Annotated in this window: 115 protein-coding genes and 1 pseudogene (1 of these 116 only partly in view); 62 read left to right on the forward strand and 54 right to left on the reverse strand. The window is 63.7% G+C overall.

The genetic code is table 11. The features are described 5' to 3' along the window. Positions 1 to 164 precede the first annotated feature (164 nt). Both XH98_RS10695 and gmk read left to right on the forward strand, forming a co-directional pair. Positions 165 to 1052, forward strand: a complete 888-nt coding sequence (locus tag XH98_RS10695; RefSeq protein ID WP_271603028.1) for a YicC/YloC family endoribonuclease — start codon at positions 165 to 167, stop codon at positions 1050 to 1052. 3 nt (positions 1053 to 1055) lie between these two features. Then, on the forward strand, positions 1056 to 1709 hold the full coding sequence (gene gmk / locus XH98_RS10700) for a guanylate kinase (protein ID WP_271618569.1): 654 nt from the start codon (positions 1056 to 1058) through the stop codon (positions 1707 to 1709). Here gmk and XH98_RS10705 read toward each other — a convergent pair. From XH98_RS10705 to XH98_RS10715, 3 genes are all read right to left on the reverse strand, one after another. After that, positions 1642 to 2829, reverse strand: coding sequence for a hypothetical protein (locus tag XH98_RS10705; protein WP_333931764.1), 1188 nt, complete (start codon positions 2827 to 2829; stop codon positions 1642 to 1644). The genes gmk and XH98_RS10705 overlap by 68 nt on opposite strands. A 215-nt stretch (positions 2830 to 3044) precedes the next feature. Continuing rightward, a complete protein-coding gene (locus XH98_RS10710; protein WP_271618571.1) occupies positions 3045 to 3566 on the reverse strand; it encodes a hypothetical protein in 522 nt (173 codons plus the stop codon). Between the two features lie 39 nt (positions 3567 to 3605). Then, the gene (locus XH98_RS10715; protein WP_271618572.1) at positions 3606 to 4949 is read right to left on the reverse strand and encodes a caspase family protein; all 1344 of its coding nucleotides are present in this window, start codon (positions 4947 to 4949) and stop codon (positions 3606 to 3608) included. A 301-nt stretch (positions 4950 to 5250) separates the two neighbouring features. Here XH98_RS10715 and cax point away from each other — a divergent pair, with 301 nt between their 5' ends. Next, positions 5251 to 6351 carry a calcium/proton exchanger gene (gene cax, locus XH98_RS10720; protein ID WP_271618573.1) on the forward strand — a complete coding sequence of 367 codons (1101 nt, stop codon included), beginning with the start codon at positions 5251 to 5253 and terminating at the stop codon, positions 6349 to 6351. A 36-nt stretch (positions 6352 to 6387) separates the two neighbouring features. Here cax and XH98_RS10725 read toward each other — a convergent pair whose 3' ends face one another. The 10 genes from XH98_RS10725 to lptF all read right to left on the reverse strand — a co-directional run bounded on the left by XH98_RS10725 (position 6388) and on the right by lptF (position 16322). Next, a complete protein-coding gene (locus tag XH98_RS10725) occupies positions 6388 to 6609 on the reverse strand; it encodes a hypothetical protein (RefSeq protein WP_271618574.1) in 222 nt (73 codons plus the stop codon). 273 nt (positions 6610 to 6882) lie between these two features. Next, entirely contained in the window at positions 6883 to 7074 is a 192-nt protein-coding gene (locus XH98_RS10730; RefSeq protein WP_271603021.1) for a hypothetical protein, read from the reverse strand. A 259-nt stretch (positions 7075 to 7333) separates the two neighbouring features. Continuing rightward, positions 7334 to 7561: a hypothetical protein gene (locus XH98_RS10735; RefSeq protein WP_057757952.1), complete on the reverse strand. Its 228-nt coding sequence runs from the start codon at positions 7559 to 7561 to the stop codon at positions 7334 to 7336. 51 nt (positions 7562 to 7612) lie between these two features. Continuing rightward, complete coding sequence (locus tag XH98_RS10740) at positions 7613 to 8671, reverse strand: alcohol dehydrogenase (RefSeq protein WP_271618575.1); 1059 nt, start codon at positions 8669 to 8671, stop codon at positions 7613 to 7615. A gap of 25 nt (positions 8672 to 8696) precedes the next feature. Next, positions 8697 to 9551: a 16S rRNA (adenine(1518)-N(6)/adenine(1519)-N(6))-dimethyltransferase RsmA gene (rsmA, locus tag XH98_RS10745; protein ID WP_271603019.1), complete on the reverse strand. Its 855-nt coding sequence runs from the start codon at positions 9549 to 9551 to the stop codon at positions 8697 to 8699. Further along, positions 9551 to 10561 (reverse strand): 4-hydroxythreonine-4-phosphate dehydrogenase PdxA, encoded by a 1011-nt coding sequence (gene pdxA / locus XH98_RS10750; RefSeq protein ID WP_271618576.1) that lies wholly within the window; start codon positions 10559 to 10561, stop codon positions 9551 to 9553. Before pdxA ends, rsmA begins: the two co-directional genes overlap by 1 nt. Next, positions 10561 to 11505, reverse strand: a complete 945-nt coding sequence (locus XH98_RS10755; protein WP_271603017.1) for a SurA N-terminal domain-containing protein — start codon at positions 11503 to 11505, stop codon at positions 10561 to 10563. The genes pdxA and XH98_RS10755 overlap by 1 nt, the downstream gene beginning before the upstream one ends. Before the next feature lie 67 nt (positions 11506 to 11572). Beyond that, positions 11573 to 14008 carry an LPS-assembly protein LptD gene (locus XH98_RS10760; protein ID WP_442868565.1) on the reverse strand — a complete coding sequence of 812 codons (2436 nt, stop codon included), beginning with the start codon at positions 14006 to 14008 and terminating at the stop codon, positions 11573 to 11575. 50 nt (positions 14009 to 14058) lie between these two features. Continuing rightward, positions 14059 to 15156 (reverse strand): LPS export ABC transporter permease LptG, encoded by a 1098-nt coding sequence (lptG, locus tag XH98_RS10765; protein ID WP_271603015.1) that lies wholly within the window; start codon positions 15154 to 15156, stop codon positions 14059 to 14061. Next, positions 15153 to 16322 (reverse strand): LPS export ABC transporter permease LptF, encoded by a 1170-nt coding sequence (lptF, locus tag XH98_RS10770; protein ID WP_271603014.1) that lies wholly within the window; start codon positions 16320 to 16322, stop codon positions 15153 to 15155. Before lptF ends, lptG begins: the two co-directional genes overlap by 4 nt. 342 nt (positions 16323 to 16664) lie before the next feature. Here lptF and XH98_RS10775 point away from each other — a divergent pair, with 342 nt between their 5' ends. The 7 genes from XH98_RS10775 to XH98_RS10805 all read left to right on the forward strand — a co-directional run bounded on the left by XH98_RS10775 (position 16665) and on the right by XH98_RS10805 (position 25389). Then, the gene (locus tag XH98_RS10775; protein WP_271618577.1) at positions 16665 to 18164 is read left to right on the forward strand and encodes a leucyl aminopeptidase; all 1500 of its coding nucleotides are present in this window, start codon (positions 16665 to 16667) and stop codon (positions 18162 to 18164) included. Continuing rightward, positions 18161 to 18613, forward strand: coding sequence for a DNA polymerase III subunit chi (locus XH98_RS10780; protein WP_057757924.1), 453 nt, complete (start codon positions 18161 to 18163; stop codon positions 18611 to 18613). Before XH98_RS10775 ends, XH98_RS10780 begins: the two co-directional genes overlap by 4 nt. Positions 18614 to 18779: 166 nt before the next feature. Continuing rightward, positions 18780 to 19277, forward strand: a complete 498-nt coding sequence (locus XH98_RS10785) for a hypothetical protein (RefSeq protein WP_162268465.1) — start codon at positions 18780 to 18782, stop codon at positions 19275 to 19277. A gap of 196 nt (positions 19278 to 19473) precedes the next feature. Then, positions 19474 to 20601 (forward strand): efflux RND transporter periplasmic adaptor subunit, encoded by a 1128-nt coding sequence (locus XH98_RS10790; RefSeq protein ID WP_271618578.1) that lies wholly within the window; start codon positions 19474 to 19476, stop codon positions 20599 to 20601. 2 nt (positions 20602 to 20603) lie between these two features. Next, positions 20604 to 23672, forward strand: coding sequence for an efflux RND transporter permease subunit (locus XH98_RS10795; RefSeq protein ID WP_442868566.1), 3069 nt, complete (start codon positions 20604 to 20606; stop codon positions 23670 to 23672). Further along, entirely contained in the window at positions 23669 to 23980 is a 312-nt protein-coding gene (locus tag XH98_RS10800) for a DUF3240 family protein (RefSeq protein WP_271618579.1), read from the forward strand. Before XH98_RS10795 ends, XH98_RS10800 begins: the two co-directional genes overlap by 4 nt. Before the next feature lie 410 nt (positions 23981 to 24390). Then, a complete protein-coding gene (locus XH98_RS10805) occupies positions 24391 to 25389 on the forward strand; it encodes a YncE family protein (RefSeq protein WP_271618782.1) in 999 nt (332 codons plus the stop codon). Between the two features lie 74 nt (positions 25390 to 25463). Here XH98_RS10805 and XH98_RS10810 read toward each other — a convergent pair whose 3' ends face one another. Further along, positions 25464 to 25727: a hypothetical protein gene (locus tag XH98_RS10810; protein WP_271618795.1), complete on the reverse strand. Its 264-nt coding sequence runs from the start codon at positions 25725 to 25727 to the stop codon at positions 25464 to 25466. A 101-nt stretch (positions 25728 to 25828) separates the two neighbouring features. Here XH98_RS10810 and XH98_RS10815 point away from each other — a divergent pair, with 101 nt between their 5' ends. The 4 genes from XH98_RS10815 (at position 25829) to XH98_RS10830 (ending at position 30407) form a co-directional block, all read left to right on the forward strand. Further along, positions 25829 to 26131 (forward strand): DUF485 domain-containing protein, encoded by a 303-nt coding sequence (locus XH98_RS10815; protein WP_220003512.1) that lies wholly within the window; start codon positions 25829 to 25831, stop codon positions 26129 to 26131. A 38-nt stretch (positions 26132 to 26169) separates the two neighbouring features. Further along, entirely contained in the window at positions 26170 to 27819 is a 1650-nt protein-coding gene (locus tag XH98_RS10820; protein WP_442868571.1) for a cation acetate symporter, read from the forward strand. A 112-nt stretch (positions 27820 to 27931) separates the two neighbouring features. After that, positions 27932 to 29734: a putative nucleotidyltransferase substrate binding domain-containing protein gene (locus XH98_RS10825; RefSeq protein ID WP_271618580.1), complete on the forward strand. Its 1803-nt coding sequence runs from the start codon at positions 27932 to 27934 to the stop codon at positions 29732 to 29734. 1 nt (position 29735) lies between these two features. Then, positions 29736 to 30407, forward strand: a complete 672-nt coding sequence (locus XH98_RS10830) for a 3'-5' exonuclease (protein WP_271603008.1) — start codon at positions 29736 to 29738, stop codon at positions 30405 to 30407. A gap of 101 nt (positions 30408 to 30508) precedes the next feature. Here the strand turns inward: XH98_RS10830 and XH98_RS10835 are convergent, their stop codons facing one another. From XH98_RS10835 to XH98_RS10845, 3 genes are all read right to left on the reverse strand, one after another. After that, positions 30509 to 32374: an ABC-F family ATP-binding cassette domain-containing protein gene (locus XH98_RS10835; RefSeq protein WP_271618581.1), complete on the reverse strand. Its 1866-nt coding sequence runs from the start codon at positions 32372 to 32374 to the stop codon at positions 30509 to 30511. Between the two features lie 47 nt (positions 32375 to 32421). After that, positions 32422 to 32595, reverse strand: coding sequence for a hypothetical protein (locus XH98_RS10840; protein ID WP_271603006.1), 174 nt, complete (start codon positions 32593 to 32595; stop codon positions 32422 to 32424). Between the two features lie 223 nt (positions 32596 to 32818). Beyond that, positions 32819 to 33073, reverse strand: a complete 255-nt coding sequence (locus tag XH98_RS10845; protein WP_220003506.1) for a sulfur globule protein precursor — start codon at positions 33071 to 33073, stop codon at positions 32819 to 32821. Between the two features lie 321 nt (positions 33074 to 33394). On the opposite strand from XH98_RS10845, the gene ndk reads away from it, so the two are divergent. Further along, positions 33395 to 33817 (forward strand): nucleoside-diphosphate kinase, encoded by a 423-nt coding sequence (gene ndk, locus XH98_RS10850; RefSeq protein WP_271603005.1) that lies wholly within the window; start codon positions 33395 to 33397, stop codon positions 33815 to 33817. A 34-nt stretch (positions 33818 to 33851) separates the two neighbouring features. After that, entirely contained in the window at positions 33852 to 34709 is an 858-nt protein-coding gene (locus XH98_RS10855; RefSeq protein WP_271603004.1) for a TerC family protein, read from the forward strand. Between the two features lie 23 nt (positions 34710 to 34732). On the opposite strand, the gene ppx is transcribed toward XH98_RS10855, so the two are convergent. The 4 genes from ppx to XH98_RS10875 form a co-directional block, all read right to left on the reverse strand. After that, entirely contained in the window at positions 34733 to 36235 is a 1503-nt protein-coding gene (ppx, locus tag XH98_RS10860) for an exopolyphosphatase (RefSeq protein WP_271618582.1), read from the reverse strand. A gap of 15 nt (positions 36236 to 36250) precedes the next feature. Then, positions 36251 to 38440 carry an RNA degradosome polyphosphate kinase gene (locus XH98_RS10865; protein WP_057757885.1) on the reverse strand — a complete coding sequence of 730 codons (2190 nt, stop codon included), beginning with the start codon at positions 38438 to 38440 and terminating at the stop codon, positions 36251 to 36253. A 136-nt stretch (positions 38441 to 38576) separates the two neighbouring features. Then, positions 38577 to 39254: a DnaA ATPase domain-containing protein gene (locus XH98_RS10870; protein WP_057757882.1), complete on the reverse strand. Its 678-nt coding sequence runs from the start codon at positions 39252 to 39254 to the stop codon at positions 38577 to 38579. Between the two features lie 113 nt (positions 39255 to 39367). Further along, on the reverse strand, positions 39368 to 39910 hold the full coding sequence (locus tag XH98_RS10875) for a CDP-alcohol phosphatidyltransferase family protein (RefSeq protein WP_057757879.1): 543 nt from the start codon (positions 39908 to 39910) through the stop codon (positions 39368 to 39370). Positions 39911 to 40065: 155 nt separating this feature from the next. On the opposite strand from XH98_RS10875, the gene purM reads away from it, so the two are divergent. Both purM and purN read left to right on the forward strand, forming a co-directional pair. Further along, positions 40066 to 41139: a phosphoribosylformylglycinamidine cyclo-ligase gene (gene purM, locus XH98_RS10880; RefSeq protein WP_271618583.1), complete on the forward strand. Its 1074-nt coding sequence runs from the start codon at positions 40066 to 40068 to the stop codon at positions 41137 to 41139. Between the two features lie 14 nt (positions 41140 to 41153). Then, complete coding sequence (gene purN / locus XH98_RS10885; RefSeq protein WP_271603001.1) at positions 41154 to 41807, forward strand: phosphoribosylglycinamide formyltransferase; 654 nt, start codon at positions 41154 to 41156, stop codon at positions 41805 to 41807. An 89-nt stretch (positions 41808 to 41896) separates the two neighbouring features. Here the strand turns inward: purN and XH98_RS10890 are convergent, their stop codons facing one another. Further along, complete coding sequence (locus XH98_RS10890; protein WP_057757870.1) at positions 41897 to 42103, reverse strand: cold-shock protein; 207 nt, start codon at positions 42101 to 42103, stop codon at positions 41897 to 41899. A gap of 375 nt (positions 42104 to 42478) precedes the next feature. Between XH98_RS10890 and XH98_RS10895 the strand changes: the two genes are divergently transcribed. Further along, positions 42479 to 43657 (forward strand): autotransporter outer membrane beta-barrel domain-containing protein, encoded by a 1179-nt coding sequence (locus tag XH98_RS10895; RefSeq protein WP_271618584.1) that lies wholly within the window; start codon positions 42479 to 42481, stop codon positions 43655 to 43657. A 19-nt stretch (positions 43658 to 43676) separates the two neighbouring features. Here XH98_RS10895 and XH98_RS10900 read toward each other — a convergent pair whose 3' ends face one another. Further along, the gene (locus tag XH98_RS10900; protein ID WP_271602999.1) at positions 43677 to 44717 is read right to left on the reverse strand and encodes a LysR family transcriptional regulator; all 1041 of its coding nucleotides are present in this window, start codon (positions 44715 to 44717) and stop codon (positions 43677 to 43679) included. Between the two features lie 77 nt (positions 44718 to 44794). Between XH98_RS10900 and XH98_RS10905 the strand changes: the two genes are divergently transcribed. The 4 genes from XH98_RS10905 (at position 44795) to XH98_RS10920 (ending at position 46937) form a co-directional block, all read left to right on the forward strand. Continuing rightward, entirely contained in the window at positions 44795 to 45412 is a 618-nt protein-coding gene (locus XH98_RS10905; protein ID WP_271618585.1) for a hypothetical protein, read from the forward strand. Further along, complete coding sequence (locus tag XH98_RS10910; RefSeq protein ID WP_271618586.1) at positions 45399 to 46019, forward strand: GNAT family N-acetyltransferase; 621 nt, start codon at positions 45399 to 45401, stop codon at positions 46017 to 46019. Before XH98_RS10905 ends, XH98_RS10910 begins: the two co-directional genes overlap by 14 nt. 25 nt (positions 46020 to 46044) lie before the next feature. Then, positions 46045 to 46614: an isochorismatase family protein gene (locus XH98_RS10915; protein WP_271618587.1), complete on the forward strand. Its 570-nt coding sequence runs from the start codon at positions 46045 to 46047 to the stop codon at positions 46612 to 46614. 155 nt (positions 46615 to 46769) lie between these two features. Beyond that, positions 46770 to 46937, forward strand: coding sequence for a hypothetical protein (locus tag XH98_RS10920; RefSeq protein ID WP_271602996.1), 168 nt, complete (start codon positions 46770 to 46772; stop codon positions 46935 to 46937). Positions 46938 to 46968: 31 nt separating this feature from the next. On the opposite strand, the gene XH98_RS10925 is transcribed toward XH98_RS10920, so the two are convergent. Together XH98_RS10925 and XH98_RS10930 are read right to left on the reverse strand one after the other, a co-directional pair. Then, on the reverse strand, positions 46969 to 48564 hold the full coding sequence (locus XH98_RS10925; RefSeq protein ID WP_271618588.1) for an FAD-dependent monooxygenase: 1596 nt from the start codon (positions 48562 to 48564) through the stop codon (positions 46969 to 46971). 95 nt (positions 48565 to 48659) lie between these two features. Further along, a complete protein-coding gene (locus tag XH98_RS10930; protein ID WP_271618589.1) occupies positions 48660 to 49415 on the reverse strand; it encodes an IclR family transcriptional regulator in 756 nt (251 codons plus the stop codon). 154 nt (positions 49416 to 49569) lie between these two features. Between XH98_RS10930 and XH98_RS10935 the strand changes: the two genes are divergently transcribed. After that, positions 49570 to 50901, forward strand: a complete 1332-nt coding sequence (locus tag XH98_RS10935; protein ID WP_271618590.1) for an MFS transporter — start codon at positions 49570 to 49572, stop codon at positions 50899 to 50901. A gap of 201 nt (positions 50902 to 51102) precedes the next feature. After that, positions 51103 to 52485: an aspartate aminotransferase family protein gene (locus XH98_RS10940; protein ID WP_271602992.1), complete on the forward strand. Its 1383-nt coding sequence runs from the start codon at positions 51103 to 51105 to the stop codon at positions 52483 to 52485. Positions 52486 to 52687: 202 nt separating this feature from the next. Here the strand turns inward: XH98_RS10940 and rnd are convergent, their stop codons facing one another. The 6 genes from rnd to XH98_RS10970 form a co-directional block, all read right to left on the reverse strand. Further along, positions 52688 to 53836: a ribonuclease D gene (gene rnd, locus XH98_RS10945; RefSeq protein ID WP_271618591.1), complete on the reverse strand. Its 1149-nt coding sequence runs from the start codon at positions 53834 to 53836 to the stop codon at positions 52688 to 52690. Positions 53837 to 54250: 414 nt separating this feature from the next. Beyond that, positions 54251 to 55585, reverse strand: a complete 1335-nt coding sequence (locus XH98_RS10950) for an ABC transporter substrate-binding protein (protein WP_271618592.1) — start codon at positions 55583 to 55585, stop codon at positions 54251 to 54253. A 10-nt stretch (positions 55586 to 55595) separates the two neighbouring features. After that, positions 55596 to 56465 carry a carbohydrate ABC transporter permease gene (locus XH98_RS10955; protein WP_057757823.1) on the reverse strand — a complete coding sequence of 290 codons (870 nt, stop codon included), beginning with the start codon at positions 56463 to 56465 and terminating at the stop codon, positions 55596 to 55598. Next, positions 56462 to 57412, reverse strand: a complete 951-nt coding sequence (locus XH98_RS10960) for a carbohydrate ABC transporter permease (protein ID WP_271618593.1) — start codon at positions 57410 to 57412, stop codon at positions 56462 to 56464. Before XH98_RS10960 ends, XH98_RS10955 begins: the two co-directional genes overlap by 4 nt. A gap of 1 nt (position 57413) precedes the next feature. Continuing rightward, positions 57414 to 58265: a phosphodiesterase gene (locus XH98_RS10965; RefSeq protein WP_271618594.1), complete on the reverse strand. Its 852-nt coding sequence runs from the start codon at positions 58263 to 58265 to the stop codon at positions 57414 to 57416. 250 nt (positions 58266 to 58515) lie between these two features. Next, positions 58516 to 59988, reverse strand: coding sequence for a protein adenylyltransferase SelO (locus XH98_RS10970; RefSeq protein WP_271618595.1), 1473 nt, complete (start codon positions 59986 to 59988; stop codon positions 58516 to 58518). A 196-nt stretch (positions 59989 to 60184) separates the two neighbouring features. Here XH98_RS10970 and aspS point away from each other — a divergent pair, with 196 nt between their 5' ends. Further along, complete coding sequence (gene aspS / locus XH98_RS10975; protein ID WP_057757812.1) at positions 60185 to 61957, forward strand: aspartate--tRNA ligase; 1773 nt, start codon at positions 60185 to 60187, stop codon at positions 61955 to 61957. A gap of 159 nt (positions 61958 to 62116) precedes the next feature. Here the strand turns inward: aspS and XH98_RS10980 are convergent, their stop codons facing one another. Then, entirely contained in the window at positions 62117 to 64090 is a 1974-nt protein-coding gene (locus XH98_RS10980; RefSeq protein WP_271618596.1) for a hypothetical protein, read from the reverse strand. 247 nt (positions 64091 to 64337) lie between these two features. Here XH98_RS10980 and XH98_RS10985 point away from each other — a divergent pair, with 247 nt between their 5' ends. Continuing rightward, entirely contained in the window at positions 64338 to 66650 is a 2313-nt protein-coding gene (locus XH98_RS10985; protein ID WP_057759009.1) for an NADP-dependent malic enzyme, read from the forward strand. 287 nt (positions 66651 to 66937) lie between these two features. Then, positions 66938 to 67390, forward strand: a complete 453-nt coding sequence (locus tag XH98_RS10990) for a DoxX family protein (protein WP_271618597.1) — start codon at positions 66938 to 66940, stop codon at positions 67388 to 67390. A 4-nt stretch (positions 67391 to 67394) separates the two neighbouring features. Here XH98_RS10990 and XH98_RS10995 read toward each other — a convergent pair whose 3' ends face one another. From XH98_RS10995 to XH98_RS11005, 3 genes are all read right to left on the reverse strand, one after another. Then, positions 67395 to 67946 (reverse strand): dihydrofolate reductase, encoded by a 552-nt coding sequence (locus tag XH98_RS10995; RefSeq protein WP_271618598.1) that lies wholly within the window; start codon positions 67944 to 67946, stop codon positions 67395 to 67397. A 7-nt stretch (positions 67947 to 67953) separates the two neighbouring features. Next, the gene (locus XH98_RS11000) at positions 67954 to 69012 is read right to left on the reverse strand and encodes a polysaccharide deacetylase family protein (RefSeq protein WP_271618599.1); all 1059 of its coding nucleotides are present in this window, start codon (positions 69010 to 69012) and stop codon (positions 67954 to 67956) included. A gap of 163 nt (positions 69013 to 69175) precedes the next feature. After that, a complete protein-coding gene (locus XH98_RS11005; protein ID WP_271618600.1) occupies positions 69176 to 69745 on the reverse strand; it encodes a glutathione peroxidase in 570 nt (189 codons plus the stop codon). 681 nt (positions 69746 to 70426) lie between these two features. Here XH98_RS11005 and XH98_RS41040 point away from each other — a divergent pair. After that, on the forward strand, positions 70427 to 70993 hold the full coding sequence (locus XH98_RS41040; protein WP_442868572.1) for a pentapeptide repeat-containing protein: 567 nt from the start codon (positions 70427 to 70429) through the stop codon (positions 70991 to 70993). Here XH98_RS41040 and XH98_RS41045 read toward each other — a convergent pair. Next, positions 70891 to 71499, reverse strand: a pseudogene (locus XH98_RS41045) (L,D-transpeptidase family protein); the annotation flags it as partial. The gene XH98_RS41040 and the pseudogene XH98_RS41045 overlap by 103 nt on opposite strands. Positions 71500 to 71708: 209 nt before the next feature. On the opposite strand from XH98_RS41045, the gene XH98_RS11015 reads away from it, so the two are divergent. Next, on the forward strand, positions 71709 to 72257 hold the full coding sequence (locus XH98_RS11015) for a CreA family protein (protein ID WP_057757796.1): 549 nt from the start codon (positions 71709 to 71711) through the stop codon (positions 72255 to 72257). Between the two features lie 11 nt (positions 72258 to 72268). Here the strand turns inward: XH98_RS11015 and XH98_RS11020 are convergent, their stop codons facing one another. Next, on the reverse strand, positions 72269 to 72475 hold the full coding sequence (locus tag XH98_RS11020; RefSeq protein WP_271602980.1) for a hypothetical protein: 207 nt from the start codon (positions 72473 to 72475) through the stop codon (positions 72269 to 72271). A 221-nt stretch (positions 72476 to 72696) separates the two neighbouring features. Here XH98_RS11020 and XH98_RS11025 point away from each other — a divergent pair, with 221 nt between their 5' ends. Both XH98_RS11025 and XH98_RS11030 read left to right on the forward strand, forming a co-directional pair. After that, entirely contained in the window at positions 72697 to 73047 is a 351-nt protein-coding gene (locus XH98_RS11025; RefSeq protein WP_271618602.1) for a hypothetical protein, read from the forward strand. A gap of 37 nt (positions 73048 to 73084) precedes the next feature. After that, positions 73085 to 73450, forward strand: a complete 366-nt coding sequence (locus XH98_RS11030) for a hypothetical protein (protein ID WP_271602978.1) — start codon at positions 73085 to 73087, stop codon at positions 73448 to 73450. A gap of 10 nt (positions 73451 to 73460) precedes the next feature. Here XH98_RS11030 and XH98_RS11035 read toward each other — a convergent pair whose 3' ends face one another. After that, on the reverse strand, positions 73461 to 73712 hold the full coding sequence (locus XH98_RS11035) for a DUF6719 family protein (RefSeq protein ID WP_271602977.1): 252 nt from the start codon (positions 73710 to 73712) through the stop codon (positions 73461 to 73463). A 68-nt stretch (positions 73713 to 73780) separates the two neighbouring features. Continuing rightward, on the reverse strand, positions 73781 to 75244 hold the full coding sequence (gene pdxR / locus XH98_RS11040) for a MocR-like pyridoxine biosynthesis transcription factor PdxR (RefSeq protein ID WP_271618603.1): 1464 nt from the start codon (positions 75242 to 75244) through the stop codon (positions 73781 to 73783). A gap of 75 nt (positions 75245 to 75319) precedes the next feature. On the opposite strand from pdxR, the gene XH98_RS11045 reads away from it, so the two are divergent. The 7 genes from XH98_RS11045 (at position 75320) to XH98_RS11075 (ending at position 81894) form a co-directional block, all read left to right on the forward strand. Continuing rightward, positions 75320 to 76045, forward strand: a complete 726-nt coding sequence (locus XH98_RS11045; RefSeq protein WP_271618604.1) for a pyridoxamine 5'-phosphate oxidase family protein — start codon at positions 75320 to 75322, stop codon at positions 76043 to 76045. A gap of 52 nt (positions 76046 to 76097) precedes the next feature. After that, positions 76098 to 77375 (forward strand): ArgE/DapE family deacylase, encoded by a 1278-nt coding sequence (locus XH98_RS11050; RefSeq protein WP_271618605.1) that lies wholly within the window; start codon positions 76098 to 76100, stop codon positions 77373 to 77375. 236 nt (positions 77376 to 77611) lie between these two features. Beyond that, positions 77612 to 78421: an alpha/beta hydrolase gene (locus XH98_RS11055; RefSeq protein ID WP_271618606.1), complete on the forward strand. Its 810-nt coding sequence runs from the start codon at positions 77612 to 77614 to the stop codon at positions 78419 to 78421. A 35-nt stretch (positions 78422 to 78456) separates the two neighbouring features. Beyond that, a complete protein-coding gene (kynA, locus tag XH98_RS11060; RefSeq protein ID WP_271602972.1) occupies positions 78457 to 79296 on the forward strand; it encodes a tryptophan 2,3-dioxygenase in 840 nt (279 codons plus the stop codon). 8 nt (positions 79297 to 79304) lie between these two features. Then, a complete protein-coding gene (kynU, locus tag XH98_RS11065; protein WP_271618607.1) occupies positions 79305 to 80498 on the forward strand; it encodes a kynureninase in 1194 nt (397 codons plus the stop codon). 233 nt (positions 80499 to 80731) lie between these two features. Further along, positions 80732 to 81130, forward strand: coding sequence for a PaaI family thioesterase (locus XH98_RS11070; protein WP_271618608.1), 399 nt, complete (start codon positions 80732 to 80734; stop codon positions 81128 to 81130). 152 nt (positions 81131 to 81282) lie between these two features. Beyond that, positions 81283 to 81894, forward strand: coding sequence for a GNAT family N-acetyltransferase (locus XH98_RS11075; protein ID WP_271618609.1), 612 nt, complete (start codon positions 81283 to 81285; stop codon positions 81892 to 81894). Between the two features lie 72 nt (positions 81895 to 81966). Here XH98_RS11075 and XH98_RS11080 read toward each other — a convergent pair whose 3' ends face one another. Together XH98_RS11080 and XH98_RS11085 are read right to left on the reverse strand one after the other, a co-directional pair. Further along, complete coding sequence (locus tag XH98_RS11080; RefSeq protein ID WP_200468134.1) at positions 81967 to 82272, reverse strand: hypothetical protein; 306 nt, start codon at positions 82270 to 82272, stop codon at positions 81967 to 81969. Positions 82273 to 82366: 94 nt separating this feature from the next. Then, positions 82367 to 83047, reverse strand: a complete 681-nt coding sequence (locus XH98_RS11085) for a DUF2161 domain-containing phosphodiesterase (protein WP_271618610.1) — start codon at positions 83045 to 83047, stop codon at positions 82367 to 82369. A gap of 127 nt (positions 83048 to 83174) precedes the next feature. Between XH98_RS11085 and XH98_RS11090 the strand changes: the two genes are divergently transcribed. Continuing rightward, entirely contained in the window at positions 83175 to 83522 is a 348-nt protein-coding gene (locus XH98_RS11090; RefSeq protein ID WP_057757757.1) for a GrlR family regulatory protein, read from the forward strand. Here XH98_RS11090 and XH98_RS11095 read toward each other — a convergent pair whose 3' ends face one another. Then, positions 83523 to 84203 carry an SDR family oxidoreductase gene (locus XH98_RS11095; RefSeq protein WP_057757753.1) on the reverse strand — a complete coding sequence of 227 codons (681 nt, stop codon included), beginning with the start codon at positions 84201 to 84203 and terminating at the stop codon, positions 83523 to 83525. A 120-nt stretch (positions 84204 to 84323) separates the two neighbouring features. On the opposite strand from XH98_RS11095, the gene XH98_RS11100 reads away from it, so the two are divergent. Continuing rightward, positions 84324 to 85043 carry an SGNH/GDSL hydrolase family protein gene (locus tag XH98_RS11100; protein ID WP_271602964.1) on the forward strand — a complete coding sequence of 240 codons (720 nt, stop codon included), beginning with the start codon at positions 84324 to 84326 and terminating at the stop codon, positions 85041 to 85043. A gap of 13 nt (positions 85044 to 85056) precedes the next feature. Here XH98_RS11100 and XH98_RS11105 read toward each other — a convergent pair whose 3' ends face one another. Next, positions 85057 to 85800 (reverse strand): tyrosine-protein phosphatase, encoded by a 744-nt coding sequence (locus XH98_RS11105; protein ID WP_271618611.1) that lies wholly within the window; start codon positions 85798 to 85800, stop codon positions 85057 to 85059. Between the two features lie 48 nt (positions 85801 to 85848). Here XH98_RS11105 and XH98_RS11110 point away from each other — a divergent pair, with 48 nt between their 5' ends. Then, positions 85849 to 86175 carry an MliC family protein gene (locus XH98_RS11110; protein ID WP_271602962.1) on the forward strand — a complete coding sequence of 109 codons (327 nt, stop codon included), beginning with the start codon at positions 85849 to 85851 and terminating at the stop codon, positions 86173 to 86175. A 111-nt stretch (positions 86176 to 86286) separates the two neighbouring features. Here XH98_RS11110 and XH98_RS11115 read toward each other — a convergent pair whose 3' ends face one another. After that, positions 86287 to 86490, reverse strand: coding sequence for a DUF2735 domain-containing protein (locus tag XH98_RS11115; RefSeq protein ID WP_220003446.1), 204 nt, complete (start codon positions 86488 to 86490; stop codon positions 86287 to 86289). 536 nt (positions 86491 to 87026) lie between these two features. Between XH98_RS11115 and XH98_RS11120 the strand changes: the two genes are divergently transcribed. The 7 genes from XH98_RS11120 to XH98_RS11150 all read left to right on the forward strand — a co-directional run bounded on the left by XH98_RS11120 (position 87027) and on the right by XH98_RS11150 (position 92252). After that, the gene (locus tag XH98_RS11120) at positions 87027 to 88061 is read left to right on the forward strand and encodes a glutamine synthetase beta-grasp domain-containing protein (protein ID WP_057757742.1); all 1035 of its coding nucleotides are present in this window, start codon (positions 87027 to 87029) and stop codon (positions 88059 to 88061) included. Between the two features lie 203 nt (positions 88062 to 88264). Then, positions 88265 to 88966 (forward strand): GrlR family regulatory protein, encoded by a 702-nt coding sequence (locus XH98_RS11125; RefSeq protein ID WP_271602961.1) that lies wholly within the window; start codon positions 88265 to 88267, stop codon positions 88964 to 88966. Positions 88967 to 88987: 21 nt separating this feature from the next. Further along, positions 88988 to 89671: a substrate-binding domain-containing protein gene (locus tag XH98_RS11130; RefSeq protein WP_271618612.1), complete on the forward strand. Its 684-nt coding sequence runs from the start codon at positions 88988 to 88990 to the stop codon at positions 89669 to 89671. A 32-nt stretch (positions 89672 to 89703) separates the two neighbouring features. Next, a complete protein-coding gene (locus XH98_RS11135; protein WP_271602959.1) occupies positions 89704 to 90525 on the forward strand; it encodes a tetratricopeptide repeat protein in 822 nt (273 codons plus the stop codon). An 86-nt stretch (positions 90526 to 90611) separates the two neighbouring features. Then, the gene (locus tag XH98_RS11140) at positions 90612 to 91079 is read left to right on the forward strand and encodes a hypothetical protein (protein ID WP_271602958.1); all 468 of its coding nucleotides are present in this window, start codon (positions 90612 to 90614) and stop codon (positions 91077 to 91079) included. Positions 91080 to 91136: 57 nt separating this feature from the next. After that, entirely contained in the window at positions 91137 to 91286 is a 150-nt protein-coding gene (locus XH98_RS11145; protein WP_007609497.1) for a hypothetical protein, read from the forward strand. A gap of 261 nt (positions 91287 to 91547) precedes the next feature. After that, positions 91548 to 92252, forward strand: coding sequence for a GrlR family regulatory protein (locus tag XH98_RS11150; protein ID WP_271618613.1), 705 nt, complete (start codon positions 91548 to 91550; stop codon positions 92250 to 92252). A gap of 211 nt (positions 92253 to 92463) precedes the next feature. On the opposite strand, the gene XH98_RS11155 is transcribed toward XH98_RS11150, so the two are convergent. Then, positions 92464 to 92676, reverse strand: coding sequence for a hypothetical protein (locus XH98_RS11155; RefSeq protein WP_271618614.1), 213 nt, complete (start codon positions 92674 to 92676; stop codon positions 92464 to 92466). 3 nt (positions 92677 to 92679) lie between these two features. On the opposite strand from XH98_RS11155, the gene XH98_RS41050 reads away from it, so the two are divergent. Beyond that, positions 92680 to 92853, forward strand: coding sequence for a hypothetical protein (locus tag XH98_RS41050; protein ID WP_442868573.1), 174 nt, complete (start codon positions 92680 to 92682; stop codon positions 92851 to 92853). Here XH98_RS41050 and XH98_RS11160 read toward each other — a convergent pair. Beyond that, positions 92806 to 93708, reverse strand: coding sequence for a LysR family transcriptional regulator (locus XH98_RS11160; protein WP_271602956.1), 903 nt, complete (start codon positions 93706 to 93708; stop codon positions 92806 to 92808). The genes XH98_RS41050 and XH98_RS11160 overlap by 48 nt on opposite strands. Positions 93709 to 93836: 128 nt before the next feature. Between XH98_RS11160 and XH98_RS11165 the strand changes: the two genes are divergently transcribed. From XH98_RS11165 to XH98_RS11200, 8 genes are all read left to right on the forward strand, one after another. Continuing rightward, positions 93837 to 94886 carry a hypothetical protein gene (locus XH98_RS11165; protein WP_271618615.1) on the forward strand — a complete coding sequence of 350 codons (1050 nt, stop codon included), beginning with the start codon at positions 93837 to 93839 and terminating at the stop codon, positions 94884 to 94886. Between the two features lie 37 nt (positions 94887 to 94923). Continuing rightward, positions 94924 to 95955, forward strand: a complete 1032-nt coding sequence (locus tag XH98_RS11170) for an aromatic ring-hydroxylating dioxygenase subunit alpha (protein WP_271618616.1) — start codon at positions 94924 to 94926, stop codon at positions 95953 to 95955. 83 nt (positions 95956 to 96038) lie between these two features. Beyond that, positions 96039 to 97022, forward strand: a complete 984-nt coding sequence (locus XH98_RS11175; protein WP_271618617.1) for a LysR family transcriptional regulator — start codon at positions 96039 to 96041, stop codon at positions 97020 to 97022. A gap of 166 nt (positions 97023 to 97188) precedes the next feature. Then, entirely contained in the window at positions 97189 to 98085 is an 897-nt protein-coding gene (locus XH98_RS11180) for a fumarylacetoacetate hydrolase family protein (protein ID WP_271618618.1), read from the forward strand. Positions 98086 to 98095: 10 nt separating this feature from the next. Further along, on the forward strand, positions 98096 to 99271 hold the full coding sequence (locus XH98_RS11185) for a LeuA family protein (protein ID WP_271618619.1): 1176 nt from the start codon (positions 98096 to 98098) through the stop codon (positions 99269 to 99271). A 28-nt stretch (positions 99272 to 99299) separates the two neighbouring features. Then, positions 99300 to 100067 (forward strand): SDR family NAD(P)-dependent oxidoreductase, encoded by a 768-nt coding sequence (locus XH98_RS11190; RefSeq protein WP_271618620.1) that lies wholly within the window; start codon positions 99300 to 99302, stop codon positions 100065 to 100067. A gap of 69 nt (positions 100068 to 100136) precedes the next feature. After that, positions 100137 to 101459 (forward strand): MFS transporter, encoded by a 1323-nt coding sequence (locus XH98_RS11195; protein ID WP_271618621.1) that lies wholly within the window; start codon positions 100137 to 100139, stop codon positions 101457 to 101459. Between the two features lie 109 nt (positions 101460 to 101568). Beyond that, positions 101569 to 102129: a YbhB/YbcL family Raf kinase inhibitor-like protein gene (locus XH98_RS11200; RefSeq protein WP_271602948.1), complete on the forward strand. Its 561-nt coding sequence runs from the start codon at positions 101569 to 101571 to the stop codon at positions 102127 to 102129. Positions 102130 to 102199: 70 nt separating this feature from the next. Here the strand turns inward: XH98_RS11200 and XH98_RS11205 are convergent, their stop codons facing one another. Beyond that, positions 102200 to 102451 carry a hypothetical protein gene (locus tag XH98_RS11205; RefSeq protein ID WP_271602947.1) on the reverse strand — a complete coding sequence of 84 codons (252 nt, stop codon included), beginning with the start codon at positions 102449 to 102451 and terminating at the stop codon, positions 102200 to 102202. A 444-nt stretch (positions 102452 to 102895) separates the two neighbouring features. Here XH98_RS11205 and XH98_RS11210 point away from each other — a divergent pair, with 444 nt between their 5' ends. After that, on the forward strand, positions 102896 to 104518 hold the full coding sequence (locus tag XH98_RS11210) for an ABC-F family ATP-binding cassette domain-containing protein (RefSeq protein ID WP_220003546.1): 1623 nt from the start codon (positions 102896 to 102898) through the stop codon (positions 104516 to 104518). A 251-nt stretch (positions 104519 to 104769) separates the two neighbouring features. On the opposite strand, the gene XH98_RS11215 is transcribed toward XH98_RS11210, so the two are convergent. The 4 genes from XH98_RS11215 to XH98_RS11230 all read right to left on the reverse strand — a co-directional run bounded on the left by XH98_RS11215 (position 104770) and on the right by XH98_RS11230 (position 108334). Then, positions 104770 to 105861: a type II asparaginase gene (locus XH98_RS11215; protein WP_271602946.1), complete on the reverse strand. Its 1092-nt coding sequence runs from the start codon at positions 105859 to 105861 to the stop codon at positions 104770 to 104772. A 256-nt stretch (positions 105862 to 106117) separates the two neighbouring features. Continuing rightward, positions 106118 to 106366 carry a hypothetical protein gene (locus XH98_RS11220; RefSeq protein ID WP_148753029.1) on the reverse strand — a complete coding sequence of 83 codons (249 nt, stop codon included), beginning with the start codon at positions 106364 to 106366 and terminating at the stop codon, positions 106118 to 106120. A 94-nt stretch (positions 106367 to 106460) separates the two neighbouring features. Beyond that, positions 106461 to 107345, reverse strand: coding sequence for a dienelactone hydrolase family protein (locus XH98_RS11225; RefSeq protein ID WP_271618622.1), 885 nt, complete (start codon positions 107343 to 107345; stop codon positions 106461 to 106463). A gap of 26 nt (positions 107346 to 107371) precedes the next feature. Beyond that, complete coding sequence (locus XH98_RS11230) at positions 107372 to 108334, reverse strand: alpha/beta hydrolase (RefSeq protein ID WP_271602943.1); 963 nt, start codon at positions 108332 to 108334, stop codon at positions 107372 to 107374. Between the two features lie 90 nt (positions 108335 to 108424). Here XH98_RS11230 and XH98_RS11235 point away from each other — a divergent pair, with 90 nt between their 5' ends. Together XH98_RS11235 and XH98_RS11240 are read left to right on the forward strand one after the other, a co-directional pair. After that, positions 108425 to 108589 (forward strand): hypothetical protein, encoded by a 165-nt coding sequence (locus tag XH98_RS11235; protein ID WP_271618623.1) that lies wholly within the window; start codon positions 108425 to 108427, stop codon positions 108587 to 108589. Between the two features lie 134 nt (positions 108590 to 108723). Continuing rightward, positions 108724 to 108927, forward strand: coding sequence for a hypothetical protein (locus XH98_RS11240; RefSeq protein WP_057757707.1), 204 nt, complete (start codon positions 108724 to 108726; stop codon positions 108925 to 108927). A 47-nt stretch (positions 108928 to 108974) separates the two neighbouring features. Here XH98_RS11240 and XH98_RS11245 read toward each other — a convergent pair whose 3' ends face one another. From XH98_RS11245 to XH98_RS11255, 3 genes are all read right to left on the reverse strand, one after another. Next, complete coding sequence (locus XH98_RS11245; protein WP_271618624.1) at positions 108975 to 110075, reverse strand: HD-GYP domain-containing protein; 1101 nt, start codon at positions 110073 to 110075, stop codon at positions 108975 to 108977. 77 nt (positions 110076 to 110152) lie between these two features. Then, positions 110153 to 110473 carry a PilZ domain-containing protein gene (locus tag XH98_RS11250; RefSeq protein WP_271602940.1) on the reverse strand — a complete coding sequence of 107 codons (321 nt, stop codon included), beginning with the start codon at positions 110471 to 110473 and terminating at the stop codon, positions 110153 to 110155. A 3-nt stretch (positions 110474 to 110476) separates the two neighbouring features. Further along, entirely contained in the window at positions 110477 to 111580 is a 1104-nt protein-coding gene (locus XH98_RS11255) for a DUF2336 domain-containing protein (protein ID WP_271618625.1), read from the reverse strand. A 280-nt stretch (positions 111581 to 111860) separates the two neighbouring features. Between XH98_RS11255 and XH98_RS11260 the strand changes: the two genes are divergently transcribed. Then, positions 111861 to 111933: the 5' portion of a helix-turn-helix domain-containing protein gene (locus tag XH98_RS11260; protein ID WP_271618626.1), read on the forward strand. The gene runs 875 nt beyond the window's last position; only the first 73 of its 948 coding nucleotides appear in the window; its start codon is at positions 111861 to 111863; its stop codon lies off the right edge, out of view.

A 111933-nucleotide genomic window follows, 5' to 3' on the forward strand; every position in this document is an offset into this window, starting at 1 on the left:
GTGCAGCCGTCGCCGCCGGTGGTCCAGCGCTAGGCCCGCACCCATAGAGGTCCCTGTAGACTTGCCCTGCCGACTTTGCGGATTCCACTTTCCTGCAAAATAGTCTTAAGATTCGCGTGGCCTGATGGCCTCGCGAATCCCAGTTTTCCGGAGAATTTGACCTGATGGCGCTGTCGTCCATGACCGGCTTTGCGAGATGCCACGGCGCAAGCGGGCCGTATACGTTCGAATGGGAGTTGAAGTCGGTCAACGCCAAGGGCTTTGACCTCAGGGTGCGCCTGCCGCAGGGATTCGACGAGCTCGAGGCTTACGCCAAGAAGCGCGCCGGCGAGCTTTTGTCGCGCGGCACCGTCTACGCCAATCTCAACGTCAAGCGCGCCAATGCGGCCGCCACGGTCCGCGTCAATGAGGACGTGCTCAACGCTGTGCTGAAGGCCGCCGCAATGATCTCCGGCAAGGTCGACGCGGTCGCGCCGAGCATCGACGGGCTGCTCGCCATCAAGGGTGTCGTCGAGATCGCCGAGCCCGAGGGCGACGAGGAGGAGGACAAGGCCGCGCGCGCTGCCGCCGCTGACGCCTTCGACAAGGCACTCGACGAGCTCGTGGCGATGCGCAAGCGCGAGGGCATCTCGCTCGGCGAGATCCTGACCCAGCGGGTCGACGAGATCGAGCAGCTCGCGAAGAGGGCGGAAAGCTCGCCCGGCCGCAAGCCGGAGGCGATCAAGGCGAAGCTCGCCGAGCAGATTGCAGCTCTGCTTGATACCTCAGACCGTTTCGATTCCGATCGCCTGATGCAGGAGGCGATCCTGATCGCGACCAAGGCCGACATCCGCGAGGAGCTCGACCGCATCGCGTCCCACATCGCGCAGGCGCGCGAGCTGATCGGCAAGGGCGGCCCGATCGGCCGCAAGCTCGATTTTCTGGCGCAGGAGTTTCACCGCGAGGTCAACACCTGCTGCTCGAAGTCGAACGACATCGAGCTGACCAATACCGGGCTCGCCATGAAGAACGTGGTCGAGCAATTCCGCGAACAGGTCCAGAATCTGGAGTGATCGATGACGACGGGCGGAACTGACGGTGTCGAGCGGCGCGGATTGATGTTCGTGCTGTCCTCGCCATCGGGCGCGGGCAAGACGACGCTGTCGCGGATGCTGATCGACTGCATGCCGGGCCTGAAAATGTCGGTCTCGGCGACCACGCGGTCGATGCGCCCGGGTGAGGTCAACGGCAAGGATTATACGTTTGTCGACAAGGCGACCTTCGATGCGATGGTCAAGGCCGACGAACTGCTGGAGTGGGCGACGGTGTTCGACAACAGCTACGGCACGCCGCGCGGACCGGTCGAGGCGGCGCTGTCGGCGGGCCAGGATGTGCTGTTCGACATCGACTGGCAAGGCACTCAGCAATTGAAGCAGAAGGCGCGCGCCGACGTCGTCAGCGTCTTCATCCTGCCGCCCTCGGCGTCCGATCTCGAGAAGCGGCTGCATTCGCGCGCGCAGGATTCCGATGAGGTGATCCGCAAGCGCATGAGCCGCGCCAGCGACGAGATGAGTCACTGGGCCGAGTACGATTACATCGTCATCAACCATAATGTCGATGACGCCTTCGCCGAGGTGCAGTCGATCCTCAAGGCCGAGCGCCTCAAGCGCGAGCGGCAGACCGGGCTCGTGAGCTTCGTGCGAGGGCTGCAAGGTCAGCTTCAAGGCTAGGCTCAAAGCCCGGCTTGGTCAGCCGCGGTCCTTGGCTCGCCAGCCGTTCCAGCATCGCCGTGATGATATCGACGTCGACGGCATTGTCGTCGGGCGCATGGTTGGCGTGCACGTCTGCGTCGCGGAGGTGCTCCTGATCCGCGTTCACATCGTGATCGGCCGTTTTTTCGTCTTGGTCGTCGTCTTGGCCGTCGGCCGCCAGAGGCGCCGCCGCCTCGATCTCGAACTCGCCGTCGAAATAGTCGATCTCGGTCTCCTCTCGCTCTTCGGTCGCGACCTCAAGGAGACGGTTTTGCGCTGCGATCCGGCGAATCCCGTCGGTGAATGTGGCGATCTGCGGTGCCTCTGGACGCACGGGTGTCTCCGGACGCACGGCGTCGAAGTCGACCGGGAGCGGTCGCTCCAGGCGCGGTGCAGGGACTGGCGTCGCGTTGAGCCACGGCGCGCGGCTGTCGTCGTGATCCTGCCTGTGATCCCAGTTCACGCGGCGATCGGCCGTCTGGGTGCGCGCGCGACCGCCGGCGAAGCGGTAGATCACGCTGGCGATGAGGCCGGCGAGCGCGAGCGCTCCGATGATGACGAGCAGCAATGTCGGGAGCGAGCCGGTCGGCTTGTCAGCACTGTCGGCCGAGGCGAACGTCACAGGGGCAGGGGATGCCGGCGGCTGCGCGCTCGGCTGATCGACTGCCGTTGCAGGTGCCGCTGCCGACTGCGGCGCCGGCGCGGCTGGGGTGTCCGGCCAGCGCGTGGCGACGGCCGGCTGCTGCGTATCGCTGCCGGTAGCGGACGCCGGTGGAGTTGCCTGCGGCGCAGTCGCAGGCGCAGGCGCAGCTTGCGCGATGCTCTGCGGCGCGATGTATTCGGCGCGCGCATTCTGCACCGATTGCTGCGGCGGTGAATCCGGTTGCGGCGAGCCATTCTCGGTTTGGGCAGTGGTCGTGGCTTTGGCGCCCTCGGCGCGCAGATACCAGCATTGCCGCTTGGTCCCGCGTTCCACGCGATAGTGCCAATGCTGTCCCTGCGGCGCTGTGCCCTTCGGCGAGGCGAGACAGTCGCTCGCGGCAGCCGCCGTGCTTGCAGCGGCAGCGGCGCTCGGCGCGTTCTGTGAGACAGCGGCCAAGGGTGCGCCCGCAATAATGCTGCCGATTAGCGCGGATAAAAACTTTGCGGTGCGGTTGCCCATCCTGGTCTCCCGGTTACGCATGACGCAACTCGTTACGTTCCCTTTCTCAACAAAGAGTTAGGTGGCAATGAGCCGCAAATCCGGAAAGGATGTGGCTTGAATCGGGCCTGCGCGGCGTTCGTTCCACCGCGAATTCAGGCTTTTTGTCGGCGCTATTGCTTGCTTGCGGTCCAGGTTCCCGAACAGCCGTCGGAGCGGCGGAAGGTTCCGGAACCGCTGCGTCCGGACAGGCGGCCGGCGCCGGTATAAGTGATGCCGTTTCCGGCCTGGCCGAATGTGTGCACCGCGCCGTTCGCGCTGACCGTCCCGCTGACGCCTTCGCCGATGACGCGGCCCGAGGTCACGACGGTCGCGCCGCTCGACGAGCCGCCGCAGCCGACACTGACGACCGCCCAGGCCCCGTCGAAGCTGCCGCCGCCTCCACCTCCACCTCCACCTCCGCCGCCGCGCCGCGACGAGCGTTGTTCGTCAGCGGCCGGCTTGCTCCGGCGCGCCGACGGTGCGGGTTCGGCGGAGCGGCCTGCAGAACTATCCTGGCGCGAGCCGGACAGGGATTTTTCGTCATTGCCGATCGAGCCGCCGGCGCTGCCGGATTGCGCGAAAGCCGATGAGGCCTGCAGAAGGGCGAGGAGAAGCGCGGTGAGGATAACAGGGCGGCTTGCATTGTTCGACATGAGCCAGAAATCCATCATCATCAAATATCGGCGGCAAGATCAACGACCGGAGCCGTCGGCACAGACGGCGCCAACAATGCGGCAAGCTTTGCCAGCCTTGCCGCAATCGTCAAGCGCGGCGTCTTTCGCGCGCTGGATGCTGTCGCGCTGGACCAGCGACCAGGATTTGTCCGAGATCGCGAATGCGCCACAGCTCTTGCCGTAGAAGGAGAGCTCGATCGCGCATTTGGCGCCGGCGCAATTGCCGCGCGCATCCGCCACCGCCGCGCGGCGCGAGGCGTGATTCCACGAGATGCCCCATTTGTTGCTGTCGGGCCCGTAGACGATCGAGCCCCACGGCTTGAGATCCTCCATCTTGCGCATCCGCAGCAGCAGGCCCTCGGTGGCTTCGCCTGTTGGCGCCATGGCAATGCGCTGTTGAAGTTTCGTGATGGCGCGCGTCAGCCCCTCGGGCGTGTCAGGGTCGAAATTGAGCTCGTAGAGCCGTTCGTTCAACTCGCTGAGCAGCGCGGCATCGCGCAACGGAACACGGTCGGGATCGGCGCGGAGGCGCTCTGATGGCAATGGATCTGGCTGCATCGCCGCGACCGGTGGTGCAGTTTGCGTCGGTGGCACGAAATAGAACGTGCCGTCGATCGGCGAGGAAGACACCCAGGGTTGCTGCGCGCCTCCGGTGGCGCGCTTCACGGCGAGGCCCACCTGGTTGAAGGTCTGGAACACGTCGAGGCCTGCGGTGCGGACGGTCGCGGCGAGCGCCTTGGTGTAGGGGCTGTGACCATCGCTGCCGTCTTGAGCGACATTGCCGGGCTGGGTCGCATAGGAGATCAGCGTGCCCTCGGGCGCGCGCATCTGCGCAAGGCCCCCTTCGGAGGCACGCAGGCCGCGCGAGCCAAAGGGGTTGTTGCGGCAGGCGTCGAGGATGACGAGGTTGAGCCGCGTACCGGAGCCCTGCATCTGCCGCAGCACCAGGTTCACGTCGGTCATCTGGAAGTCGACGTCGGCCTCGCGGGTCGGATTGGCGCCGACGGGCACGAGATAGTTGGAGCCGGCGACCTGGACGCCGTGGCCGGCATAGTAGAACAGCGCAACGTCGGCGCCCTGCACTTGGCGACCAAAGCTCTGCACGGCGATGTCCATCGCGGCCTTGTCGAGATCGAGCTGGGCATGGCCGCCGACAAGCGCGAAGCCGAGCGAGCCGAGCGTGTCGGCCATCAGCGTCGCGTCCTTGGACGGATTATCGAGCGGCGTGATGTTCTTGTAGGCGGAGTTGCCGACCACAAGCGCGACGCGCTTCTCGGCGAGAACCGGCTGGCTCGCGACAGCGAGTGCGGCGGCGACCAGCGCAGCCAGCATCAGGACGCGATTGAAAATCCTCGCGTGCATGAAAGCCCCCAAATCAATGGCGTAATCTACCAGCTCGGCGCGCTCGCGAAAAGCGTGTGGACATTCCGTACCGCTGCGGGCCTTCCGTGCCTCGTGGCCGGAAAGGGGTAGGACGCATCCTGCCCGCGGCAGCTTTTGCCCGAGGCTTGCTTCGTGAGATCGCCCGATGGTGGTCAACGGGCGCAGGGAAGGCCGGGCGCCGACGGCCCCGCGCCGATCCGGGCGCCACTTGACATACATCAACAGCCGCGGTGGGCAGCGTTGCGAGGTTTGGGCGTCGCCGGGTGGCGGGGCTGGGGCCATGAACCTGCTGTTCAAGGAAGTCCGATCTAATCCTTTGCTCTGGATGCTCGTTTTCGTGCCCATTGTGCTGGTCGTCGAGCTCGCAGCTCCATCCTCTCACACGACGTTGTTCGTGCTGTCGATTCTCGCCATCGTGCCTCTTGCCGCGCTGCTGAGTCAGGCGACCGAAAGTGTTGCGGAAAGGACGGGTGATGCCATTGGCGGCTTGCTCAATGCAACATTGGGAAACCTCACCGAATTGATCATCGCCATCGCCGCGCTCCAAGCGGGAGAATACATGCTGGTGAAGGCGTCGATTGCCGGCGCGATCGTAACAAACTCGCTCTTCATGCTTGGCGCCTCGTTTCTGCTCGGCGGACTTCGGACTCATGTCCAGGAGTACAATCGCGCCGGCGGACGGCTGTATGCGTCACTTCTGTTGATGGCGACGATTGCGCTTCTCGCGCCAGCCGCGGTTGCCGACCTCGATCTGGCGCGAGGCGACGTGATGGCGCAGAAGCTCAGTGCGGGTCTCGCCGTGCTGCTGATATCTGCTTATGGACTGGGTCTGTTGTTCTCGCTTCGCACCCACAAGGAGCTATTTGCCAGCCAAGACCATGGCGAGGCCGGCGGCGGCTGGCCGATCGGACTGGCCGTCGGCACGCTCCTCGTGGTGACGGTGCTGGTTGCCCTGGTGAGCGAGATCTTCGTGAGTTCGGTACAGAAGGCGGGCGAGACGTTGGGATTGAGCCCGGCTTTTGTCGGCTTCATCATCGTCGCGCTGGTCGGCGCCGCCGCTGAAATGGCGGTGGCGTTTTCTGCGGCGCGCAAGAACCGGCTCGACATGAGCGTGAGCATCGCGCTCGGAAGCGCGTCCCAAATCGCCCTTTTTGTTGCGCCGGTGCTGGTGCTGCTCAGCTATGTCGTCGGCCCAAAGCCGATGGACTTGCAGTTCTGGCCGGGCGCCGTAACCATGGTCATGATCGCGACCGTGACCGCCTGTTTCATCACCAACGGCGGCCGGTCAGCATGGTTCATCGGAGCCTTGCTTTTGTTTATCTACGCGATCTTCGCCATGACCCTGTATATGGTGCCGCCCGGGGCCCACGGTCAGATCTGACGTCCGCGCTGTCAGTCGATCTCGGAGCGACAAGGCTCACCTCCACACGCGCCCCAGCGTCAGCGCCAGCAGCCCGAGCACGCCGCTGATCAGCCCGACCATCGCATAAGACTGCGCAAACACGCCGGTCTGCACAAAGACCTGTGCCGCGATGGCAAAGCAAATGGCGGCGAGAAGCAGGCAGGCGCAGCCGACGATCAGCGCAAGAACGCGTATCACGACTGCGACAGGCCTGGCACGAGATGCGGAATGGTTCATGCGGTAATCATGACCAGGCGCTGACGGAGTTCTCGACCGGCAGGCACGGCATGAAGTATCACTTGCTTGCGCAACAATCGACCAGTAGGCGCCAGATGCGCTGGATCTCGACGGACCTCTGCATCTCGAGCACGTGGTTCTCGCTGGCACGGGGGGAGGGAGCTACGCGGTTGAGTTCGCGCGGCGCGATCCAACGTTCGGAGATCGGATCGTACCATTTGCCGGGAGTCACCAAGTTCGTATCTCCTCTTCATGCCCCCTTCGTTTCTGCGCCTATCCCATGCGCCGGTTGCTGGTGTTCTGGGTGAGATTGCCGTGGGCGGCCTGCTCACGGATGTTCTGTTTCTCGTCGTCGCGATGGCCCTTGGTCGTGTCGACGGAAACGGTGGGCGCGCTTCCGGCGCCCAAATGGCTCCGGTTCTCGTCGGGAACAGGCCGCACGGACTTTGTCAGCGGCTTCGTCATGCGGTTCAGACTCCGTCGTTGCCTTGACGAGAGGTCAACGCGCTGGGCGCAGAGGGCGTTCCAAGCTTAATTGGATCGCGGGCGAGATGGACGCTTCGTGCCGGGCGGCCTCGGCATCAGTAAGCGCTTCGCCCGCTGTGTTGCCTGTCCGCCACGCTTCGAACTCTGTTCTTCACCGGAGAACACCGGATGGTTCGAGAACGGAACATACGCGCTGTTCAACAGTAAATAGAGCGTATGCGCAGATGGCCCGCTGCCCCTACCCGAGGCGGGCCTCGCGCGCCGCCGACTCCCGGTTCGCGTGCCGGTACGCATCGATCGCTCGGTTGGCGAGCATCAGCGGTCGGCGCTCGCCGGTTCTGAGCTGCGCTTCGATCGCGTCGAGAATGATGTCCGCAGACGCATCGGGCGGCCCGAGCTCGCCGGTCTTCTCGAGGAAGCTCCAGGCGATGAAGAATGCGCTCTCGACCGTACAGCGAATGGACATGCGCTGCCAACGCGGTGCGGCCGAAGCCGTTCCGCGCGCGGCGGCGAGACGTTAGTTCGTCAGCACGATGCGGCCGACCACCTTGCCGGCGCGCAATTCGTCGATCCACTTCTGGACGTCGCCCATCGGCTCTTCGCGCATCGGCGTCTGCTTGATCTTGCCGGCCCGCGCGAGCGCCATCAGCTCATGCGCCTCGGCAAGCGTGCCGACCATGAAACCCTCGACAGTGAGGCGTTTGTAGACCCATTGCACCATCGGCAGCGTGAACTGGCCGCCCATCAGGCCCGACACCACGACCTTGCCGCCGCGCGCTGCGACCGCGACCGCAAACGCCATCGACTTTTCGTTGCCGGCGAAATCGACCACCTCGTCGAAGCCGCCATCGGTCTCCTTCAGGATACGCTTGATGATTTCGGGCTCGGACGGATCATAGGCGACGGCTGCGCCATTCTTCAGCGCGGTCTCGCGCGCGGCCGGCGACAGATCGGCAACCGTGATCGGCTGCTTGAACATCGCTTGCGCGAACGACAGGCCCATCATGCCGACGCCGCCAAGACCGATCAGCAGCAGATTGCGCTGGCGCGGACGATCGACCAGGCGCTTGAGCGCGCCGTAGGCGGTAACGCCCGAGCACATCAAGGTCGCGGCCTGGTTGACGGGCAGGGGATCATAGTCGAGCAGATATTTGGCGTCGGGCACCAGCACGTGGCTGGCGAAGCCGCCGTCGATGGAGACGCCGAGGAAGCGCTGCTTGGCGCAGAGATTCTCGTCGCCGTTCTTGCAGTCGCGGCACTGGCCGCAGCCGATCCAGGGAAACACCGCTTTCTTCGAGCCGACGAGGCCTGCCGGTACGTCAGGGCCGACTTCGTCGACGACGCCGGCGATCTCATGGCCGAGCGTGAAGGGCAGCGTCATGCCGCGTGTGGTGTCGAGCTTCTTGCCGCCGCCGAGATCGGCATAGCCATCCTGGATGTGCAAGTCGGAATGGCAGAGGCCGCAGCGCTCGATGCGCACCAGCACCTCGGCAGCCCTGGGCTTGGGCGTATCGACGATGGTCTCGCACAGAGGCGCATCGAACTTGACCAGCGACTGCCGACGCATCAACGCCATTTTTCTTCCTCCGGAATTCTCATTGTCAGGTTTCGCTGCGTATATCCGCCAATTCACGCGCCATGGCAACAAAACCGGAGATGGGAATCGTCTCGGCGCGCCGCGTCGCATCGACGCCGGCGGCCGCAGCAAGCCGCGCCGGATCAGCTTGAAGCGATTTCAGGCTCTGCCGCAGCATTTTCCGGCGCTGGCCGAAGGCCGCGGCTGCGACCTGCTCGAGCAGTTTGCGATCGCACGGCAGAGGCTCGTGGCGCGGCACCAGGCGCACGACGGAGGAGGTGACTTTCGGCGGCGGCACAAAGGCGGACGGCGCAATGTCGAACAGGATCTTCGTCTCGCAGCGCCAGTTGGCGAGCACGCCGAGCCGGCCATAGGCCTCCTCATCCTCTCGCGCGACGATGCGCTCGCCGACCTCGCGCTGAAACATCAGCACCATCATGTCGTACCAGGGCGGCCAGGGCTCGGTGGTGAGCCAATTGATCAGAAGCGGGGTCGCGATGTTGTAGGGCAGGTTGGCGACGATCTTGGCGCGCTCGCCATTGAGTAGCGGGCGCGGGTCGAAAGTCATGGCATCGCCATGCACGATCTCGAGCCTGTCAGGGTAGCGGGCGGAGATATCCTGCAAGGCGGGAATGGCCCGCTCGTCATGCTCGATGGCGATGACGCGCCTGGCGCCGAGCGCGAGCAGCGCCCGGGTCAGTCCGCCGGGGCCGGGGCCGATCTCGACGATGACGCTCTGTTCGAGCGGCGCGGCCGCGCGGGCGATGCGCGCGGTAAGGTTGAGATCGAGCAGAAAGTTCTGACCGAGCGATTTGCGCGCCGACAGAGCGTGCCGGCGAATGACCTCGCGCAGCGGCGGGAGGTCGTCGATCGCGCTCATCAGCTGTTCGCAGCCGCCATGCGGCTGGCAAGCTTCAGCGCGGCGATCAGGCTCGCGGGGTTCGCCTTGCCGGTGCCGGCGATGTCGAACGCGGTGCCGTGATCCGGCGAGGTGCGGATGAAGGGCAGGCCGAGCGTGACGTTGACGGCGTCGTCGAACGCAACGGTCTTGATCGGGATCAGCGCCTGGTCGTGATACATGCAGACGGCGCAGTCATAGAGGCTGCGCGCGGCTTCATGGAACATGGTGTCGGCGGGCAGCGGTCCCCTGGCGTCGATACCGTCGTTGCGCAGAACCTTGAGCGCCGGCGCGATCACGGTCTGCTCCTCATGACCGAGCGAGCCGTCCTCGCCGGCATGCGGATTCAGTCCGGACACCGCGATGCGCGGTTGCGCAATGCCGAAACGGGATCTCAGCTCGGTCGCAACGATGCGTACGGTCGAGACGATGAGATCGCTCGTGAGCAGGGTGAGGGCATCGCGTAACGACACGTGGATCGTCACCGGCACCACGGCGAGCCGCGGCGACCACAGCATCATCACCGGCTGCGGCACGCGGCCGTCCGCTTCCGCGAGTTCAGCAAGGAATTCGGTGTGGCCGGGATGGCGGAAGCCGGCGCGGTAGAGCACGCTCTTGGCAATGGGATTGGTGACGAGGGCGCTGGCCTGGCCCGCCCGCACGTCGGCGACCGCCTCCCGGATCGAGGCAAGGGCGGCCGGTGCGCTCGATGCGTCGGGTTTGCCCGGCTCTGCGGTCGCGTGCTTGCCGGTCGCAACTACGGGCAGGGCGTCGGCAAAGGCAGTCTCGGTCTCGCCCGGGCTCACCGAGGCGATCTCGATATCGGCGCCGAGCGCTTTGGCGCGCCCGGCGATGAGGCCCTCGTCGCCGCGCAGGTAGAAGGCGGGCAGGTCGAGCTCGCGGCGCCTCAGCCAGGCGGCGATGGTGATGTCGGGACCGATGCCGGCGGGCTCTCCGAGCGTGACCGCGAGAGGCTTTGCGGGAGCGGCCATCAGCGGTTGCGATATTCGATCATCGCCGCCTTGCGGAGTTCGTCGAGATAGGCCTTCTGGGTCTTCTCGTATTTCTCCACGTACATCTTGTCGCGGATCTCGCGCTTCTTCGGCGTATCGATGGTGGTCGGCTTGCGGTCGCACAGCACCACCATCTCGATACCTGCCTTGGTCACCTCGGGCGCGGTCAAATGACCGATTGGAGTGTCGTCGAGCACCTTGCGCAGCGCCTCCGGCAGGTCGGCGGTGGTCTTGGTGACGCTCTCGCGGATGGTGGCGTTCGGCGTCGAGCGGAACAGCGAATTGGCTTCCTCGCAGCTCCCGATGCGGGCGCGATAGGTCTCGGCTTCCTTCATCCGCGACTCCTGCAAGCCCGCAGACGAACCGCGCGGCACGATCAGCACGATCGGCTGCATCTTGTATTCGGTGCCCTCGATCTGGAGCTTCTCGGTGCCGCCTTCGCGCACCTTGTCGGCGACATCCTTTTCGCCGACGATCAGCTTCTCCTTGAACCGGCCGCGCACGAGGCTGGTCCAGACCATCTCGGACTTCATGCGGTTCTTGAGAACCTCAGGACGCACGCCCTTGACCTCGAGCGACTTGGTGAGCTGGTCGGGCGTGATGCGCATGCGCTGCGCCATGCCCTCGAAGGACTGGTTGACGTCGGCGGCGGTGGGATCGACGCCGTATTTCTTGCCTTCCTTGAGCTTGAGCTTGTCGTCGATCAGCGTGTTGATGACGTCCTGCCGGCTCGGCGTCTTCTGCGTCGTCAGCGCGTCGAGCTTGGAGCGCTGCTCGATGTCGAAATCGGTGATGGGATCGCCGTTGACCATCACCACGATGTTCTGCGCCCGTGCCGGCGCACCGGCGAGCACGAGCACGGCGATCAACACGGCGCCGAGTACAGGAGGGAGGAGGCGGAACACAGGCAAGGAGGTCGTCATGGTTGTCGCTCGCATGTCAGCCGAAATGATCCTGCGATAGGGATCGCGCGGCCGGCATTTGGCGGGTTCACTGAATGCCGGCGGAACTGCTGGACCCCGTGGAGGTGGCCAGAGTGCGCAAGCCGATCTGGAACATGAACGCGTGGCTCAGCACGGGCGGCGCGGTGCCCGCGGAGTAGCTATACGAAGTTACATAGTTCGCCGCCAGCACGAAGCAATCGTCGACATAGCCGGCGCCGAGCACATATTGGTTGATCTTGTTGGCTTCGAGGTCCCAGCGCGCCGAACCTGTCACCACCCAGTTGGCGGCGACCTTGAGCGAGCCCGAGGTCAGGATGCCCTCGCGGCGCGTCAGATAGCCGAGCTCCGGCTGCGGCGCGTAATTGCCGTACATCATGCTGACCGACCAGCGATTGAAGTTGGCCCGGCCTTCGGCCTCGAAGCGCTCCACGTTCCAGGTCTGCTCGTCCATGCGGGAGCGGACGCTGAACGTGTAGGTGCTGTTCGGCGAATAGCTGGCACTGGCGACGTAATCCGAGCGCGGCTTGTCGAGGCCGGAATTGATGCCGGTATTGATGGAGTCTTGGACCGCGAAGGAGTTCATGCCGAACAGCTGGTAGGACTGGCCGAACAGGACCTTGACCGCGCCGCCCCGGTCGAACTGCGTGGTCGACTGCACGCCGACATTGGCGCGGCCGCCGCCCTCGACGCGGTCATAGCCGGAGAACTTGTCGACATTGAACAGGTTCGAGGCGTCGAACACCATGCTCTGCGCATCCTCGTTCGGAAGCCTGCCGGCATAGGTCTCGTTCGGACGGATGATGACCTGCGCGATCGGCTCGATGGTGGTCGAGCCCCAGGGCTGAACGTTGATGAAGGGATAACGGTATTCGAGGCCGACGGTGGGCATCAGGCGGAACGCCTGGGTGTCGCCGACGGGCAGGTAGTTCGACACGCCCGGCTGGTTCGAGACGTCGGAGTTGATCGCGTCGGCGCGCAGGATCGCGAACGGCGTCCAGATCTCGCCGAACGGATCGGTGTAGGACTTGCGCCATCGCGCTTCCGCCGACAGGCGGGTGTAGGTGCCGGGGAAGCCGCGCAGCAGGCACTGCGTCGGCGTGCGCGCGAGCGGATCGGCCGAGGTCATCGTGCACAGGCCGTTGGTATTGGCCGTCGTCGTGATTGGATCGAACGCCGCATCGTTACGCGTCAGATTGACGAAATTGGTCTTGTAGGAGACCTCGCCGCCGAAGATCGGATAGTTGAGCACGTTCGAGTAGTCGATCACGGGATAGACGACCGGGACCTGCTGCTGGTTGCCCGAGAAGCTCAGGAAGTACATCGTGCGGGCATCGAAGAAGCTGCGATTGCCGACGCCGGTCAGATAGAGCTGCGAGATCGCTTCAGTCGGCAGATACAGGAACGAGGCTTGTGGGTCGCGATAGGCCGACAGGCGGTAGTCCGAGAAGAAATAGTAGTCGGACATCAGGACGCCGTCCCAACCCCAGACCCACTTGTCGTTCAGTGCGAACTGGCCCTTGGTCTCGACGGCGCCGCGGAACTGACGATCACCGGGCTGACCGGCGAGCGCGTTGCGGTCGAGCTGGTCGATGCCGTAGACGCGCACCTGGTAGGCGCCGTCCAGCAGGCGCTGGCGGAATTCGGCCTGGAACAGCACGCCCTGCCTGGAGGTGATGCGCGGATTGAAGGTCGCGTCCATATCGGGCGCGATCGCCCAATAGAACGGGACTTCGACGCCGTAGCCGAACGGCGTGTTCGAGGTGAAGCCCGGCATCAGGAAGCCGGTCTTGCGCTTCACGGTCGGATCGGGCGTCGAGAAATAGGGCATGTAGGCGAGCGGCACGCCGAAGAATTCGAGCTGCGCCGTCTCGAAATACAGCATCTTCTCCTGCTGGTCGTGGATGATGCGGGCACCCTTGACCTGCCAGAGCGGCGGCTTCTTCGGATCGTCCCGGCACGGCGCGCAGGCCGTGTAGACGCCGTTCTCGAACACGGTGTAGTTGCCCGAGGAGCGGTCCGCGCGGGTCGCGGCCATGCGGGTCTGGTCCTCGGTGTCCACGCGCAGCGAATCGACGAAACCGTCGCGGTAGTCGTCGGACAGGTCCAGCATCTCGGCATAGGTGATCTTGCCGTCGGCATCCGTCATGCGGATGTTGCCCTCGGCATGCAGCCGCTTGGTCTTCTGGTCGTAGATGACCCTGTCGGCCTCGACGCTGGTGCCGTTGTAGAACAGCTGAACGTTGCCGACCGCCGAGACGCGCGAATTGTTGTAGTCGTAGTCGACCTCGGTCGCCTGCACGAGCATCTGGCCGTCATTGGCGGCCTTCGGCGGTCTCGGACGCGGCGGCCGCGGATTGTAGGTGAAGCCCTGCGCGGCGGCAGGCGCCACGACGACGAAATCCATCATCCCGGCGAGCGACACGGTCGCGACCAGCGCGAGCAGGATCCGACGGACAGACAAGCCGTATCCGTTCGCGCGCATCCGGGTGCGCGACGTCGATCCAGACACAGGTCCTCGTTGGACGGCAGTCACTAACCGTCCTCCTGGTACAGCAAGGCCAAAAAGCCGGTGAGGCCGCCCACCACTACGGGCAACCACGCCGCAGCGATCGGATGCATCAACTCAGCCTTGCTCAAGTCTTCAGTCACTTTCGACAGAACGTAGAGCAGAAAGCCTGCGCCCACGCCACTCAAAACCATCTTCTGTACGCCGCCCATCCGGAAGAAGCGCAACGACACGGAGGCCGCGAGCATCACCATGGCTGCGAGCAAAAACGGCTGTGCCAGAAGCTTGTGATACTGGAGTCGATAGCCGGCTGTCGCGAAGCCCGAGCTCTCGGACGAACTGATGTAGCTCGGTAGTTGCCAAAAAGACACAGTCTCGGGTGTGGAAAAGCTGTTGCGAACCTGCGCCTCGGTCAGCGTCGTCGGAATCTCGAGGCTGGCCTGGTCGACCGGCGGGGAGTCGAGCGTGAAACGGCGCACGCCCCTGAACAGCCAATGGCCGGATTCGAGCGTCGCCTCGCGCGCCTCGATCCGCTCCTTGAAGTGCTGATCTGTGTCAAACCGGAACAGCGTGAGGCCCGTGAGCCGGATGCCCTGCTGCTCGCTGCGCGCGGCGTTGATGATGGTCTGGCCGTCGCTGGTCACCTGGTTGAGCCAGAAGCCCGAGGCGTCCTGGATGCCGCCGCCGGGCGCCGAGCCGAACAGCTCGGCTTCCATGCGCTTGGACAGCTCGCGCAAATTGGCCGACATCGGATTGTAGGCGACCGTGGCGAGCACGCCGATCACGAGTGCGCTGCCGAGCGCCGGCGAGATGAACTGCCAGGCCGAGATGCCGGCGGCGCGCGCCACCACGAGCTCGAGCCGGCGGGAGAGGGCAAGATAGCAGGTCATCGCGCCGATCAGCATGCAGAATGGCGTCAGCTTCTCCAGCAGTTGCGGCACCCGGAACAACGAGGTCTCGGCCACCATGACAGCGGAGGCGGACGCCAGCCCTGAGGTCTTGCGCACCATCTCGATGTAGTCGACCAGCACCAGCAGCAGGAAAATGCCCGCGAACACGCCAAGCGCGTTGACCACGAAGCGGCCGGCGAAATAGCGCCCGAGCGTGTTGGTGAGCATGCTCATGCGGCGGCCGGCCGTCCGAACAGCCGCGCGATCCGCGCGTTCGACCTGTTGATGGCCTCCAGCAGGCCGGGCGGCGGCTCGACCACGATGCCGCCGATGATCATCCACAGCCCGACGCCGATGGCCCCGAGAACCATCGCGTATTGGACCAGCACCGGACCTTCTGATTTCACCGCCATTACGGAGCAGGCGAAGCCCGCCATGCGCAGTCCGAACACGGCGAGGATCGAGGTGCCGATCGAAAAATTGCGGCTCTGGCGCGTGGTGCGGGGCGCGCCAAGGAAGGCGAAGGTCAGCACCGCAAAGGCGAACGGATAGATCGGCGCCAACAGGCTGTCATGCAGGGCCGAACGGAACTGCCCAGGGATCTGCTTGTAAACGGGATCGTCCTCGGACGGGGCGAACAGCTCCCAGAGATAGCGCTCGCGAATGCCGAGGGTGACGTCGTGACCCTGGTTGCCGAACTTCGACATGTCGAAGCCGTAGCGGCCGAAAGCCACCAGCGCGGGGTCGCGCTTGCCGGCCTCGAAGCGCTGGAGATTGCCGGTCTTCAGCACCAGAAACGAGCCGTTCTCGTTCTTCACGACCTCGCCCTCTTCGGCGACGATCGAGACGCGCTCGTTCGGATCGCGGCGGTCGTCGATGAAGATGCCCTCGAGAATGCCACCGGGCTTGCGCTCGCGGATGCGGATCGTCAGGTTCTTGTCGAGCTGGGCGAAGCGGCCGGGCTGCAGGATGTTGGTGAGCACGTCGGCGGTGATCTCGGCGTCCCATTGCTTGATCCGCCGCATGCCGTCGGGGGCGAGGTAGGCCGCGATGAAGGCGACCAGCAGCGCCACCACGCAGGTGGCGTAGAAGAACGGATAGAACAGCCGGAACGGCGAGAAGCCGGCGGCATTCATCACGATGATTTCCGAATCGGTCGCGAGCTTGTTCAGCGTGTGCGAGATCGCGATCATCAGCGCGATCGGCGAGATGATCAGCACCAGCGCCGGGATGACGAGGCTGGTGATGCCGAGGAAGGTCATGATGGTCTGACCCTGGCTCGTCATCAGGTCGATGCCGCGCAACGCCTGCGTAATCCAGATCACGCCGGTGAGGCTGACCAGGACCAGCGCAAACGACGCCAGCGTCGTGCGGAAAATATACCTATCGATCGACCCCATGCGCTACCGCACGAATCCCACCAAAGCCCCAACGCGCGCACCGAAAATTCCAGTCGTTCGACCAATCCCCTGACAGGGATCCCCCAGGTCGCCCAACCACCTCTTCCGGCAGCTTACCTTCTCACTACCATCCCTTTGATCCGTCAACAAAATGGCTGACCCGTGGCACCGTCAATATATGGTTAATATTTCCCTCGATGTGACCTCCACGCCACGGGCGGTGCTTGGCATCGACCGCTGATCTCGCCCATAGTGTCGAACGCAGAGTGAATCGCCGTTCAGGTCCGGCTCTCGGCCGTATCGATCGATCGGCAAAAGCCCCATGTTTTCGAGGAGTTACCTATGTCCGATGCCATCAAGGTCGGCTTCGTCCCGCTCGCTTCCGCCGCCCGTGGCATTCTGGTCGTGTTCTGTGACGACGCCCTGAAGGTCGGGCCGGCAAGCGCCAAGGCGCTCGGCGGCGCCAGCGAAGTTGTGAAGCGGGCGGCGGCGGCCGGCTCGTTCAAGGGCAAAAGCGGCGCCGCCCTGGACATCCTCGCCCCCGAAGGCCTCAAGGCCGAACGGCTGATCGTGATCGGGACCGGGAAGGCCTCCGCCCTGAAGGGCAACGACTTCCTCAAATTCGGCGGCATGGCGGCCAGCAAGCTCAAGGCGGGTTCCGCGTCCATGACAATCATGGCGGAACTGTCTGATGGCGCCATGACCACCGAGCAGGCGGTTGCGATCGCCTCGGGCCTGCGCTTACGCGCCTACAAGTTCGACCGCTACAAGACCAAGAAGAAGGACGGCGAGGAGGGCGCCTTGCGCGCCGACGTCTCGCTGGCGGTCGGCGATGCGACCGCGGCGAAGAAGGCCTTTGCCTCGGCCGGCGCGGTCGTCGACGGCGTCATCATCGCGCGCGATCTCGTCAACGAGCCGCCGAACGTGCTGTATCCCGAAGAGTTCGCGCGCCGCGCCGGCCAGCTCAGGAAGCTCGGCGTCAGGATCGAGGTGCTCGACGTCAAGGCGATGCAGAAGCTCGGCATGGGCGCGCTGCTCGGCGTTGGCCAGGGTTCGGCCCGGCCGAGCCGCACCGTGATCATGCGCTGGGACGGCGGCAAGAAGGGCGAGGCGCCGGTCGCCTTCGTCGGCAAGGGCGTCTGCTTCGACACCGGCGGCATCTCGATCAAGCCGGCCGGCAGCATGGAGGACATGAAGGGCGACATGGGCGGGGCGGCCTGCGTCGTCGGCCTGATGCATGCGCTCGCCGCGCGCAAAGCCAGGGTCAATGTGGTCGGCGCCATCGGCCTCGTCGAGAACATGCCCGACGGCAACGCGCAGCGGCCCGGCGACATCGTCACCTCGATGTCGGGCCAGACCATCGAGATCATCAACACCGACGCCGAAGGCCGCCTCGTGCTGGCCGACGTGCTCTGGTACGTCGCCAAGAAGACCAAGCCGAAATTCATGGTGGACCTGGCGACGCTGACCGGCGCGATCGTGGTTGCGCTCGGCACCGATCATGCCGGCATGTTCTCCAACAATGACGAGCTCGCCGAGCGCCTGCTCGCGGCCGGCATCGAGAGCGGCGAGAAGGTCTGGCGCCTGCCGCTCGGCCCCGAATACGACAAGCTGATCGACTCCCAGTTCGCCGACATGAAGAACACCGGCGGCCGTCACGGCGGCTCGATCACCGCGGCGCAGTTCCTGCAACGTTTCGTCGACGGTGTGCCCTGGGCGCATCTCGACATCGCCGGAACCGCGATGGGCGCGCCCAAGACCGACATCAACCAGAGCTGGGGAAGCGGCTATGGCGTCCGCCTGCTCGATCGCCTGGTGGCCGATCATTACGAGCGCAAATGACGGAAGTTCTGTTCTACCATCTGCAAAACATGACGGTTGAGAACGTCTTGCCGCCGCTTCTCGAGAAATCGCTCGAGCGCGGCTGGCGCGTCGTGGTGCAGTCGACCTCGCCCGAGCGCGCCGATGCGCTCGATGCGCATCTATGGACCTATCGCGACGATTCCTTCCTGCCGCATGCGACATGGCGGGTGAACGATGTTGCCGAGCAGCCGATCGTGCTGGCGATCGAGGCCGACAATCCGAACGGCGCCAATGTCCGCTTCCTGGTCGACAGCGCCGCGCTGCCCGAGGATGCGGGAGGCTATGAGCGCATGGTGCTGCTATTCAACGGTGATGATCCGGACGCGCTTGCGATGGCCCGCAGCACCTGGACGGATTGCAAGGCGCGCGGATTTGAGGTCACCTATTGGCAGGCTGACGAACGGGGCCGGTGGCAGCGTCGGAATTAGCTGCCACTTGCAATTAATGATAATTTGGACTTTCAAGGGCAGATTGGTTTCGGCCACCTTCGTGCCGCAAAGTGATGTTGGGACAATCGCTTAGGGCTGCTCCTTCATGCGGGGAATTCAGGTTATCGTGCGACATCAAAAGCTTCCAAAGTCGCTCATCGTCGTGTTGGTCGCCGTCGCGCCGCTGATGGCGGGCTGCGCGGGCGCATCCGATATGCTGACGTCCGCCAAGGACGCTGAGTGGTTCAACAAGCCGAGCCGTCTGTTCATCAAGAACATCTCGATCGAGTCGCCGCCGCTGACCCCCGACAAGCCTGTTGGAGCTGAGGATCTCGTCAGCGCCGACGGTGCCTGTCCCGGCATGGCGCCATCCGGTCCCGCCGACGCCAATGCATCGACCACGCCGCCGGCGCCCACGGGCGGGACGGTCGCGCTCGGTCACACCGAATGCGACGTGGTGCGCGGCATCGGCGCGCCGTCGACCGTCAATCTCTCCAGCGATGCCGCCGGCCGTCGCGTCGCGGTGGTCACCTGGACGACGGGTCCGCGTGCGGGCATCTACACCTTCACCTCGGGGCGCCTCTCCGCGATCGAAGGCACGCCGGAGCCGCCGGTCGTCGCCAAGCCGGTGAAGCCGAAGGCGAAGAAGAAGGCGGCGACGTAACCGAGCAACGCCGCGCCCGCTCAAAGCATTGCGTGTTGCGAGCATTCAATCTCAGAAACACCTGAATGCAGGAAAGTTCGCTCGAACGGACCCTTGCGTCCGAGCGCGCCGGCGCGCGCCCGGTTGACGTGGGTCAACACCTTCGATTTTCGTCCGGCATAAACAGATCGAGGAACCATCTTCGAAGCTGGCACGGATGCGATCTCTTCATCAGGCGAGACACCTATACTGGGCGTTTCGTGTTCTCATTGCACTCTCGCTCGTCGGTTGGTCCGGCGTTGCTGCGGCCGACGAGGGAGTCAAACTGACGCCCGCGCAGATCGAAAGCCTCGGCATTCGTGTAGCGCATCCTGTTTCAAGCAGAACAGACCAGACACTGCCGTATCCAGCGCAGATTGTCGTCCCGACACCTCAATTGTGGGTCGTGAGTACACCCGTGGCCGGAATGGTCACCAATCTGGCCGTGGCCCGCGGCGATCGCGTGAGCGCCGGCCAGCCGCTCCTCACGTTGGAAAGCCAGGCTTTCGTATCGCTCCAACGCGACTACCTTCACGCGGTCGCGCAGGAGGTTCTTGCTAGCCAGCAGCTCAAGAGAAACGCCGATCTCTTCGAAGGCAAGGCTGTGCCGCAACGCGTCCTTGAAACGAGCCAGACCGAAGCCCGCCAGGCCACCATTGCGGTCGCGGAGCGCCGGCAAATGCTTCGATTGGCGGGGCTCTCCGATGACGCAATCTCTCGGTTGACGACCGATGCCGCAATTAGTGCGACGCTGACCGTCAATGCGCCGCAGACGGGATCAGTGGTCGAGATTGCGGTTTCGCCCGGCCAGCGGATGGAGCAGTCCGTGCCGCTGGTCAAGCTCGCTCGCCTTTCACCGCTGTGGGCCGAAATCGCTATTCCAGCGTCCAATATCCGCGCGATCCGCACGGGCGCGAAGGTCGAGGTCGAAGGTCACGCAGCGCCTGGCCGCGTCATTCTCATTTCCGAGACGACCGATGCGGCGACACAAACCATCCTGGTTCGTGCCGAGGTGCCGAACAGCGGCGAATTACACCCGGGGCAGACCGCCTCCGTCCGCATCAACTTCCTCTCCGAAGGGGAGAGCGCGTGGGAAATCCCCTATGGCGCTCTCGTCCGCCGGGGCGAGCAAAGCTGGATATTCAAGGCCGTCGAAGGCGGTTTCCAATTGGTATCGGTCACGCTGCTGGCCGAGGATCAGGATCACGTCGTGATTTCGGGCGCGATCAGCGACCGGGACGAGGTTGCAATCGCGGGGATTTCCGCGCTGCGCGGCATTCTCTCGCGGCTCGGGGCCGGTCAATAACGATGCAGCGCCTGGTCGCCTTTGCACTCTCGCAGCGGCTGTTCGTCCTCTTGGCCGTAGCGCTTTTGATCGGCGCAGGCGCAACTCTGCTTCCGAGCCTGCCAATCGATGCCTTTCCCGACGTTGCTCCGGTTCAGGTGAAAATCATCATGAAGGCCGCGGGCCTGACCCCTGAAGAGGTCGAGCAGCGCATCACCGTGCCGATCGAACTCGAACTCCTGGGCTTACCGAACAAGAAAATCCTTCGCTCGACGACGAAATACGCTCTGGCCGATGTCACGATCGATTTTGAGGACGGCACGGACATCTACTGGGCGCGAAACCAGGTCTCCGAGCGGCTGTCGAACATCGCTCGCGATCTGCCCGAGGGGGTGAGCGGCGGGCTTGCGCCGATTACCAGTCCGTTGGGCGAGATGTTCATGTTTACCATCGACAGCCCGGAGCTCTCGTTGGCGGAACGGCGAACCCTGCTTGACTGGGTGTTACGTCCGGCACTTCGCACCGTTCCCGGAGTGGCTGATGTGAACGCCCTCGGCGGCCATGTGCGGGCATTCGAGATCGTTCCGCTCAACGATGCGCTCGCTGCGCGCGGCATTTCCTCGGAGCTGTTTCGTCGCGCCATCGAAGCCAACAGTCGCAACGACGGTGCTGGACGCGTCAACCAGGGCGAGGACAGCGCCCTGGTGCGGATCGAAGGCAGCATACGCACGATCGAGGATATCAAGGCCATTGTCGTCGACACCCGCGACGGGGTTCCCATACGGGTGAACGACGTTGCGCGCGTCAAGGTCGGCGCTCTCACCCGATATGGAGCCGTGACGGAGGACGGACGGGGCGAAACGGTCGAAGGACTGGTGCTCGGCTTGCGCGGAGCCAATGCCGGCCAACTTGTGCGCGACGTTCGGGCAAGGCTTGAAGAGCTGAAGCCGTCGCTGCCCCAGAGCGTTTCCATCAATGTGTTTTACGACCGCAGCCGCCTGGTCGGTCGCGCCGTCGGCACGGTGGTGCGTGCGTTGGGCGAGGCGACCGCCCTGGTGGTCGTCCTGCTGTTGCTGTTCCTGGGCAATTGGCGCGCATCGTTGGTGATCGCGCTCAGCCTGCCGCTCGCAATCGTCATTGCGCTCTTGGTCATGCGCGCGGTCGGAATGTCCGCCAATCTGATGAGCCTCGGCGGGCTTGCGATTGCCATCGGCATGCTGATCGACGCCCTTGTGGTCGTGGTCGAGAACATCGTCGGAAACCTTGGAAAGCACGAGCCGGGCAGGGGCCTGCCACTCATCCACGTCATCTTTCGATCGGTCTGCGAGGTGTTGCAACCCGTAGCTTCCGGCGTCCTGATCATCATGATCGTGTTCGTCCCGCTGCTCACGCTGCAGGGGTTGGAAGGCAAGCTCTTCATCCCCGTTGCGCTCGCAATCATCTTCGCGCTCGCCGGTTCATTGCTGCTCGCGCTCACCGTGATCCCGGTTGCGACATCCTTTCTGCTCAAGTCAGGCGCACACGACGAACCGCTGCTGATCCGCCTCGCACAACGTGTTTATGCACCCGCGCTCAGCTGGTCGTTGCGGAACGAACGCAAGGTCATGGGTGCGGCGGTCCTCGCGCTGGTCGCGGCAGCCTATGCCTACACGCAGCTCGGCAAGACCTTCATGCCGACCATGGACGAGGGGGATGTCATCGTCAGCGTCGAGACACTCCCCTCGGTCAATCTCGACGAATCCCTGGCGATCAACGCACGGCTGCAGTCGGCGCTCATGAAGGCTCCCGATGTCGCGGGAATCATTGCGCGAACCGGATCTGATGAGCTCGGGCTCGATCCCATGGGGCCGAACCAGACCGACACGTTTCTCGTGCTGAAACCCCTCGAAGAAAGAGCTGCCCGGGACAGGACCGAGCTTTTGCAGCAGCTGCGCAGCGCGCTCGCCAATTTTCCGGGTATCTCGCTCAGCTTCACCCAGCCGATCGATATGCGGGTGCAGGAGATGATCAGCGGGGTGCGCGGCGACGTCGCGGTGAAGGTTTTCGGAAGCGACATCGGCCAGCTCAATGAAATCGCCGCCAAACTGTCTGACATCCTCTCGGGCATCGAGGGCGCGGAAGACGTCTACACCACGCTCAACGAAGGCGCACAATATTACACGGTCGCCGTGAACCGGATGGAGGCCGGCCGTCTCGGCTTGACTGTGGATACCATATCCAACGCGCTCCGCGCACAGATCGAGGGACGCACGATCGGCACCGCACTCGAGGACGGCCGTCGTACGCCCATCCTGGTCAGGGGAAGCGAGACGACACGGGAGGCGCCTACATTGCTCGCGAGCCTGCCACTCACACTCGCGTCCGGGCGGCATGTTGCCCTCTCTCAGGTCGCGCGCATTCAACGTGTCGATGGCCCGGTGAAGATCGACCGCGAGGACGGCAACCGGATGAGCGTCGTTCGGGCCAATGTGCGCGGTCGTGATATGGTCGGCTTCGTGCAGGCCGCGCAGCAGAAGGTCGCGGCCGAACTTCCTCTGCCGAAGGGCTATCGCCTCACTTGGGGTGGACAATTTGAAAATCAGCAACGCGCGGCCGCGCGCCTTTCGATTGTCGTGCCCGTCGCCATCGGCCTCATCTTCGTGCTGCTCTTCACCACCTTCGCTTCCGTTCGGCAGGCGCTGCTGGTTCTGGTGAACATCCCGTTCGCACTGATCGGAGGCGTGTTTGCCCTCGTTTCGACCGGCGAATATCTCTCGGTTCCGGCCTCCGTCGGTTTTATTGCCCTGCTGGGGATCGCGGTTCTGAACGGCGTCGTCCTGGTCTCATATTTCAATCAGTTGAGGGGCCATGGGCTTGGCGATGAGCAAATCGTCGTCGAGGGCGCCAGACGGCGACTGCGCCCGGTGCTGATGACGGCCAGCATCACGGCTCTGGGCCTGATCCCGCTCTTGTTTGCCTCGGGTCCGGGATCGGAAATCCAGCGTCCGCTTGCGATCGTGGTGATCGGCGGATTGCTGTCCTCCACGCTGCTTACCCTGATCCTGTTGCCCATCCTCTATCGCCGCTTCGGCGGCGCCAAGGTGGAAAAATGACCAGCGAGATCGTGTGCCTGTCGCTCATCCTCGCCCGGAAGCTGGGCGACGAATTGCTCGACTTCCTCAGCGAGCAGTCTGATCTCGTGGCTGGGTTCACGGTCTCCGATGCGGCGGGGCATGGCGCAGGCGTTCAGCTGCTGACGGCCGCCGATCGGGTGAAGGGACACGCCGATCAGGTTGACGTCCGGATCATCCTGCGAGGCGTCGATGCCAAGTGTCTGGTCGATCGACTCCGGACTGCGTTAGCCGGCTCCAATCTCGTCTATTGGATTGTCCCGGTGGAGCAGTTCGGGACCATCGCATGACAGAACGGGCAAAGCCTGTGCAATCTCTCCGTTCGCGCTCGCCGGCAGTCGCATCTGTAGTCGGCGCCTAAACTCCGCGCTCTCCGCGTCCGCTGCACACGATGCCGCTCGGGCCGCTTACGTCCATCGAAAGCCAACAATTGTCGCGATCCAACACAGATGCTGCATGGTTGCATGCGGTGGAGGCCGCGAAGTAAGGTAGAAGAGCGGGATCGTCAGAAAATCAACCGGTAGGGAGAAAATGCATCATGGACTTACGCAGCGTTGTTTGCGCCACGTGCGTGGCTTGCTTCGTCAGCGGTTCGGCGATCGCTGGGACCAATGATGTCCTGATCGGCCTCGACAGCAAGATCACCTATGGCCCAGAGGGCCAGACCAACGGCGCCCCGGCGAACGACGCTGTGCTGGTGATGGACATTTCAGACCCGGCCAAGCCCAGGATTCGCGCCAGCCTGCCGCTGGCGAACTCCCTTCTGGGCCCGCCGACGAACCTGCAGATCACGCCGGACGGCAAGCTGGGCCTGGTGGCGAATTCCGTGATTCACGTTCAGGAGGGGAACGCTTGGAAAACGGTCCCGGACAACAAGCTGTATGTAATCGACCTTACTGCGGAGCCACCAAAGTTGATCGATACGGTCACCGTCGGGCGGCAGCCGTCGGGCCTGTCGATCTCCAGGAAAGGCGACCTCGCCCTGATTGCTAACAGAGACGGCAAGAGTGTCTCTGTTGTCTCGATCCAGGGTTCGACGGTCAAGGCCATCGCCGAGGTGCCGGTAGAGCAGCAGGCCGCGGCAATTGTCATCGCACCCGATGGAAATCGCGCCTTTGTTTGCATGAACCTCGCCAACAAGATCGGCGTGCTGTCCATCGATGGCGAGAAGGTCACTTACGACAAGTCGCTGGACATTCCATCGGGGTTCAACCCCTACAACATCGACGTCACGGCGGATGGTAAATACGTCATCGCCTCGAACACCGGTGCAGGGAAGAACAATGTCGATGCCGAAGTGATCATCGAAGCGACAGGTCCGCATCCCCACGTGGTCGACGTCATGAGCCCCGGCATCGGACCGGAAGGCTTTGCCATCGCACCCGATGGCAAGACCGCGGCTGCGCCGCTGCTGCTCGGCACCGCTGCAATGGACAGCGACTGGTTCAAGACCAAGACTGGTGAACTGGCTCTGATGTCGATCGGGGAAGGTGGCAAGCTGACGGTCACCGCCCGAGCAACCCTTGGTGGCTTGCCGGAAGGCGTCGTTTACAGCCCGAACAGCGATTACCTCTATGTCGGCAATTACATCGACCAGGATTTGCAGGTATTTGCGCTCGCCGGTGGCAAGCTGACCGAAGTCGGCCCAAAGCTGAAATTGCCGGGCCAGCCGGCCTCGATGCGCGGGCCGGTGCGATAAAGGAGCGTCTGAGTCAGCGGCCTCTGTTGTCAGCCCGCGGCCTCGTCGAACTGCGCGCTCGCCTCTAACTATTGCTATTCCGCGCGCGCCAGCGCGTCGGCGGCGTTAGCGCGCGCCTTTGACAATTGCGCGCCCTGTTTAGGATCCCGCGTGAAAATGTCGGGGAGGGCGAGCGCGGTGTCGATTTTGGCGATGATGTCGGTGCCGCGGGCGATCTCGGCTTCCGCGATGATGCCTGACGCAAATTGCGTCCAACCTAACCCAGGCGCGGATATGTCCGACTTGACTCGCCCTTGCAGACACATCGCACGGGATCGACCGAGCTTGATCTGGATCATGGAGCTCGTGCGGCCGCCAGTGCAGGCTGGGACGGCTACCCCGAGAGAAGGGGCTGCCGTCATGGCAAGACATTTCAGAGGATCATCCAGGGGTCATTGACGTGAGCAACCTCGCAAAGATTGAACGCGATCCGAATTACCAGGAGCTCGTACGCCGGCGCTCGTCGCTGGGCTGGCTGCTGTCGGCGGTCATGCTTGTCATCTATTTCGGCTTCATCCTGCTGGTGGCCTACGCTCCGAAGTTTCTGGGAATACCGCTGGGCAGCGGCGTGACGACGATCGGTATTCCGATCGGACTGTCCGTCATCGTGCTCGCCTTCGTGCTGACGGGAATCTACGTCCGTCAGGCCAATTCCAGCTACGACGTACTCATCCGCAAGATCGTCGAGGAGAACCGCTCGTGAAGAGATTCGCCTTTCTATCGGTCATTTGGTTCGCAAGCATGCCCACCATCGCGCTCGCGGCCGGCGCCATCGAGGGCGGCTCGAAGCAGGCGACCAACTGGTCGGCCATCGGCATGTTCGTCGGATTCGTCGGCCTGACGCTCGCCATCACTTATTGGGCCGCCAAACGGACCGCCTCGGCGGCAGATTTCTACTCGGCCGGCGGCGGCATCACGGGATTCCAGAACGGACTTGCGATCGCGGGCGACTACATGTCGGCGGCCTCGTTCCTCGGCATATCGGGTCTCGTCTACACCTCGGGCTACGACGGCCTGATCTACTCGGTCGGCTGGCTGGTGGGATGGCCGATCGTCACCTTTCTGATCGCCGAGCAGTTGCGCAATCTCGGAAAGTTCACCTTTGCCGACGTCACGTCGTTTCGGCTCGGGCAGACCGAGATCCGGATCCTGGCGGCGTGCGGCTCGCTGGTGACCGTTGCATTCTACCTCATCGCGCAGATGGTCGGGGCCGGCAAGCTGATCCAGCTGTTGTTCGGTCTCGACTATTGGATCGCGGTCGTCCTGGTCGGCGGCCTGATGATGATCTACGTGACGTTCGGTGGAATGAAAGCGACGACGTGGGTGCAGATCATCAAGGCGGTGCTGTTGCTCTCGGGGGCGACGTTCATGGCCGGGGCCGTCCTCTACAAGTTCGGGTTCAGTCCGGAAGCCCTGTTCACCAAGGCAACCGAGGTGCATCCCAAGAAGCTCGCGATCATGGAGCCGGGCACCCTCATCTCCAACCCGCTCTCGGCTATCTCGCTCGGCCTGGCGCTGATGTTCGGAACGGCGGGCCTGCCTCACATCCTGATGCGCTTCTTCACCGTGAAGGACGCCCAGGCTGCCCGCAAGTCGGTGTTCTACGCCACCGGTTTCATCGGCTACTTCTATATCCTGACCTTCATCATCGGCTTTGGCGCGATCACGCTGGTTTCGACCGACGCGATGTTCCTGGACGGCAGCATCCTCGAGAAGACCAAGAGCGGAATCGCGGCGATCAAGGGCGGCTCCAACATGGCGGCGATCCACCTCGCGAACGCCGTGGGCGGCAACCTGTTCCTTGGCTTCATCTCGGCAGTTGCCTTCGCCACCATCCTTGCCGTCGTATCGGGGCTGGCCCTGGCGGGGGCATCGTCCATCAGCCACGATCTCTACGGCATGGTGATCAAGGGCGGGAACGCGAATGAGCAGGACGAGATCCGCGTGTCGAAGATCGCGACACTGGTGCTCGGCGTGCTTGCGATCTTCCTCGGCATCGTGTTCGAGAACCAGAACGTCGCCTTCATGGTCGGCCTTGCCTTCGCCATCGCGGCCTCCTGCAATTTCCCTGTGCTGGTGATGTCGATCTTCTGGAAGGGACTGACGACGCGGGGAGCGGTGATCGGCGGCTTCCTCGGTCTGGTCAGCGCGGTCGTCGGCGTGGTGCTCTCGCCGGCGGTCTGGGAGGTGACGCTTGGCTTCACCAAGGGCTCGGCTCCGATCAGGCTGGACAATCCGGCACTGTTCTCGATGGCCATCGCCTTCGCGGGGATCTGGCTGGTTTCGATGCTGGATCGCAGCAAGCGCGCCGCGGTCGATCGCGATGGCTTCGATGCGCAATATGTCCGGTCCCAGACCGGTATCGGAGCGGCTTCAGCGACGGCTCACTGAACGAGGGTTCAAGGACATTGCTTCGACACCGGCCGGGTCAGTTGCCCCTGCCGGTGCGACTGGATGGTCAATCGCCGGGTCCTCAGGTCGTCCGCATCTTCGAAAGGTCGAAATGCCCAAGGCATTCGATATCGGCAACCCGCCGTTCGATCGTCTGACGCCGAACGAGGCCGAGACGTTGCGGTCCGCGCTCGACATCGCCTACTTCAGCCCGGGAGAAGCGATCATCAGGCGCGACGCTTCGGCGGAGGCACTCTATGTCGTGATCAAGGGCATCGTCGAGGAGAGGAGCGAGGTCGACCTGCTCGCATTGCTCGGCCCCAAGGACACGTTCGACAGTCGCGCGCTCGTTCACGATCATAACGGCCACCAGTTTTTCGCCCGCGACGAGACGCTCTGTTATGTCATCCCGCGGAAGGTCGCTCTCGATCTGATCAGGGCCAATCCACGCTTTGCCGCGTTCTTCTACCGCGAGATATCCCGGAAGCTGGACGAACTCGCCAACGACGAGGAGGCGCGACGTTACGGCTCGTTGATGCACGCCAAGGTCGGCGACTTGTTCCTGCATCCGCCGGTGTTTCTGGCGGCCGGCGACACGATCGAGACCGCCGGACACCTGATGCGCGAGATCAACAGCAATGCGCTGTTCGTCCGGGACGGCGAGCGGGTCGGCATCATCACCGGCATGAATCTGTCCAAGGCGGTGGTGCTGGGGCGCCAGTCCATCCAGACGGCGGTGGGCACGCTCGCGAATTACGACATCGTGTCCCTGCGACGCGACGATTTCGTATCCTCGGCTCTCTTGCTGATGACCAAGCACAACAAGCGGCGGCTTGCCGTGCGCGAGGATGAGGAGTTCGTCGGGATTCTGGAGGAGATCGACCTGCTGGGATTTCTGGCGGGAAGCGCCCAGGTCACGGCGGGCCGCATCGATCGTGCCTCAAGCCGGCAGGACCTTGCCACCGCGGCGCGCGAGATCGAGACGCAAACGCGCGTGCTGCGGCGGCAAGGGGTCAAGGTGGAGGTCATTGCGGAGATCGTCTCCGATCTCAACCGCCGCCTGCTGTCGCGGGTGTTTGACATGGTCGCGCCGGCGAAGCTGCGCACCGGCAGCTGTCTGATCGTGATGGGAAGCGAGGGGCGGGGGGAGCAGACCGTACGGACCGATCAGGACAACGGCCTCATCCTGGCTGGCCCCGTGCAGGGTGAAATCCTGGACGCGTTCCGTCACGACTTCTTCGACGCTCTTCAGAGCTTCGGCTTTCCACCGTGTCCTGGCGACATCATGGTGCGCAATCCGGCCTGGTCCAGGCCGCTCTCCGACTATCTCGCAGATCTGCGCCGCTGGATCGTGCTTCCCGACCAGGCCGGGCACATGAATGTGGCCATCATCTACGATGCGCAGGCGATCGCGGGCGATGAACAACTCCTGGACGACGCCAAGACGGCGCTGATCGATATGACCCGGGGCGAGCAGGCGTTCATGGCCCACTTTGCGCGCGCGGTCGACGCGTTCGAGACGCCGATCGGCCTCTTCAACAATTTGATCACGTCCGAGGGCACGGGAGACGCGCTCGACCTCAAGAAAGGTGGCATCTTTCCGATCGTGCACGGCATTCGCAGCCTGGCGCTCGGACAGGGGCTGCGCGAGACCTCCACCGACAAGCGCATCTCCCGGCTCTGCGACCTCGGGGTGCTGCAGGCGGACTTTGGACGCGACCTGAAGCAGGCCTTCCGGTTCCTGCTGATGCTTCGGCTCGACGGCCAACTGGCCGCCTCCGCCGGCGCATCGGGGACGCTGGTGCGACCGTCGCACCTGTCCAGCATGGAACGCCACCTCCTGCGCGACGCACTCCAGGTGGTGAAGAAGTTTCGCGAGATCGTCGGTCATCACTTCAAGCTCGGCATGTTCTAGAATGCTGCCTCGCGCGATCAAGCGACTGTTGCACCAGGCCACCCTGAGCGACCAATCCTACCGCTTCATGTTCGGCCGTGCCCCTGACGACGAGTTCGTCGTCATCGATTGCGAGACCACGGGTCTCAACGTACGAACGGACGACGTTGTCGCGATCGCCGCGATCAAGATCCGTGGCAATCGGATTTTGACCAGCGCGCGTTTCGAAGCCATCATCCATCCCGACAGGGAGCTCGGAGCAGAGGCGATCAGGATTCACCATCTGCGCCGGTCCGACGTCGAGGCCGCGCCGATCGTTTGGAAGGTGCTGCCGAGCCTTCTGCATTTCATCGGGCCGCGCCCGCTGATCGGCTACTATGTCGACTTCGATATCGCCATGCTGGACAAGTACATCCTGCCGCTGGTGGGAATTGAGCTGCCCAACGAACGCATCGAAGTGTCGCGGCTTTATTACGACCGCAAATACGGCGACGCGCCGCCCAACACCTCGGTCGATCTGTCATTCGCCGCGATGCTGGGCGACCTCAGTATTCCGCCGCTCGGACAGCATGATGCGTTCAACGACGCATTGATGACGGCGATGATGTTCGTGCAGTTGCGCGACCTGGCCCGGCGCGGCGTGCGCATCCCGCGCCAACGTAACAGCCCGGTCTTCAATCCGACCGGGGCGTGATCGAGGCTCGGTACGGGAGCAGATTGCCCAACAATTACCGATGGGATCGCTGAGGTATCGTGACACCTGTACTGTGCATGGGGTTGTTTTACAGTTTTGGTCTAGCTCGCCGCCTCGTCGAACTGCGCACTCGCCTCGAGCCATTGCTCTTCCGCGCGCGCCAGCGCGTCGGCGGCGTTGGCGCGGGCCTTCGACAATTGCGCGGCCTGCTTGGGATCCCGCGTGAAAATGTCGGGGAGGGCGAGCGCAGTGTCGATCTTGGCGATGATCTCGGTGACGCGGGCGATCTCGGCCTCGGCCTCCGCGATGCGTTTCTTCAGCGAGCCGCGATTGTCCGACTTCGGGCGCTGCGGCTTTTCGATTTGAGAGCTGCGTTCGCGCGGAGCCGGTTCCGCATTGCGCGCGGACAGCACAAGGCGGCGATATTCGTCGAGGTCGCCGTCGTAAGTGGTCACGGTGCGGTCGGCGACGATCCAGAGCTGGTCGGCGCAGGCCTCGATCAGATAGCGGTCGTGCGAAACCATGATGATCGCGCCGGGAAACTCGTTGATGGCTTCGGCAAGAGCAGCGCGGCTGTCGATGTCGAGATGGTTGGTCGGCTCGTCCAGGATGATCATGTTTGGGCCGAAGAAGGTGGCGAGCCCCAGCAGCAGCCGCGCCTTCTCGCCGCCCGAGAGCTTTCCCGCCTTGGTGTCGGCGGCCTTGCCGGAAAAGCCGATCGCGCCGGCGCGGGCGCGCACCTTGGCCTCGGGTGCATCGTTCCCCATCAGCTTGCGGACGTGATCGTAAGTCGAGGCGTCCTCGTTCAGCTCGTCGAGCTGATGCTGCGCGAAATAGGCGATCGACAGCTTGTCGGCGCGCGTCACCTTGCCGGAGAAGGGGGCAAGCCGCGCCGCGAGCAGCTTGACCAGCGTCGACTTGCCGTTGCCGTTGGCGCCGAGAAGCGCGATGCGATCGTCATTGTCGATGCGCAGCGTCACGCGGGAGAGCACCGGCATGGCGGGATCGTAACCGACGGACACGTTGTCGACGGCGATGATCGGCGGCGACAGCAATTTCTCAGGAGCCGGAAAGGTGATCTCGCGCACGTCCTCGGTCACCAGCGCCGTGATCGGCTTCAGCCGCTCCAGCATTTTCACGCGAGACTGCGCTTGACGCGCCTTCGACGCCTTGGCCTTGAAACGGTCGACGAAGGCCTGCAGGCGGGCGCGTTCGGCCTCCTGCCGCTTGACGGCCTTGGCATCGAGCAGCTCGCGCGCGGCGCGCTGCTCCTCGAAAGAGGAGTAGCCGCCCTTGTAGAGCGTGAGCTTGCCGCGCTCCAGATGCAGGATCTGGTCGACCGAACTTTCCAGGAGGTCGCGGTCATGGCTGATCACGATCACCGTGCGCGGATAATGCGCGAGGTGGTCCTCCAGCCACAGCGTGCCTTCGAGGTCGAGATAGTTGGTGGGCTCGTCGAGCAGCAACAGGTCGGGAGCCGCGAACAGCGTCGCGGCGAGCGCGACGCGCATGCGCCAGCCGCCGGAGAATTCGGCGCAGGGACGCAGCTGGTCCGCGGCGGAAAAGCCGAGGCCCGAGAGAATCGCGGCGGCGCGACTCGGCGCCGAATGGGCGTCGATGTCGACGAGCCGGGTCTGGATCTCGGCAATCCGGTGCGGATCGGTGGCGGTGTCGGCCTCTGCGAGCAGCGCTTCGCGCTCGATGTCGGCCTTAAGCACGACCGAGATCAGGCTTTCCGGTCCGTTCGGGGCTTCCTGCGCCAGGCTGCCGACGCGCCAGCGCGGCGGCAGGCTCACCGAGCCGTGCTCCGCCGAAAGCTCGCCGCGGATCACCTTGAACAGCGTCGATTTGCCGGTGCCGTTGCGCCCGACCATGCCGACCCGCGCGCCGGGCGTGATCTGCACGGAGGTGCTGTCAATCAGAAGGCGTCCGGCGAGACGGACGGAGAGGTCGGTGATGGTGAGCATGCGGCCTTGTCACCGCAGGCGGGATCAAACGCAACCCGATTTTTTCGTCAATGCGTATCGAGGTCGCGCTTCCTCAGCTCGTTCAAAAGCTGCTCGAGATGGGTCGGGAGCCGCGACTCGGGTCGGAGGCTCTGCTGAAGCCGCTCGCCCACGGCATCGCAGATCGAGCGGCTGGTGCGCCGGTCGATCTGTTCGCTGTCATTGGCAAGGAGGCCAGCCATCTCGGGGTTCCCAGTATCTAAAGTAACGACACCCTACCAAGTCATTGGCCTCCAAATGGTTTCGCCAGGCCTTGGGGATGACTGGCCTTCTAGTAAAAATTGTATGAATTCGCTGTATCTGCCCAAAAAAGATAAGGCCCCGGCGGGGGGACACCGGGGCCTCTCCTTGGAAGGTACCGCAGGGGGAACAGTACCTCACGTATTCAGAAATGTGCTGTCGGGCTCAGTAGCAGCGGTTGATCAGCCGCCAGCGGGGTCCCCAGGGGGTCGGGACCAGCCGGCGCACATAGCAGCCGCCATAGCCGTAGGAGACAGGGGCATAGGCATAAAAGCGCGGTCCGCCCCAGCCCCAGCCGTGATGCCAGCCGCCGCCATGCCAGCCCCAGCCGCCATGCCAGTGAGCGGAGGCGGAGGTGGGAGCGAGCGCGGCACCCAGGGCGACCGCGGCGACTGCAGCGAGCGAAAGTTTCCTCAACATGATGATCTCCTCAAAACTGCCGGCGCGGGGCTATCGCGTCGATGGAAAGGCCGCCGAAACGATCCGCCTCGGCAAGGAGGCTTGGTTTCGATGGCGCCGACGATACGCCAGCGAGGCTGAACCAAACCCTGACAGCGCCTTCAGATTGGGTTCATCTGGGTGAAATCGTTGTAATCCATGCTGGAATCCGGCCCGGTTCAGGGCTTCCGTCTGCGGCGAAGCGCCCGTGAGGCGGATCCGCCACTCGCTTGCCGGATCGCGAAGGCGCCGATATAAGCCCCGCAACTCCGAACCACGCTTTTTCTCTTCAAGGACAAGATCATGGCCATCGAACGCACTTTCTCGATCATCAAGCCCGACGCCACCGCGCGTAACCTGACCGGCGCCGTGAACGCCGTGATCGAGAAGGCGGGCCTGCGCATCGTCGCGCAGAAGCGCATCCGCATGACCAAGGAACAGGCCGAGACCTTCTACGCCGTCCACAAGTCCCGCCCGTTCTTCGGCGAGCTCGTCGAGTTCATGACCTCGGGCCCGGTCGTCGTTCAGGTGCTGGAAGGCGAGAGCGCCGTCGCCAAGTACCGCGACGTCATGGGCGCGACCGATCCGTCCAAGGCGGCCGACGGCACCATCCGCAAGCTCTACGCCAAGTCGATCGGCGAGAACTCGGCTCACGGCTCGGATGCTCCGGAGACCGCCGCGATCGAGATCGCGCAGTTCTTCTCGGGCAACGAGATCGTCGGCTAACCAGCCGGCAGGTTAGGTCGACAGGGGACTCATTGTGAACTGGCTCGGGCAGATCTTCGATCCCGCCACGATCGGGGCATTCTTCACCCAGTTCCGCAATGAGATGGCCGAGCCGACCTTCTGGATCGCGGTCGGCAAGATCATCTGGATCAACGTCCTGCTCTCCGGCGACAACGCGCTGGTGATCGCGCTTGCCTGCCGCGGCCTCAAGCCGCGGCACCGGCTGTGGGGCATGGTGCTCGGCGCCGGCGCCGCGGTGCTGCTGCGGATCATCTTCACCGGCATCGTCGCTAGCCTGATGGCGCTGCCGTATCTGAAGCTGGTCGGCGGCCTCGCACTGATCGTGATCGCGGCCAAGCTGGTGGTGCCTGAGAACGAGGAGGAGGACGTCGAATCCGCCTCGCATCTGTGGCAGGCGGTGCAGATCGTCGTCGTCGCCGACATCATCATGAGTCTGGACAATGTCATCGCGGTCGCCGCCGCCGCCAATGGCAGCGTGCCGCTGCTGGTGCTCGGTCTCGCCATCTCGGTGCCGCTGATTGTCGCGGGCGCTGCGCTGATCATGGCACTGCTCGCAAAACTGCCGATCCTGGTGTGGGCCGGCGCGGCGCTGCTCGGCTGGATCGCCGGCGAGGTGATCGCGACCGATCCCGGGGTAGAGCCGAAGCTGCATTCGCTCTCCGAAGGTCCGTTCGGCGCCTCGCTGGACCGGATGCTCGGCACTCTGCATATCCCGCCGCAATTCGCCCACGGCGGAGATGGCGCTGAATATCTCTGCGCCGCCCTCGGCGTCGTCGTCGTGCTGCTGGTCGGCGCGATCTGGCGCCGGCGCAGCCTGCATGCCGCTGCGCTCGAAGCCTCCGAGGCGCATGCCAAGGCGTCTGCCGAGTAAGAAAGGCGTCTGCCGAGTGAAATCTACCGCCGCACGATCGACCCCGATCGTCCGATCAGGCGGGCGAGCTGCTTGAAGCGGCTGCCGACGCGGTCGGCGACGAGATCACCTAACCTGTGCTCGAACACCAGCATCAGCTTGCGCCCATGGCTGCGGAAATGCGTGGCGGGCAGTACGCCCGGGCGCGCCGCCGAGATCAGATGCGCGACGCGGAAGGCCGCGCCAAGCAGGCGGGCGCGCTCGAGCTGGGCCGGCGTCAGCAATTCCTGCACGGTCAGCGGCGGCTGGTTCTCTTCGCTGAGGCCAGCATAGCGATAGAATACCGACAGGCCGATGAAGGCGCGCTCGCGATGGTCGATCGCTCCGAAATTGGCGTTGACCACGAGGCTCAGCGTCTGCTCGCCGCGATGATCGGGATGGACGCGCCAGCCGATGTCGGACAGAAGGCAGGCAGTATGGCGCAGGCGACGGTCTTCCTCGGTCTCGCGCAGCTTCACCACGCGCGCGAGGTGATCGGTCCAGGCGATCAGCTCACGGGCGTGCTTGGCCGAGCGCGACAGCAGCTGGTTGAGCTCCTCCGCCGCGCAGATCAGCCCGTCCTTGTTGCGCTCGGACTCCGGCAGCTTCTCGTGCAGCAGGCCTTCGCGCACGCCGAAGGTCGAGAACACGATGGTCTTCGGCTTAGCAACGCGGATGATGTGCTCGAGCACGAGTGCTGCGTAGGTGAGGAGCGGGCGCCGCGCATCCGCGACGACCTCGATGTCGGCGAGCATGTTGGCGGCGGCGAGGCGCCGCAGTCGGCGGGCAAAATCGAGCGCCTCGGCCGCTTGTATGGAATAGCCGTGCATCACCTGCAGCGGATAGCCGCTCTGGATGATGTGGATGCGCGCAAGCGCGCGCCAGGTGCCGCCGACGGCGTAGAAGGTGCGGCCGCGACCGGTGGCGAGCTGGTCGACCTCGTCAATCGCCTCGCGCACGATGCGATCGGCGCGCTTCAGCGATTTGTGCGCGAGGTCCTGGAGCGCGAGGCCGCCGAGCGGCAGCGTCACGCCGCTGCGCACGCTGTTGCCGCGTACGTCGATCAGTTCGAGCGAGCCGCCGCCGAGATCGCCCACGATGCCGTCGGGACGGTGAATACCGGAGATCACACCGAGCGCCGACAGCTTTGCTTCGCGCGGTCCCGAGAGGATCTCGATCTTCACGGCGCAGATGCGCTCGGCTTTTGCGATGAAGTCGGGGCCGTTGGAAGCATCGCGGCAGGCGGCGGTCGCGATCGCGAACACGCGGCCGACCTGCATCACGCGGCACAGCGCGCGAAAGCGCTTCAGCGACGTCAGCGCCTTGTCGACGGCGTCAGGCGCGAGCAGGCCCGTGCTCTGCACCTCGCGCCCGAGGCCGCACAGCGTCTTTTCATTGAAGATCGGAATCAGGCTCCGCGCCAGCGCCTCGTAGACGACGAGACGAACCGAGTTGGAGCCGATGTCGATGACCGCGACGCTAGCGCCACGCTTGCGCGGCCGTTTCAAGGCGAGGATCTCCGGTCAGGACTGATGGCGTTCGTTCCGGCGCGTGAGACGGCGCGGCGAGGATTCCTTGAGCGACTTTCCACGGCCAGACAGACTCGGATTTGTCATGAAGTAATTGTGCACGTTGAAAGGCTCTTCGCCCTTCGCGGCCTTCATACGCGTTGAGGACCCGTCCGGCAACAATTGCCAGCTCTGCTCGTTGTCCTTGAGATTGGCGACCATGATCTGTTCGAGAACCTGCTGATGCACCGTCGGATTTTGCAGCGGACACAGCACCTCGACCCGGCGGTCGAGGTTGCGCGGCATCATATCCGCCGACGAGATATACACAGCCGCTTTCGCGCTCGGCAGGCCCTGGCCCATGCCGAAGCAATAGATTCGGCCGTGTTCCAGGAATCGTCCGATGATGGACTTGACGCGGATATTCTCCGACAGGCCGGGAATGCCGGGGCGCAGGCAGCAGATACCGCGGACCACGAGCTCGACCTGCACGCCGGCCTGTGAGGCTTCATAAAGCGCATCGATGATATCAGGATCGACGAGCGCATTCATCTTCATCCAGACCGCGCCGGGCTTGCCGTGACGGGCGTGCTCGGTCTCGCCCTGGATGTGCTCGATGATGCGCTTGCGCAAGGTCAGCGGCGACACCGCCATCTTTTCCAGATCACTCGGCGCGGCGTAGCCGGTGATGAAGTTGAACACGCGCGCGGCGTCGCGGCCGATGGTTGGTTCCGAGGTGAAGTAGGACAGGTCGGTATAAATACGCGCGGTGACCGGATGATAGTTGCCGGTGCCGGTATGGACGTAAGTGGTGAGGCTGCCGCCCTCGCGGCGCACCACCATCGAGAGCTTGGCGTGCGTCTTCAATTCGAGGAAGCCGTAGACGACTTGCACGCCGGCCCGTTCGAGGTCGCGCGCCCAGCGGATGTTGGCTTCTTCGTCGAAGCGCGCCTTCAACTCGATCAGCGCGGTGACGGACTTGCCGGCTTCGGCAGCTTCGGCGAGCGCGCGCACGATCGGCGAGTTGTTGGAGGTGCGGTAGAGCGTCTGCTTGATCGCGACGACGTCGGGATCGCGCGCGGCCTGTTGGAGAAATTGCACCACCACGTCGAAGGATTCGTAAGGATGATGGACGATCAGGTCCTTTTGTCTGATAGCCGCGAAGATATCGCCGCCATGCTCGCGCACGCGCTCGGGATGGCGCGGCACGTAAGGGGTGAATTCGAGATCAGGCCGGTCGAGCCGGGTGAGTTGCGACAGCTCGTTCATGGCAAGCACGCCGTCGACCAGGAATACCTCGTCGTCGGCCGCCGACAGCGCGTGCTGCACGAAGTTGCGCAGTTCTTCCGGCATCTTGGCGTCGATCTCAAGCCGGATCACCGATCCGCGGCGACGCCGCTTCAGCGCGGTCTCGAACAGGCGGACGAGGTCTTCGGCTTCTTCCTCGATTTCGAGCTCGGAGTCGCGGATGATGCGGAAGGCGCCCTGGCCGTGGAGACTGTAGCCGGGGAACAGGCGGTTGATGAACAGGCTGGTGGCCTGCTCCAGCGAGATCAGGCGGACCTTGCTCTCGGCCGGCAGGCGGATGAAGCGGTCGATCTTGCCGGGCATGCGGATCAGCGCGTTCATCGGCTTGCCATCAGCCTCGCGCGTCAGCTGGAGTGCGATGGTGAAGCCGAGGCTCGGGATGAACGGGAAGGGGTGGGCCGGATCGATCGCCAGCGGCGTCAGCAGCGGGAACACGTTGTTGAGGAAATACTCCTCGAGCCAGGTTCGCTCCGCCTTGGTGACGTCCTTACCGTCGACCAGCGCGATGCCGACGTCGGCCAGCGTGCCGCGCAACTCACGCCAGATCGCCTGCTGATCACTGGCAAGTTGCGAAACCGTGCGGTTGATCAGCGCCAGCTGCTCGGACGGGGTCAGCCCGTCAGGGGCACGCTCGGCAATGCCCTCGCGGACCTGCGCCTTGATGCCGGCGACGCGGACCATGAAGAACTCGTCGAGGTTATTGGCTGAGATCGACAGGAATCGCACCCGCTCCAGCATGGGGTGGCTGGGGTTGACCGATTCCTCCAGGACGCGACGGTTGAAATGCAGCCAGGACAACTCGCGATTGATGAATCGCTCGGGGCTTGAGGCGATCGCCGGCAAGCCCCCGGTTTCCGTGGCTTTCTCCTTTGTTTCAACAGCTTGCGCGGAATCCATGAGAAGTCGGTCCATCCATTTCGCCCCAATTTGCGACTTATGCGCAAAACCGGCCGGAGCATGTGTTAATGCGATGACGTTTCGATGACATTGATGTTCCGCCGCCGCGCCGCGCCGCGTCAAGCGGGCCCGGCGCTCAGGCGTCCCGAAGCAGCTCGGCGGCCAGCGCCCTTGTGACGGGACGGCCGAGCCGCAGCGCCTCGCTGTCGAGCTGTTCCACCGCGCGCCGTGCGGCGGCCGAGGAGCGCTCCAGCCGGGTCGCAAGGTAGCTCACGACAGCCTCGTCCACGGTGAGCTGGCGATCGGCACAGAACTTGACGATCAGGCCGCGGAACAGCTGGTCATCCGGTGGCGCGAGCGAAATCACGGGGATCGTCCGCAGCCGGGAGCGCAGGTCGCGGAGCTCGACCTCCACCGCCGCGGGCGCCTCGCGACCGGTGAACAGCACATAGGCGCCGTCCTCGCGGGCCAGGTTCATCAGATGGAAGAGAGCACGCTCGTCAAAATCACCAGCCTTGAGATCCTCAACGACCAGCGCGCCGGTCGCAAGCGCGCCGGGGACGGCGGCGGCACTCAGGGCGCCGGCTGTGGTCGAGCGGGCGCCTGATTCCTCGGCCCAGATCGCGGCGAGATGGCTTTTGCCCGAGCCTTCCGGGCCGGCGAGCCACATGATCCGGTTGGGCCATTCCGGCCAGCTGTCGATCAGGGCAAGACCGGCGGCATTGGCTGGGCCCTCGAGGAAATTGTCCCGGCTGAGGCTCTCCGCATGTGGAAGCGAAAACGCCAATTGTCGGGGATGAACGCGGCCTGCCACGCTTGCTTTGCTCCTTACCGGCGCGCCGGCATTGTCTGACGAGAATGGACTTATGTCTGACGAGAATGGACTTATTCGATCGGGAGTTGGCCTTTTGCTGGGCCGCACCCCTCTCATTTGGCTTCGATCGTGCTCATGTGCCGCAGCCACTCCACGAGATAGAGCGACACCGAGGACAGGGTGAACACCGTGACGAGCCCCATCAGGATTATATCATACGGCGACGACCTGAAGCCGAAGGCGAGGGCGGCCAGCACCAGCGCCGCATACGCGACCTGTGCCGCTGTGTTTAGCTTGGATACTTTCGACGGCCTCATCTCGACCGGCTTGTCGAATAGCCAGGACACGATCACCGCAGTGACGATCATGATGTCGCGGGATACCACCAGGATCACGATCCAGCGCGGGATGTCGCCCCAGATGCCGAGCGACAGGTAGATCGACACCAGCAGCGCCTTGTCGGCCAGCGGATCGAGCAGGGCGCCGAGCTCGCTGGTCATGTTGAAGCGCTTGGCCAAAAAGCCGTCGACGGCGTCGCTGATGCCTGCGATCAGGAAGACGGCGAACGCCACCTCCATTTGGCTCGACACGATGGCCCAAACGATGATCGGGACCAGCATGATGCGGCCCAGGGTAATAATGTTTGGAATACTCACACGGCGCTTCCCGGCACCCGACCTGACCTTGAATCCGACCTCTAAGAGGCTGAACCGGTTGATATCTCTACATAGTATAGGGCGGGGCGCCACGCTTGCCATTGCGCATCCCCGGAATTCGACGTAACCAGCCGCAAACCCACTGGAAATCGGGCATGACCGACCGCAAAAACGGCCTCACTTACGCCGATTCAGGCGTCGATATCGACGCGGGCAACCGCCTGGTCGACCTGATCAAGCCGATGGTGCGCGCCACCGCCCGGCCGGGCGCGGATGCCGAGATCGGCGGATTCGGCGGCCTGTTCGACCTCAAGGCGGCCGGCTTCAAGGACCCCGTCCTGGTTGCGGCCACTGACGGTGTCGGCACCAAGGTCAAGATCGCGATCGAGACCGGCCTGCATGGCGGGGTCGGCATCGACCTCGTCGCCATGAGCGTCAACGACCTCGTGGTGCAGGGCGCCGAGCCGCTGTTCTTCCTCGACTATTTCGCTTGTGGCAAGCTCGACCCGGAGGCCACCGCCGCCATCGTGGCAGGCGTCGCCGAGGGCTGCCGCGAGTCCGGCTGCGCCCTGATCGGCGGCGAGACCGCGGAGATGCCCGGCCTCTACAAGGACGGCGACTACGACCTCGGCGGATTTGCCGTCGGCGCGGCCGAGCGCGGCACGCTATTGCCGCGCAAGGACATCGCCGCGGGCGATGCCGTGATCGGTCTTGCCTCGTCGGGCGTGCATTCCAACGGCTTCTCGCTGGTGCGCAAGATCGTGGAACAGTCCGGCCTCGGCTTCGAGGCGCAGGCGCCATTTGCCCCTGTTATGACGCTCGGCGGCGCGCTACTGACGCCGACGAGGCTCTACGTCAAATCCTGCCTGAGGGCGATCCGCGAGACCGGTGCAGTGAAGGGCCTTGCCCATATCACCGGCGGCGGTTTCACCGACAACATTCCGCGCGTGCTGCCTGCAAATCTTGGCGTCGGCATTGATCTGGCACGCCTGCCGGTGCTGCCGGTGTTCAAATGGCTGGCCGCCCAAGCCGGCATCGCGGAGCTCGAAATGCTCCGGACCTTCAACTGCGGCATCGGCATGGTCGCGATTGTCGAGCCCGAGAGGGTCGATGAGGTGGTGCGGGTCTTCACTGATGCCGGCGAGACCGTAGCTCAGCTCGGCACCGTGATCCCGGCCGAGGGCGAGCACCGCGTCGTCTATAACGGCCACCTCGACCTGGCACTGTGATGACTGCCGCTGCGATGAAACGGCGCGTCGCCATCCTGATCTCAGGCCGCGGCTCCAACATGTCGGCGCTGATCAAGGCAGCCAGCGCCGCGGATTTCCCGGCGGAGATCTCACTCGTCGTCTCGAACAAGGCTGACGCGCTCGGGCTCGAACGGGCCAAGGCGGCCGGCGTGACAACGTTGGTGATCGAAAGCAAGCCGTTCGGCAAGGATCGCGCCGGGTTCGAGAAAGCGCTGCAGGCCGCGCTCGATCAGCACGGCATCGAGCTGATCTGCCTCGGCGGCTTCATGCGCCTGTTCACGGCCGAGTTCGCCAGGGCGTGGTACGGGCGGATGCTCAACATCCATCCGTCGCTATTGCCGTCATTCCCCGGCCTCGACCCGCACGGCCAAGCCTTGCGCGCCGGCGTCAAACTGTCTGGCGCGACAGTCCATTTCGTGGTCCCCGAGACCGACGCCGGCCCGATCGTGATGCAAGGCGCGGTGCCCGTCAGCGATCACGACACGGCCGACACCCTGTCCGAGCGCATCCTCGAAGTCGAGCACCGCATCTATCCCGCGGCGCTGAGCCTGCTTGCGACCGGCAAGGTCAGGATCGAGGGCGACGTCTGCAAGACCGCGGGGAGTGGGGCGTCAGAGAATTTCTTGATTGCGCCGGTGGCGACCTGACGCGCACTCGCGTTTCGTCGCCCCAAACAAATGCCCCCGGCAGAGCCGGGGGCATCGTCATGATCTCTCGCTGATATCTTCGAGAGAAATCAGGAAACCTTGAGGTTCTCCGCGGATGTCTTGCCGCGGTTCTCCACGAGGTCGTATTCAACGACCTGGTTTTCGTTAAGGGTAGAAAGTCCGGCACGCTCGACCGCCGAGATGTGGACGAACACGTCCTTGTCGCCGCCGTTCGGCTTGATGAATCCGTAGCCCTTGGTTGGGTTGAACCATTTGACGGTGCCCTTTTGTGGCATCCTCAGTCTCCTCCGCTAGATACTAAAAAGACGCGGCCGCTTTTCGCGTGCCACGTCACAAACGGGCTTCCGGAAGTCTGTTCGAGTCTTGAGCCTGTCGCGAAACGCACAGCCGAGCGGCCAATTCCGATTGTGTACGATATTCCAACACGAAAACCGTGCGCTCGCAAGCTGCGTGCAAACTTCAAGACTGCGCAGGAAATGGCCGCCCGCAATTTGTGACCTGTGGCAGCGGAACCACAATTGGAGGAATCACCCCGGCGACAGCACGCGGACCGGTTGACCCCTCGTGGCAGTTCAGCACAAATCGTCGCACCTGCTCGCCCTCCGTGTTGTATTTTTGCGGGCCGCCATTTTGGTTCGGGAATAGTCGTCATGTGCTGCACTCAGCAGCCACAAGGGATACGGCAGACGATCGGGCTGGACTGTGTCCGCCGGATCGTGACGGCGATCGTCATGACGCTCGCGGTTGTTGCGATGCTGCCGGCGACCGCGGCCTTCGCGCAGACCCCGACGCCGACTTCGTCTCCGACGCCAACGCCAACGCCGACGCCCACCCCGACACCGTCCCCTTCGCCGTCCCCGGGCACGACGTCGACCAATGCCAACCAGTCAGCCGGCAACAGCACGCTCAATCTGGGTTCGAATTTTCTGGAGCGGCTGGGCGGTCAGGCCTCGAACGGCGTCAACCGGGCCTCCCGCACCAATCCCGGCGGCGGCGGTGCGTCGGAGAACGCGGAGGATCCGCGCTACCGCACCTGGTTCGAGGGTTACGGCATATCAGTCCGCACCGATCCGCAAGGTGATTTCGTCGGTGACAAGCGCACCACGTTCGGCGGTGTCGCCGGCTTCGGGGCGCGGGTCGCGCCAGGCGTCAACCTCGGCTTCTCCGTCGACCAGAGCCACACCGACATCGACGTGCCGCTCGCGCTTCAGTCGGCGACACTCGACCTGACGCAGATCGGTTTCAACGGTTCCGTCGACAAGGGACCATGGACCTGGGCCTTCGCGCTGGTGCACGGTTTCGGCAAGGTCCATTCCAGCCGTGATACCGGCTTCGGCCTTGCCGTCGCGGGGTATCACGCCACAGTCGACGGTGCGCTCACCGAGATCAACTATTACTGGACCAAGGATCAGATGCGCATCGTGCCCAAGGGCGCGCTCGAATATGTGCGCGCCACTGGCGCGGCATTCCAGGAAGCCGGGGGACTTGACCCACTCAACGTCGGCTCGAGCGCTATCTCGCGTGCGCGCGTCATGATCGGCGCCGAGGTCGGGCGTTACTTCATTTTCGATCGGAAAATCCTGGACCTCTCGGCCTACGGCAAGTTCGTCGACAATTTTTATCAGGACCTCGGCTCGGTGCAGGTCAGCCTCGGGACCCAGAACATCATCGTCCCCGGCATCGGCGAGAGCCGTTACGGCATGGACGCTGGCGCCTCGGCCTCGCTCAGCCTGACCAATACCGCGCGGCTGTATGTCAATTACGACGGCAAGTTCCGCAACGAGCTGACATCGCACCAGGGCACGGTCGGCTTCGAATATCGGTGGTGAAGGGACCGCTCCGTCCCACTCATGTCGGCGTCGCCGCAACGTATCCGGACAATCCAAAGCCCTCTCGCGCCGCCGTCATCATCGGTACCAACGCGTTCGGATGGATGAAATCGTTGCGGAAGCAGGGATGGGTTTTGGGATCGAAGATCTTTTTCAGCCAGTCGACCACGATCTTGTGCCGCTCGGAGGTGCGGAACTCCTTGTGATAGGTGAGCCAGAGGTCGGCGTGGTGGCTGACGTCGAGGTCGACAGCGACGAGCGGCGCGCCGAGCGCGATCGACACCGTCGGCAGGAAGCCGATGCCGGCGCCGCGCTCGACCGCGTAGAGCACGCCGACGGACGAGTTGGTCTTGATCCCGACAATGCCTTCGAGCGATTTGAGCCCGAGCACGCGCGCATAGGCGCTGTCATCGACCTGTGGCGAGCTCTGCTTGATGATGCGATGGTTCGGCAATTCGGCCAGCGTCGCAGGCAGGCCGTAGAGATTCGCATATTCCCTGGAGACGAAGGGGTAGATGTGCAACCGGCCGAGCTTGGCGACGATGAGATCGGGATTGGTCGGTGGCTCGAGCTGGATCGCGATGTCCGACTCCAGTCGTGCGACGTCGGCCTGCTCCATCGCACAACGCAAATCGACGGTGATCTTGCGATAGGTCTTCTGGAAATCGATCAGCCGCGGCAGAATCCAGAAATTGCCGGGACCTTCCGTCACCGCGACGCGCACGGTGCCCGACGTATCGTTCGATGCGCGTGAGGCGCGGCGGAAGACGTTGAAGGCGTGACGCTCCATGTGCGCGACGTCGGCAATCATCGCGGTGCCTTCGTCGCTGAGCGTGAGCCCGCTCTGGTCACGCAGGAAAAGCTTGCAACCGATGCTCTCTTCGAGCCGGTCGATCCTGCGCATCAATGTGGTGGAGGTGAGCCCGAGCTCTTCGGCAGCGTTGCGGAAACTTTTAAACTTCGCGCAAGCTAAAAACAGCTTCAAATCGTCCCAGGACGCATTTAGCGCTTCTTCATGGTGCTGCATCATTGCAGCACCCCGGTGCAATACTTGGTGCATACACCTGATCTCCAACCGCTAAGCTTCCGCTCGTCGCGGCGTACAAAACCCCTGAACGATAACGATAGAGGGACGACATGAGTATGGAAAGGGGCTCGTTTGCCGCGAGGCATGATTTCGATGCCTTGCCGCTCAGCCCCGAGGTGGATGTCCGCTGCGCGCATTTTTCCGAAATCGGCGCGCTTTCGGATATGGCGCACCGGCTGGTGCCGGGCGTGCAGATCGGGGCGGTGGAGCTTGCAAGATATTTCACCTTCGATCCGCAGAGCATCCTGACCTTCACCCGGAACGGCACTCTGCTCGGCGGTATGGCCTTTCTGTTCCTTAGCGATCGCGGGCATGACGCATTGCTGCTCGACGATATCTGCCTGAGCGCGCCCGACACGCGGCATCTGGCCGCGGCGAATGAGGAGGTCTCTGCGATCTACATCTGGGCGATCGCCGCGACCGGCCGCGGCATCGCCGGTCTTGGCAAGGCTGCGGCTCATCTTCGCCAGATAAGGTTTCGCGGCGCGGACTGCTATGCGCAGCCGTCAACCGTGGCCGGACGCGAAATCATGAAGGCGACGGGCTTCGAGCCGATCTCGAGCTTTCAGCCGGACCTCTGGTGTTACGAGCGACCGTGGCATCGGCAGCCGATGCGCATGCCTGGCGCGATCATCCAAGCAAGGAGTTTTTCAGATGCACGGCACTAGGATTCCTCTCGCCAAGCCTGACTCCCGTGCGATCACCATCCGCCTCGCGCGCGATCCGAGCGACCTCATGCTGGTCACGGCCATTCGCTCAGCAGTCTATCTTGCCGAGCAGGATTGCCCGTTCGGGGAGGAGTTTGACGGCAATGACATGGTTGCCGCGCATTTCATCGGCTATATCGGCAACGAGCCGGCGGGCTGTTTGCGGGTGCGCTTCTTCGGCGACTTCGCCAAGGTGGAACGGCTTGCGGTGCGTCACCAGTATCGGCGCTCGCGCCTCTCGTTCAAGCTGGTGCAGGCCAGCATCGACTTCGTGAAGCGCAAGGGGTTCCGTAAGATCTACGGCCAGGCGCAGGACCGGCTGGTGGACTTCTGGGCTCATTTCGGCGCCAAGCCACTCGGCCATAACAGGAAGATCACCTTCTCGGACTTCTCCTACACGGAGATGCTGCTTGAGATCGAGCCAGGACCGGACGCAATCACGCTGGACAGCGATCCCTACGTGATCATCCGTCCCGAGGGCGACTGGGATCGTCCGGGCGTGCTGGACGCCTCGGCGGGGCGGGCGGTGACCTCGCCGCTGCGCGACCTCGCGCTCGCTGACCGCTGAAACTGGTGCAGCTCTGCGCAAGACAATGCCGGTCTCCCACGACGATCCGCTGGTCCTGGTCTGTGCGGACCTCCAGGCAGAATATCTGATCCCGGGGCGTCGCCACGTCATTCTCGATAGCGACACCGCAATCATGCACTGCCTTCAATTGCTGGCGCTGTGGCGGAGCAACCTATGGCCGGTGATGCATCTGAAACGGGTTGCGGAGGCGGCCTGGTTCGATCCGTCATCCAGGCTGACCGATTGGATTGCGGAGGCCAAGCCCCGGCCGGGCGAGATGACGTTCGAGCACGCGTTGCCATCGGCTTACAGCTCGTCGCGTTTCGCCGACCACATGTCCAGCTTACGTCACGTGCGCTGCGTGATGACGGGCTTTTCCCTCGACGAGACCATCCTGGCCACCGTGGTCGAAGGGTTTCATCGGAGCCACCGCTATCGGGTGCTCGACGATGCCGTGGCTTGCTGGCAGCCGGTCACAGGCGAGGCGGCCGTCTACAAGCAGTCGGTGGTGAGTGTCATCGGCAATTTTGCTACTGTCCAGTCCAGCGCCGAATTGATCAGAACCAGCGGCGCCGTCGCGTCTAACGCGCGATGAGATTAGTTAGGACGAATCGTGATAGCGCTTTAGGTTATTGTTTGAGCATGATCTCCGCGCAAACGCGTTCCGCTGATGTCGCGAGGGAAAACCGCTTCGCACTTTTCCGGATCATGGTTTAGGCGGACGCGATCGGCGGATGGACAGGCGGGACATTGTCACGGGGAAACGATCTCAAGGAGCTGGCGAGCGATCTGTCGCGTGCCCTCGAGGCGGCGCGCCGGATCGGTCTGCCCACGACCGTCTATTTGTTATCGATGGCCCTGGTCGAGGTGAGGGAAGCCATCGATGCTGCCGGCGATGACGACGACGGTGCGGCCTGACGTTGGCGTGCCAGCGGCCGAAGCGATCTCGTCAGGATCGACCGACAGCGCGCATCAGGATCCCTGATGCCTCGGCGCCGTCGTTATTGCCCGCGTAAGCAACAAACTGATCAGGCCGCACCAGGATCAGCTGCGCCTCGTATGCTTCGCGGCCGTCTGCGGCGGTATCCCTGATCACCTTCAGCGGGATGCCAAGCCCTGCGGCGGCTCGCTCGAATGCCGCTCCGGTGGTGCTTTCAGTCAGATCGATCAATGTGAAGCCGCTGCCGAGTTCCTCGAAGACGTTCTTGCCTGACGACAGAGATTGCGGCGCCAGGTGATGGCCGGCGCGCGCGGCATGGGTGTGCGAGCCGATCGCGCTGCTGACGCCGCCGGGTGGGCCGAATACGATCGGCGATCCCTCGTAGTTCGGCTCGAAGGCGTTGACCTCCGCGCGCGCGCCGGAATGTCGTGCGCGCCAGGCAGCCTCGAAATCCGCCCGATCCCGCGCCGGATCATGCTGCCGCAAAAAATCCCGGTCGCGGAAGATCGATGCCTCGATGAAGTCGCGTGCGGTGGACGCGAAGACCGGGCGGCGCTCGGCGTCGTAGCTGTCGAGCAGACCGGCAGGGGCCCAGCCTTGCACGGTTGCAGCGAACTTCCACGCCAGATTGACCGCATCCTCGAAGCCGCTGTTGATGCCATAGCCGCCATAGGGCGGATGGCTGTGCGCGGCGTCTCCGGCGACGAAGATTCGGCCTGCGCGGTAGCTGTCGGCGAGCGTGAAACGCAGATCCCAGAATCCGATGTGCTCGAATTCGACGTCGAATTCCGCGCCTGCCGCCTCGTGAAGCAGGCGCCGGAAATCGAAATTGTCGGGGGTGGTACCAGTGGGGACGGGGGCGTGGAAGAACCAGGTGGTGCCAAGATCGACCCTGCCGAAGAATTTCCAGTAACCTTCGAGGTCCGGATGCAGCACGTTGTAGAATGACTTGCCCGGATATCTGCCGAGCAAGCGGTGCAATTCGGTGGAACGAAACACCAGGAGGACCATCAGGCGATCGTGGTCGGCGCGGGTCTGGGTGATACCCGCCTGCTCGCGCACGATTGACCGGCTGCCGTCGCAGCCGACGACGTAATCGGCACGCAAGCTCTGCTTCGTCCCCTCGCGGTTGACGATTTCGATGACGACGCCATCGGCTTCAGACCGCACCTCCTGACAGGTCCATCCATAGCGCAGGTCGATGGCGGGAAGCTGCGCTGCCCGTTGCCGCAGCACGGTTTCGGTTGCGTATTGCGGCAGGCGCTCATTGTCGGTGAAGTAAAACGGCCGAACCAGTTCGCGCTGGAGCCAGTTGTAGTTGTATCCGCTGAGCAGCGTGCCGTGGCTGGTCATTCCGCCGATGCCATAATCGGGTGGAATGGTGCGAGCCGCCCGCAGCGCCGCCTCCGCGCCCCAGAAATGGAAATGCTCCATCGTCCGCTGCGTGAGGTTCTGCCCCTTCGGGATCGGCTGCGGCTGCTCATAGCGCTCGACCACGATGGTCTTGATGCCGCGCTGGCCAAGTCCTATCGCCAAGCCCATCCCGACCGGTCCGCCGCCGACGATCACGACGGGCGCCTCGTTGTTCGCCTGAGCCTGTGTCACGTCGCTTCCCCGTACCTGTCGTCGCGCCCGGCGCGACTGTTTGTTCAGATGCGGCGTGAACGACATTTCGTCAAGTTAAATCTCAAATAATGAGATTACGTAGCATCGTCTTCAGCCGCGGCTGAGATCTGCCGGGCGGCGTCACGGACCTCCGAACTGATGCGGTCGATCAATTCGCCATTGGCATGCTGTCCGCCGATCGTGATGCAGAGACTCGCGATCGGGTAGCTTGCATCGAGAATCGGCGCGGCAATCCCGACAGCGCCGGCCGTCACTTCGCCGAAGGCAACCGCAACGCCCGCGCGACGCACGCGCTTCAGCGCAGCCAGGATGTCGTCGGGCGTGTCGCCGAAGCCGACGCTGCGCAGATCATCGGCGTAGCGCGTGACCAGCGGCATGAGGCGTTGCTTGGGCAGGAAGGCCATGATCGATCGCGCGATCGCGCCACGTCCCATCGCCATCGGTCTGCCGCGCGGATAGCTGCTCGCCGGCGCAGCGGCGGATGCGATCGAGGCTACACACAGCATTTTGTCGCCATACCAGCGCACGATGAGCGCTGTGCCGGGATACGTCGCCGAAAGGCGCTCCAGGTGTGGCGTGGCGGTTGCGATCAGCGGATCGGAGCGGCGGCTGAGATAATCCATCTCGACCACGCGCGGGCCGAGCGCGAACCGCCCGTTGCGCGTCGGCATCACGAAGCCGCTGTCTTTCAGGCTCTTCAGGTAGCGATACAGCGTCGGCCTGGTGTAGCCGAGCTCCGTCATGAGTTCCTCGGGCGACCATTGCGGACGTGTCTCGGTGAAGAGATCGAGCAGGGCAAGGACCCGATCCTGACTGTTTGCCTTGACCAATTTCGGTGCGATCCAGCTTCGCGTTTGACCGTGTTATCGGCGTTTGGGGAGGCCGCAAAACAGCGAAATCATCGCCGCTTGCGCTAACAATAATCTCACTATAAGAGATTAATGAAAGAAAAATAGTGCAGGGATGACCGGGGAGGGCGCCCAGATGGCCGTCACAGCAACGGGCGAGGTCGTATCCGATGCGGTCGACGTTCCCGCCTTTGTCGACCGGCAGCCGGTCGGTGCCTTTCAGCTGCGGGTGCTGCTGGTGTGTGCCGCGGTGCTGTTCATCGACGGCTTTGACACGCAGGCGATCGGCTATGTCGCCCCTGCGGTGGCGCAGGAATGGAAGCTTGCGCGCGCCAGCCTCGGGCCGGTGTTCAGCGCCGGGCTTCTCGGTCTCATGATCGGCGCGCTGATTTTCGGTCCGATGGCCGACAGGATCGGCCGTCGCCGCATCATCCTCGCGAGCACGCTGGTGTTCGGCATTGGCACCTTGCTCACCGTGTTCGCGCCCGATGCAAATTGGCTGATCGCTCTACGTCTGCTGACCGGGCTCGGGCTGGGCGGTGCGATGCCGAACGCCGTCGCGCTCACCTCCGAATTCAGCCCCCATCGCCGTCGCGCCACCCTTGTGATGATCATGTTTGCGGGCTTTTCGATTGGTGCGGCCCTGGGCGGGCTGCTCGCCGCCGCGCTGATTCCCGCCTTCGGCTGGCGCTCGGTGTTTCTGGTCGGCGGCCTCGTGCCGCTGCTGCTGCTGCCGTTCCTCTTCAAGGCGCTGCCGGAATCGATCCGGTTCCTGGCGATGGTCGGCGGCCGCGACCACGAGGTGGGCAATCTCCTGAAAAGGATCGCCCCGAATACGTCCTTCGCCGGCGAGGTGAAATTCGTGGTGCAGGAGCCGAAACTGGCGGGCCTGCCTGTCGCACATCTGTTTGCGGAGGGTCGCGGCCGGGTAACTCTGCTGCTCTGGATCGTGTTCTTCATGAGTCTGCTCGACCTCTATCTGCTGTCGAACTGGCTTCCCACCGTGCTGAACGATCTCGGCGTCTCGGTGTCGGCCGCCGCCGCGATCGGCGCCATGTTGCAGGTTGGCGGCGTCGTCGGCACCTTCACGCTCGGCCATTTCATCGACCGCTTCTCGTTCCGCGCGCTTTCGTTGACCTATTTCGTCGCCGCAGGTGCGGTCACAGCGATCGGGCTGGTCAGCCATTCGATCGTCCTGGTCACGATTGCGATCTTTGCATCCGGATTCTGCATCGTCGGAGGGCAGATCGCCTCGAACGCCTTGACGGCGACCTTCTATCCGACGGCAATCAGATCGACAGGCGTCGGATGGGCGCTCGGCATCGGCCGCATCGGCTCGATCGTGGGGCCGCTGGTCGGCGGGGCAATGCTGGCCCGCGAAATGGGGGCGCAGCCGCTGTTTGCCGCGGCGGCGGTCCCGGCGCTGGTGGCCGCGGGGGCGGCCTTTATGTTGGCCCGACGGAATTAGGCGCGGCGGGCCGGCCATATGCGGCAACGCCAGCGCTGCTTTCCTGCAACGCTCATGTGCGTCTGCTGTCAACGAAATGGCGTTGCAAGTCGCGGCGCAGCGCAATAGCCAAGGTATTGACGTTTTGTTTGGACAAGCCTCGTCTTCGGATGGAGGCTGCGTCACGATGTCCGATGACGCACCAGTTAGGGAATCCCCGCGATGACGATGCTGCCCAATTCGCAAGAAGCCCGCGATGTGGCCTACCAGCTCCACGCGTATACCAACGCGCGCGCCCATCAGCAGGCGGGTCCGCTGGTGATCGAGCGCGGCGAGGGGCCCTACGTTTTCGACGCGTCGGGCAAGCGCTATTTCGAGGCGATGGCAGGCCTGTGGAGCGTCGGGCTCGGCTTTAACGAGAAGCGGCTGGTGGAAGCCGCGCACAAGCAGATGCAGGCGCTGCCATTTTATCACACCTTCTCGGCCAAATCGCACGGGCCCTCGATCGACCTCGCCGAGAAGCTGGTCGCGCTCGCGCCTGTGCCGATGAGCAAGGTGTTCTTCACCAATTCAGGCTCGGAGGCAAACGACACTGTCCTCAAGCTGATCGCCTATCGCTCGAACTCTCTCGGCCAGCCGCAGAAAAAGAAGATCATCAGCCGGATGCGCGCCTATCACGGCGTCACCATCGCGTCGGCGAGCCTTACCGGCCTGCCCAACAACCACCGCTCGTTCGACCTGCCGCTGCCAAATATCCTGCACACGGGCTCGCCGCATTTCTACAAGGACGGCGCGCCCGGCGAAAGCGAGGAGGCGTTCGCGACGCGCCGGGCCGAGGAGCTCGACGCGCTGATCCAAAAGGAAGGTCCTGACACGATCGCCGCCTTCTTCGGCGAGCCGGTGATGGGTGCAGGCGGCGTTATCGTGCCGCCGGCGACCTATTGGGACAAGATCCAAGCCGTCCTGAAGAAGTACGACATCCTGCTGATCGCCGACGAGGTGATCTGCGGCTTCGGCCGCACCGGCAGGATGTTCGGCTGCGAGACCTACGGCATCAAGCCCGATGTCATCGTGGTCTCCAAGCAGATCACCTCCAGTTATTTCCCGCTGTCGGCGATCATCATGAACGACCGCATGTTCGAGCCGATCGCCGACGAGAGCAACAAGATCGGCGTGCTCGGCCACGGCTTCACCGCGGGCGGCCATCCGGTCGGCTCGGCGGTTGCGCTCGAAAATCTCAAGATCATCGAGGAGCGTGGTCTGGTCGCACATGCCGCCGAGCTTGGCGGTTACATGCAGGGCAAGCTTCGCGAGCTCACCAGCCATCCGCTGGTTGGCGAGGTCCGCGGCGTCGGCATGATCGCGGCGCTCGAGCTCGTGCTCGACAAGGGCCGCAAGACGGCAGCGGCGACGCCGGGGGCCGTCGGCGGCATCGCGAGCCGCATGCTGCAGGAACGCGGCGTGATCGCGCGCAACATGCTCGACGCCATCGCCATCTGCCCGCCGCTGATCACCACCAAGGCCCAGATCGATGAGCTCGTGGCGGCGATTACTGGTGTGCTTGATGACATGAAGGGCGAAGTGGCGAAGTTGACGCCGGCGTAACTGCGCAGCTTATCTTATCGCCGTCACCCCCGCGCAATGGCGAAGCCATTGTCGCTGGAGGTGGGCGCTTCTTCAGCGGCCCTCGAAGGGCCACGGCCCGGCTGTGGCAGCGCGGCGCTCATCCTTCGAGGCTCCGCGTACGGTGCTCTGCACCGCACGCCTCGCGCCTCACGAGCTAACACTTGGTCCGCGTGGCAGAACGCTACGCCCGCTGAACCCCGATCACGCGGCCCTTTTCGATCGCGAGCGCGAGCTCGCCGCGCTTGAGCTTCAGCGCGGCCTCGCCGAACAGCTCGCGGCGCCAGCCGCGCAGGGCCGGTACGTCGGCGTCGTCATCGGCTGCGATCTCCTCAAGATCGTCGACGGTGGCGATCACCTTGCTCGCCACCGCATGGCGCTCGGCGGTCATGCGCAGCAGCACCTTCAACAGCTCGACGGTGGCCGCGCCATTGGAATTGTTGCGCGGCTTCTCCAGCTTCGGCAGCGTCGAGAAATCCCGCGCCAGCCCGCGCTCGACGGCGGCGACGATGTCAGCGCCCCATTTGGATTTCTCAAATCCCTTCGGCACCGAGCGGAGATGCGCGAGCTTCTCCAGCGTGTTCGGCGCATGGGTGGCGATGTCGGTGATGGCCTCGTCGCGCAGCACGCGGCCGCGCGGCACGTCACGGCTCTGCGCCTCCTGCTCGCGCCAGGCGGCGACTTCCATCAGCACGGCAAGATCCTTCGGCTTGCGCACCCGCGTCTTCAGCCGTTCCCAGGCGCGCTCGGGGTGGAAGTCGTAGGTCTTGGGCGAGGTCAGGATCTCCATCTCGATGGAGACCCATTCGCTGCGGCGGCGCTTCTTCAGATCGGCGTCGAGCGCGGCGAACACGTCGCGCAAATGCGTGACGTCGGAGACCGCGTAGTGCATCTGCTCCTTGGTCAGCGGCCGGCGCGACCAGTCGGTGAAGCGGTGGGTCTTGTCCGGGCGGTGGCCGGTGACCTTCTCGACCAGGGCGTCATAGGCGATGCTGTCGCCATAGCCGAGCACCATGGCCGCCACCTGGGTGTCGAACACCGGGTGCGGGATGATATTGGCCTGGTGCCAGATGATCTCGATGTCCTGGCGCGCGGCGTGAAACACCTTCAGCACAGCCTCGTTGCCCATCAGCTCGAAGAACGGCTTGAGGTCGAGGCCCTCGGCCAGGGTGTCGATGACGATCGCTTCCTCGGGGCTGGCCATCTGCACCACGCACAACAGCGGGTAATAGGTGGTCTCGCGCAGGAACTCGGTATCGACAGTAATGACGGGGTGCTTGGCCAGCCGGCTGCAGGCAGCCGCAAGGTCAGCGGTGGTGGTAATCAAATCCATGAACGGCCCATGACACTTGGTATCAGCCGTTCTGCCGAAAGCGCTGTGATGTCAAGGGGCTCTAAGCGAATTCGAGCCTTGCATTGGGGCCAGAATCGTTCCTTTCCGACGAAATTCCTATTCGTAGCGGACCCGCTGCGAGGATTTGCGGGCACAGGGCAATGCCACGACCAGCACGCACATGGCGACCAGAGCCAGTCCCAGGAACTCGAAAACCAACAAATCCACGGCAAAACCCCTCAGGAAACATTGCTAGACTTGTCTGGGGTGCGTTGAGGGTCTGTTAATTGCAATGGTTACCGGCGGCGGGCTGGGCCGGATGGTGGACGGGGGGTTAACGGGGGGACTTACCCCAGACGTATTCGGCGCCCCGAGGGACGGAGCGCCGATATTTGTTTGCCGGGAAAACGAATCTCACGGCAGCTTCAGCGACGTCTCCGCGTTGTACGGCTTCAGCGTCTCGTCGGCGGCCTTCTGCGCGGCGGCGAGGGCTTCCTTCGGCTGCTTCTTGCCGTTCAGGACCAGCATGACCTCGTCCTCGAGATTCTTGCGGACCGGTACGGTCTTGTAGGTCGCGAACCAGGGCTTGGCGACGTCGAGCTGCTCGACCGCGGTCTTGGCGTCCGGGTTCTTGCCCAGGAAGTCGACCATGTCAGGCGTCTTGTAGGCGGCCATGTTGGGCGCGAAATAGCCGGTGGCGCGGCTCCACCAGGCGCTCTTCTCGGGCGAGGTCATCCACTTGATCAGCGTCCAGGCGGCCTTCTGCTTGTCGGCTTCCACGCCAGCCGGAATGATCAGCGAGGCGCCGCCGATCGGCACGGCGTTGCGGACGTTGCGCGGAATGAAGGCGACCTTGTAGTTGAACTTGGCATTCTCGCGCACATAGGTCAGCGAGCCCGTCGACAGCATCATCATCGCGGCGTTGCCTGCAATGAAGGAGGTGCTGGCGGCCGGACCAGGCGTGGCGCCGGGCGGGTGGACCTTGTGCTTGCTCACGAGGTCGTTCCACCAGCTCAATGCACCCAGCATCGAGGGCGTATCGTAATAGACCTCGCCGCCGAACTCCTCGTTGTAGTAGCGCCCGCCATTGCTCATGGTGAGCGTTTCCATCATCCAGCCGCAATAATCATAGGCGCAGGGGATCGTGATGCCCCATTGCGTGACCTTGTCGCCCTCGCGCTTGGTCAGCTTCTTGGCCCAGTCGGTCAGCTCGACCCAGGTTTGCGGCGGCTTGCTCGGATCGAGGCCGGCTTCCTTGGCCTTCTCGGCGTTGATGTAGAGCAGCGGGGTCGAATTGTGGAAGGGCACGCCATAGACGGAGCGGTTGATCACGGCATTGCCCTGCAGTGCCGGGAAGAACTGGCCCAAGAACTTCTCTTTGGTGGTGCCGTCTGCGGCGATCAGGGAATCGAGATTGGTAAGCTCGTTCTCGATCTGCATGTCGAGCAGGAAGTTCGCCGACATGATCACGGCGGCCGGCGGCTTGCCGGCCTTGATCGAGGCGCGCGTCTTGATCAGCGTGTCGTCATAGGAGCCGGTGTAGACGGCGGTCGCCTTGATATCGGGGTGACCGTCGTTGAACTCCTTGATCAAGCTGCCCATGTCGCGGGCGAGCTTGCCGTCGACGGGCACGGGGAAGAACAGGTCAATCTCGGTCGGACCTTCGCCGGCGAGAGCCGGGAAGGCGAGGGCACTTGCCATGGAGCCTGCCATGGCAAGGCCGAGCATGAGCCGGCGGGAAAGCAGCATCGGAAATCTCCTATTTGATGCCTGAGGTGACGAAAGAGCTGATGAAGCGCTTCTGGAAGATCAGGAAGGTGATGAGCAGCGGTGCGATCACCATCAGCGTGCCGGCGGCAATCGTGCCCCAGGCCTGCGTGCCTTCCGCGGTCGCGGTGAAGACCGACAGGCCAACCGTGAGCGGCCGTTTGTCCGGCGAGTTGATCACCATCAGCGGCCACAGGAAGTCGTTCCAGTGGCTGGTCACCGAGATGATGGCAAAGGCCGAGAAGCTCGGGATCGACAGCGGCACATAGATATGGCGGATGCGCTGGAATAGGCTGGCGCCGTCGATCAGCGCGGCGTCTTCCAGCTCGGTCGGGATCGCTTCGAACGCCTGCCGCATCAGGAAGGTGCCGAAGGCGGAGGCGAAGAACGGCATCATCACGCCGGCGAGCGTGTCGTAGAGGCCGAACTGCGCGATGATGCGCAGGTTCGGCACGATCAGCAGCACCGGCACCAGCATCAGCTGCATCAGGAACAGATAGAAGATCAGCGTCTTGCCGGCGAAGTCGAGCCGCGCGAACGCAAACCCTGCCAGTGTGATCGTGACGAACTGCACCAGCAGGATGCCGGTGCAGATGATGGTGGTGTTGAGGAAATAGCGCGGGAAGTCGCCGATCTCCCAGGCATCCCTGATATTGTCGAGCGTCGGCTTCAGGCTCGGGATCAGCTCGGCCATCAGATTGATGCCATCGGAGGACGGGCGCAGCGTCGCCACGCCCATCCACAGAAACGGGATCAGCCAGGCGAACGCGAGCAGGACCGTCAACAGGAAGCCGAGTTTGGGCGTGATCTCGTTGCGGGTGGCGAGCGGGGCGTCCTTGTAGAGACGATCGATCAGCTTCATGGCCCGCCCTCGCGGTTGGCCATGGTGCGGAACGACAGAGCAGTGAGCGCCATCAGGGCGGCGAGGGTCAGCAGCGTTGCCGCCGACGCCATGCCGATGTCGTAGTGCTCGACGGCTTGTTGGTAGATGTAGAACAGCACGAGATTGGTCGCGTTCGACGGGCCGCCCTTGGTCATGACAAAGACATGGTCGACCTGCGTCACCGCATTGAGCGTGGCGATGACGGTGACGAACAGGAAGGTGGGCTTGAGCTCCGGCAGGATGATGTAGCGCAGCCGCATGAAGGGACCTGCACCATCGAGATGTGCCGCTTCCATGACATCCTCAGGCACGGCCTGGAGGCCGGCCAGGAAGAACAGCATGTAATAGCCGGCGTTCTTCCAGATCGTGATGATCATGATCGCGTAGAGCGCGATATCGGGGTCGCCGAGCCAGTTCGGCAGCACCGGCAGCAGCCGGCCGATGTAGTAATCGAGCAGGCCGACATTGGGGAGGAAGATGAACAGGAACAGCGCGGATGCCGCGACCATCGGGATCAGCACCGGCAGGAACAGCGCGGCGCGCAGCGCGCTGGTCACCACATTGGTCCGCGCCAGCGCCAGGGCGAACAAGAGCGCTAGGCCGATGCTGGGGATCGCTGTGCCGACGGCGTAGATCGCATTGTTGACGACAGCGCCGGTGAAGGCGGGGTCCGCCAGCACCGCAGCGATATTGTCCAGGCCGACGAAGCGAAGCGGCGCCTTTGGCGTGGCGCGCTGATAGAGCGCATCGATGACCACGCGGCCCATTGCGCCATAGGTGAACAGCGCAAGGAAGATCAGCGAGGGCAGCAGCAGCAGATAGGCCGGCAGCGAAGCTTTGAGGCGGGCAATGAACCGCGTCACGATATGCAGCCGCGTCGGCACTGATGCCACGACCGGAAGAGCCGCGGGTTCTGCGAGGCTCATGTCATCGCGCCGGGAAATTGAGCGCATAGTCGCGGTCGTCCACGCCCGCAGGTGGGTCGAAGGGGAAGCGCAGACTGGTGTCGAGGAAGTCGTGGCTGTGCACGACGAGATTGTCGGCGTCGATCAGCACCACGCCATAGGCCGGCGGCTCGTGGCTGGCGAGATGGTCGGCGGCGTTGGCATCAAGCTCGAACCAGACCTGGTGGTTGGTGCCGCGCAGCGTCGAGAACGGGATCTTGCCATAGCTGCCGAAGATCGGCCGGTGCACATGGCCGAAGAAGAGATGGCGGATACGCGCGCGATAGGGCGCGATCACCTCGGCAAACTCGGCGCTCTGCATCAGCGCGATCTCGTCCATCGCATGGACGCCGACCGGGAAGGGCGGGTGATGCATGAACACGACGAACTGTTGGTCGGCGGGTGCGGCGGAAAGCGTCTTCGCCAACCACTCGAAGCGCCCGGCGCACATCTCGCCGGCATGGCTGGTCTCGTCCAGCGTGTCGAGGAAGACGAAAAGGCCATGCTCGGTGGTGCGGGTACCCTGCACGAAGCCGTTGGGATCGCGCGGCGCGGCCTTCAGCCCGTCGAGGCAGGCGACGCGCTTGTCGTGATTGCCGACCATCGCAATGTAAGGAATCTTCAGCGCCGACATCGCCTCGGCGAAATTGGCGTAGGATTCAGGCTCGCCCCAATGGGTGAGGTCGCCGGTCACCACCGCGAAGGCGGCATCCGCCTGGTGCTTGTTGATGTCGGCGATCGCCGCATCGAGCCGGGTGCGCGGGTCGAGGCCGTAGAGCTTCAGCCCGGGGTTTGCGAGATGGGTGTCGGTGATGTGGATGAACTTGAAGGGCATGGCGCGCTTTGTCGGGGCTGCTGGAGGACGGGCGCCTCCGGCAGGACGGCCCTGGCAGGGCGTTAGTGCGCGTGTGTTTCAGTTTGATGACAGTGGCTCCCGAGCGCCCCGAATTCCAAAGGAAGCCGTAGTCAGGCGCGAGAACGTAGGGTGGATCAGCGAAGCGTAATCCACCTCTTTGCTTTCCGTTTGGTGAGAGAAGTGGTGGATTACGCCTTCGGCTAATCCACCCTACGCATCGAGATTGTCGCTACGTCCCGCAGAACGTCTGCAGCACCCGCTGATCCGGCAACGGCGGATCGGCGTACGCGGCATACTCCGGCTGGTCCTCGTAGGGCTTGGCCAGCACCTTCACCAGTTCCTCGAACGGTGCATAGTCGTCGTTGTTGACGGCAGCCTGGATCACGGCCTCGACGCGGTGGTTGCGCGGGATGAAAATCGGGTTGACGGCGTGCATCGCGGCTTGCCGCTCCGCCGCGGTCTGCGGCTCCAGCGCGATGCGCGCGCGCCAGCGTCCGGCCCATTCGTCGAAGGCTGCCGGCTCCGTGAACTGTGCGCGCACGTCGGCGCCGTCATCAACGGCGGCATCGCCGAGCTTGCGGAAGGTGAGGGTGAAGTCGGCCTGGTTCTTGGCCATGGCATCGAGCAGGTCCTGGATCAGCGCCTCGTCGCCGTCGCGCTCCGTGAACAGGCCGACCTTCCGGCGCAGGCCGGCCTGATAGGCCGCGCTGAACTGATCGGAGAACGCGCCGAGAATGTCCTGTGCTTCCGCGACCGCCTTGTCCTGGTCGTCGGAGAACAGCGGCAGCAGGCATTCGGCGAGGCGCGTCAGATTCCACAGGCCGATGCGCGGCTGATTGGCGTAGGCGTAGCGGCCCATCTCGTCGATCGACGAGAATACTTGCGCCGGGTTGTAGGCGTCCATGAAGGCGCAGGGGCCGTAATCGATGGTCTCCCCGGAGATGGAAGAGTTGTCGGTGTTCATCACGCCGTGGATGAAGCCGACCAGCAGCCAGCGTGCGATGAGCTCAGACTGGCGTGCGACGACGCCAGCGAGCAGAGCGTGATAGGGCCGCTCGGCGTGAAGCAGGTCAGGATAGTGCCTGGCGATGACGTGATCGGCGAGCCGGCGGATCGCGTCGGTGTCGCGGCGGACGGCGAAGAACTGGAAGGTGCCGACGCGGATATGGCTGGAGGCGACGCGGGTCAGCACAGCGCCGGGCAGCGCGGTCTCGCGGATGACGTGCTCGCCGGTGACGACGGCGGCGAGCGAGCGCGTGGTCGGAATGCCCAGCGCATACATGGCTTCGCTGACGACGTACTCACGCAGCACCGGGCCCAGCGCGGCGCGGCCGTCGCCGCGGCGGGAGAACGGGGTGGGGCCAGAGCCCTTGAGCTGGATGTCGCGGCGGACGCCGTCCCGGTCGATGACTTCGCCGAGCAGGATCGCGCGGCCGTCGCCGAGCTGCGGCACGAAATGCCCGAATTGGTGTCCGGCATAGGCCATGGCGATGGGATCGGCGCCGGCGGGAACCGTTTTCCCGGCCAGGATCTCGGCCCCCTCGGGGGTCTCCAGCACATCGGGATCGAGGCCGAGCTGGACCGCCAGCGGCCGGTTCAGCTTGATCAGCCGGGGCGCGGATACCGGGGTCGGCGCGACGCGGGCAAAGAAGCTGTCCGGCAGCGCCGAATAGGAGTTCTGGAAGGGGAAATGGACCGTCATGGGCTCAAGATAGGGCTGGAACGCCTGATGGCAAAGGCTTGAGCCCAAATGGCCCAAAAAGGGTCCTTCGGAGCCCAAAACAGGCCGTTCCTTTGGTTGCTGCTTTGGGCCTCGTCGGGTAAACCCTGCCGCAACTTCGGACCGGTCGTTTCAGGCGGTCCGATTCGTATCCTCCGACATTGATTTTGGGACGACCATGCATCGCTACCGGTCACATACATGCGGCGCGCTCCGCGAGAGCAACATCGGCGAGACCATCCGGCTCTCGGGCTGGGTCCATCGCGTGCGCGACCATGGCGGCGTGCTGTTCATCGATTTGCGCGACCATTACGGCCTGACCCAGTGCGTGGTCGACCCGGACTCGCCGGCGTTCTCGCTGGCCGAAAAGCTGCGCTCGGAATTCGTGGTCAAGATGGACGGCAAGGTCCGCCGCCGCCCCGAAGGCACCGACAATGACGATCTGCCGACCGGCAAGGTCGAGGTTTATGTCAGCGAGATCGAGGTGCTGGGCCCGGCCGGCGACCTGCCGCTGCCTGTGTTCGGCGACCAGGAATATCCTGAGGATATCCGCCTGAAGTACCGCTTCCTCGATCTGCGCCGCGAGAAGCTGCATCAGAACATCATGACGCGCGTCGAGATCATCAAGTCGATGCGCCGGCGCATGGAGGGGCAGGGCTTCTTCGAGTTCAACACGCCGATCCTGACCGCGTCTTCGCCGGAAGGCGCGCGCGACTTCCTGGTGCCCTCGCGCATCCATCCGGGCAAGTTCTATGCGCTGCCGCAGGCGCCGCAGCAGTACAAGCAGCTGCTGATGATGTCGGGCTTCGACCGCTACTTCCAGATCGCGCCCTGCTTCCGCGACGAAGACCCGCGCGCCGATCGTCTGCCGGGCGAGTTCTACCAGCTCGACGTCGAGATGAGCTTTGTCACGCAGGAAGACGTGTTCGCGGCGATGGAGCCTGTCATCACGGGCGTGTTCGAGGAGTTCGCCAAGGGCAAGCCGGTGACGAAGAACTGGCGCCGCATTCCGTTCGCCGAGGCGTTGCGCAAATACGGCAGCGACAAGCCTGACCTGCGCAACCCGATCGAGATGCAGGACGTCTCCGAGCATTTCCGAGGGTCAGGCTTCAAGGTGTTCGCGCGCATGCTCGAGGACCCCAAGAACCAGGTCTGGGCGATTCCCGCGACCGGCGGCGGCAGCCGCGCCTTCTGCGACCGCATGAACTCGTGGGCGCAGGGCGAGGGCCAGCCCGGACTCGGCTACATCATGTGGCGCGAGGGCGGCGAGGGCGCGGGTCCCCTTGCGAACAACATCGGGCCGGAGCGCACCGCCGCGATCCGCGCGCAGCTCGGCACCAAGGAAGGCGATGCGGCCTTCTTCGTCGCCGGTGACCCTGATAAGTTCTGGAAGTTCTCTGGGCTCGCCCGCAACAAGGTCGGCGAGGAATTGAATCTCACCGACAAGGAGCGATTCGAGCTCGCCTGGATCGTCGACTTCCCGATGTACGAGTACAACGAGGACGACAAGAAGGTCGACTTCTCGCACAACCCGTTCTCGATGCCGCAGGGCGGACTCGAGGCGCTGAAGAGCCAGGATCCGCTGACCATCAAGGCGTTCCAGTACGACATCACCTGCAACGGCTACGAGATCGCCTCGGGCGGCATCCGCAACCACGTGCCGGAAGCCATGGTGAAGGCGTTCGAGATCGCAGGTTACGGCGAGCAGGAAGTGGTCGAGCGTTTCGGCGGCATGTACCGCGCCTTCCAGTACGGCGCGCCGCCGCACGGCGGCATGGCCGCGGGCGTCGACCGCATCGTCATGCTGCTCTGTGGCACCACGAATTTGCGCGAGATCTCGCTGTTCCCGATGAACCAGCAGGCGATGGACCTGCTGATGGGCGCGCCGTCGGAAGCCACGGCCAAGCAGCTCCGCGAGCTGCACATCCGGGTGAACCTGCCGCAGAAGTGAGACTGTTGCGTTTCCTCCGCGTTCGCCAAGGCGGATGCAGAGGAAAGCTGCCTCCAAACCGTCATTGCGAGCGGAGCGAAGCAATCCAGAATCTTTCTGCGGAGGAAGTCTGGATTGCTTCGCTCCGCTCGCAATGACGGGGAGAGAGTTGTGTCTCTCCTACAGCCCCGTCGACGCCTCCATCCTGAACTGCGCCAGCGCGACGATCGGCTCGTTGTTTAGGACGTCCATGAGCTGAAGCACCGGCACCTTGCCAAGCGGTGTCAGCTTGATTGTGAGCGTTTGTCCCGAGGTCTCGACGAAGCTCGCGATCGCGTCCACCGCGGGCTTGGCATCGATATTGGAGGCCGCGACTTTCTCGCCCTGCGCCCGGATCATTTCAACGATGGCGCTGCGCGCGGCGTCGCGACTGACGTTCTGCATCCGGGCGAACTGCGCCACCACCAGATCGACGACGCCGCTGTCATGGAGGGAGAGCTCGATCGTGCCGGTCTCGATCTGCATTGCCTGTCCCGTCACCTGCGACGGATCGAGCGAGAACATGTCGCGGGACACGTTGGCGAGTGCAAGACGCGCCTGCGCTCTGGCGATGCCTCCAATGTCGAGGGTCGCCGGCGCGAGCACGAGGCTGTTGGATTGCTGGGTCCAGGCGGCGCCTAGTTCGAGGTCGATCGCGAGCTTGTCGATGCCGGCGGCGAGCAACGGAAGCTGCTTCGGATCGGATGCATCGGTTGGCGTGACGAATTTCGCAACCACATGCGCTTTGCTCGGAATCGAGCCGATCAGCTGCCCCCAGTCCAGGCTCACGGTGTCGACCGTGACCAGCTTCTTGGTGTTCTTGAAGGGCGCAACGACGCCCTTCAGCTCCGCGCCTGCGAGCACGCCGAACAGCCCGAGCATCTGATCTGGCGAGGGGGCCCGCCCGGGAGTCGCGATGCTTGCCGTCCAGCGAAGCAGGCTGGGGAGGCTGAATGATTTGAGCGCGAAGCGATCCATCTTGAATTGTCCCGCGGCGGCGGGAGCATCGAGACCTTCCACCGCGAACTCGCCCTCTGCATATTTGATCGCATCGAGCTTCGCAGTGCCCTGCGGCGTTGTGGCCGACAGATTGCTGATCTCGGCCTTGCCGACACGCAGGCCCTCGTAAACACCAGCGATCTTCTCCATCAGCTCGCGGCTCTGCGCCGGCGTCGGAGGCGCCGAGCTATCCTTCGGCAGCAGGGCGAGCAGCTCGCCGGGGCGGAATTTCGACGGCTGATAGCCGATGTCTTCGACGATGATCCGTCCGACCTGGGCGCGCACACCTTGGGTCGATGTCAGCGCATAGCTTCCGGTGGTGACTTGGCGATAGACGCGGCGGTAGGTCTCGTCATTGGCCTTGGCGGGATCCAGAGCGGCAATCACCGCATTCGCATCGAAGCCGTCGATGATCATGTCGGAGAGTTCGCCGCTCAGCTTGTCGGGCCGCGACGGTTGCCGCGTGGTGATGGCGAATACGGCGTGGTCCAACTTGGCCGTGTCGATCTTGCCGCGGTTGATGTTGCGGATCACCAGTCCGGAATAGGTGATATCGACGTCCCCGGTGACACCTGTGCCGGTATTCATCGCGACGCTCAAGCTCGGAACGGTGACCGAGGCGGCGGTGACGTCCGCAAATTGCTCAAGCGTGAAGCGATAGGCGTCAAGAACCGACTCGGACGCGGGCGCACCCTGCACGCGCGTGGGACCGGAGTAATTGGTCAACGTGGCTTGCGGGATCTTGTAGCTGCCTTTCAGGCCGGCAGCTCCCGCTTCGCCTGAGATCGCCAGCTCCACGCCGGCGATCTCGATCGTGCCGGCCGAGACATGCGCATCGTCGGTCTGGCCGACACCTGCCGCCTTGATACGGGCGGCCTTGAAGCCGGCAATGGGCGAGCGCCCCGGCTCGACATTGATGTCCTCGATCGTCAGCGTCCGGCTCGGCAGGTCGAAGCCGATCCTGCCGTGGCTCGCCTTGCCGCCACCGCTGCGGATCTGCTCGAAGGCCGCCTCGATCTCGGTGGTGACGCGGTGCTGGACGTAGAGGTTGAAGCCGAACCATCCGCCCGCGACGAGCACGGCTGCTACGATCAGGCCGATCAGGATCCGCTTCATTCCCAGCTCCAGTTGCTCATTGTGCGCTGCGCAACCTGCCATATTCGGGAAATGTCGCAAGGTCCAGGGAAAGCTAGCGCTGTCAGATATTTGACTGATGGCCCTGTTGATGGGACCGCAATCGGATGTTGCCACCGGGCCTTCGGCCGTGCTTCATCCGGGTTTCCACGACCCGGAAATAGCGTCCGCTTGGACGATCGCTCCGGATGATGCATTTTGAGGCCGGTAACGCGAGGCAAGAGACCGCATGTCGTCCTATTCCGATGATCTCCACCAGGCGGCGCTGGCCTATCACCGACTGCCGCGCCCCGGAAAGCTCGAGATCCAGGCGAGCAAGCCGCTCGCCAACCAGCGCGACCTCGCGCTTGCCTATTCTCCGGGCGTTGCCGCCGCCTGTACCGAGATCGCCAAGAACCCGGCGGAAGCCGCGACCCTGACCACCCGCGCCAATCTGGTCGCGGTGGTCTCGAACGGCACGGCAGTGCTCGGCCTCGGCAATATCGGCCCGCTGGCCTCCAAGCCGGTGATGGAGGGCAAGGCGGTCCTGTTCAAGAAATTCGCCGGAATCGACGTGTTCGACATCGAGATCGCCGCCGACACCATCGACCGCGTGGTCGAGACGGTGGCCGCGCTCGAACCGACCTTCGGCGGCATCAATCTGGAAGACATCCGTGGTCCCGAATGCTTCGAGATCGAGGCGCGGCTGAAGGAGCGCATGAAGATCCCGGTCTTCCATGACGACCAGCACGGCACCGCCATCATCGTTGCCGCCGCCATCACCAACGGTCTGAGGCTGAACGGCAAGAAGCTGTCGGAGGTCAAGATCGTCGCGTCGGGGGCAGGGGCGGCGGCGATCGCGACGCTCAACCTGCTGGTGTCGATGGGCGCGCAGCGCAAGAACATCTGGGTCTGCGACATCGACGGCCTCGTCCATGAGGGCCGCAACACCTCGATGGACCGCTGGAAGGCGGTCTACGCGCAGAAGACCGACAAGCGCACGCTGGGCGACGTCATCGGCGGCGCCGACATCTTCATCGGCCTGTCGGCACCGGGCGTACTCAAGCCCGAGATGGCCAAGGCCATGGGCGAGAAGCCCCTGATCATGGCGCTGGCCAATCCGACGCCCGAGATCATGCCGGAAGAGGCGCGAAAAGTGCGTCCCGACGCCATGATCTGCACCGGTCGCTCCGACTATCCGAACCAGGTCAACAACGTCCTCTGCTTCCCCTTCATCTTCCGCGGCGCGCTCGATGTCGGCGCCAGCGCGATCAACGAAGAGATGAAGCACGCCGCGGTCGAGGCCATCGCGCAACTCGCCCGCGAGGCGCCGTCGGATGCCGTCTCCCAGGGCAGCCTCGATACCGGCGAGGCTGGCGGCTTCGGTCCGGGCTCGCTGATCCCCAGCCCCTTCGACCCACGACTGATCCTGCGTATTGCGCCGGCGGTGGCGAAGGCGGCGATGGAATCCGGCGTCGCGACGCGCCCCATCACCAATTTCGACGAATATCGCGCGCTGCTCGAGCGCTTCGCCTTCCGCTCCGGCCTCGTCATGAAGCCGATGTTCGCCAAGGCCAAGACTCAACCGGTGCGCGTGATCTACGCCGAAGGCGAGGACGAGCGCGTGCTGCGCGCCACGCAAGTGGTGCTGGAGGAGAAGCTGGCGACGCCGATCCTGGTCGGCCGCCCCTCCGTGGTCGAGGCGCGCATCAAGCGCTTCGGCCTGTCGATCAAGGCGGGCAAGGATTTCGATCTCGTCAACCCTGAGGACGATCCGCGCTATCGCTCTTACGTGCAGTCCTATGTCGAGGTCGCCGGCCGTCGCGGCGTGACGCCGGATGCTGCGCGCACGGTGGTGCGTACCAACAACACCGTGATCGCCGCGCTCGCGGTGACGCGCGGGGAGGCCGATGCGATGCTTTGCGGCGTCGAGGGCCGCTACATGAGCCATCTGCGCCATGTCCGCGAGATCGTCGGCTTCTCGCCCGGCGTCAGCGACTACGCGGCATTGGCGTTGCTGATCACCAGCAAGGGCGCGTTCTTCATCGCCGACACGCAAGTGCGGCCCAATCCGAGTGCGGAAGAGCTTGCCGAGATCGCCTCGCTTGCCGCGGTCCACGTCCAGCGCTTCAACATCAAGCCGAAGATCGCCTTCGTCTCGCACTCCGATTTCGGCAGCTACGACACCGACTCCTCGCGCAAGATGCGCCGGGCGACCCAGCTCTTGAAGGAGAAGCACCCGGAGATCGAGGCCGACGGCGAAATGCAGGGCGACACCGCGTTGTCCGCCGCGGCGCGCCGCATGGTGCTGCCGCACTCCAAGCTGGAGGGCGAGGCCAACATCATGATCATGCCGAGCTTAGATACCGCCAACGTCGCCTACCAGATGATCAAGTCGCTGGCGGACGCGCTGCCCGTCGGCCCGATCCTGATCGGCCCGGCGCGGACAGCCCACATCCTGACGCCCTCGGTCACCGCGCGCGGTATCCTCAACATGACGGCAGTTGCCGTGGTGGAAGCGCAGGAGCGTGCAGCGCGGCAGCAGCCGACGCTGTTTACTTAGCGGTCGTGCTCCACGAACTCGTCATGCCCGGGTTTGTCCCGGGCATCCACGTTCTTTTTGCGGCAAAGGCAAGTCGTGGATGGCCGGGTCAAGCCCGGCCATGACGCCGAGAGGGTGGTGGTCGAATTCGTCCCCGTCGGTTCAATTCCGCTATGGAGCGCCAACGCGCTCCGCACACCACACTTGAATAACTTTCCGTTTTCCATTTCCCCGTTTGTAAACCGCAATCGGACTCATCATAATCTCTCAGCGCATTCCGTGCTTTGCGTTTTGCCAAGAGGCCGACCATGCCAGCGTTCGTGACTTTCGGGCGAATCCTGTTCGCCGTGCTGTTCATCTACACGGGCGCCACCAAGTTCTTCCCCCTCCAGGCGACGGCCGACTTCATCGCCGGCAAGATCGTGGTGCCCGATGTGATCGCGCCTTATGCCAAGCAGGTGGAGACCGCGACTGCGATGACCACTCCGCAGCTGCTCGCGATCGCGCTCGGAGGGCTCCAGATTCTGGCGGGATTGATGATCGCGCTGAACTTCGGTGCGCGCTTCTTCGCGATGCTGATGGTGATCTACATCGCTGTGTCGACCGTCATGTTCTCCGATTTCTGGAATCAGAGCGCGCCTGAGAACGCCGCGGTGGTGATCGACGCGCTGAAGAATCTTTCGATCATAGGCGCGCTGTTCATGATCATGGGCTACGGCCGCGCCACGCGCTCGGTCGAGACCGCCTACGGCGACGTCTAAAGCGCTAGCCCCGCCGCCACGGCGTTACGGTGACGTCATGCGCGGCGTCGAGCATATAGGGTGTCCCCGCAGTCAGCCCGTGTGACGTCAGCACGTCGTGCGGCGTTCGCCGGGGCACGTCGACGAAGCAGCCTTCGCCGCCGGGCAGCCGCACATGCGGGGCTTCCGACAGCCAGAAGGTGTCGTAACGGTCCATGAACATGTCGAACACGACCGGGCCGCCAATGATCGCGACCCGCCCCGAGGTAACATCGGCAAATGCGCAGGCCTCCGCGAAGCTCGCATGCTCCGAATTCCACAGCGTCGCGTTCGGCATCTCGGGATCGACGGTAAGGGCCTTGATCTTGCGGGTCAGGATCAGCCGCTTGCGCTTGGGCGAGTTCGGCTGCCCCTCGTGCGAGTTGCGGCCGTGCACGATCAGCGCAGCACCATCGAGCGCCTGCTCGAAGAACAGCTTGTCGCCTTCGAACTTCAGGCTGTCGGGCATGACATGGCTGGCGTCGGCAAGCATGCCGTCCGCCGAGACGATGACGTAGCCTTCGAAATGGAACGACAAATGACGACTATTCGGAAACGGTCGTCACCACGGAATTGACCGGGCGCGTGCTGACTGTCGGCAGCTTGACGTCCTTCATCAGCTGCTGGTCGTATTCGGGCAGCGAGGCCACCGGCGCCTTGGCGCGCATCGCCACCACCTTGTAGCCGCCGGCCTTGAGGCGGTTCAGCAGCTCGGGCAGGGCTTCCGCCGTGTGCTTCTGGAAGTCGTGCATCAGGATGATGCCCTTGCCCTTGGTCTCGAGCCTCTTCATCACGGTCTCGATCACTTTCTCGGGCTTCGAGGCCTTGAAGTCGAAGGAGTCGATGTCGCAGGAGAAGATCGCAACGTTGCGGTTGCCGAGATAGGTGACCATCTCCGGCGGATGCTGCAGCGCCGGGAAGCGGAAGAACGCGGCGGGCGAGATGCCGCCGAGCGCCCATTTCACGGCGCTGATGCCCTTCTCGATCTCTTCCTTGCGCTGCGCTTCGTTCAGCTTCTTGTCGTTGAGATTGGCGTGCGACCAGGTGTGGGTGCCGACGGTGTGGCCGGCGGCGTAGACCTGCTTCAGGATCTCCGGCTCGTAGGTGGCATGCTTGCCGATCGAGAAGAAGATGCCGGTGGTGCACTGGTCGGCGAGCGCCTTCAGCACGGCAGGCGTGTTGCGTGGCCAGGGACCGTCGTCGAAGGTCAGGACGACCTCCTTATCGCGCAGGAAGTCGAGCTCCTTGAAATGCTCGAAGCCGAAGCCGGGGCCACCCGTCGTGTCGATTTCCACAGTGCGGGCGACGCCCAGCGCGTTCGGATTGTTGCCCCCCCCCCCCCCCCCCCCCCCCCGTGCCGGCTGCGGCGCCTGTTGCGGCGGGGGCGGGAAGGCTGCGCTCGGTTGCGCAGCAGCTGCCGCCGGGGCCGCGGCTGCTGGAGCTGCCGCCGCAGCCGGTGCTGCCGCGGGTTTTGCAGCCGGTGCTGCTGCGGGCGCGGCCTGGGTGGCGGCTGCGGGTTTTGCAGCCGGGGTCTGCGACCATGCCGCGCCTGTCAGCGCAACGGACATCGCGCTTGCCAAAATCAGTTTTGCCGCCACACGCATGGTGTTGTCCTCGAGATTGACCCCGTTGTTCCGCCGTGGCTTTTCGCCTCCGGCAAAACCTTCCTGCCCCTTATCACCTTAGCCTAGATGGTGCTCCATCGCCATTGCAACGGCTGTTTGGCCCTCCGCCGCAATTGTGCCCAACCGCGTTGCGACCGGCCCGTCAACTGTCGGCCAATGCCCGGGCTATCGCGGTTTTGACGCGCGTGTCGGCAGGCTCCACGGCTGAAGGAAACACCTCGGCGATATAGCCGTCGCGGCCGATCAAGTATTTGTGGAAGTTCCACTTCGGAACCTCCCTTGGCCGCGCCTCGGCCGCCCATTTGTAGAAGGGATGGGCCTTCGCCCCTGACACGACCGCCTTGGCCGCAATCGGGAAGGTAACGCCGTATTGGTGGTGCGCGGTCTCCGAGATCTCGCTGATGCCTCCGGGCTCCTGGCCGCCGAAATCATTGGAGGGCACGCCAATCACGGTGAGGCCGCGGTCGCGAAACTCGCTCCAGATCTCCTGCAGCCCGGCATATTGCGGCGTGTAACCGCACAGCGAGGCCGTGTTGACGACCAGCAGCGGTTTACCGGTGAAGGCGGAGAGGCGGATGTCGTCGCCGGACAAAGCGGGAAATGAGAAGGCGTAAGCGGAAATCCGGCTCATGCCGCCGTCGGCCCGCGCGCGCGTTGCCGATGCGGCTGCAGCGAGCAGCGCAGTGGTGAGCATGGTCCTGCGGCTCAACATGGCGGCGTCCCCCGGATGTGAAACGGGGCGGAGCTTACCCCGCTGATGCGACGGGCTCGCTCAACACCGCGTTATCTGACGCGGCTACGCTGCTAGTACAGGCGGACGATGAAGTCGGTGCCTTCGCCGGTTTCGCCCTGGTTGATGCCCTGGTCGGACACGATGACCGAGGCGCCGGTGGTGAGCATCTCGTTGATCTTCGCCATGGCCTCGGCAGGGATCGTGATGCGATCCAGGGCCTCGGCCGGGCTGTCGGGCGTCACCACAGGCCTGGCGGCAACAGGGATCACGGCAGCGCCACGCTGCCGGCGCGACAAATGACCGTCGTCCTCGCGCGCGGCGGCGCGGACGGTGACAGGCAGCGATACCACCGACCAATGCAGCGCATTCGAATCGGTCTTGTCGACCTCGGCCGTGAAGACGTGTGTGCCGAGCGGCCGGTCGTTGGCCGCGATCGTGACGGGCACATCGAACATCGGCGCGAAGTTCTGCCGCACGTAGAGCTTGGAATCCTTGCGGCTGATGAACACCGCAATCTGACCGGTCCGCTTCGGCAGGTCCGGCTTCACGGACGGCGCGGGATCGGCGATGCGGGTCTGATCCTTCTTCGCATCCGGCGAAGCAGCTTGCGCGGGCGCAACCGTTGTCGCAGCCGCGTCGGGCTTGTTCTCGGTCGCCGCCGTGTCAGCCTTGGCGGGCTCGGACTTGGCGGGCTCGGACTTGGCGGGCTCGGACTTGGCCGGCTCGGACTTGGTGGGGTCGACCTTGTCTGCCGGCTTCTCGTCTGGCGTCGTCTTGGCCGCGTCCGCAGCGTCAGTCGGCTTTGTTTCGGTGCTCGCCGCGTCAACGGGCTTGGCAGCGTCGTCCGTCTTCGCCGCTTCGTCGCGAACCGGCGCGTTGCCCGTGGTCACATCCGACATCACGGTATGGCCCACCGTGGAGCGCAGCTCGAGCACGCCTTCTGCGCTGGCTGTCTTCCTCTCCAAAGATTTGGTCTCGACGGGCTTTGCGTCCGTGACCTTGGTGTCAGGCGCGCCCTTGTCCGCCTTGTCGCCGACGCTCGTCGGCGGCTCGAGGCTTGCTGCGGGCTGCGGCGGGACGCGCAGGGAAGCGAGCATCGGATGCGAGAAGCTTTGCGGCGTCATCTGGCCCGGCGTGACGATCACGCGCGCGCCCATCTTGGTCCAGTTCCACATCTTGACCGCGAACGCCATCGGCATGCGGATGCAGCCGTGCGAGGCCGGATAGCCCGGCAATACGCCGGCATGCATGGCGACGCCGGACCAGGTGATCCGCTGCATGTACGGCATCGGCGCGCCGCTATAGATGTTGGAGTGGTGGAATTTGTGCTTCTGGATGACGCTGAACACACCCATCGGCGTCGAATGGCCCTTCATGCCTGTCGACACCGGCGACTCCGCGAAGACGCCCTTGGAGTCGTAGATCGTCACCTTCTGCCGCTCGATCGAGACGACGATGACGAGCGGGCCTTGCGGCTTCGCGCCGGTCTCTTTCTCGCCGACGGTCTCTTTCTTGGTCTTTGCGGCTGCCGAGCCGCGCTTCTGCGGCTTCAGTCGCGGCTCCGCCGGATAGCGCTGTTGCGGGGCGTAGTACGCGCCCGAATAGTCCGGATAATAATAGAATGCTGCTTCCGCCTGGCTGGTCGTTCCGATCGCACCCGCCGCCGCCAAAATCGCGGCCTGCCACAGCCGTGCCGGCGCGGCGGAGAAGGGGGACCCGTTCACGCTATTCATTCCTCGAATCCACAATCCAAATCAGACGTTAGTGTCGCAGAGGGGATACGCGTTCACCAGCACGGTGGTTCTGCGATCCGCTACATTTGTTCAAGACGTAACAAAAAAGCCTCACGGAGCGGTAAACGGCGGCCGCGCCCGGCCTGCTGTCACCTTCCTGTCGGGACCTCCCATACCTACATTGCCAGGACTTGTTACCGGAGAACTTCATGTCATCCCGTTTCCCCGGTCTTTCCGGCATCCGCTTGAAAGGCCTTGCTTTAGTGCTCCTGGCTCTGGCCGTTCCTCTGGCTTGCGCATCGGCCGCCGACGAGCCTGATCTGATCTTCCGCCGGTCCACAGTGTTCAAATGGATGAGCCCGAATGACAAGCTCGCGACCTATGGTCTCGACGACCCCGAGGTCGAGGGCGTGGCCTGTCATTTCACGGTACCGGAGAAGGGTGGCTTCAAGGGCTGGCTGGGACTTGCCGAGGAGGTCTCGGACATCTCACTTGCCTGCCGCCAGGTCGGCCCGATCAAGTTCAAGGAGAAGATGGAACAGGGCGACGACATGTTCCGCAGGCGCCGGTCGCTGTTCTTCAAGAAGATGCAGATCGTGCGCGGCTGCGACGCCAAGCGCAATGTGCTGGTCTACATGGTCTATTCGGACAAGCTGATCGAGGGATCGCCGAAGAATTCGACCTCGACCGTTCCGATCATGCCGTGGGGACCGGCTGACGCGAACGTCCAGAAGTGCGGCGACTTCTTTACTCAGTGACGCGCTTGCGTTCACTCAGTAGTGGGATCGCGCTTCATGCGCGGTTTCATCAGGTGCGAGCCGCTTAGCCGCACGAACGCCTGCGGCGCGGCCTCGTAGCCGCGTCCTGATTGCAGAGCCATCGCGCCGGGCAAACCGGTACGGTCGCCGATCTGCCGATCGGCGCGGTCCGTAGGCTGCGCCTCCTCGCGCACCGTTGCGCGATCTTGCGCCATCATGATGGCCATCCCTCAATATGTGCCCTGATAATGACGGGCCGTTCGGTTTCGAAGGCTTCGGTCGCGTCCGATCGATTCTCGGTTCATCGGGGGGCCGGCCCTCGTTCGCCGACCTCTTCAGCAGAAAACCGTAAAATGCATGTGAAGCGCAGACGTCGCCGATATGACCGCTTCGCCTCCAGTGACGCAGACGGTCGTTCTCATGCCGGTTGAAACCATCAATGGCCCCATCTGAAATGATTGATGTTTTCGGCAGATTGTTTCGTCGCGCCGTGAGCGACGAAACAATTCTCACCGGGAACGAAACCATTCTGGGCTTTGGGCGCATCACGGAAGAAACCGCTGATGGTTATCAGGGTGACAACGACGACGGCGGAACCGCCGGCCACGCAATTCGGAGATATCCCATGCGCGCGCTCAGCTTCATCCTTGCTTTCGGTTTCGTGCTCGCCGGTTCCTCGTTCGCGGGAGCACCGGACGGCAATCTGCCCGGCATCGGGACCTTCCAGTACAGCGGCTCGCCGATCTCAACCACGGCGCCGCAGCCGATCGTTGTGGCGGCGCGCTTCTGATCCCCCAACAAGAAAACCAGCCCGCAAAGGCGCCATCATGTATCTTCGTTTCTGCGCCGCGGCGTTCCTGTCCCTTCTGACCATCAGCTCCGTTCAGGCTCAGGTGCGCTCACCGAGCCGGTTGCCGGATCCGCGCAGCGAGTTCGTGAGGCAATGTGCGCCGCGCATGCTCGGGCGCTGGGAGCACCCGGAAGAGGTCTGCGGCTGCCTGCATGATCACGCGGCTGCCGTCGTCGAGGATCGCGACCTGCGCGAAGCGCTGCTGCGCGGCATCAGTGAGACCGGCGTTCCCACGATCGAGACCGATTGGGTGCCGGCCGCCAAGCAAGGCGAGATCGGCGCGACCTTCACCAAGATTGCCAAGCCGACCTTGCAGTGCATGTTCGACCCTGCGAAATCCTAAGGTCTCACCTCTACTTCGGACCGAACCGCGGCACGCAGGATGCCGTTCGCGCGACGCCCTTGTCCGTCATCTTCGAGCCACGTACTTCCTTGACCTGTCCGGCCGGGCAGGTTCCGTCATCCACCTGCACGCGCTGGCCGAGCTTGAGGTCGACGATATCCTGCTCACGCCCGACCGTGGTCGCATAGGCCGCCGAGGCGAGCGAGGAGGAGATCAGGAGCGCGAGGCAGGCTGCACGGCCGAGTGAGGCGACGGGTGACATGATGAGGGATCCCGGAATCGATTCTGCAATGTTAAGCAGCAGCCACCGATTCTGATACTGAACCTTTGTCAGGCCTGCCGGGCGTGATGGCCCTTCGGGCGCAATCTGGCGCGCGATTCTTTTGCAAGTCGTTCGGCGGCAGTGACGAGCTGTGGAACCGCATGCCCTGAAAATCCCAGCACGAACCCCGGCAGGGGCCGCGTCCGCGCATAGGTGTCGGCGAGCAGCCAGCCTTCCGCACCTGCCGCCTGCTTTGCTTCAGCAGCGACCACTGGGGCAACCGACGGATCGAACCGGGCCACGAGGTGCAGGCCCTGCGACGGCACCGGGACCGACAGCGCACCACCTGACGCGGCCTCGAGCGTTTCGGCCAGCGCGTCGCGCGCTTCACGGTAGAGCTTGCGTACCCGCTTCAGATTTGCGGCGAAAGCGCCTGAGTTAAGCATGTCGGCGACCGCGCCTTCCATCAGCGTGGCGGGGAAGCGGTCGAGCGCGGCGCGCGCGGCCGTGACGTCGCCGATCAGGCGCTCGGGCAGGGCGCAATAGCCGATGCGCAGGCCCGGAAACAGCGTCTTGGCGAAGGTGCCCATGTAGATCACGCGCTGGAGGTGATCGATGCCGGCGAGCGACATCAGCGGCGCGCCGTCGTAGCGGAACTCGCTGTCGTAATCGTCCTCGAACACGAAGGCGCCGGCCTGCTTCGCCCAGTCCAGCAGCTCGAGCCGCCGCGGCATCGACATCTGCACGCCCAGCGGAAACTGGTGCGACGGCGTGACATAGGCTGCGCGCGCACCTGGTGCGGCGGAGCGGCCCCTCGCGACTTGCAGACCGTGGGCGTCAACGGGAACGGCGACGGTACGGTAACCGCATTGCGCGATGGTCTTGCGCGCCGTGGGATAGCCTGGATCCTCGCACCAGACTTGATCATTCGGTTTCAACAGAGCGCCCAGCACGATACGCAGCGTGTGCAACGTGCCCGACGTCAGCATGATCTGGTCGGGGTCGCAGCGCAGGCCCCGCGCCGAGAGCAGATGATCGGCGATCGCAACGCGCAGCTCATTGCTGCCGCGCGGGTCGCCGTAGTGCAGATGCTCGCTGCCAAAGGCGCGCAGCCGTCGGCCGACAAAGGCGCGAAAACGTTGCACCGCGCGCTCGTCAATATGGGTACAGCCGAGCGAGAGGGCGCCTTGTTTCGGCGCCTCGACGATCACCTTCGGCTTCTTCGATGCGGCGGCGCGGGCCGGGATGCGCGCGGCGACAAAGGTGCCGGAGCCAACGGTTGCTTCCGCAAACCCGTCGGCGATCAGGCGCTCGTAAGCCGTGACCACCGCATTGCGCCGAAAGCCGGTCTGCTTCGCCAGCGCGCGCGAGGGCGGCAGCGGCTCGCCCGACTTGACGAGGCCGCCGACGATCATCTCGCACAGCGCTTGGTACAGCCGGTGCGCCGAGGACGCGCCGGCTGTGATGTGCGGGCCGGTGAGATCGAGCGGCAGCTCGGCCTTCCCGGGAGAATTGGTCGGAATTTTTTGCATGGAATTGGCACTATCGCAGACCAAATGCGCGGCTACAACTGGTCTGGAACTGTTCCAGACCCGACAGGAGCGGCCGTGAGCCAGACCGAGAGCCCAAATTCCTATCCGACGTCGGCGCGCAACCAGGTGAAGCGCCGGCACGACCGCGGCTTCTACGATCACGCCACCGTCCACCGCATCCTGGATTCCTCGATGTTGTGCCACGTCTCCTATGTGATCGACGGTCAGCCCTATTGCACGCCGACCTTCTTCTGGCGCGAGGGGACCAAGCTGTACTGGCACGGCTCGAGCGCCAGCCGCATGCTGCGCAACCAAACCAAAGGCGAGCGCGTGTGCCTGACGGTGGCCCATCTCGACAGCCTCGTGTTGGCGCGTTGCGGCTTCAATCATTCCGCCGACTATCGCGCGGTGATGGCGTTCGGCACCGCCTATCTCGTCACCGATCCCGTCGAGAAGGAGCGCGCGGTGGTCGCGATGGTCGACCGCTTCTTCCCGGATCGCACCGCGGGCCTGCGGGCCAGCAATATCCAGGAGATCAAGGCGACCTCCTTTATCGCGATGGATATCGAGGAGGCCTCGGCCAAGATCCGCGCCAAGGGTGTCGCCGACGACGAAGAGGACTACGAACTGCCTATTTATGCCGAGCGCATTCCGGTTCGCACCGTTCTCGGCGCGCCCGAGCCGTGCCCGCGGCTGCTCGATGGCGTCACGCGTCCTGCGACGCTGAATGGCTATTCCGAGGGCCGCCTGCTCGAAGATGCATTGCGGGATGCTTATTTTGTAGAGTACCCCAACGGCTGAAATCGGCTAGCTTGCGCGCTCCTTAGACCAATCGGATGCCGGGAGTTGCCTGATGGATGCCGAAACGCAGCAGAGGATTCTTGACGCCGTCGACGCCGGCTTCGAAGCCCAGCTTGCGACCACGCGCGATTTCGTCGCGATCCCTTCGACCCGCGGGGCGGAGGGGCCGTGCCAGGACATGATCGGCGACTTGCTGCGCGCACGCGGCTACGAGGTCGACGATTGGCACATCAATGTCGACGACTTGAAGGATCTGCGCGGCTTCGGGACGATCGAGCATGATTTCTCCAGGGCGCGCACGGTGGTCGGTACGTATCGTTCGTCCACCGAGGCGGGCAAATCGCTGATCCTCCAGGGCCACTGCGACGTGGTGCCCGCGGGGCCGCTGGAACTGTGGGATACCCCGCCGTTCTCGCCCGTCATCAAGGACGGCAAGATGTTCGGCCGCGGCGCCTGCGACATGAAGTCGGGCACCATCGGCGCACTCTATGCGCTGGATGCGATCAAGGCGGCCGGTCTGAAGCCGACGGCTCGGATCCACTTCCAGTCTGTCATCGAGGAGGAGAGCACCGGCGTCGGCGCACTCTCGACGCTGCAGCGGGGCTACCGGGCCGATGCCTGCTTCATTCCCGAGCCGACCGGCGGCAAGATGGTGCGCGCGCAGGTCGGCGTGATCTGGTTTCGCCTTCGCGTGAAGGGCCATCCCGTCCACGTCGCGCATGCCGGCTCGGGTGCCAACGCGATCATGGCGGCGTATCATCTGATCCAGGCGGTGCAGAAGCTCGAGATCGAATGGAACGAGCGTGCCAAGGCCGACCGCCACTTCAAGACGCTCAACCATCCCATCAATTTCAACCCCGGCATCATCAAGGGTGGCGACTGGGCTTCCAGCGTCCCGGCCTGGTGCGACGTCGATTGCCGCATTGCCGTGTTGCCGGGTTGGTCGATCGCCGACCACCAGAAGGAGATTCTGGCGTGCATCGCGGCGGCCTCGCGTAATCACCGCTTCCTCGCGAACAATCCGCCGGAGGTCGAATGGTCCGGCTTCCTGTCGGAAGGCTATGAGCTGACAAATTCGGCGGCGTCGGAAGCGGCCTTCGGCAAGGCCTTCAACAAGGTTTATGGCGGAGCGGTCGAGGACCTCGTCTTCACCGCACTCACCGACACCCGCTTTTACGGCCTCAACCACGGCATCCCGAGCCTGTGCTTCGGCGCCAGCGGCGGCGAGATGCACGGCTTCAACGAATTCGTCGATCTGGAATCGCTGAAGAAGACGACCAAGGCGATGGCGCTGTTCATCGCCGAATGGTGCGGGGTGGAGAGGGCGTAGCGGCCTCTCCGCGTCATTGCGAGGAGCTCTTGCGACGAAGCAATCCAGAGTTGCTGCGGAAACAGACTGGATTGCTTCGCTGCGCTCGCAATGACGGGTGGTCTTGGCTGGAGCGCCGGTCGCCCGAAACACGGGCCTATCCAAATCCTTTAAGCTTAAAAGAAAGACTAGGATGCCGCCCTGACCGGTGGCAGACTGGCGTTCGGTTCGCTGAACGAGTCCCCGGGGGAGTCACGATGCGCGATTGGGATGATGCTTACGCCAATTCGGCCCATATACCGGGTTCGGACAAGATGCCGGCGCAATGGGCGGAGCGGGCGGCGGCCTACCGGGCCGGGCTGAAGGATTTTCGCCCTGACATCGCCTATGGCTCCGCCGAGCGTCAGAGTTTCGACCTGATCCTGCCCGACGGCGACAGCAAGGGCCTCGTTGTGTTCGTGCACGGCGGCTATTGGATGCGCTTCGACAAATCGGCCTGGACGGATCTTGCCGAAGGCGCGCGGCATCACGGCTGGACCGTGTGCCTGCCGAGCTACACGTTGGCGCCGGCGGCGCGCATCTCCGACATTACGGCGGAGATCGCCGCCGCGATCGCGAAAGCCGCCTCGCTCGTCGCGGGACCGATCCGGCTCGCCGGCCATTCGGCCGGCGGCCATCTCGTCACGCGCATGCTGTGCGACGACAGCCGGCTCGAGCCTTCAGTGTTCAGCCGCATCGCCGGTACGCTCTCGATCAGCGGGCTGCACGATCTGCGGCCGCTGCTGAAGACGAAGATGAACGAGACGCTGCGCATGACCATGGAGGAGGCGACGCTCGAGAGCGCAGCGCTGCATCTGCCGCGCGGGCATTCGCCTGTCACCGCCTGGGTCGGCGGCAGCGAGCGGCCTGAATTCATCCGCCAGTCCGACCTGCTGGCCAATGTCTGGACCGGCTTTGACGTGCCGACGCGGCTCGTCGTCGATCCCGGGCTCAACCATTTCACCGTGATCGACGCGCTGAAGGACCCGTCCTCGCAGATCACCGCGCGTCTGATCGGGCTCGATTGAACGAGGGCAGGAATGATCGATCGAAAGGACATGTCATGACGTCCAACGATTACGATCCCGCAAGCGAAGGCGCCGAGACCGACTTCGCCCGGCGCATGTCCTATGGCGAATATCTGTCGCTGGATGCCATTCTCGGCGCGCAGCATCCGCTCTCCGAAGCGCATGACGAGATGCTGTTCATCATTCAGCATCAAACCACGGAGCTGTGGATGCGTCTCGCGATCCATGAGCTCAGCGCCGCGCGCCGCGCCATCGCCAGGGACGAGGTGGCTCCCGCCATGAAGATGCTGGCGCGAATGTCGCGCATCTTCGAGCAGCTAAACAACGCCTGGGACGTGCTGCGTACGATGACGCCCAGTGAATATACCCGCTTTCGCTCCCAGCTCGGCCAGTCCTCCGGCTTCCAGTCGCGGCAATATCGGCTGATCGAATATCTGCTCGGCAACCGCAACCACGCCATGCTGAAGCCGCACGCGCACGATGTGGAAACGACAAAACTGCTCGAGGCTGAGCTCGCGACGCCGAGCCTCTATGACGAGGTGCTGCGGCTTGCCGATCGCCACGGGCTCAAGATGCCGGCCGCCGTGCTGGCGCGCGACGTTCGGGAGACCCACAGCTTCAGCGAGGGCGTGCTTGACGCCTGGCGCGAGGTCTACCAGGCGCCGGAGACGCACTGGATGCTGTACGAGCTTGCCGAGAAGCTGGTCGATTTCGAGGATTATTTCCGGCGCTGGCGCTTCAACCATGTCACCACGGTCGAGCGCGTCATCGGCTTCAAGCGCGGCACCGGCGGCACGGGTGGCGTCAGCTATCTGAAGCGCATGCTCGAGGTCGAGCTGTTTCCCGAACTCTGGCGCGTGCGCACGATTCTGTAGGGATGTCCATGTCCAGGCTTCGCGTCTACGCCGACACCAGGGCGCTGTTTCATCTGCCCGAGGGTGTGATCTATCTCGACGGCAATTCGCTCGGCGCATTGCCGCTTGGTGTCGTCGAGCGCGTCAACCGCGTCATCACGACGGAGTGGGGCGATGAGCTGATCCGCGCCTGGAACAGCGCAGGCTGGTATGCCCAGCCGCGCCATGTCGGCGATCGCATCGCCCGGCTGATCGGCGCGGAGGCCGGCTCGGTGATGGTCGGCGATACGCTTTCGCTCAAGGTCTACCAGGCACTCGCCGCTGCGCTCGACATGAACGCCTCGCGCAAGGTCGTCCTGTCGGACACCGGCAATTTCCCGACCGACCTCTACATGGCGGAAGGCCTGATCGCGACGCTCGGGCGCGGCCATCAGCTGCGCCTGGTGGCTCCGGAGGAGATCGAGGCTTCGCTGTCGGAAGAGGTCGCCGTCCTCTACATCACCGAGGTCGACTACCGCACCGGCCGCCGTCACGACATGGCGAAGCTGACCGCGAAGGCGCATGCGCTTGATATCGTCACGGTCTGGGACCTCGCGCATTCAGCCGGCGCGCTGCCGGTCGATCTCGCCGGCTGCGGTGTCGATTTCGCCGCGGGGTGCACCTACAAATACATCAATGCCGGCCCCGGCGCGCCGGCGTTTCTCTACGTCGCGCCGCGTCGTGCCGACGGCGCGCGTGCGGCGCTCTCCGGATGGATGGGCCACGCAAAGCCGTTTGCGTTTGAGCTTGGCTATGCCGCCGCCGGCGGTGTCGAGCGCATGCGCGTCGGCACACCCCCGGTACTGGCGATGGCGGCGCTGGAGCATATCTGGGATCGGGTCGACATCAAGGAGGTCCGCGCCCGCTCGTTGGCGCTCGGTGATCTCCTGATCGCTGAGGTCGAGCGTCGTTGCCCGTCCCTGAAGCTCGTGACCCCGCGCGCGCACGAGCGTCGTGGTTCGCAAGTCTCGTTCGCCTTCGCAGGCGGTTACGCCGCGATGCAGGCCCTGATCGCGCGCGGCGTCATCGGCGATTTCCGTGCGCCCGATATCATGAGGTTCGGCATCACGCCGCTCTATATCGGCGAGAGCGAGATCGTCCGTGCGGCCGAGATCATCGAGGAGGTGATCGCAGGCGGGCTCTGGCGTCGGCCGGAATACCAGGTCGTGAATGCAGTGACGTGAAACACGAAGCCTCTCCGGCGTCATTGCGAGGAGCACTTGCGACGAAGCAATCCAGAATCCCTCGGCGCAGGCAGTCTGGATTGCTTCGCTTCGCTCGCAATGACGGTGGAGGGATGGTCGGCGCGTCCCTGCCGGGGGAGCGCCGGCGTCACGGCAACCATTACCTCAGACGTCATTGCTTTGCCGCGCGAAGCCATTCACGTTGAGACAACAATGAATTGGGAGGAGATCCGATGACGCCGCTCGAAAAACTCAAGGCGATGAAAATGCCGTTCGCCGAGCTCAAGGGCGTCGAATTCGTCGAGGCCGGGAAGGATCGCGTGGTCGCGCGGATGATCGTGCGGCCCGATCTCTGCACCCTGCATCACACCATCCACGGCGGCGCGGTGATGGCGCTCGCTGATTCCGTTGGCGCAGCGGCGACCGTGATTAATCTGCCTGATGACGCCAAGGGCACGACGACGCTGGAGAGCAAGACCAACTTCATCGGTGGCGCCAAGGAGGGAACCATTATCATCGCGACCGCGACCCCGGTTCACCGGGGGCGCCGGACCCAGGTCTGGACCACCCGGCTGGAGACCGAGGACGGCAAGCTGGTGGCCGTGGTGACCCAGACGCAGCTGGTCCTGTAAGACTACGGGGCCTTGATTTTATTAACGAATTAGTCGTCCCCGATGCCGGAAACTTGAGCAGGTTCCCGTCTTGATAATTTTGTTGCGACGCACAATATTGGGGCCCTAGGGATTCGAACGCCTCCTCGAGGGACACCAAGAGGAGTTTTGACGTGATACTTGATGAGACCGTTCGCGCGACGTCCGTTCCGGGCTATGTGCGGACCCTGAGCCAGCAGGAAGAGTTGCCGCTGTTGCGCGATCATCTGCTCAGGCTCGATGCCGAAAGCCGGCACGACCGCTTCAACGGTTTTCTCGACGACAGTTTTATCGAGCGCTACGCGGCCCGCTGCGCGGATGATGGCACCGTGATCGTTGCCTACATCGTCGACGGCGTGGTGCGTGGTGCGGCTGAGCTGCATCCGCCGGAGGGTGATTCGCTGCCCGAAGTCGCTTTCAGCGTGGAAGCCTCCGCCCGCCGCCAGAACGTCGGCACCGTGCTGTTCAGCCGCCTGATCGCGGAAGCGCGCTGGAAGGGCTACAAGAGCCTGCGCATCACCACGGGCGCGGAGAATCACGCCATGCGAGCGCTCGCCAGGAAGTTCGGCGCGAACCTGCAATTCCGCCATGGCGAATCGACCGGCACGATCGACCTGACCAAGACGCCCGAGGACGAGCTTGCGGATCTCGCCTCGGCGCCGTTCAAGGCTGGCCGCGCGCTGCTCAGCTTCAACTCGACCTGCTGGAAGCTGATCTCCAGCATGTACGGCAATCGCGCGGCCTGACAGCAAAGGCCTGAATCAAAAAGCGGACCGGCGAGGCCGGTCCGCTTTTTTTTGAAGCAAGAAGGTGAGGGCTTAGGTGCCGGTGCGCTTGTCGTTGCCGAAGCGACGAACGACGCGGCGCTCGACCACGACAGAGCGCTGCGCGCCCTGTTCGCCGGCGATCACGCGCGTCGCGGTGATGCGGCTGTTGGTGCGGGCCTGCTTCTTGACCTCGGCCTGAACGATTTCCAGTGGCATCCCCATCAGCGCGGCAGCGATCTCGGCCTGCTGCTCCTGGTCGTCGGTGATGCCGACGGCCGCGAAAATCGCCTCATCCAGCGTGGGCGGATCGTGGCGCACGCGCCGCGTGCCATATTTGGTATTCCAATCTGCGCTCATAACGGCCTCATTTTGATGCCGGATACCTAGTGCCCTATATGTTGCATTGCAATATGAAATTGGTGTGGCAGCTCAGCTATGCACCGCTTGAGCGTCATAGCGGTGACGGGGCACCGATCTCAGGGCGTTGCTGCGGCCAGCGTTGCAGCGCCGCATGTCCCGCCTCCGTAAGCCCGTAAACTCCCCGGTCGGCGCGCTCGAACCAGCCATACACATTGTTAAGCAAGATCTTGCCGGCATCGGGACAGCGTTCGCGCAAATCGCGCACCCGCCGCGGGCCAGCGGCAAGCTCTGATGCGCAGGCCAGTGCCTGCTGCCGATAGGCCGTCATGATCGGCGCGCGGGTGCTGCCGCCGAGCACGGGATCGCCCTGGCGGCGCTGATGCTCGGCGACCAACCGCGAGCGCGTCTTCGGCTCGCGGCGCGGGGCCGCTGTCGGCGGCTTCACCAGCACCTCGACCTCGCCCTTATCGGTTACCCCGAGCATACCGAAGCCGAGGCGGCGACACAGATTGCGATAGCGCGCATCGCTCTCGCGGCCCTTGCCGCGTGCGGATATTTTTGCCGCGATCCAGATCTCGTCGCCTGCCGGCGCACGATCGACTGCTTGCAGGATCAGCTCGAGATTGAAGGCGAGCTTGAGCTCGCCGATCACCACGACAGGCGGATCGCCGGCGCTCAGGCCGACGAGATCGCAGCCGCGGATCTCGCCCTTCACGTCGAAGCCGAGGCTTTCGAGGAAGCGTTTGACGGGGAGGTAGAGCGCGGTTTCCAAGGTGAGTTTCCAATCGGAGAATCAATTCCCCGTAGTCTAGCCCGGATCGGGATCGAGGCCGGCGAGCATTTGCCCGAACGCGGTCAGGCCAGCTATATCCTCACGCGGGGAACAGGGCGCTTGCGATATGACGATCAGGAACGGGCTTTATCACATCCGGATCGAGTTCCTGGATAGCGTCCAGGGCGGCAATCAGGGTGTCATGGTGCTGCGCGACGGCACCATGCGCGGCGGCGACTCGTTTTTCTTCGCTTATGGCAGCTACACCTCGGCCGACGGCAAATGGAAGGGCGAGCTGACCAACGAGGAGCATTCGCCCTCATTCGACGAGCGCCCGGTGTGGGGCCGCAAGGTCGTGACCATCGGCTTCAGTGGCACCTATACCGACGAGACCGCCTATGGCGAGGGCATTGCGCTCGCGGGCAAGCAGAGCATCCGCTTCAAGGGCAATCTGCGGCTGCTGGTGCCGGATTGATCACACCCGACCGCTCACCGGAATCAGCGCCCCGGTGACGCCGCTCGCGGCGTCGCTGACGAGGAACAGGATCACCTCGGCAAGCTCCTGCGGCGTCACCCATTTGGCGAAGTCCGCTTTCGGCATGTCGGCGCGGTTGGCCTTGGTGTCGATGATCGACGGCAGCACCGCGTTCACCGTGACCTTGCCCTTCCATTCGCTGGCCAGTGCCTCGGTGAGGCGGTGCACGCCCGCCTTCGATGCCGCGTAAGGTCCCATGCCGGAGCCCGCCTGAACCGCGCCCATGGCGCCGATATTGACGATGCGGCCGGCCTTTGAGGCAGCAAGGTGCGGCAGCGCTGCATGCGAGGTGTTGAGGGCCGTCAGCAGATTCAGCGCGTGCATGCGGTGCCATGTCTTGAGGTCGCCGTCGCCGACGGTCTCGAAGGCGAAGCCGCCGGCGATGTTGATCAGCGCGTCCAGTCTGCCGAAGTGCTTCGCGGCAGCCTCGACCGCTGTCTTCGCCTGCGCTGCATCGGAAAGGTCGACGCCGCCGATCTCGATGCGCTCGGTCGTGGCCGGCATTTGTGAGGGCGCATAATCGATGCCAGCCACCAGTGCACCGCGCGACCGTGCGACGTCGGCGACCACCCTGCCAAGCGCGCCGAGGGCGCCGGTCACGACGATGACTTTTCCCTGCACGGTTCTCTCCCTCGCCTCTATTCGCGCCGACTATTGCGCGAGGCCAGTTGCAGTTGCAATGGCGCTCGCATCAAGGCTGGGCTATAAATGCAACTTTAGATCGTTCGAGGAGGCTGTTTCATGCCCGAACCTTTTCCGCCCATCGAATTTCCCTCTGCGATCGTCGACCTGAAATATCCCCTGATGCGGCTCCGGCAAGCCTTCGATGGAAAGGGCGTGGTGCGGATCGTAGCCATGGGGTCGTCGTCGACGGCCGGACGAGCCGATGTCGTGCCTTATCCCTATCGGCTCGAGATGTATCTGCGGCAATATTTCAAGGACGTCCTGCATCGGACGGATATCCGGATTGACGTGCTCAACCGGGGGATTGGCGGACAAGAGGCGACCGAGGAGCTTGGGCGGTTCGAGGCCGATATTTTTCCCGATGATCCCGCGCTGGTGATCTGGCAGGTGGGAACGAATGCGGTTTTTCACAACGACCAATACGACGTTGACGTCGTTGCCGGGAACATCAGGAAGGGGCTGGCGCAATTGCGTGCCCGCGGCTTCGAGGTCGTGGTGATGGACCCGCAATATACGACGAAGATGCTGTGGGATGATCGCGCCGAGCTGTCGGACAGAATGGTCCGGCTGATCCGCGATGCGGCCAATGACGCCGGGGTCAATCTGTTTCAGCGCTGGGCCCTGATGCGGCATTGGCACGTGCAGAACAAGGTGTCGTTCGAGCAATTGGTCGATGTGACCGATCCCGACCAGCTGCACCAGAGCGACTGGAGCACCATGCAGGTCTCACTCGCTTTCAAGGATGTCATCATCAAGGCTGCGGGGGTGACGGCGTGAGGGGCCGCCGCCATCACGTTTGCAGATAACGCTCCTTCAGCGCGATCCGCTCGGGCGCGCCGAGCTTGAGGCCGTCGTGCAAATAGGCCTCGACATCGCCATAGTCGTCCCTGACCGCATCGAAAGCGGCCGCGAGAAAGGAGGCGTTGACCGAGCCGATCGCGTCGAGGACGTCGGCGGGCAGGTCGGAGACGCTCGAGGTGTCGCGCTTGTAGTGGCGGTTGGTGAGCAGATAATCCTCGGCAATGACGTCGTCGGGAACGCCGAGCGCATGCAGGATCAGGGCGCTGGCGAAGCCGGTACGGTCCTTGCCGGCGGTGCAGTGGATCACGAGCGGAGCGCGGTCCTCCAGCAGATGGCCGAACAGCATGCGGAAGCTATGCGTGTTGTGGCGGACGTAGTTGCGATAGGACTCCCGCATGATCTCGAGCGCGACCTGCCGAGTGAGCGCGTCCCTGGCGAGCTCGGCGCGCAGCGAAGCCACCACCGTCGGCTCGATCGGCAGCGAATGTACGGTGATCTCGTTGACGACGCACATGCCAGCGGTCCGCTCCTCGACGCCGCGGAAGTCGAACGCGCTTTTGACGCCGAGTGCGCGAACGATTTCGATGTCGGCGGCGGTGAGCTGGCCGAGATGGTTGGAGCGGAAGATATGGCGCCAGCGCGTGATGCGGCCGTCACGTGTGGCGTAGCCGCCCAGGTCGCGAAAATTGCTGGCGCCTTGCAAGGCGAGGTGACGGGCAGGGGAGTCTGACATCGGAGCCGCTTTTGTTATGTTGCCGACGCATCATTACAGGGGGCGATCATGGGGCGGGACAAGGCTGTTCTTTTGGGGATCACCATACTGACGGCGGGACCGTCAGGCGCGGGGCACGCCGACGCGCAGACGTTCCGGACCTATCGCTGCGTCGATGGCACCCAGTTCATCGTGGGTTTTTATGATTATGACACCCGCGCCTTCCTTCAGATCGACGGCGAGCCGGTGACGCTTGCCAAGCGCCTGACGGTATCGGGCATGCGCTATTCGGGGGCGGGCATCACGCTGAGGATCGACAAGAGCGGAGCCACCACGGTCAAGCATTTGAAACGGCCGGTCACGGCCTGCGCGGTGATTGAAAAGCCCGCCCTTTGAACGGACGTCCGGACAGAATCAAAAAGGGTCGAAACCTCGTTGTTTCGACCCTTTTTCAAACTTCCGTCGGGCACTCGAAAGAGCGCGGCGGTCTCAAACTGGACACCGGCATCAGCGTTCCCATTTGGGCTTTGCTTCGTCGACCGCGTCCTGGTGGTACCAGCTATCGCTGCAGATCGAGGCGTTCGCTGGAAGCGAGGCGTGATCGGCAGGAAGGCGTGGCTCGCCATAGCGGCGCCCCGCGAGAGCCGCGCGGCCCCCGGCAGGGAATTGGTAGATCTTCGCAGATCCGTAACTTAGACCATTATTCATCATTGCGATTGCTCCTGGGTCGAAGCGACTTGGCCTCCATGGTGCGCCCGACTCGTTCTGATGTGGTTACTGGAATCCCCATATCGGCCTCGCACTCCCAAAAGCAAAGTGCTGAAAACGATATCAGTTTCCGCCCAATTCTTGGGCAGGTGGCTATCTGCACCCCCTAAGGCACCGGATCGATGACTAACGTCTGGGCCGTTCCAAAGGTTGCTAGGCAGGACAGGGCGGCTTTTCGAAAGTTGCTGGACGTTGATGCGCGTTTGATCGGCAACCTCAGGCAGGGGGCCTGCCTGCTTCAAAATCGGGCGTTTTCCGCGGGATTTTTGCAGTGCAGCTTCACGAGAAGGTGCGCTTCTATGACGCATGCGGCTGGGGACGGTTTTCCGTCGGCTGGACCCACTCCGGCGCGGTGGAAAAGCTTCCGCGCTGCGGCTTTTTGGCACGCAACATGCTTGTAGAGGGCCGGCCGATGATGGCCGGGTACAAACGTGCGGGGCTCTCAACCCCACCTTTCGCATCATCTACAGAGAGGCTCAATGACCAAGTATAAGCTCGAGTACATTTGGCTCGACGGATATACGCCGACTCCGAACTTGCGCGGCAAAACCCAGATCAAGGAATTTTCGTCGTTTCCGACGCTCGAGCAGCTTCCGCTGTGGGGCTTCGACGGCTCGTCGACCCAGCAGGCCGAAGGCCATAGCTCCGATTGCGTGCTGAAGCCGGTCGCCGTGTTCCCGGACGGTGCCCGCACCAATGGCGTGCTGGTGATGTGCGAAGTCATGATGCCCGATGGCAAGACCCCGCATCCGTCCAACAAGCGCGCCACCATCCTTGACGACGCCGGCGCCTGGTTCGGCTTCGAGCAGGAATACTTCTTCTACAAGAACGGCCGTCCACTCGGCTTCCCCGAGTCCGGCTATCCGGCGCCGCAGGGCCCGTACTACACCGGCGTCGGTTATTCGAACGTCGGCGACGTTGCCCGCAAGATCGTCGAAGAGCATCTCGACCTCTGCCTCGCTGCCGGCATCAACCATGAAGGCATCAACGCGGAAGTCGCGAAGGGCCAGTGGGAATTCCAGATTTTCGGCAAGGGCTCCAAGACCGCTGCCGACCAGATGTGGATGGCCCGCTACCTGATGCTGCGTCTGACCGAGAAGTACGGCATCGACATCGAATTCCACTGCAAGCCGCTCGGCGATACCGATTGGAACGGCTCGGGCATGCACGCCAACTTCTCCACCGAGTACATGCGTACGGTCGGCGGCAAGGAGTACTTCGAGGCGCTGATGGCCGCCTTCGACAAGAACCTGATGGACCACATCGCCGTCTACGGCCCGGACAACGACAAGCGTCTGACCGGCAAGCACGAGACCGCGCCGTGGAACAAGTTCAGCTACGGTGTGGCTGATCGTGGTGCCTCGATCCGCGTTCCCCACTCCTTCATCAACAACGGCTACAAGGGCTATCTGGAAGATCGCCGTCCGAACTCGCAGGGCGACCCATACCAGATCGCTTCGCAGATCCTGAAGACGATCTCGTCCGTGCCTGTCGACAAGAAGGCCGTCGCCTAAGATCCTCCCGGCCCGGACCTTTGGGGGCTTGGTCCGGGTTGGCTTTCAATCCGCCGGAGCTGCGAAGCCCCGGCGGATTTTTGCGTTCTGATGACAACGCTTATTGTGGGTCTGGCTTCTATGCCGGCGTGAAGCCTGTCCATGTCGGCCGAAACCGGGATAGAGTAGTCGTCAGGATGTGCGCGGAGCCGGGGACACGGCTGGTGTTTGAAGGCTTCTACAAGGTGCGGTTTCAGCTCGGCGACGCCGTCGGCCGGAGCGTGATGTATGCCGGCAATGGCAAGATGCTCGGCGGCAATTCGGCGTTCGCCCATATCGGCACCTACGAGAAGACCGAAGGCGGCGTCGACATCATCATCAAGACCGTCCGCCACAACCCCGATCCGAATTACCGCGCCATGGCCGGCACCGACGATGCGACGCTGATCGCGAAAGGTTTTGCGGACGGCGATCTCTACCGCTTCAAGGGCGAGCTGAAAGAGCTGCCCGGCGTGCCCTTCCAGTCGGTGATGACACCGATCACGGAGGAGGAGGTGCCGATCGCCGGCGGGGTCGGCGAGGCCGGCATCACCGATGGTCTCTATTCGATCCACCTGCGCATGCTCGACGGTGTCGACGGCGGGCTCACCGGCGTGATGCTGCTCAACCGCGGCCGCATCCTCGGCGGCGATGCTTCGTTCTATTACCTCGGCAGTTACACCGCCGCGAACGGACGCTGGAAGGGGCAGATCCTCAACCAGGAGCACACCCCGGCCAAGGACGATCCGATCTTTGGCGGCCACGAGGTCGGCATCGGGTTTGCCGGCACCTATGATGGCGATCAGGCGATGCTGGAAGCGACTGCACTGGCCGGCAAGCGCAGCCTGCGCCTGTCCGCCACGCTCAAGCTGATGCATCGCGCCTGATCGCTACAGGGGAAATTGCTCATGGAAAAAATCCGCATGCTCTCGACGCTCGGCCTGATGGGGGCGATGCGCAACCTGTCATCCGCGTTCGAGGCCGCAACGGGCATTCACGTCGATGCCGACTTTGCGCCGACCCTGGCGCTGCTCAGGCGCCTGCGCGCCGGGGAGGCGGCCGATCTCGTCATTCTCACGCGTGATGGGCTCGACGAGATGATCGGCGAGGGGCGCGTGATCGCGGACAGCGCGGCCGACCTCGCGCGTTCCTATGTCGGCCTCGCCGTACGGGCCGGGCAGCCGCATCCCGATATTTCCAGCGAAGCCGCGCTGCGCAAGGTGCTGCTCGCGGCCCGATCCGTCGCCTATTCACGGCTGGGTGCGAGCGGCGTGTACTTCGCCCAGCTGATCGTGCGGATGGGCATCGCCACCGAGATCAACGCCGAGGCCACCATCGTCGAGCAGGGCTTTACGGCGGAGCGGCTCGTCAGCGGCGAGGCTGATCTCGCCGTGCAGCAGATCAGCGAGCTGAAGCAGGTCGGCGGCATCGAGGTGATCGGCCCGGTCCCGCACCAATTGCAGACGCCTGCCGTGTTCTCCGCCGGCCGCATGACGGATGCGAAGCAGGCCAAGGCGGCCGATCGCCTGCTGCGCTATCTCGCATCCCCCGAGGTCATGCCCGTGCTGCGCCGGTCTGGACTCGAGCCTTGAATTCGCCGGCACGCCGACGCAACGTGATGGCCATGCGAACCTGTCTCTTTGCCATCCTCTTCGCTCTTGCCGCGCCGGTCGCCGCGCACGCGCAATCGGCCGATCTCGTGCTGTGCGACCGTGTTGCCGCCGATCCCAGCGATCCGGACAAGCCGGCCGACGTGAAGGGCGTGCCTGAGATCGCGGCCGCCGACATCACGACCGCCATCAAATTCTGCAAGCAGGCGTCCGCATCGTCGCGCCGCGCAATGTTTGCGCTTGGGCGCGCCTATGCCGCGAACCGGCAGACGGCGGAGGCGCTCGCTGCCTGGCGCAAGGCCGCCGACAAGGGCTCCAGCGCGGCGATGGTGGAGCTCGGTGTCGCCTATGGCACCGGCTCCGGTGTTGCCAAGGACGAGGCGCAGGCGCGAACGCTGTTTGAGAAAGCGGCGCAATCAGGCAATCCCCGCGGCGTCTCCAACCTCGCCGCGCTCGGCAGGGCCGGTGGCGGAACGCCGGCCGATCCGGCGCAGGCGCGCAGCCTTCTGAGCAAGTCCGCCGAGACCAATGCGGAGGCGCAGTACCAGCTCGGCCTGATGCTCTCCAATGGCGATGGCGGCGAGAAGGATGATGTCGCGGCGCTCGCGCTGTTCGAGAAGGCGGCCGCGCAAAACCATCCCGGCGCGCTGGAGCGGATGGGCGCGTTCGCGCAAGAGGGGCGCGGCGGTCCGAAGGACAAGGACGCCGCCAAGGCCTATTACGAGCGCGCGGCTGCGCTCGGCGACGAGGACGCCAAGAAGGCGCTGGAGCGGTTGCGCTGCCCCTATGCGATCAAGGACAAGCAGGGCAGGCTCGTCACCACGCTTTGCTTCTAGAGGATGACGAGGCCGCTCTTGATCGAGCGCAAGGTGGCACGGCCCGGCGGGCCTAGATTGCGTCTCCATTGGAATGGAGACGTGCGATGAAACTGTGTCGTTGGATAGTCGTGTTGGCCTTGATGGGAGCGGCCACGGCCGTGACGGCGCAGGATCTCAAATCGCCGTCGGCGGACCAGTACGTGCCGCGGCTCGGCGACATCATGAGCGCCGCACAGACGCGCCACCAGAAGCTCTGGCTGGCCGGCAAGTCGCAGAACTGGGAGCTTTCGGCTTACGAGCTGCGCCAGCTCAAGGCGAGCCTGGTCGAGGCCGCCTTGCTCTATTCCGGCATCCCCGTCAGCAATATCACGACACTGGAGCCGTCGCTGCAGGCGACGTCCGACGCGATTGCGGCCAAGGACGGCCGCAAATTCGCAAAGGCCCTGGGTGATCTCACCGAGGGCTGCAACGCCTGTCACCGGTCGATGGGACGCAGCTTCGTCGTCATCAAGGTTCCCGCAGACCCGCAGCCGTTTGCCAATCAACTGTTTGCGCCACCGGCGAGGCCATGACGGAACGGACCGCGTGCGGCACAGTTTGACTGGCAAGTCCACGCAGGAGGCGCAACCATGATCCGCAAGCTCGCATCCGGCGAATACCGGCTGTATTCGCGCAAGGTGAATCCCAAGACCGGCAAGCGGCGCAATCTCGGCACTTTCAAGAGCCGCGCGGCAGCCGAGAAGCACGAGCGCGAGGTGCAGTATTTCAAGCGTCATTGACGGTTGCCGAACGCCGCACGTGCGTCAACGCAAAAGTCGAAAACAACCCCATGCACAGTAGGCAAGGGGTTGAAAGGCCGAGCTCTTGAACGACTATTGCTGATTTTACGAAATTGGCTTGACCCGTCGGGCAAAACAGGTGCATGATGGCACCTTGGCAGGATCGGTTCCGCGAGCCCCTGCGCGGAAAAGCCTGGTGGCATCGATGCCGCGACGATGCTAGGACCCGGCGATTCCTTTTGATTTTGCGGGTTCACGATTTTGCTCAACGGGCTCTACAAGGTTGAATACGGCATCAACGGCGCCTTCGGCCGCAGCATCATGTGTCTGCACGACGGCAAGATGCTGGGCGGCAATTCCGCCTTTGCGCATCTCGGCAGCTACGTGGTCAGGGACGGCGTGATCGAAGCCGAGGTCATCACGGAGCGCTATAATGACGATCCCAATTTCAAGCCGTTGATGGGTGCCGACGTCACCACGATCAGGGTGCGCGGTCGCACCGAGGGATCGACCATCCTGCTGGAGGGCAGGGCGGACGCGATGCCAGACGGCGTGTTCTGGGCCAACCTCGCCCTGCTCGACGACGCCGCGCTGCCGCCGCGTGGCACGATCGGGCAACGCAGCATCGCCAACGGGCTCTATGCGATGCAGCTGCGCGCACTCGACGGCGTCGATGCAGGCCTTTCCGGCGTGATGCTGCTGCTCGACGGCCGCATTCTCGGTGGCGACGCGTTCTTCTACTATCTGGGCTCCTATTCCTCGGTGGACGGCCGCTGGAAGGGCGAGATGCTCAACCAGGAGCACACGCCGGCGAAGGGCGACAATCCCGTCTTCGGTGGCTACGAGGTCGGGATCGGCTTCTCCGGAAGCTGCACGGAAGACGGCGGCGAGCTCGAAGGCATCGCGCTCGCGGGAAAGCGCAGCCTGCGGTTGGCAGCATCGCTCAGGCTGATGCGACGCGTGTAGGGAGCCTGATCAAAGGTCGCTGTACCGTTTGCTGAGGGGAGGCGTTTCGAAGCCCCACGCGTGACCTCACAGAAGCAGGAGTTGGACATCCTCATTCAACAATTCTGTCCGCTCGCGCCACGATCGCATCGGGAATAACTGAGCCAAGCCGCTTGGCTGTCTCCAAGTTCAAGACAAATTCAAAAACCACGGGCTGTTCGACCGGCTCTAATTAGATCCGCGCGCGCTCGAAATCCTGGTCAAGGCCGCACCAAAGATCCACGTTTCCGTCACCGAAGGCCTCGACAGCGAAATCGCCGAAATGCTGCGGCGTGGCCATGTCGATCTTGTCGTGAGCAGGATCGGGGGCGGATCGGCCTATCAGGAGCTGGCAGAAGAAGAACTCTTTCGCTCCGACTGAGGACTCATCACCCGCCCGGATCATCCCATCGCGAAGCGTTCGAGCGTCCGGCTCTCGGATCTCAGAGACGTGCGTTGGGTGCTGCCCGCCGGCGGCAGCACATTCAGGCAGCAAATGGAGCGCGTGTTTGCCAGCTCAAATCTCGGCCTCCTGCTATTTCGCGGCGACTTCTCTGATGAGTTGGCCGAACCTTCGCGCTAATGGTGATAGTTCGCGGTCGCTCAAACGGATCACCCCGAGCGCACGCCGCGCGCCGGCTCCATCCAGCCTGATGGCGTGCAATAGACCGGCTCGCCGTTCGAGAGTGACTAACTGCTTCGGCATCAGTGCCACGCCTTCTCCGTAAATGACGATCGATTTCATGGCAGTCATCGAATTCGTGCGAATGGCACGTAGCGGCCAGTCGATCCCTGCCACCGTAAACAGCGCCTCGAGCTGCCGGTGATATGCACTATCGTCGCTCGGCAACACCCACTCAGCGTCCCGAAGGCGACGGAGCGTCGTTCTTTGCGTTGCGGAGAGGGGATGCCCGGCGCGGACCACGACGCAGAACGGGTCCATTGCGACCCGTTCTTCGATCATATCATTTGATGTCGGATAGACTCCAACGGGCCCGACCAGCAAGTCCAACTCGCCGTTGCGCAGGGCCGCCAGCCCCTGGGAATGCGTCGTTTCTCGCACGATGGCGGTCGCGGCCGGAATCTCCTTCTTCAGTCGCGCCAGAGCCCGTGGGACCAGTTCGGCCGCGGCCACCGGGGTCACGCCCACGGCGAGCGGCCCAAGGGCGGATGCTCTGAAAGTGCGGATTTCAGTGCGGGTGCGCGCGACGATCGTTTCCAGCTGGATCGCGCGCCGCGAAAGGATTTCGCCTGCCTCGGTCAGCTTGGCGCCCGCACGACCTCGTTCGAGGACGCGCGTGCCAATCAGCCTTTCCAGCTGTGCGATGCTGTTGGAGAGGGTCGGCTGCGACAATCTCAGAAGCTGCGCCGCGCGACTGAATGACCCGCACTGCGCGATCGTTGCTAGATAGCGGAGCTGCTTGAGGTCGAGATCCATTTGGAAAACCTATGGAATGCGCCAGTATCCTTATTTGACATCAATGGAAAAACCAAGCTCAAGTTCGCCGAATGGCAACGCGCATTCATTGAAAACCGGATTTGCGCTTGTCCCCGGGGAGGAGAAGGATGACGCAGTGCCATCACGTGCATCTGGTCGGCAGCGTAGGTCTGGACACAGCCGAGGATGTATTCAGCCGGGTTGGGCGCGCGCTCGGCCGGCGACTTGACCGCGTTCCGGATGGCGAGCCGGGACCGCGCCGCTTGTGGGTCAGCTTTCAATACCCGTTCCTGAGGGCGAGCCCCTTTCTGCGGCCCGATCCGAGCGGCGCAACGAGAAAGACCTCTGGTCTCCCGCTGCTGTGCCTCGGCAAGGAGGTGAAGCGAGGCGAGGTTCGGTTCGGAGAACTGGGTTATGCGCGCGAGGCGCGCGCCTCTTACCAGGACTTTCTGGCCGCCCGGGAGCGCGGGGACATCCAGCCCCGTGCGCGATTTCAGGTCTGCTTGCCGACACCGATGAGCGTCATTTATGCGTTCTGCACGGCCCGGGACATTACCGAGATCGAGCCGGCCTACGAAGCGGCAATGCTGCGGGAGGTCGAGACGATCTGCCGGCATATCCCGCATCGGGACCTTTGCCTCCAGTGGGACGTCTGCCACGACATGATTGTGTGGGACGGCCAACCCCAGGACCAGTTCCCGCTTATCAACGCGTCGAAAGCGGAGATTGCCGCCAGGTTTGCGCGGATCTGTGCCTCCATTCCCTCCGATGTCGAGCTCGGCTTTCACCTCTGCTATGGCGATTTTGGCGGCAAGCACTTCTTCGATCCGGTGACAGCGCGCCATCTCGTGGAGATCGCCAACTGCATAGCGGCGACTGTCGGGCACGAAATCGCATACATCCATGTGCCGGTGCCGCTGCCGCGGGCAAACGATGAGTATTTTGCGCCCATGCGGGACTTCAAGCTCGCGCCTGGGACTCGATTGTACCTGGGACTCATTCACGCGGCAGATGGCGCCGACGGCGCGCGCCGGCGGATTGAGCTGGCGAGCAAATACGTCCCGGAGTTCGGAATCGCCACCGAATGCGGGTTCGCGCGGGCCCGCAAGCCCGACCTCGTCGAACGAATTCTGGGAATTCATGCGGAGGTCGCGGCCGAGCCGCCGCAGGCCACGTGACGGGCCGACGCCAGCCATCGTCAGACACGGAGGACCAATGTATCTAAGAAACTGCTGGTATGTCGCCGCGTGGTCACGAGACGTGGGCGACATGCCTGTCGGCAGGATCGTCCTGGACGAGCCTGTCGTGCTGTATCGCAAGGCGGACGGATCGATCGTTGCCCTCGAGGATCGCTGCGCGCATCGTCATGCCCCACTGCACTGCGGCCGGGTACTCGGTTCGGATATTCAGTGTGGCTACCACGGCCTGGTCTTCAACGAAGAGGGGGTTTGCACCAAGGTTCCCGGCCAGACCGCAACTCCGCTCCAGGCCAGGGTCAGAAAATATCGCGCTCTCGAAAGATACGCCTTTGTCTGGATCTGGATGGGCGATCCCGATCTGGCCGATCCAGACGTGATCCCGGATTTCGCAAGGATGTCAGACCCGACATTTGCACCAACCGGTGCGGTCAATCACGTGCGCGCGCACTATGAGCTCCTGAACGACAATCTCCTCGATTTGTCGCATGTCGGTTACGTGCATTGCTCCACGATCGGTACGCCCGAGATGGGGGAGAAGGCGACCGTGAGGACGGAAAGGACGGAGCATGGAATTCGCGTCACGCGCTGGGTGATTGATTGCGCGCCGCCGCCGACGCACGTCAGAAGCGGGATCTTCAGGCAGGGCGACCGCGTGGATCGATGGCAGATCATCGATTTCCTGCCGCCGTCCTTCATCCAGATCCATGTTGGCTCCGCGAAGACCGGAACGGGAGCGCCGGAGGGCAATCGGGTGGGCGGTCTTGGCATGTGGATCATGAATGCGATGACCCCGGAGACGCCGGTGTCAACCAACTACTATTGGGGTGTCGCCAGGGACTTTCAGGTGCATTCGCCGGAAACGACCCGGCTCATCTTCAACGAAATCACCACCGCATTCGAGGAGGACAAGCAAATTCTGGAGGCGCAGCAAAGATCGATCGAATTATTCGCCGGACCATCGAGCGTCAACATCCCCGCGGATGCGGGAGGGATCCAGGCTCGCCGGCTGCTGCGAACGCTGATTGAAACCCAGCTCGCCCCGGCCTGATCGGCAATCTGCGGAGGCGGCGGTACCAGGCGAAGAACCGTGCCATAATAGGGGAGATCAATAGCCAGACAGCGAGCAGGGAAATGGGGCCACGCGTCAAGATCGATCCTCGTCGTCTCCTCGATCTCCTGAGCGTGGCAAAGCATCGCTCCTTCAGTGCGGCCGCAGCAGCGATGAACGTTTCGCAGCCCGGGCTCTCCCGCAGTATCGCATTGCTCGAGCGGGAAGTGGGCGCGAAGGTGCTCGAGCGCGGCAGACAGGGCGCGCAGCTCAACGCGATGGGGAGGGCGCTGGTCTTCCATGCTGAGGCACTTGAAGCCCTGCTTGAGCGCGCCAGGGAGGACATGCGACTGCGGACGCTCGGCCTCGAGGGATCCGTCAAGATCGGCGTGACGCCGATCACAGCTGCCGGGATCGTGCCGCGTGCCCTCGAGATCCTCGTGAAGGCGGCTCCGAAGGTACATGTGTCCTTGACGGAAGGTCTCGACAGCGAGATCGCCGACATGCTCAGGCGTGGCCATCTCGATCTCGTCGTCAGCCGGATCGGAAGCGGATCGAACGATCCCGAGCTGGAGGAGGAAGAGCTTTTCTACTCCGATTGGGGGTTGATCATGCGGGTGGACCATCCGCTCAGCGCACGTTCGTTTGTGCGGCTCTCCGACCTGAAAGACGTGCGCTGGGTGCTGCCTGCAGGCGGCAGCGCGTTCAGGCAACAGATGGAAAGGCTGTTCGCCGCCTCCGCTCTCGGCTGGCCGACGCGCAGCATCAACACAAACTCGATCCTCGCCATCAAGGCAATCGTCATGAGTACAGACTGCGTGTCGCTGATGGCGCGCGGCTTGGTCGAGGTCGAGGTGGCCGCCGGTCGTTTGCGTGTGGTCCCGCTGAAAGGTGTGGGGAGCCAGCGTCCCGTCGGCATGACGTGGAGGCGGAATGACAAGTTGTCGCCGATCGCCACGCGGCTGGTGGAGATCCTCCGCCGCGTGTCGAAAGACGAACTCATTGTGCCAAAGCGAGGTCCGGAGGTGCGTCGGGGAAAGGGGCGAGGGAGCCGCGGTCCTCCATAACAAAAATGCATGGTTTTCAAAAAACATCGTATTGGACGCATAGATAGCCGCTGACTAGGGTCTCTCCCAAGGGAGGAGAACAAGATCGCCGAACACGCGGGATACGAATCCCGCCGCGATCTTGAACATCTGGCCCGCCGGTTTTGGTCGTGCGGAGATCGATTTTATGAAGCTTGCGACATTAAAAGTGGGGCAGGAGCAGCTCGTTGGCGCCTTGGAAGGGGACGAGCTGGTCGTGCTCGATGTGCCCAACATGCGAGCGTTGTTCGAGAGGGGGGCACCGGTCCAGGAATTTGCCCAGCGCGCCAAGACGACGCGCCGTTTCGCCTTGAAAGACGTGAAGCTTCAGGCGCCGATCATCCCAAAGAAGATCTTCCATACCGCAGGCAATTACGCCGAGCACGCGCACGAAGGCGATCGGTCGAACTGGGTGGCGGCGATCAAGCCCTGGATTGTATTCTTCCAGAACGTCGATGCGATCATCGGACCCGACGATCCGATCATCTACCCCGAGCATCTGACCAAGGAACTCGACTACGAGATCGAGCTCTGTGTCGTGCTCGGCAGGTCCGGCAAACATTTCAGCGAGGCCGAGGCCAAGGACTACATCGGCGGCTACGTGATCTTCAACGATATCACCGCCCGTGACATCCAGCGGCGCGAGATGGAGTCGGCGAATTTCAGCTTCTCCAAGTCGATCGACACGTTCTGCCCGTTTGGGCCCTGGATCGTCACCGCCGACGAGATACCTGACCCATACAATCTGAACATCGAGCTGCGCGTCAATGGCGAGAGGCGGCAGGTGTCGAACACGAGCCACATGTCGGTGACCCTGCCCCAACTGCTGTCCAAGTTTTCGCCGGCAGGTTTTTCCGCGGGCGATATCCTCACCACCGGCACCGTCTCCGGCGTTGCCGCGTTCAGTGCCAACCCGCAGGCCTGGTATCTCAAACCCGGCGACGTCATCGAAGCCGAGATCGAGAAGATCGGCATGCTCCGTAACCGGGTGATTTCCTGGGAGGAGGGGCATGGCGCGCCTGCTCCGGCATTCCAAAAGTTCTGAGGTGCGGGTCATGATTGATCGATCGAGGATATGGACCGGCTCTCTCAACGAAACGGCTCTTGCCGGCAGGCCCAAGCCATCCGCGGGCTTTTATGACACGACACTCCGCGACGGGGAGCAGGCGGTCGGCGTGGTGTTCGGCGTCGAGCAGAAGCTGGAAATCGCAAAGCTGGTGGACGGGCTCGGGGTCGGACGGATAGAGGCCGGTTTTCCCCGCGTGTCCGACGAGGACAAGGAGGCCATCAGGGCAATTTCCGGCGCCGGTCTGAAGGCGGAGCTCTGGGGCTTTGCGCGCGCGATCATCGAGGATGTCGCCGCGGTCGCTGATCTCGGCTTGAAGCATCTGGTGATCGAGGCTCCGATTTCCGACGCGAAGCTCGGCGCTCTCGAGGTTGCGCGCGAGACCGTGCTGAAGCGCATCAAGGATGCGGTCGCCTTCGGTGCAAGGAACGGCCTCAATGTTGCTTTTTTCGGCGTCGACTCGACGCGCGCGGATCTGGAGTTCTTCGAGACCACCTACAAGACGGCGATCGAGGCCGGCGCAAGAGAGCTGGCGATCGTCGACACGCTCGGCATCGCCTGTCCGGAAGCCGTGGACTTTCTGGTCCGCCGCGTCAAGTCGTGGGTCGGGACCGTTCCGGTGCATTTTCATGGCCACAACGATTTCGGCCTCGCGACGGCCTGCGCGGTTGCGGCGATCAATGCGGGCGCGTCCTGGATCCACGGCACCATCGACGGCATCGGCGAGCGAGCAGGCAACGCCAATCTGCCCGAGATCGCGCTGACCCTGGAGCTGCTCTACGGAATCCAGACCGGCATTGATCTCGCGCGCGTGCGCGATGCATCGAAACGCTTGCGCCAAATCGCCTCATATGAGCTCGAGCCATGGAAAGCGGCCGTCGGCCGCAACCTGTTCATCCGCGAAACCGGTGCCGTCGCGGCGCAGTTTCACATTCCGCAGGCGATCGAGCCCTATTCGTCCGAGCTCTTGAACACGTCGCGAGGCATCGTGCTCGGCAAGAAGAGCGGCGCCGCCTCGATCGCCATCAAGTGCAGGGAGCTTGGCATCGAAGCTCCCCCGGGAGCGCACGCCAGGCTTCTGGCGGAGGTGAAGAAACTCGCCATGGCGAAGCGGCGGCTGCTCAGCGATGCGGAATTCCTGGAGCTCGCCCGGCAGGTCTCCTGACCGCACTCAACCTTGATTGGAAACGCCGATGAAGAAATTCGCCGAAAGGAAAGTGCTGGTGACCGGCGCAGGTCGCGGGTTCGGCCGCGCCCTGGCGCTGGCTTTCGCTCGGGAAGGTGCTGACGTCGTCGTGCACTACAACAGCTCAGCCGCGGGTGCGGAGGCGGTTGCCGCCGAAGTTCGCGCTTTGGGACAAAAGGCCGCGATCGTCAGGGGCGACATCTCCAGCCATGCAGACGTCCTGCACATCACGAAAACCTCCTTCGAAGCCCTGGGCGGCCTCGACATTCTCGTCAACAATGTCGGGGACATGGCGCTCGACCAGGTGTCCTGGCGCCAGTTCGACGAGAAGGTGATCGATCACACGCTCGCCGTCGACATCAAGGGCACGATGTTCATGATCCATGAAGTCGGCTCGCGAATGCTCGACGGGGCGGGCGGGGTGATCGTCAATATCGGGTCTCAAGTGGTGATCGCAGGAAGCCCGCGCGCGCCGCAATATGCCGCGGCCAAGTACGGCGTGATCGGCCTGACCAAATCATATGCGCGGGCGCTGGCACCGAAGGTGCGGGTGAACACGCTGGGCGCGGCCTTCATGGAGACCGAGGCGCTGAAGAACCGGCACGACTGGAAGAACGGCCGGCGCGACGAGATCCTGAAGCAGACGCCGCTCGGCCGGATCGCGACGCCGGAAGACATGGTCGGCCCGACGCTATTCCTGGCAGGGGACGATTCGCGGCACATGACCGGACAATTCCTGCTCTGCAACGGCGGGCTTGCGATGGTGGGTGCCTAGCAGGACGATACTGGCGGCAGTCGAACAGCAGAAATCGACGCCGCGGGGAAACGACAAAGGGAGGAAAACATGACGGCGGTAGAGCAGGGAAGCGTGATCGAGACGTCGGTGCCAAGCAAATCGTCGCCGGCCTTCAGGCGACTGGCGATCGCCTCCTCGCTTGGTTCGGCCATCGAGCACTATGACTTCTTCGTATACGCGTTCACGGCTCCCATCGTCTTCGACCGCTTCTTCTTCCCCAAGATGGACTCCGTCGCGAGCACGATGGCCGTCTATGCCACTTTTGCCGTCGGCTTTGTTGCGCGTCCGCTTGGAGGAATTGTCTTCGGCCATTATGGCGATCGCGTCGGCCGCAAGGCGATGCTGATGATGACCTTCCTGCTCATGGGCGTCGCCAGCTTTCTGATCGGTTGCCTGCCGAGCTACGATTCAATCGGGCTCTTGGCGCCACTAGGACTTGTGGCTCTTCGCTTCATCCAGGGCTTCGCGTTCGGTGGTGAATACATGAATGCGGTGTCTCTGACGCTCGAGAACGCGCCGTCTGCGCGGCGCGGCTTCTTCGCATCCTGGATCAATGCCTCGGGTCCCGTCGGCGTCGTTGCGGCCTCTGGCCTCATCGCTCTCCTCGGATTCATTTATTCGCCGGCGGAATTTGCGAACTGGGTCTGGCGGGTGCCGTTCGCTCTGAGCCTGGCTCTGGTCCTGATCGGCACCTATGTGCGCGCTCAGGTGGACGAATCCGCGCTGTTTCTCGCGACCCGGGCCAAAGCGGAAGATGACCGGACTCCTCTGCTGACGATTCTCAGGTCCTGGAAGAAGCCGGTCCTTCTGGCATGCCTCGTCAATATGGTGCACAGCTCGTTCAACTATATGAGCACGGTTTTCGTGCTCGGCTACGCCGTCAAGACCCTCGGCATGCCCCAATCGTCGATCACATCGGGCGTGACGGTCGCCAATATCCTGGAGATGTGCGCCGTTCCGTTGATCGCGGGGTTCAGCGACAAGCTCGGCCGCCGACCGTTTATCATGCTCGGCATCGTGGTCGCCGCCGCGTGGTATCCGATCTTCTTCCAGATATTGCTGACCAAAGAACCGCTGGCGATCGTGGCAGGCTTCCTCGTATCGCTCGGCCTGGTGCATGCGTTGATGTTCGCGCCAGAGGCGGCGTTCACCGCAGAGCTGTTTCCGACCAGGGTTCGCGTCAGCGGCAGCTCGCTGGGCAAGCAGCTCGGGATTGTGCTGGGAGGCGGACTGGCGCCTCTGATCGGGACCGCACTGATGGGCTCAAGCACGAGCTTCACACCGGTGATCCTGTACTTCGAGGTGATCGCCTGTCTGGCCCTGCTCGGCGTGTTCCTCGCACCCGAAAATTCGCGAAAAGCGTTGGAGTGAGCCGGTTCTGGTTCGAATTCCCGGAGCAAGTATGTCGCCGGCCATAAGAGCTTGCTCGCGCATTGCGCGAAATGCGGCCCGGCCAAGCGCAGATGAAGGGAGAGGCACCTTGACGATCTTGGCGAAGCTCGCGACTGCCATTCTCTGCCTGGCGTCGGTTCATTCGGTCCGCGCCGAGGGGCTGTTTGAGCTCAGGTCGCCGGCGTTCGAGGACAACGGCAAACTTCAGACGAAAAATGCGGGGAAGAACCCCAATGTTCCAAGCTGCATCGGCGACAACGTTTCACCACCGCTGAGCTGGTCTGGTGTCCCCGCTGGAACAAGGAGCCTTGTGGCCCTGATGGACGATCAGCAGGGCATGAACGGTCTCGGCGTGTCGCACCTGGTCGGGTACGGCATCGAGCCCTCGTTGACCGGTTTCGCGGAAGGTGAGCTCGGCTCTGCTTCTGACAAGTTTGTAGGGGGCAGGAATACTCTGGGGACCACCGTCTATTTAGGGCCGTGTCCCGCCCGCGGCACCGGGCAGCACCATTACGTCATCACCCTGATTGCAACGGATCTCGACCGTTCCGCTCTTGCTCCAGGACTGACGCGGGAAGAGCTCCTTCGCGAGTTGAAGGGACATGCGAAGGGTGCCGCAGGGATCGTCGCGCGTTTCGAAAGTCCGTAGGTTGGCGGGCCCGCGAGGGTCTCTCGTTTGGGACGACAGTAAAAAGACCACTACTCGTTTGCGGTAGCGCTCATTGTTTTAGCGCAGCACGCGCGGTCTTGATGTAGTCCATGCATTCGGGCCAATCTTCCTCTCTCACCTCGTTCTCGGCACCGCTAACCGCCTTGCGCAAGGTTGCCATCACTGGAGCCGGATGTTTCTTCCTGAGCTCTGCCTTGATCATCTCAAGACCTTTCTGACAATCGGATTTGCTGTCCGCCAGGACCGCGGTCGGGGTTATCATCACGGCTGCCAGTGCGACCAACAAGACTGAACGCAGCATATTCTCTCCTCCATTGCCTTTTGCTTGTTCGGCGGGCCAAGCTCGAAAGAGTCGGCCTGTCGGGCTACGATCCTTTTCGGGCTTTGTTCTGTTCGGCCGTGTGCATCCTCCATTCGGCAAACGGCAACCTGCCGGATCCATCGCAGGATGCAGCCAAGCTCGAGGGGACGAAAAAATAGGCCCCAGCTCGCGTGGTATCGGGGGGCATTGAGCTGGGGCCATTCGGGGTCGCCCTTGGGGAAGGGCATCGGGAAAACTCGGCAATAGCGGAGATGTTCCTGACCTCAACCGGCTTCCCCGCGATCGCCGCCGGCATCAAGCAGGGGGCGGCCTGTCGGCGCGTTTTGGCGTCATTCAAGGGCGAAATCCGTACCCCGCCGGACTTCCCTTGGGCAGGGGCATGGCCTATTACGCTGCAACGCAAAATTCCCCCGAAAAGACCTCATGATCCGCCTCGACAACGTCAGCAAGCAAGCCGGCCACCAGATCCTGTTCATCGAAGCCTCCGCCGCCCTCAACAAGGGCGAGAAGATCGGGCTCGTCGGCCCCAACGGCGCCGGCAAGACCACGCTGTTCCGGATGATCGCCGGCGAGGAGCTGCCGGACGAAGGGCAGGTCTCGACCGACCGCGGCATCACCATCGGTTATTTCAACCAGGACGTCGGCGAGATGAGTGGCCGCAGCGCCGTGGCCGAGGTGATGAATGGCGCCGGTCCCGTCAGCGAGGTCGCGGCCGAGCTGCGCCAGCTCGAGGCTGATATGGCCGACCCCGACAAGGCCGACCAGATGGACGAGATCATCGCCAGATATGGCGAGGTGCAGCACGCCTTCGAGGAGCTCGATGGCTATGCGCTGGACGGCCGTGCGCGCGAGGCGCTGTCCGGTCTCGGCTTCAGCCAGGAGATGATGGACGGCGATGTCGGAAAACTCTCCGGCGGCTGGAAGATGCGCGTGGCGCTGGCGCGCATTCTCTTGATGCGGCCCGACGTGATGCTGCTCGACGAGCCGAGCAACCATCTTGATCTCGAAAGCCTGATCTGGCTGGAAAAGTTCCTGCACGATTACGAAGGCACGCTGCTGATGACCTCGCATGACCGCGAGTTCATCAATCGCGTGATCTCCAAGGTGGTCGAGATCGATTCCGGCTCGCTGACGACCTACACCGGCAACTACGAATTCTACGAGCAGCAGCGCGCGCTGAACGAGAAGCAGCAGCAGGCGCAGTTCGAGCGCCAGCAGGCGATGCTTGCGAAAGAGATCAAGTTCATCGAGCGTTTCAAGGCGCGCGCCTCCCACGCAGCCCAGGTGCAGAGCCGGGTGAAGAAGCTCGACAAGATCGAGCGGGTCGAGCCGCCGCGCCGCCGCCAGAGCATCGCCTTCGACTTCCCGCCGGCGCCGCGCTCGGGCGAGGACGTCGTGGCGCTCAAGGGCGTGCACAAGGGCTACGGCAGCAAGCGCATCTATGATGGCCTCGATTTCATGATCCGCCGCAGGGAGCGCTGGTGCGTGATGGGCGTCAACGGCGCCGGCAAGTCGACGCTGCTCAAGCTGGTCGCGGGCGCGAGCGAGCCGGACGAGGGCACCGTGGCGCTCGGGGGCAGCGTCAAGATGGGCTATTTCGCCCAGCACGCGATGGACCTGCTCGACGGCGAGCGCACCGTGTTCCAGTCGCTGGAGGACCAGTTTCCGACCGCGGGGCAGGGGAGCTTGCGCGCGCTCGCCGGCTGCTTCGGCTTCTCCGGCGACGACGTCGAGAAGCGCTGCCGCGTGCTCTCGGGCGGCGAGAAGGCGCGCCTGGTGATGGCCAAGATGCTGTTCGACCCGCCGAACTTCCTGGTGCTGGACGAGCCGACCAACCATCTCGACCTCGCCACCAAGGAAATGCTGATCAATGCGCTGTCGGATTTCGAAGGCACCATGCTGTTCGTCTCGCATGACCGGCATTTCCTCGCGACCTTGTCGAACCGTGTGCTCGAGCTGACGCCTGATGGCATCCACCAATATGGCGGCGGTTACACGGAATATGTCGCGCGCACCGGGCAGGAGGCGCCGGGATTGCGGAGCTAGGGCTGTTCGCGGGTCCTGCAATGACGCAGCTCTCGCAGGGTGGGCAAAGGCGCGCGTGTTCGCGCGACGTGCCACGTTCTGTCGGGCTCATGGAGAGGAGGTGGGCACGGCGCAAGTGCGCCTTTGCCCACCCTACGAAATTCGATCGCGCAGGATATCGCGCGCTCGCTTACCGCAAGATCTCGCGCAGCATCTTGCGATCGACGCCATGCGGCCTTTGATGACCGCTTCAAGCGGGACCAGCAGACGCTCTAATAAGTGTAGAACATCCGCTGGATTTCCTTGGTGTCCGATGTCTTGGTCAGCGCCAGCATCAGCAGGATGCGCGCCTTCTGCGGATTGAGCGTATCGGAGACGACGAAGTCGTGCTCGTCATCCTTGGCTTCGCCGTTGCGCGCGACGATGCCGTTGCCGACGCGGCTGCTGCGGACGATCACGACACCCTTCTTGCGCGCCTCGTCGAGCGCCGGCTCGACCGCGGGGCGGGCCAGGCTGCCGTCACCGACGCCGGCATGCACGATGCCCTTGGCGCCGGCGGCGACAAAGGCGTCGACCGCGACACGGTTCATGTTGGCATAGCCGTAGACGATATCGACCTGCGGCAGCGTCTCGAGGTTGGAGACGTCGAATTCGGAGTCCGCGGTGTGCCGGCGGGTCGATTGACGATAGAAATACGGCTTGTTGCCCTGCATGTAGCCGAGAAAGCCGAGCTCGGGCGTGCGGAAGGTGTCCGCGGTCGAGGTGTTGTTCTTGGTGACCTCGCGTGCCGCGTTGATCTGGTCGTTGAGAGCGACGAGCACGCCCTTGCCGACGGCCTCCTCGCTGCCCGCCAGGATCACGGCATTGAAGAGGTTGATCGGCCCATCCGCGCTGATCGCAGTCGACGGCCGCATCGCGCCGACGATCACGACGGGCTTCTTGCTCTTGACCACGAGGTCGAGGAAATAGCTGGTCTCCTCGATCGTATCGGTGCCGTGCGTGATGACGATGCCGTCGACGTCGTCCTGCGCGAGCAGCGCGTTGACGCGCTTGGCAAGCTTGAGCCAGTAGTCGTTGTTCATGTTCTCGCTGGCGATCTGGAAAACCTGCTCGCCCTTGACGTTGGCCACCGTCTTCAGCTCGGGAACGGCGTTGAGGAGGGTGTCGATGCCGACCGTCGCCGCGGTGTAACCGACCACCGTGGTGCTGCTGGCTCCGGTGCCGGCAATCGTGCCGCCGGTCGCCAGAACCATGACGTTGGGCAGGCCAGGACCTCTCGCGTTCGCAACGTCGAGACTGATGAGCAGCGCAAACAGCGTGCCCATCGTCACCATCATGTAATCACGCACTCGAAACCGCAACATCTCGACCACCCTTGGCTAGAATCTTCGTTGATGCGCCCCAGTTCGCTCAGCGCTGCATGATCCGCCAGCGGAGGCGTTCTGTCTAGGGTGGCGATGATCTGGCCCTACGCGCTCGGCGCGCGTAGGACGGCGCTCGGCGAGGCGAGGGCCTTGAAACGCCAATGGCCGGGACATCTAGCGCGAAGACGCGCTTCTGCCCGGCCATGGCGGAGTTCGCTTGTTGATGGCTGGCTGAAAGCCGCCAACGCACAACGCCTTACGCGCCCATCTCGCACTTCTTCATAAAGCTGTTCTTGGCCGCGCCGGCGAGCGGCTTGCCATCGGAGCCGACGGCCTTGGGCGCGCAAGCATCTTCCTTGCACTTCTTCATGAACGAGGTCTTGGCCGCACCGGCGAGAGCCTTGCCGTCCTTGCCGACCGCCTTGCTTTCGCAGGTGTCGTCCGCAAGGGCCGAGCCCGCCGCAAAGGTGGCAACGATCGCAGCCAGGAAAATCCGTTTCATCATTGGGCGTCTCCCTAAACCAAAAATGGCGTCTCGGATTGGAGCCCGGAATCATGGCGCAATCAAGCAGGATCGCGGCGCGGCATTGGTCATCGCTTCATTTTTTCCAGCCGTTGACGATGGCAATGGCCTTGACGAGAGCGTCGTCCATCGCTGCCCGATTCCCGGGAGTGGACTGCCGCCGCGAGGACGGCTCGTCGAAACCATGGGTGGCGCCGGCATAAACGGTGACGTCGATGGGACTGCCCGCCTGCCGTGAGCGGTCGGCGAAACGCAGGCAGCGCACCGGCGAGACCTCCTCGTCTTCGGCGCCGAGGAACATCGCTATCGGCGTCGCGGTCGAGATTTTTGATGCCAGCAGCGTGGACGGCCCACAGCCGGGATAGAATGCGAGGGCACCGCGATAGCCCGCCTGGGTGGGTTGCTGGTTGTCTTGCCGGATCATCACGTTGAGTGCGGTGCTGCCGCCATTGGACCAGCCTTGCAGATAGATCTGACCGGCGAAGACGTCGTTGCGGCTATGCAAGTAAGCGAGTGCACCTTCGGCGTCGAGCGGGCGAACATTGGTCTCGTTGACGTCGGCGCGGTCAGGATCGCCATGCGTGAAGCGGGCAAAGCCATGGGCCTTGCCGCGCGGGCCAAAGCTGTCCGGCAGCAGCGCGAGATAGCCACGCGCCGCCCAGTATTCGCCCCACATGGCGTGGCGCTTCGACAAGGTGTTCGCGTTGCAAGGGGAACTGGTGCCGGCGCCGACGAAGGTGCAATCGGCATTGACGTTGCTGGAATAAGGTCCGCCGCGCCCGTGCAGCATGACGATGGCAGGCCAGGGGCCCGGTGTGCTCGGCTCGAACACATAGCCCGTGAGCGCGGTCCGGCCATCGGCGCTGTTGAAGTAGACGGTCTTCGGCGCCGCAGAAGCGGCTGCGACCGACAGCAAATTGGTCGCCACGCCGACAAGAATACCGATGACATGACGCGACACTTCGATCCGGCCCGGTTGCAACGCGATCAGGCGCCGCGCGCCAGCAACGCGCCGAAGTCCGCGCGTGCGCGCTTTGCTTCGGCACGCGCTGCCTCCGAGGCATCGCCCATGCCGAAATAGCCATGGATCAAGCCCGGGCCCTCGTGGTGCTTGACGCGCACGCCGGCGGCTTCCAGTGCCCGCGCATAGGCCGCGCCTTCGTCGCGCAGCGGATCGAACCAGGCGGTGGTCACGACGGCCGGCGCGAGCCCGGCAAGCGATGCCGCGCGCAGCGGCGAAACCCGCCAGTCCGCGGCGTCAGCGGGATCAGCGAGATAGTGGCCGCAAAACCATTCCATCGTGGCGCGGGTGAGGAAGTAGCCGTCGGCATTGTCGGTACGAGACGGAAAGCGCGCGTTCTCGCGCGCGTCCGCGTAGCTGCCCACGGCGTCAACCACGGGATAGACCAGCAATTGCGCGGCGAGCTTGATGCCGGCATCGCGGCAGGCGATCGCGGTGGTGGCGGCGAGATTGCCGCCGGCACTGTCACCGGCAACGCCGAGCCGCCTGGCATCGCCACCAAATTCCGCGACGCGGTTGAAGACATCGCTCACGGCGCTGAAGGCGTCTTCGAACGCGCCCGGAAATCGGGTCTCCGGCGGACGCCGATAATCTACGGAAACGACGTCCGAACCGGTCTCGATGGCGAGATTGCGCGCCTGGCGGTCGTGAGTCTCCAGGTCGCCCGCGACCCAGCCACCGCCATGGAAGTACACCACGGTCGGCGCAGGCTTGGTGCCGACCCGGTAAACACGTGCATCGAGCGGGCCTGCGCCGCCTTTCACCTTGATGTCCTGGACTTCGGCGACGGGCGGTGGCGGCACGGTGGCGCGCGCGGCAGCCAGTGCACGCAAGGAATCACGGGCACTCTGTGGCGTCATGATCGCTGGATCGCGCATCGGCATGAGCGGAATGATCTGGGCGATGACGGGGTCGAGCGGCGCGGCCATCACAGCTCCTCCAGGGTTCTTGGTCTTGCTTGCGCCTTAGCATAGATTTCGCGCGCCGCATCGGCAACCGGTGCTGTTGCGGAGGACATCATGCGTTCCGACATCGTGCGCGAGGTCGCTGCGATTCCTGAAGACGAGGTCATCACGACCTGCGTTGCGATGGGTTATCCCGACGACAACTTTGCCGCGAACGCCGTTCGTTCGGATCGCGAGGGTAACCACGAGTTCGTGCGCCATGTTGGTTTCGCCGACTGAAAGCAGAGGCCGGAGGAGATTATTCCCCGCGCGATTTTTTTCGTGTGGAGTCATCGCGACCTCTTGCAATCTGCATCGTGCAGGAGGAACAATATACGGGCTCAAGGGTTTGTTGCTGGCGCGAGGGAATTGACATGCGGCGGCTGGCTAGCCTGGTTCGATGGTTCTTCGGTCCGCGGATGCGGCACCCGATCGATGATGATCCCAGTCTTCCTTTTACCCCTGAAGAGTTCAGCAGGCTGATCCGCAGCGGCAAACGCGAGGATATGAAGCTGCTCGCCGAGGGACTGGCCTGTCGCTCGATCCCGCGCCGCATCAAATTCCGGGCGACGCACTAGAACGCGATAACCCGCGACGTCATTCCGGGTCGACGATCGCGCGCGGGTTATCTCGTGAGTGCGACCTCCTTGAAGCAGGCCACCAGCGCCTTCTCCAGCTTTCCCGTCATTGCGCAGACAATGTTGTAGGCTTCGGTGCGCGGCATCGTCGGCTTGTAATGCCGGTGCTCGATCAATGCGGCGAAGATGTCCGAGATCGTGAGAATGCGGACGATATCGTTGATGCTGTGCCCCGCCAGTGCGTCGGGATAGCCGCTGCCGTCGAGATATTCGTGATGGTGGCGGACCGCGTCGAGAATCTCCGGCGATATGTTCTCATGGTCCTTGAGAAAGTCGTAACCGGCTACCGGATGCGTCTCGATCATGGCGCGCTCGGCGTCGTCGAGCCGGCCCGGCTTGTCCAAAATGGCGAGCGGGATCCGGGCCTTGCCGATGTCATGGAACATGGCGGCCGAATACAGCCGCTCCAGGTCGGCTCGTCCGACGCCGAGGCTCAGCCCGAAGTCGATGGCCACGCCCGTGACCAGCAGGCAATGCTGGTAGGTTCCCTCATGGTGGCGCCGCACGGTCGTGAGCCATTCGGACAAGCCATGCTCGGTGATGCGATCGGCAATCCTGCGCCCGGCGTCCTTGGTGCCGTCGACGTCGAGCGGCTCGCCCATGGTGACGGCCGTGAACATCGACGCGATAGCGGTCGCCGCGGTCTCGACCGCGTTGTCCGGCTGCGTCGAGCAACTGGCTGAATCCGCTGCCGGCTCGGCTGGCTCAGCCAGCGCGGCCAGCAGCCTGATCTTGTTGAGCGGGCCGGGAAGGACGAGGGTCGCGCCGAGCGCGTAGGCCTGCGAAACGCAGACGTGCGAGGGTTGCTCGACGAGGAAGATGCGCTTGGTGGCCTTTGCAAGCCTGGCGCTTCGCTTCTTGATCGCCGCGATGTTGTCGACGTCACGCAGCTCCGCGCGGATCACGATGGCGTAAGGCACCTGCGACAGCTTGGCTTCCGCGTCGAGCCGCTCGCCAGCAACGGCGAACCGCTGTTCGAGCACCGCGCAGATGCGGGACAGTTTGTCGGAGCAATCGGCCAGCACATGCACGAAAGGACGTGCCGATGCTGCTGCTCGATGGCGGTCGCCTTTGACGTAGCCGGTCATGGTTCGCGCGTTCTGCACGGAAGATCTGAACTATACTGGGGTTGAGCGAGCCTGATGATGTCTTGAGCCTTTGCTGCCTACTTGCTTTGCGCTATGGCGGCCGTCGCGTTCGCCGCTTTCCTCTTGGCGCCCGCAGTGACGAAGTGAACGCCGGCGGTGGTGCCGTCGATCCACACCAGCTCGCAGCGCCGATAGGCCAGCCCCGTGGAAGACAGCACCAGGAAGAATTCCTTGGCTTGCAATACATCGAGCGTGCCCTCGACCTCGAGCTTGGCGCCGGTTTGCGACACGTCGAGCAGCACGCAACTGCGCCGCCAGGTACCGTCCGAGCCCATCAAGTTGACGGGTTGTCGGTGGTCCATTTTCACGCGAGCGTTCTTGCGGCCATCTAATCTCATCGGCTATCTCCCCATTCCGGCGCCGCGATGTCCGGGATCGCGTGTGCTTGCGCTTGCTGCGATTTCGCCCCAGCGCACCGTCCATTGGCTGGTCGACAGAAGAAGTGTCTCGAAAATATGTTGCGCGCGCTCCCGCTGGGCGAATGAGAGTCGCGTGCCGCCGCGGTTACTCAGGATTGCCAGCGTGGTCGCCCAGTTCAGGCGCGAGGCCCGACAAGCCATTACGAGGCCCTCGCAATCCTCGTCTCTCATGACATGCTCGACGATCTCGATGGGGGCGCCTGACAGCACTGATAAGGCCGTGAGCAGATTGGCGGTCTCGCCGCGGATCGCAAAACGGTTCACCGTCGAATCGTTGAGCCTTCCGACGCGGTTGAGGGCGACGATCTCGGGTCTTGCTTTCGCATAGTCGTCTGCCGTGGGTAGCTTCAGCGCCACAGGCGCGGGGATCTGTGCCGGTGGCCCGGCGGAGGCATTGGGCTTGGCCGCAGCTTTCGGTCCGGGCGAAGCCGAGAGCAGCTTGCGCAAGACGTGGTCAGGCGTGCCTGGTCGGAGCGCCAGAAGCTTCGTGATCTCGTCGTCCGCTGCACTGGTCTCGACGAGCAGGGCGTAGACCGCTTCGGAAAATCTGGCTCCAGCATTCTTGATCAGGGCGAGGCGAACTGCGCGCGTGCAATGCGCGACGAGCGCTTCGGCTACAGCCTCTTCGATCCCATCACGGGTCGAGATCGCGAGTTGATGGGCTTCGCTGCATGATGTCGCGATCGCCGCGAGGTCGGCGGTCGAGAGGGCCTGCGACTTTCGCAGGAGCGGGCATGCGATGGCTGGATCATCATGCGATGCCAGATGTCGCAGCGTTTCTTGCGGTGCAACTTGCAGCCTCGCAAGTGCCTCGCTCAGCTCCATCAGCGAGGCAGGCGCGACGCGCCCGGTCAGCCGGAGCAAGACGCCGTCGACCACGTTGACCAGCAATTCCTGAGGCCTGTCGCGACCGGATGCGAGCAGGCGAACAATCCCTGCAAGGATACGGGCGCAGCGCTCCTGCGGGCAGGCGGCGACCGCTTCTTCCAACTCAACCAGAATATCGGCAGGCGAATTTGCCGTCATGGCAGGAGCCTGAACTCAAAAAAGGCTTAAAAATATCAAACAGGGTCCATTGCAATCCAAAGATGTTAATTTAGATTTATGCTTCGGTTGTGCGGGTATTCCTGCACTAGGAAACGATATCGAAATTTGGCGAGCTTTGACGGGCCGGCTTGTGACGCTCGCCAACTGGCCGAATAGGTCAGAATGAGTCTTTCGGGCTAACCGGATAGCTCAAAGGGGAGGATCGAGCCGGCACCGCCGCCGGACGGGCGTCGGTTTGGATGCGACGTTTCAAATTACCATGAACAGTATTGATGATGCGCCCGCGTTGGCTCTCAAGACATTTCGCTTCTCTGATGTCGATCAATTTCGAA

It is taken from the genome of Bradyrhizobium sp. CCBAU 51745, assembly GCF_028128715.1.
Classification (GTDB): Bacteria; Pseudomonadota; Alphaproteobacteria; order Rhizobiales; family Xanthobacteraceae; genus Bradyrhizobium; species Bradyrhizobium manausense.

Bases quoted from the DNA above. Each gene is read 5' to 3' on its own strand.
- XH98_RS10695 (WP_271603028.1), top strand. From the start codon at position 165: ATGGCGCTGTCGTCCATGACCGGCTTTGCGAGATGCCACGGCGCAAGC.
- gmk (WP_271618569.1), top strand. From the start codon at position 1,056: ATGACGACGGGCGGAACTGACGGTGTCGAGCGGCGCGGATTGATGTTC.
- XH98_RS10710 (WP_271618571.1), bottom strand. From the start codon at position 3,566: ATGTCGAACAATGCAAGCCGCCCTGTTATCCTCACCGCGCTTCTCCTC.
- XH98_RS10715 (WP_271618572.1), bottom strand. From the start codon at position 4,949: ATGCACGCGAGGATTTTCAATCGCGTCCTGATGCTGGCTGCGCTGGTC.
- cax (WP_271618573.1), top strand. From the start codon at position 5,251: ATGAACCTGCTGTTCAAGGAAGTCCGATCTAATCCTTTGCTCTGGATG.
- XH98_RS10725 (WP_271618574.1), bottom strand. From the start codon at position 6,609: ATGAACCATTCCGCATCTCGTGCCAGGCCTGTCGCAGTCGTGATACGC.
- XH98_RS10730 (WP_271603021.1), bottom strand. From the start codon at position 7,074: ATGACGAAGCCGCTGACAAAGTCCGTGCGGCCTGTTCCCGACGAGAAC.
- XH98_RS10735 (WP_057757952.1), bottom strand. From the start codon at position 7,561: ATGTCCATTCGCTGTACGGTCGAGAGCGCATTCTTCATCGCCTGGAGC.
- XH98_RS10740 (WP_271618575.1), bottom strand. From the start codon at position 8,671: ATGGCGTTGATGCGTCGGCAGTCGCTGGTCAAGTTCGATGCGCCTCTG.
- rsmA (WP_271603019.1), bottom strand. From the start codon at position 9,551: ATGAGCGCGATCGACGACCTCCCGCCGCTGCGCGAGGTCATTCGCCGG.
- pdxA (WP_271618576.1), bottom strand. From the start codon at position 10,561: ATGGCCGCTCCCGCAAAGCCTCTCGCGGTCACGCTCGGAGAGCCCGCC.
- XH98_RS10755 (WP_271603017.1), bottom strand. From the start codon at position 11,505: ATGACGACCTCCTTGCCTGTGTTCCGCCTCCTCCCTCCTGTACTCGGC.
- XH98_RS10760 (WP_442868565.1), bottom strand. From the start codon at position 14,008: ATGCGCGCGAACGGATACGGCTTGTCTGTCCGTCGGATCCTGCTCGCG.
- lptG (WP_271603015.1), bottom strand. From the start codon at position 15,156: ATGAGCATGCTCACCAACACGCTCGGGCGCTATTTCGCCGGCCGCTTC.
- lptF (WP_271603014.1), bottom strand. From the start codon at position 16,322: ATGGGGTCGATCGATAGGTATATTTTCCGCACGACGCTGGCGTCGTTT.
- XH98_RS10775 (WP_271618577.1), top strand. From the start codon at position 16,665: ATGTCCGATGCCATCAAGGTCGGCTTCGTCCCGCTCGCTTCCGCCGCC.
- XH98_RS10780 (WP_057757924.1), top strand. From the start codon at position 18,161: ATGACGGAAGTTCTGTTCTACCATCTGCAAAACATGACGGTTGAGAAC.
- XH98_RS10790 (WP_271618578.1), top strand. From the start codon at position 19,474: ATGCGATCTCTTCATCAGGCGAGACACCTATACTGGGCGTTTCGTGTT.
- XH98_RS10795 (WP_442868566.1), top strand. From the start codon at position 20,604: ATGCAGCGCCTGGTCGCCTTTGCACTCTCGCAGCGGCTGTTCGTCCTC.
- XH98_RS10800 (WP_271618579.1), top strand. From the start codon at position 23,669: ATGACCAGCGAGATCGTGTGCCTGTCGCTCATCCTCGCCCGGAAGCTG.
- XH98_RS10805 (WP_271618782.1), top strand. From the start codon at position 24,391: ATGGACATTTCAGACCCGGCCAAGCCCAGGATTCGCGCCAGCCTGCCG.
- XH98_RS10810 (WP_271618795.1), bottom strand. From the start codon at position 25,727: ATGATCCAGATCAAGCTCGGTCGATCCCGTGCGATGTGTCTGCAAGGG.
- XH98_RS10820 (WP_442868571.1), top strand. From the start codon at position 26,170: ATGCCCACCATCGCGCTCGCGGCCGGCGCCATCGAGGGCGGCTCGAAG.
- XH98_RS10825 (WP_271618580.1), top strand. From the start codon at position 27,932: ATGCCCAAGGCATTCGATATCGGCAACCCGCCGTTCGATCGTCTGACG.
- XH98_RS10830 (WP_271603008.1), top strand. From the start codon at position 29,736: ATGCTGCCTCGCGCGATCAAGCGACTGTTGCACCAGGCCACCCTGAGC.
- XH98_RS10835 (WP_271618581.1), bottom strand. From the start codon at position 32,374: ATGCTCACCATCACCGACCTCTCCGTCCGTCTCGCCGGACGCCTTCTG.
- XH98_RS10840 (WP_271603006.1), bottom strand. From the start codon at position 32,595: ATGGCTGGCCTCCTTGCCAATGACAGCGAACAGATCGACCGGCGCACC.
- XH98_RS10845 (WP_220003506.1), bottom strand. From the start codon at position 33,073: ATGTTGAGGAAACTTTCGCTCGCTGCAGTCGCCGCGGTCGCCCTGGGT.
- ndk (WP_271603005.1), top strand. From the start codon at position 33,395: ATGGCCATCGAACGCACTTTCTCGATCATCAAGCCCGACGCCACCGCG.
- XH98_RS10865 (WP_057757885.1), bottom strand. From the start codon at position 38,440: ATGGATTCCGCGCAAGCTGTTGAAACAAAGGAGAAAGCCACGGAAACC.
- purM (WP_271618583.1), top strand. From the start codon at position 40,066: ATGACCGACCGCAAAAACGGCCTCACTTACGCCGATTCAGGCGTCGAT.
- purN (WP_271603001.1), top strand. From the start codon at position 41,154: ATGAAACGGCGCGTCGCCATCCTGATCTCAGGCCGCGGCTCCAACATG.
- XH98_RS10890 (WP_057757870.1), bottom strand. From the start codon at position 42,103: ATGCCACAAAAGGGCACCGTCAAATGGTTCAACCCAACCAAGGGCTAC.
- XH98_RS10895 (WP_271618584.1), top strand. From the start codon at position 42,479: ATGTGCTGCACTCAGCAGCCACAAGGGATACGGCAGACGATCGGGCTG.
- XH98_RS10900 (WP_271602999.1), bottom strand. From the start codon at position 44,717: ATGCACCAAGTATTGCACCGGGGTGCTGCAATGATGCAGCACCATGAA.
- XH98_RS10905 (WP_271618585.1), top strand. From the start codon at position 44,795: ATGAGTATGGAAAGGGGCTCGTTTGCCGCGAGGCATGATTTCGATGCC.
- XH98_RS10910 (WP_271618586.1), top strand. From the start codon at position 45,399: ATGCACGGCACTAGGATTCCTCTCGCCAAGCCTGACTCCCGTGCGATC.
- XH98_RS10915 (WP_271618587.1), top strand. From the start codon at position 46,045: ATGCCGGTCTCCCACGACGATCCGCTGGTCCTGGTCTGTGCGGACCTC.
- XH98_RS10935 (WP_271618590.1), top strand. From the start codon at position 49,570: ATGGCCGTCACAGCAACGGGCGAGGTCGTATCCGATGCGGTCGACGTT.
- XH98_RS10940 (WP_271602992.1), top strand. From the start codon at position 51,103: ATGACGATGCTGCCCAATTCGCAAGAAGCCCGCGATGTGGCCTACCAG.
- rnd (WP_271618591.1), bottom strand. From the start codon at position 53,836: ATGGATTTGATTACCACCACCGCTGACCTTGCGGCTGCCTGCAGCCGG.
- XH98_RS10950 (WP_271618592.1), bottom strand. From the start codon at position 55,585: ATGCTGCTTTCCCGCCGGCTCATGCTCGGCCTTGCCATGGCAGGCTCC.
- XH98_RS10955 (WP_057757823.1), bottom strand. From the start codon at position 56,465: ATGAAGCTGATCGATCGTCTCTACAAGGACGCCCCGCTCGCCACCCGC.
- XH98_RS10960 (WP_271618593.1), bottom strand. From the start codon at position 57,412: ATGAGCCTCGCAGAACCCGCGGCTCTTCCGGTCGTGGCATCAGTGCCG.
- XH98_RS10965 (WP_271618594.1), bottom strand. From the start codon at position 58,265: ATGCCCTTCAAGTTCATCCACATCACCGACACCCATCTCGCAAACCCC.
- XH98_RS10970 (WP_271618595.1), bottom strand. From the start codon at position 59,988: ATGACGGTCCATTTCCCCTTCCAGAACTCCTATTCGGCGCTGCCGGAC.
- aspS (WP_057757812.1), top strand. From the start codon at position 60,185: ATGCATCGCTACCGGTCACATACATGCGGCGCGCTCCGCGAGAGCAAC.
- XH98_RS10980 (WP_271618596.1), bottom strand. From the start codon at position 64,090: ATGAAGCGGATCCTGATCGGCCTGATCGTAGCAGCCGTGCTCGTCGCG.
- XH98_RS10985 (WP_057759009.1), top strand. From the start codon at position 64,338: ATGTCGTCCTATTCCGATGATCTCCACCAGGCGGCGCTGGCCTATCAC.
- XH98_RS10990 (WP_271618597.1), top strand. From the start codon at position 66,938: ATGCCAGCGTTCGTGACTTTCGGGCGAATCCTGTTCGCCGTGCTGTTC.
- XH98_RS11000 (WP_271618599.1), bottom strand. From the start codon at position 69,012: ATGCGTGTGGCGGCAAAACTGATTTTGGCAAGCGCGATGTCCGTTGCG.
- XH98_RS11005 (WP_271618600.1), bottom strand. From the start codon at position 69,745: ATGTTGAGCCGCAGGACCATGCTCACCACTGCGCTGCTCGCTGCAGCC.
- XH98_RS11015 (WP_057757796.1), top strand. From the start codon at position 71,709: ATGTCATCCCGTTTCCCCGGTCTTTCCGGCATCCGCTTGAAAGGCCTT.
- XH98_RS11020 (WP_271602980.1), bottom strand. From the start codon at position 72,475: ATGATGGCGCAAGATCGCGCAACGGTGCGCGAGGAGGCGCAGCCTACG.
- XH98_RS11025 (WP_271618602.1), top strand. From the start codon at position 72,697: ATGGCCCCATCTGAAATGATTGATGTTTTCGGCAGATTGTTTCGTCGC.
- XH98_RS11030 (WP_271602978.1), top strand. From the start codon at position 73,085: ATGTATCTTCGTTTCTGCGCCGCGGCGTTCCTGTCCCTTCTGACCATC.
- XH98_RS11035 (WP_271602977.1), bottom strand. From the start codon at position 73,712: ATGTCACCCGTCGCCTCACTCGGCCGTGCAGCCTGCCTCGCGCTCCTG.
- pdxR (WP_271618603.1), bottom strand. From the start codon at position 75,244: ATGCAAAAAATTCCGACCAATTCTCCCGGGAAGGCCGAGCTGCCGCTC.
- XH98_RS11050 (WP_271618605.1), top strand. From the start codon at position 76,098: ATGGATGCCGAAACGCAGCAGAGGATTCTTGACGCCGTCGACGCCGGC.
- XH98_RS11055 (WP_271618606.1), top strand. From the start codon at position 77,612: ATGCGCGATTGGGATGATGCTTACGCCAATTCGGCCCATATACCGGGT.
- kynA (WP_271602972.1), top strand. From the start codon at position 78,457: ATGACGTCCAACGATTACGATCCCGCAAGCGAAGGCGCCGAGACCGAC.
- kynU (WP_271618607.1), top strand. From the start codon at position 79,305: ATGTCCAGGCTTCGCGTCTACGCCGACACCAGGGCGCTGTTTCATCTG.
- XH98_RS11070 (WP_271618608.1), top strand. From the start codon at position 80,732: ATGACGCCGCTCGAAAAACTCAAGGCGATGAAAATGCCGTTCGCCGAG.
- XH98_RS11080 (WP_200468134.1), bottom strand. From the start codon at position 82,272: ATGAGCGCAGATTGGAATACCAAATATGGCACGCGGCGCGTGCGCCAC.
- XH98_RS11090 (WP_057757757.1), top strand. From the start codon at position 83,175: ATGACGATCAGGAACGGGCTTTATCACATCCGGATCGAGTTCCTGGAT.
- XH98_RS11100 (WP_271602964.1), top strand. From the start codon at position 84,324: ATGCCCGAACCTTTTCCGCCCATCGAATTTCCCTCTGCGATCGTCGAC.
- XH98_RS11105 (WP_271618611.1), bottom strand. From the start codon at position 85,800: ATGTCAGACTCCCCTGCCCGTCACCTCGCCTTGCAAGGCGCCAGCAAT.
- XH98_RS11110 (WP_271602962.1), top strand. From the start codon at position 85,849: ATGGGGCGGGACAAGGCTGTTCTTTTGGGGATCACCATACTGACGGCG.
- XH98_RS11115 (WP_220003446.1), bottom strand. From the start codon at position 86,490: ATGATGAATAATGGTCTAAGTTACGGATCTGCGAAGATCTACCAATTC.
- XH98_RS11120 (WP_057757742.1), top strand. From the start codon at position 87,027: ATGACCAAGTATAAGCTCGAGTACATTTGGCTCGACGGATATACGCCG.
- XH98_RS11130 (WP_271618612.1), top strand. From the start codon at position 88,988: ATGGAAAAAATCCGCATGCTCTCGACGCTCGGCCTGATGGGGGCGATG.
- XH98_RS11135 (WP_271602959.1), top strand. From the start codon at position 89,704: ATGCGAACCTGTCTCTTTGCCATCCTCTTCGCTCTTGCCGCGCCGGTC.
- XH98_RS11140 (WP_271602958.1), top strand. From the start codon at position 90,612: ATGAAACTGTGTCGTTGGATAGTCGTGTTGGCCTTGATGGGAGCGGCC.
- XH98_RS11145 (WP_007609497.1), top strand. From the start codon at position 91,137: ATGATCCGCAAGCTCGCATCCGGCGAATACCGGCTGTATTCGCGCAAG.
- XH98_RS11155 (WP_271618614.1), bottom strand. From the start codon at position 92,676: ATGATCCGGGCGGGTGATGAGTCCTCAGTCGGAGCGAAAGAGTTCTTC.
- XH98_RS11160 (WP_271602956.1), bottom strand. From the start codon at position 93,708: ATGGATCTCGACCTCAAGCAGCTCCGCTATCTAGCAACGATCGCGCAG.
- XH98_RS11165 (WP_271618615.1), top strand. From the start codon at position 93,837: ATGACGCAGTGCCATCACGTGCATCTGGTCGGCAGCGTAGGTCTGGAC.
- XH98_RS11170 (WP_271618616.1), top strand. From the start codon at position 94,924: ATGTATCTAAGAAACTGCTGGTATGTCGCCGCGTGGTCACGAGACGTG.
- XH98_RS11175 (WP_271618617.1), top strand. From the start codon at position 96,039: ATGGGGCCACGCGTCAAGATCGATCCTCGTCGTCTCCTCGATCTCCTG.
- XH98_RS11180 (WP_271618618.1), top strand. From the start codon at position 97,189: ATGAAGCTTGCGACATTAAAAGTGGGGCAGGAGCAGCTCGTTGGCGCC.
- XH98_RS11185 (WP_271618619.1), top strand. From the start codon at position 98,096: ATGATTGATCGATCGAGGATATGGACCGGCTCTCTCAACGAAACGGCT.
- XH98_RS11190 (WP_271618620.1), top strand. From the start codon at position 99,300: ATGAAGAAATTCGCCGAAAGGAAAGTGCTGGTGACCGGCGCAGGTCGC.
- XH98_RS11195 (WP_271618621.1), top strand. From the start codon at position 100,137: ATGACGGCGGTAGAGCAGGGAAGCGTGATCGAGACGTCGGTGCCAAGC.
- XH98_RS11205 (WP_271602947.1), bottom strand. From the start codon at position 102,451: ATGCTGCGTTCAGTCTTGTTGGTCGCACTGGCAGCCGTGATGATAACC.
- XH98_RS11210 (WP_220003546.1), top strand. From the start codon at position 102,896: ATGATCCGCCTCGACAACGTCAGCAAGCAAGCCGGCCACCAGATCCTG.
- XH98_RS11215 (WP_271602946.1), bottom strand. From the start codon at position 105,861: ATGTTGCGGTTTCGAGTGCGTGATTACATGATGGTGACGATGGGCACG.
- XH98_RS11220 (WP_148753029.1), bottom strand. From the start codon at position 106,366: ATGATGAAACGGATTTTCCTGGCTGCGATCGTTGCCACCTTTGCGGCG.
- XH98_RS11230 (WP_271602943.1), bottom strand. From the start codon at position 108,334: ATGGCCGCGCCGCTCGACCCCGTCATCGCCCAGATCATTCCGCTCATG.
- XH98_RS11235 (WP_271618623.1), top strand. From the start codon at position 108,425: ATGCGTTCCGACATCGTGCGCGAGGTCGCTGCGATTCCTGAAGACGAG.
- XH98_RS11240 (WP_057757707.1), top strand. From the start codon at position 108,724: ATGCGGCGGCTGGCTAGCCTGGTTCGATGGTTCTTCGGTCCGCGGATG.
- XH98_RS11245 (WP_271618624.1), bottom strand. From the start codon at position 110,075: ATGACCGGCTACGTCAAAGGCGACCGCCATCGAGCAGCAGCATCGGCA.
- XH98_RS11250 (WP_271602940.1), bottom strand. From the start codon at position 110,473: ATGAGATTAGATGGCCGCAAGAACGCTCGCGTGAAAATGGACCACCGA.
- XH98_RS11255 (WP_271618625.1), bottom strand. From the start codon at position 111,580: ATGACGGCAAATTCGCCTGCCGATATTCTGGTTGAGTTGGAAGAAGCG.